The sequence below is a fragment of the Candidatus Enterococcus murrayae genome, from assembly GCF_017315985.1.
Taxonomy (GTDB): Bacteria; Bacillota; Bacilli; order Lactobacillales; family Enterococcaceae; genus Enterococcus_A; species Enterococcus_A murrayae.
Map to the genome: position 1 here is coordinate 1 of NZ_JAFLVR010000012.1, position 115,343 is coordinate 115,343.

At 39.8% G+C, this 115,343-nt stretch carries 83 protein-coding genes (1 of these 83 running past the window's edge); 69 read left to right on the forward strand and 14 right to left on the reverse strand.

Features of this window, described 5'->3' with window-relative positions:
- Positions 1–205 precede the first annotated feature (205 nt).
- The 4 genes from JZO85_RS05795 to JZO85_RS05810 are packed head-to-tail and all read right to left on the reverse strand — an operon-like array spanning position 206 to position 6,946.
- Positions 206–1,750, reverse strand: coding sequence for a glycoside hydrolase family 43 protein (locus JZO85_RS05795; RefSeq protein ID WP_207107555.1), 1,545 nt, complete (start codon positions 1,748–1,750; stop codon positions 206–208).
- Positions 1,747–2,424 (reverse strand): beta-phosphoglucomutase, encoded by a 678-nt coding sequence (gene pgmB / locus JZO85_RS05800; RefSeq protein WP_207107556.1) that lies wholly within the window; start codon positions 2,422–2,424, stop codon positions 1,747–1,749. The genes JZO85_RS05795 and pgmB overlap by 4 nt, the downstream gene beginning before the upstream one ends.
- Positions 2,417–5,242, reverse strand: a complete 2,826-nt coding sequence (locus tag JZO85_RS05805; RefSeq protein ID WP_207107557.1) for an alpha-L-rhamnosidase — start codon at positions 5,240–5,242, stop codon at positions 2,417–2,419. Before JZO85_RS05805 ends, pgmB begins: the two co-directional genes overlap by 8 nt.
- 12 nt (positions 5,243–5,254) lie before the next feature.
- Positions 5,255–6,946: a glycoside hydrolase family 3 protein gene (locus JZO85_RS05810; protein ID WP_207107558.1), complete on the reverse strand. Its 1,692-nt coding sequence runs from the start codon at positions 6,944–6,946 to the stop codon at positions 5,255–5,257.
- Positions 6,947–7,224: 278 nt separating this feature from the next.
- Here JZO85_RS05810 and JZO85_RS05815 point away from each other — a divergent pair, with 278 nt between their 5' ends.
- Positions 7,225–8,241, forward strand: coding sequence for a helix-turn-helix domain-containing protein (locus tag JZO85_RS05815; protein WP_207107559.1), 1,017 nt, complete (start codon positions 7,225–7,227; stop codon positions 8,239–8,241).
- A gap of 18 nt (positions 8,242–8,259) precedes the next feature.
- Here JZO85_RS05815 and JZO85_RS05820 read toward each other — a convergent pair whose 3' ends face one another.
- A complete protein-coding gene (locus JZO85_RS05820; RefSeq protein WP_207107560.1) occupies positions 8,260–9,222 on the reverse strand; it encodes a helix-turn-helix domain-containing protein in 963 nt (320 codons plus the stop codon).
- 115 nt (positions 9,223–9,337) lie between these two features.
- On the opposite strand from JZO85_RS05820, the gene JZO85_RS05825 reads away from it, so the two are divergent.
- The 3 genes from JZO85_RS05825 to JZO85_RS05835 all read left to right on the forward strand — a co-directional run bounded on the left by JZO85_RS05825 (position 9,338) and on the right by JZO85_RS05835 (position 15,661).
- Complete coding sequence (locus JZO85_RS05825; RefSeq protein WP_207107561.1) at positions 9,338–11,731, forward strand: DUF4982 domain-containing protein; 2,394 nt, start codon at positions 9,338–9,340, stop codon at positions 11,729–11,731.
- A 137-nt stretch (positions 11,732–11,868) separates the two neighbouring features.
- The gene (locus JZO85_RS05830; protein ID WP_207107562.1) at positions 11,869–13,086 is read left to right on the forward strand and encodes an MFS transporter; all 1,218 of its coding nucleotides are present in this window, start codon (positions 11,869–11,871) and stop codon (positions 13,084–13,086) included.
- A gap of 352 nt (positions 13,087–13,438) precedes the next feature.
- Positions 13,439–15,661 carry an alpha-galactosidase gene (locus JZO85_RS05835; RefSeq protein ID WP_207107563.1) on the forward strand — a complete coding sequence of 741 codons (2,223 nt, stop codon included), beginning with the start codon at positions 13,439–13,441 and terminating at the stop codon, positions 15,659–15,661.
- Positions 15,662–15,705: 44 nt separating this feature from the next.
- On the opposite strand, the gene JZO85_RS05840 is transcribed toward JZO85_RS05835, so the two are convergent.
- Positions 15,706–16,575: an AraC family transcriptional regulator gene (locus tag JZO85_RS05840; protein WP_207107564.1), complete on the reverse strand. Its 870-nt coding sequence runs from the start codon at positions 16,573–16,575 to the stop codon at positions 15,706–15,708.
- A gap of 118 nt (positions 16,576–16,693) precedes the next feature.
- Here JZO85_RS05840 and melB point away from each other — a divergent pair, with 118 nt between their 5' ends.
- The 10 genes from melB to JZO85_RS05890 all read left to right on the forward strand — a co-directional run bounded on the left by melB (position 16,694) and on the right by JZO85_RS05890 (position 31,168).
- Positions 16,694–18,103: a melibiose:sodium transporter MelB gene (gene melB / locus JZO85_RS05845; protein WP_207107565.1), complete on the forward strand. Its 1,410-nt coding sequence runs from the start codon at positions 16,694–16,696 to the stop codon at positions 18,101–18,103.
- A complete protein-coding gene (locus tag JZO85_RS05850; RefSeq protein ID WP_207107566.1) occupies positions 18,084–18,725 on the forward strand; it encodes a YczE/YyaS/YitT family protein in 642 nt (213 codons plus the stop codon). The genes melB and JZO85_RS05850 overlap by 20 nt, the downstream gene beginning before the upstream one ends.
- A 286-nt stretch (positions 18,726–19,011) precedes the next feature.
- Positions 19,012–21,378, forward strand: coding sequence for a hypothetical protein (locus tag JZO85_RS05855; protein ID WP_207107567.1), 2,367 nt, complete (start codon positions 19,012–19,014; stop codon positions 21,376–21,378).
- 32 nt (positions 21,379–21,410) lie between these two features.
- Positions 21,411–22,283, forward strand: a complete 873-nt coding sequence (locus JZO85_RS05860; protein ID WP_207107568.1) for a helix-turn-helix transcriptional regulator — start codon at positions 21,411–21,413, stop codon at positions 22,281–22,283.
- Positions 22,284–22,306: 23 nt separating this feature from the next.
- Positions 22,307–23,689: a glycoside-pentoside-hexuronide (GPH):cation symporter gene (locus tag JZO85_RS05865; RefSeq protein ID WP_207107569.1), complete on the forward strand. Its 1,383-nt coding sequence runs from the start codon at positions 22,307–22,309 to the stop codon at positions 23,687–23,689.
- 279 nt (positions 23,690–23,968) lie between these two features.
- Positions 23,969–25,006, forward strand: a complete 1,038-nt coding sequence (locus JZO85_RS05870; protein ID WP_207107570.1) for a hypothetical protein — start codon at positions 23,969–23,971, stop codon at positions 25,004–25,006.
- Between the two features lie 414 nt (positions 25,007–25,420).
- Positions 25,421–27,265 (forward strand): beta-glucoside-specific PTS transporter subunit IIABC, encoded by a 1,845-nt coding sequence (locus JZO85_RS05875; RefSeq protein ID WP_207107571.1) that lies wholly within the window; start codon positions 25,421–25,423, stop codon positions 27,263–27,265.
- A complete protein-coding gene (locus tag JZO85_RS05880; protein ID WP_207107572.1) occupies positions 27,252–28,706 on the forward strand; it encodes a glycoside hydrolase family 1 protein in 1,455 nt (484 codons plus the stop codon). Before JZO85_RS05875 ends, JZO85_RS05880 begins: the two co-directional genes overlap by 14 nt.
- Positions 28,707–28,717: 11 nt before the next feature.
- Positions 28,718–29,569, forward strand: a complete 852-nt coding sequence (locus JZO85_RS05885; protein ID WP_207107573.1) for a PRD domain-containing protein — start codon at positions 28,718–28,720, stop codon at positions 29,567–29,569.
- Between the two features lie 381 nt (positions 29,570–29,950).
- Entirely contained in the window at positions 29,951–31,168 is a 1,218-nt protein-coding gene (locus JZO85_RS05890) for an MFS transporter (RefSeq protein ID WP_207107574.1), read from the forward strand.
- 104 nt (positions 31,169–31,272) lie between these two features.
- On the opposite strand, the gene JZO85_RS05895 is transcribed toward JZO85_RS05890, so the two are convergent.
- On the reverse strand, positions 31,273–32,307 hold the full coding sequence (locus JZO85_RS05895) for an AraC family transcriptional regulator (protein ID WP_207107575.1): 1,035 nt from the start codon (positions 32,305–32,307) through the stop codon (positions 31,273–31,275).
- Between the two features lie 69 nt (positions 32,308–32,376).
- Between JZO85_RS05895 and JZO85_RS23285 the strand changes: the two genes are divergently transcribed.
- The 3 genes from JZO85_RS23285 to JZO85_RS05905 all read left to right on the forward strand — a co-directional run bounded on the left by JZO85_RS23285 (position 32,377) and on the right by JZO85_RS05905 (position 36,566).
- The gene (locus tag JZO85_RS23285; RefSeq protein WP_277988929.1) at positions 32,377–32,499 is read left to right on the forward strand and encodes a hypothetical protein; all 123 of its coding nucleotides are present in this window, start codon (positions 32,377–32,379) and stop codon (positions 32,497–32,499) included.
- A gap of 140 nt (positions 32,500–32,639) precedes the next feature.
- Complete coding sequence (locus tag JZO85_RS05900) at positions 32,640–33,941, forward strand: PTS sugar transporter subunit IIC (RefSeq protein WP_207107576.1); 1,302 nt, start codon at positions 32,640–32,642, stop codon at positions 33,939–33,941.
- Between the two features lie 36 nt (positions 33,942–33,977).
- Positions 33,978–36,566, forward strand: a complete 2,589-nt coding sequence (locus JZO85_RS05905; protein ID WP_207107577.1) for a family 78 glycoside hydrolase catalytic domain — start codon at positions 33,978–33,980, stop codon at positions 36,564–36,566.
- Positions 36,567–36,715: 149 nt separating this feature from the next.
- On the opposite strand, the gene JZO85_RS05910 is transcribed toward JZO85_RS05905, so the two are convergent.
- Entirely contained in the window at positions 36,716–37,606 is an 891-nt protein-coding gene (locus JZO85_RS05910) for a DMT family transporter (protein ID WP_207107578.1), read from the reverse strand.
- Positions 37,607–37,727: 121 nt separating this feature from the next.
- On the opposite strand from JZO85_RS05910, the gene JZO85_RS05915 reads away from it, so the two are divergent.
- On the forward strand, positions 37,728–38,576 hold the full coding sequence (locus JZO85_RS05915) for an AraC family transcriptional regulator (RefSeq protein ID WP_207107579.1): 849 nt from the start codon (positions 37,728–37,730) through the stop codon (positions 38,574–38,576).
- A 68-nt stretch (positions 38,577–38,644) separates the two neighbouring features.
- Here the strand turns inward: JZO85_RS05915 and JZO85_RS05920 are convergent, their stop codons facing one another.
- Positions 38,645–39,538, reverse strand: a complete 894-nt coding sequence (locus JZO85_RS05920) for an AraC family transcriptional regulator (RefSeq protein ID WP_207107580.1) — start codon at positions 39,536–39,538, stop codon at positions 38,645–38,647.
- A gap of 161 nt (positions 39,539–39,699) precedes the next feature.
- Here JZO85_RS05920 and rhaB point away from each other — a divergent pair, with 161 nt between their 5' ends.
- The 18 genes from rhaB to JZO85_RS06010 all read left to right on the forward strand — a co-directional run bounded on the left by rhaB (position 39,700) and on the right by JZO85_RS06010 (position 65,095).
- The gene (gene rhaB / locus JZO85_RS05925) at positions 39,700–41,169 is read left to right on the forward strand and encodes a rhamnulokinase (protein WP_207107581.1); all 1,470 of its coding nucleotides are present in this window, start codon (positions 39,700–39,702) and stop codon (positions 41,167–41,169) included.
- A complete protein-coding gene (gene rhaA, locus JZO85_RS05930; protein WP_207107582.1) occupies positions 41,162–42,415 on the forward strand; it encodes an L-rhamnose isomerase in 1,254 nt (417 codons plus the stop codon). The genes rhaB and rhaA overlap by 8 nt, the downstream gene beginning before the upstream one ends.
- Positions 42,416–42,425: 10 nt before the next feature.
- Entirely contained in the window at positions 42,426–43,250 is an 825-nt protein-coding gene (rhaD, locus tag JZO85_RS05935; RefSeq protein WP_207107583.1) for a rhamnulose-1-phosphate aldolase, read from the forward strand.
- A gap of 57 nt (positions 43,251–43,307) precedes the next feature.
- The gene (gene fucO / locus JZO85_RS05940; protein WP_242550236.1) at positions 43,308–44,462 is read left to right on the forward strand and encodes a lactaldehyde reductase; all 1,155 of its coding nucleotides are present in this window, start codon (positions 43,308–43,310) and stop codon (positions 44,460–44,462) included.
- A 239-nt stretch (positions 44,463–44,701) separates the two neighbouring features.
- Positions 44,702–47,257, forward strand: coding sequence for a cation-translocating P-type ATPase (locus JZO85_RS05945; RefSeq protein ID WP_207107584.1), 2,556 nt, complete (start codon positions 44,702–44,704; stop codon positions 47,255–47,257).
- 265 nt (positions 47,258–47,522) lie between these two features.
- The gene (locus JZO85_RS05950) at positions 47,523–49,952 is read left to right on the forward strand and encodes a GH39 family glycosyl hydrolase (RefSeq protein ID WP_207107585.1); all 2,430 of its coding nucleotides are present in this window, start codon (positions 47,523–47,525) and stop codon (positions 49,950–49,952) included.
- A gap of 161 nt (positions 49,953–50,113) precedes the next feature.
- Complete coding sequence (locus tag JZO85_RS05955) at positions 50,114–51,508, forward strand: MFS transporter (RefSeq protein ID WP_207107586.1); 1,395 nt, start codon at positions 50,114–50,116, stop codon at positions 51,506–51,508.
- Between the two features lie 195 nt (positions 51,509–51,703).
- On the forward strand, positions 51,704–52,798 hold the full coding sequence (locus JZO85_RS05960) for a Gfo/Idh/MocA family oxidoreductase (protein WP_207107587.1): 1,095 nt from the start codon (positions 51,704–51,706) through the stop codon (positions 52,796–52,798).
- A 67-nt stretch (positions 52,799–52,865) separates the two neighbouring features.
- Positions 52,866–53,885: a sugar phosphate isomerase/epimerase family protein gene (locus JZO85_RS05965; protein WP_207107588.1), complete on the forward strand. Its 1,020-nt coding sequence runs from the start codon at positions 52,866–52,868 to the stop codon at positions 53,883–53,885.
- A complete protein-coding gene (locus JZO85_RS05970; protein WP_207107589.1) occupies positions 53,885–54,274 on the forward strand; it encodes a C-glycoside deglycosidase beta subunit domain-containing protein in 390 nt (129 codons plus the stop codon). The genes JZO85_RS05965 and JZO85_RS05970 overlap by 1 nt, the downstream gene beginning before the upstream one ends.
- Before the next feature lie 16 nt (positions 54,275–54,290).
- Positions 54,291–55,346: a Gfo/Idh/MocA family protein gene (locus JZO85_RS05975; RefSeq protein WP_207107590.1), complete on the forward strand. Its 1,056-nt coding sequence runs from the start codon at positions 54,291–54,293 to the stop codon at positions 55,344–55,346.
- A gap of 15 nt (positions 55,347–55,361) precedes the next feature.
- A complete protein-coding gene (locus tag JZO85_RS05980) occupies positions 55,362–56,273 on the forward strand; it encodes a sugar phosphate isomerase/epimerase family protein (RefSeq protein ID WP_207107591.1) in 912 nt (303 codons plus the stop codon).
- Between the two features lie 11 nt (positions 56,274–56,284).
- Entirely contained in the window at positions 56,285–57,250 is a 966-nt protein-coding gene (locus tag JZO85_RS05985; RefSeq protein WP_207107592.1) for an ROK family protein, read from the forward strand.
- Positions 57,251–57,429: 179 nt separating this feature from the next.
- The gene (locus JZO85_RS05990) at positions 57,430–59,667 is read left to right on the forward strand and encodes a helix-turn-helix domain-containing protein (protein ID WP_207107593.1); all 2,238 of its coding nucleotides are present in this window, start codon (positions 57,430–57,432) and stop codon (positions 59,665–59,667) included.
- A 166-nt stretch (positions 59,668–59,833) separates the two neighbouring features.
- Complete coding sequence (locus tag JZO85_RS05995) at positions 59,834–61,642, forward strand: beta-glucoside-specific PTS transporter subunit IIABC (protein WP_207107594.1); 1,809 nt, start codon at positions 59,834–59,836, stop codon at positions 61,640–61,642.
- The gene (locus tag JZO85_RS06000) at positions 61,632–63,107 is read left to right on the forward strand and encodes a glycoside hydrolase family 1 protein (protein ID WP_207107595.1); all 1,476 of its coding nucleotides are present in this window, start codon (positions 61,632–61,634) and stop codon (positions 63,105–63,107) included. The genes JZO85_RS05995 and JZO85_RS06000 overlap by 11 nt, the downstream gene beginning before the upstream one ends.
- Before the next feature lie 283 nt (positions 63,108–63,390).
- Positions 63,391–63,963 (forward strand): TetR/AcrR family transcriptional regulator, encoded by a 573-nt coding sequence (locus tag JZO85_RS06005; protein WP_207107596.1) that lies wholly within the window; start codon positions 63,391–63,393, stop codon positions 63,961–63,963.
- A gap of 127 nt (positions 63,964–64,090) precedes the next feature.
- Positions 64,091–65,095 carry an NADP-dependent oxidoreductase gene (locus JZO85_RS06010; protein ID WP_207107597.1) on the forward strand — a complete coding sequence of 335 codons (1,005 nt, stop codon included), beginning with the start codon at positions 64,091–64,093 and terminating at the stop codon, positions 65,093–65,095.
- Positions 65,096–65,324: 229 nt separating this feature from the next.
- On the opposite strand, the gene JZO85_RS06015 is transcribed toward JZO85_RS06010, so the two are convergent.
- Complete coding sequence (locus tag JZO85_RS06015; protein WP_207107598.1) at positions 65,325–66,257, reverse strand: helix-turn-helix transcriptional regulator; 933 nt, start codon at positions 66,255–66,257, stop codon at positions 65,325–65,327.
- A 132-nt stretch (positions 66,258–66,389) separates the two neighbouring features.
- Here JZO85_RS06015 and JZO85_RS06020 point away from each other — a divergent pair, with 132 nt between their 5' ends.
- The 12 genes from JZO85_RS06020 (at position 66,390) to JZO85_RS06075 (ending at position 80,216) form a co-directional block, all read left to right on the forward strand.
- The gene (locus JZO85_RS06020) at positions 66,390–67,028 is read left to right on the forward strand and encodes a DJ-1/PfpI family protein (RefSeq protein ID WP_207107599.1); all 639 of its coding nucleotides are present in this window, start codon (positions 66,390–66,392) and stop codon (positions 67,026–67,028) included.
- A gap of 622 nt (positions 67,029–67,650) precedes the next feature.
- A complete protein-coding gene (locus JZO85_RS06025) occupies positions 67,651–68,751 on the forward strand; it encodes a tyrosine-type recombinase/integrase (RefSeq protein ID WP_207107600.1) in 1,101 nt (366 codons plus the stop codon).
- A gap of 384 nt (positions 68,752–69,135) precedes the next feature.
- Entirely contained in the window at positions 69,136–69,804 is a 669-nt protein-coding gene (locus tag JZO85_RS06030; protein WP_207107601.1) for a WxL domain-containing protein, read from the forward strand.
- A gap of 110 nt (positions 69,805–69,914) precedes the next feature.
- Entirely contained in the window at positions 69,915–70,979 is a 1,065-nt protein-coding gene (locus tag JZO85_RS06035; protein ID WP_347401784.1) for a WxLIP family cell surface protein, read from the forward strand.
- 4 nt (positions 70,980–70,983) lie between these two features.
- Positions 70,984–71,316, forward strand: a complete 333-nt coding sequence (locus JZO85_RS06040; RefSeq protein ID WP_207107603.1) for an EF2685/EF0750 family sortase-dependent surface protein — start codon at positions 70,984–70,986, stop codon at positions 71,314–71,316.
- The gene (locus tag JZO85_RS06045; protein WP_207107604.1) at positions 71,309–73,576 is read left to right on the forward strand and encodes a WxL domain-containing protein; all 2,268 of its coding nucleotides are present in this window, start codon (positions 71,309–71,311) and stop codon (positions 73,574–73,576) included. The genes JZO85_RS06040 and JZO85_RS06045 overlap by 8 nt, the downstream gene beginning before the upstream one ends.
- 15 nt (positions 73,577–73,591) lie before the next feature.
- On the forward strand, positions 73,592–73,822 hold the full coding sequence (locus JZO85_RS06050) for a hypothetical protein (RefSeq protein WP_207107605.1): 231 nt from the start codon (positions 73,592–73,594) through the stop codon (positions 73,820–73,822).
- Between the two features lie 16 nt (positions 73,823–73,838).
- Positions 73,839–74,549: a winged helix-turn-helix domain-containing protein gene (locus JZO85_RS06055; RefSeq protein ID WP_207107606.1), complete on the forward strand. Its 711-nt coding sequence runs from the start codon at positions 73,839–73,841 to the stop codon at positions 74,547–74,549.
- A gap of 306 nt (positions 74,550–74,855) precedes the next feature.
- Positions 74,856–75,737, forward strand: coding sequence for a LysR family transcriptional regulator (locus tag JZO85_RS06060; protein ID WP_207107607.1), 882 nt, complete (start codon positions 74,856–74,858; stop codon positions 75,735–75,737).
- Between the two features lie 97 nt (positions 75,738–75,834).
- A complete protein-coding gene (locus tag JZO85_RS06065) occupies positions 75,835–77,781 on the forward strand; it encodes an oxidoreductase (RefSeq protein WP_207107608.1) in 1,947 nt (648 codons plus the stop codon).
- 10 nt (positions 77,782–77,791) lie between these two features.
- On the forward strand, positions 77,792–79,039 hold the full coding sequence (locus JZO85_RS06070) for an L-lactate MFS transporter (protein WP_242550237.1): 1,248 nt from the start codon (positions 77,792–77,794) through the stop codon (positions 79,037–79,039).
- Between the two features lie 184 nt (positions 79,040–79,223).
- Positions 79,224–80,216 (forward strand): aldo/keto reductase, encoded by a 993-nt coding sequence (locus JZO85_RS06075; protein WP_277988930.1) that lies wholly within the window; start codon positions 79,224–79,226, stop codon positions 80,214–80,216.
- A 119-nt stretch (positions 80,217–80,335) separates the two neighbouring features.
- Here the strand turns inward: JZO85_RS06075 and JZO85_RS06080 are convergent, their stop codons facing one another.
- Positions 80,336–80,590: a YiaA/YiaB family inner membrane protein gene (locus JZO85_RS06080; protein WP_347401785.1), complete on the reverse strand. Its 255-nt coding sequence runs from the start codon at positions 80,588–80,590 to the stop codon at positions 80,336–80,338.
- An 834-nt stretch (positions 80,591–81,424) separates the two neighbouring features.
- On the opposite strand from JZO85_RS06080, the gene JZO85_RS06085 reads away from it, so the two are divergent.
- From JZO85_RS06085 to JZO85_RS06110, 6 genes are all read left to right on the forward strand, one after another.
- The gene (locus JZO85_RS06085) at positions 81,425–82,531 is read left to right on the forward strand and encodes a tyrosine-type recombinase/integrase (protein ID WP_207107611.1); all 1,107 of its coding nucleotides are present in this window, start codon (positions 81,425–81,427) and stop codon (positions 82,529–82,531) included.
- Positions 82,532–83,033: 502 nt separating this feature from the next.
- Positions 83,034–86,786, forward strand: coding sequence for a WxL domain-containing protein (locus tag JZO85_RS06090; RefSeq protein ID WP_207107612.1), 3,753 nt, complete (start codon positions 83,034–83,036; stop codon positions 86,784–86,786).
- A gap of 22 nt (positions 86,787–86,808) precedes the next feature.
- Positions 86,809–87,171: an EF2685/EF0750 family sortase-dependent surface protein gene (locus tag JZO85_RS06095; RefSeq protein WP_207107613.1), complete on the forward strand. Its 363-nt coding sequence runs from the start codon at positions 86,809–86,811 to the stop codon at positions 87,169–87,171.
- Between the two features lie 12 nt (positions 87,172–87,183).
- Positions 87,184–87,825: a WxL domain-containing protein gene (locus tag JZO85_RS06100; RefSeq protein WP_207107614.1), complete on the forward strand. Its 642-nt coding sequence runs from the start codon at positions 87,184–87,186 to the stop codon at positions 87,823–87,825.
- A 100-nt stretch (positions 87,826–87,925) separates the two neighbouring features.
- Positions 87,926–89,014: a WxLIP family cell surface protein gene (locus JZO85_RS06105; protein WP_207107615.1), complete on the forward strand. Its 1,089-nt coding sequence runs from the start codon at positions 87,926–87,928 to the stop codon at positions 89,012–89,014.
- A 153-nt stretch (positions 89,015–89,167) separates the two neighbouring features.
- Positions 89,168–89,896, forward strand: coding sequence for a winged helix-turn-helix domain-containing protein (locus tag JZO85_RS06110; protein WP_207107616.1), 729 nt, complete (start codon positions 89,168–89,170; stop codon positions 89,894–89,896).
- 149 nt (positions 89,897–90,045) lie between these two features.
- Here the strand turns inward: JZO85_RS06110 and JZO85_RS06115 are convergent, their stop codons facing one another.
- A complete protein-coding gene (locus JZO85_RS06115; protein WP_207107617.1) occupies positions 90,046–91,557 on the reverse strand; it encodes a helix-turn-helix domain-containing protein in 1,512 nt (503 codons plus the stop codon).
- 195 nt (positions 91,558–91,752) lie between these two features.
- On the reverse strand, positions 91,753–93,258 hold the full coding sequence (locus tag JZO85_RS06120) for an AcpB/EbpR/MafR family transcriptional regulator (protein ID WP_207107618.1): 1,506 nt from the start codon (positions 93,256–93,258) through the stop codon (positions 91,753–91,755).
- A gap of 182 nt (positions 93,259–93,440) precedes the next feature.
- Between JZO85_RS06120 and JZO85_RS06125 the strand changes: the two genes are divergently transcribed.
- From JZO85_RS06125 to JZO85_RS06170, 10 genes are all read left to right on the forward strand, one after another.
- Complete coding sequence (locus JZO85_RS06125; RefSeq protein WP_207107619.1) at positions 93,441–96,797, forward strand: hypothetical protein; 3,357 nt, start codon at positions 93,441–93,443, stop codon at positions 96,795–96,797.
- A 29-nt stretch (positions 96,798–96,826) separates the two neighbouring features.
- Complete coding sequence (locus JZO85_RS06130; protein ID WP_207107620.1) at positions 96,827–98,131, forward strand: glycosyltransferase family 2 protein; 1,305 nt, start codon at positions 96,827–96,829, stop codon at positions 98,129–98,131.
- Between the two features lie 298 nt (positions 98,132–98,429).
- Positions 98,430–99,680, forward strand: coding sequence for a GNAT family N-acetyltransferase (locus tag JZO85_RS06135; RefSeq protein WP_207107621.1), 1,251 nt, complete (start codon positions 98,430–98,432; stop codon positions 99,678–99,680).
- A gap of 248 nt (positions 99,681–99,928) precedes the next feature.
- Positions 99,929–100,879: an alpha/beta hydrolase gene (locus tag JZO85_RS06140; protein ID WP_207107622.1), complete on the forward strand. Its 951-nt coding sequence runs from the start codon at positions 99,929–99,931 to the stop codon at positions 100,877–100,879.
- Positions 100,880–101,319: 440 nt separating this feature from the next.
- Positions 101,320–103,002, forward strand: a complete 1,683-nt coding sequence (locus tag JZO85_RS06145; protein ID WP_207107623.1) for a helix-turn-helix domain-containing protein — start codon at positions 101,320–101,322, stop codon at positions 103,000–103,002.
- Positions 103,003–103,282: 280 nt separating this feature from the next.
- On the forward strand, positions 103,283–104,806 hold the full coding sequence (locus tag JZO85_RS06150; protein ID WP_207107624.1) for a YfcC family protein: 1,524 nt from the start codon (positions 103,283–103,285) through the stop codon (positions 104,804–104,806).
- A gap of 77 nt (positions 104,807–104,883) precedes the next feature.
- A complete protein-coding gene (locus JZO85_RS06155; protein WP_207107625.1) occupies positions 104,884–105,996 on the forward strand; it encodes a Rossmann-fold NAD(P)-binding domain-containing protein in 1,113 nt (370 codons plus the stop codon).
- 27 nt (positions 105,997–106,023) lie between these two features.
- Complete coding sequence (locus tag JZO85_RS06160; RefSeq protein WP_207107626.1) at positions 106,024–107,295, forward strand: agmatine deiminase family protein; 1,272 nt, start codon at positions 106,024–106,026, stop codon at positions 107,293–107,295.
- 69 nt (positions 107,296–107,364) lie between these two features.
- A complete protein-coding gene (arcC, locus tag JZO85_RS06165; RefSeq protein WP_207107627.1) occupies positions 107,365–108,312 on the forward strand; it encodes a carbamate kinase in 948 nt (315 codons plus the stop codon).
- A 141-nt stretch (positions 108,313–108,453) separates the two neighbouring features.
- Positions 108,454–109,443, forward strand: coding sequence for a D-2-hydroxyacid dehydrogenase (locus tag JZO85_RS06170; RefSeq protein ID WP_347401786.1), 990 nt, complete (start codon positions 108,454–108,456; stop codon positions 109,441–109,443).
- 133 nt (positions 109,444–109,576) lie between these two features.
- Here the strand turns inward: JZO85_RS06170 and JZO85_RS06175 are convergent, their stop codons facing one another.
- On the reverse strand, positions 109,577–110,203 hold the full coding sequence (locus JZO85_RS06175; protein WP_207107629.1) for a ribulose-phosphate 3-epimerase: 627 nt from the start codon (positions 110,201–110,203) through the stop codon (positions 109,577–109,579).
- A gap of 161 nt (positions 110,204–110,364) precedes the next feature.
- Here JZO85_RS06175 and JZO85_RS06180 point away from each other — a divergent pair, with 161 nt between their 5' ends.
- The 5 genes in view from JZO85_RS06180 to JZO85_RS06200 are tightly spaced (at most 20 nt apart) and all read left to right on the forward strand, a layout consistent with a single transcriptional unit that may run on beyond the window.
- Positions 110,365–112,419, forward strand: coding sequence for a PTS sugar transporter subunit IIA (locus JZO85_RS06180; RefSeq protein ID WP_207107630.1), 2,055 nt, complete (start codon positions 110,365–110,367; stop codon positions 112,417–112,419).
- 4 nt (positions 112,420–112,423) lie between these two features.
- The gene (locus JZO85_RS06185) at positions 112,424–112,894 is read left to right on the forward strand and encodes a PTS sugar transporter subunit IIA (RefSeq protein WP_207107631.1); all 471 of its coding nucleotides are present in this window, start codon (positions 112,424–112,426) and stop codon (positions 112,892–112,894) included.
- Entirely contained in the window at positions 112,882–113,994 is a 1,113-nt protein-coding gene (locus JZO85_RS06190) for a M42 family metallopeptidase (protein ID WP_207107632.1), read from the forward strand. Before JZO85_RS06185 ends, JZO85_RS06190 begins: the two co-directional genes overlap by 13 nt.
- Positions 113,991–114,266: a PTS sugar transporter subunit IIB gene (locus JZO85_RS06195; RefSeq protein WP_207107633.1), complete on the forward strand. Its 276-nt coding sequence runs from the start codon at positions 113,991–113,993 to the stop codon at positions 114,264–114,266. Before JZO85_RS06190 ends, JZO85_RS06195 begins: the two co-directional genes overlap by 4 nt.
- A gap of 20 nt (positions 114,267–114,286) precedes the next feature.
- Positions 114,287–115,343: the 5' portion of a PTS galactitol transporter subunit IIC gene (locus JZO85_RS06200; RefSeq protein ID WP_207107634.1), read on the forward strand. 260 nt of this gene lie beyond the right edge of the window; 1,057 of the gene's 1,317 nt are visible here — the first part of the coding sequence; its start codon is at positions 114,287–114,289; its stop codon lies off the right edge, out of view.

Genomic DNA, 115,343 nt, shown 5'->3' on the forward strand with positions numbered 1-115,343 from the left:
TAGAATGGTTCTAGCTAGCTTTTCAGCATCACGATTTCTTTTCTGACTAGCCATAATAAAATCACCTCTTAGCTTCATTTTAGAAAAAGAAAAACTGTGAAGCAACCACCTGCCTAGGATTAGTGGTTACTTACACAGTTAATATTACACTCTCTATCTATTTAAAAAAACAGGTACTGTCAATAATAAGACAGTACCTGTTTTTTTACTCTACCTCGATTTTCTGTCGCTGTGCTTTAATGATGACAAGTTCAGCGTCAGCTAACACATAAATCCCTTGCACATCACCTGTGTTTAGTGCAGCAATGGCTTCATTAGAAAAGTGCAGGGAGCTTGTTTCAAAGCTCAGCTCTTTTTTCCCATCTGTTACGGTGAAGGTTTTTGTCGCTGGTTGATTGATCAATTTGAATTGTTTGGGCATTGATTCAAGCTTGCCTAAGTTCTCTTCGATGATGAGATCCTCGACTTTTTGATAGCGAGAGACAAGGAACTGATTTTCTTGTTTGGTTACCAAGATAGCAGCAAAATGACTGTCATTGATCAAACTCAAAATACCAATTTTCCCATTATTGATGGCGGTGGTGTCTGCAACATCGACAGTGAATGCTTCTGCCTTTTCTGTTTGCCGAATTCCTAGAAAGGCGGGTGTTGCTTCTTGCTCAATAGTTGTTGAACGTCCTTTTAGGGTCAAGGTGCCGTTTTGCAAAACGATATTTTCCTTCAGCGAATCACGTAAGCTTAGCCATTCAGGATTTAAAGCAGGCTGTTGGAAGGTATCGCAAAAGGCAACGGCTTTCTGTTCATTGGTTAGAGCACTCTGATGTTTTGGGAAGCCTGTCATATCGACGGTTTCGCTTGGAATCCCGTTATTGATTTCAGGCCATTCGCCTTCCCAGTTGACTGGGTAAAGCAGGGTCTCGCGTCCCATATTGGTAATCTGCTTGAAGCCGATCGTCGAAGGCCGTGTTCCTAAACATGTCAGCCACCAATTTCCTTGAACATCTTGAAACAAGTCAGCATGCCCGATGTTCTGCAAGGGTTCATTTGCCCGATCACGGTTTGTAAAGATTGGATTGATGCCACCTGTATCTTCAAACGGTCCCCAAAGATTTTTTGATTGAAACATCGTGATCATATGTCCTACACCAGTACCGCCTTCAGCGGCAAGAAGGTAGTAGGAGTTGTTTCTTTTTATAATATGCGGCCCTTCAACATCTCGTCCGCCCGTCCCCATACTAATGACTTCTGGTCCTCTGACAATTTTTCCAGTTGAAAGCTCGATTTCTGCTTGCTGGATAGCTTTTGTCCCTTTTTCGTCAATATACCCAGTGAAGGTGACATAGGTCTGCCCATTCTCATGATATAGATCAGGGTCTATCCCCATAATGTCAATTTCTACTCGCTGTTTTTCCCAAACGATTTCGCCAGTATCTATTAAGCGGCCTTTAATAATAAAGTTCTTGAACTCGGCAAAGTTTGTCGTGATGACATAGAAATGATCATTGAAAAAGCGAATACAAACGGCGAAAATTCCTTCATTAGACTTAGCCTTCGATAAATCTGCTTGTTCTTTCGATTCAGTGATTCCAGGTACCTTTGTCCAGTTTAATAGGTCAGTGCTTTTGCTTAATGCAATTCCAGGGAAATACTCAAATGTACTATTGACCATATAATAAGTATCCTTCACTAAGACGATACTAGGATCGGGGTACATTCCTCGTAAAATTGGATTTTGATAACTATTGATCATAGGAAACGCTCCTTTTGCCAGAGGCTATAGCTTGTGCGAATAGTCTCAAATTTTAATTCGGATGTGGTTAGAAAGGGAAGGTCAGCGGTTTTCAGTTCAGGATTAGCCCCAACGGCGACTGAGAATGCGCCACTTTCATTGATGGCAGTAATTCCGGCAATGGCATCCTCGATTCCGATACATTCTGACGGATGGAGGTCCAGTGCTTTTGCTGCAGCGATAAATATATCTGGAGCGGGCTTGCCGCAGGGAACCTTACTCGGATCAGCAATGGCATCAAAAGCTTCGCTCAACGCCAATTTTTCCAAAATGACTGGGCCATTTAAGCTAGCTGAGGCTAATGCGAGCTTCACGTGATGCTGCCTTAGTTCAGCTATGAATGTCGTGATCCCCGGTAGAATGTTCTTAGGGGACAACTGCTTTAGCGAGTCCTTGTAATGTTCATTTTTCTCCAGCAGTAATTGGTGGAACATACTATCGGAAACGGCAACATCAAGATAGTTCAGAATAACATTTAGCGAATCGCTGCGGCTTACTCCCTTCGTTTGTTCCTCTATACTTGGGGGCAGTTCGGCAGCAAAGTAATTTCTTGCATGATCTTGCCAAGCCTTGAAGTGCAGATTGGAGGTGTCAGCAATGACACCATCCAAATCAAATAGAGCGCCTTTAAACAAGAGAAACTTCCTCCCGTTCACTTAGAATAGGCGTCGAGGCCAATACTTCATTAATTTGCGCAAGCTTTTCCGGTGAAATTTGAATAAAAGGTAAGAGGGTATTCAGTTTAGTCAATGACATAGTACCCAATCCACCTTGAACAGCACCCGGATCGGCTCTAAAGAAATTTAATACAGGGTCAATTGCATCGATTTTTTCAACCAGCAGCGCATCCGCCATGATTTCCGCCGCCGTTGTTTCGCTGTGATAATGTTCGACGTAATCTTCAGAAGGAATATAGCTGATCGCATACGTACCGCAGGAAAGAGAGAAGTGCCCGTTGGTTTTAAGCTCGCCGTTTACTGTAACAGAAGCATTTTCTGATCTAGGCAATTCAACATTCAAGGTAGTGCCAAATGGAACTTTCAAATGAATGTTAATTGTGTGTTCTTTGTCTGCTTCGATCTGATAGTCCGCAGCGATTCTTCCATAAGGTGTGTCGAAATGCCCACTGACTTGTTTCAAACGATAATCGAAAAGCGGCGCAAACGTCATTTCTTGATAGCCGGGTTTCGTATTTTGAATGCCTAGAAGATAATTATAAGCCCATTCCATGATCGCCCCGAAGCTGTAATGATTCAAAGAATTCATCCCTTCAGGATTCATCGAACCATCGGGCAGGACAGAATTCCAGCGTTCCCATACGGTTGTCGCGCCAAGATTTACAGCATAGAGCCAGCTTGGAAAATCCTCCAAAAGAAAAATCTTGGCGGCTAGTTTATGATACCCATATTGAGAGAGGACCTGACAAATGAACGGAGTACCAACAAAGCCGGTCTTAAGATGGTCGTTGTCTTTTTTCAGCCGTGCGACTAGATCTTTTACGACCCGCAGCCGTTGTGACTCAGGAACTAGTTCAAAATACAGGGCAATCGCATAGGCTGTTTGAGTATCGATTGCTAAGCGGCCATTTCCAGTAATATATTCCTTCACAATCGCCGCTTTGATTTGTTGCGCCTGCTCGTGGTAGTGAGCTGCATCTTTAGGCAGATTCAAAATTTCAGATGTATCGGCTACGATAGTACTAGAGTAATAGTAGTAGACTGATGCGATAAAATCTTCTTCTGTTTTTCCCGTTGGCAAGGCAGGGTTTTCACCATCTAACGCCAGCCAGTCTCCAAATTGAAAGGTTCCAGTCCACAAATCATTGGTGTGGCTGTTCTTTTTGATCCATTCGACCCAAGCCTTCATAGCTGGATAATTTTGGCGCAAGATTGCAGGATCACCATAGCTTTGGTACATATTCCAAGGGATAATCGTTGCTGCATCCCCCCAGACGGCAGCGCCGCCGTCAGAATTTCCCATTGCCGGGGCATACATAGGTACCATTCCATCATGCAGTTCCTGTTCGACTGCAATATCTTTTGCATACTTTTTGAAGAAAGGGAAGACATTCATATTCAAGGCGGCCGTTTTGGAGAATACTTCAGCATCGCCTGTCCAGCCTAGCCGTTCATCCCGTTGCGGACAATCAGTCGGGATGTCTAAGAAGTTTCCTTTTTGTCCCCATAAAATATTTTCAAAAAGACGATTGACCTTTTGATTGGTCGTCTCGATTTTTCCTGTTGTTGCCATTTCAGAATAGATGACCGCTGCTTGGAAGTCGTCCTTCATCAATGATTGGGTATTTCCTTCGACTTTTACATAACGATAGCCATAAAAAGTGAAGTGAGGGCGTACCCATTTTTCCTCACCATCAGAAATGTAGACAAAAGCCGCTCGTGCTTCGCGCAGGTTTTCCCGATAAAAGTTGTCCTTTTGCAGGATTTCTCCCATTTGAAAGACAAGCTTAGTGCCTTTAGGTTCTCGGTTATAAAATTCCAGCCAACCCGTTTGGTTTTGTCCGAAATCAAGGACCTGTTCGCCAGCAGGTGTTTCAAGAATTTCTTGAACAGACAGGCGTTCCATAATTTTTATCGGCAAACTTAAGCGGTCTTGCAGAAGGGACTTCTCTTTATTTAATACTATAGCTGCTTGCCAATCACCAGGTGTCTTCGTGTCATCTAGGTCTTCACCATAATAAATTTCAGATTTTGTGACATTTCCGCTAGTTGTCAGCCAGGAATCGTCCGTTGTGATAATTTCACTAGTACCGTCTGTATAATTTACATGATATTCAGCAATCACACAGTGCTGGTCGCCATAAATGTTCGCCTGTCCACCGTCAAAGCCCAAAGTTCCTTTGTACCAGCCATCGCCAGTAGTGAAAAGCAACTCATGGCTATTGGTCCCTTGGAATGCTTCGGTAACATCGTAGGTTTGAACTTGAACCCATTGATCATAGGCTGTGACACCTGGGGTGAGGTACTCGTCACCGACTTTTTCACCATCAATAGAAGCTTCATAAATTCCCAAACCAGTCGCATATAAACGCGCGCTGGCTACTTTAGCTTTAGGAGTGAAGGAGCCTTTAAAAAGTGTGTTCTGAATCGTTTTATCTGGATGAGCAATCCAGTCTGCCTGAAACGCTTCGTCCATTTTACCGGTCTCAAAAAAGCTTGTTTTGGAAAAATGGTTGTTATCTGCATCAGAAAGTGAAATCTCCACATGATAGCGAGTACGTGGACTCATTTTTAAGGGAACGTCAAAATAATTGTTTTCAAACGGCTGTTTCTCGCTTTGATAAACGGGCTGATTGTAGTCATTCGTCCAAATAGTTACTTGTTTGTTTAGTTCGATAAAGTGATCAGCGTCAACGATAAACTCGATTCGTAAATCATCCAGCTGAAAACCTACAGGCTCGGTCATATGATTGATTAAAATACTTGAAATCTTCATTTTTTCACACTCCTAAAATAATTGTTTAGCGGTTAAGTCACCGCAAAATGGGTCAACCGGGCTGATACCCTCAAAGGCTTCCGTTCCGGTCATTTTTCTAATGACAGCGTCAATGCTTTCCTTATTTCCAGTATAGGTGTTGATGTAGGTAGATACGGCTGGAATATCAAATAAATGATAAGGATTAGCAGTAGAAATAAAAATTGTTGGGATCGACTTCATGAACCATGGTGCATCAGCGGCCATTAAGTGAATCCAATCTAAGCGAGTCGTTGTTTGATTGCTGGCAGTTTCGATATTGGCAATGTAAAGTGCTAAATCAAACTTCTCCTTCATTTCAGCGACGCCTTCCTCAAAAATCTCATGGAAGTTCAAGTGCTGCCGGTCGTATAAGCTCACTTCAAAGCCAAGGGACTCTAGCTGACTTTGAAAAAGCCCTGAGACCTGACCGCCTTCCTTGAAGCCGCCATCATCTGAATCCCCTAAGACGACCATGCGAATTCGCGGATAGCGTTTCACTGTTACCGGCAAAAGCTGATCGCGATCCTTAACGAGAGTGACCGATTTTTTTGCTGCTGCGGCTGCTTTTTTCGCGTGTTCCTCGATGTTTAAATCTAGCGTTTCAGGCAGCTTAGAATCAAACAACCCATGAGTCAGCTTAGTTGCGAGTATTCTAAGAACGGCTTCTTCGATACGTTCCAGCTTCAGTGTGCCATTTTCTACCGCTTTTTTGATGAAGGCGTAATCCTCATCGATATTTTTATTGAAAAGGATCATATCGATTCCCGCATTGATTGTTGCTGGCAGCAGCTCTTCACGAGGCAGAATCGCATTGTAGCCGATCATCGGTGTAGCATCGGTGATCGCTAATCCGTTAAAGCCCAATTTGTCCCGCAACAGTCCGTCAATCAAGAGTTTTGAAGCAGAAGCAGGTTTTAAATCCGCGTCCGCTATTTTTGGAGACAGCTTTCTTTCCCAAGCCGGCTGCAGGATATGACCGATCATGATACTGGTAACCCCTTGGTCAATGAAGGTTTGATAAATCTTTCCATAGGAGTCCATCCATTCGTCAGCGGTTAAGGAGTTGACTGTACTTAACAAATGCTGGTCACGCTCATCAACACCGTCACCCGGAAAATGTTTGATGACAGGTAAAATACCATTTTGCTCAAGTCCGTTGATTTGGGCCGCCGCCATTTGGATGACACGCTCTTGGTCGCTGCCAAAGGTTCGCGTGTTCGTGATAGGATTGCGGAAGTTTTTATCAATATCAACAATCGGTGAAAACGACATATTGCAGCCAACCTGAGCGGCTTCGTGTCCGGCGACATTGCCTAATTCGTAAGCATGGGTTGGGTCATTCGTTGCTGCGATTTGCAGCGGCATTCCGAACCAAGTGCCTTCAGAAATAATTCCATTTCCGCCAGATTCCAAATTTGCCGAAAAGAATAAGGGAATCTCACTTGCTTCTTGAGCTGTAGCCAATTGCCGCTTGATTTTCTCTGCTGAAGCAGGGCGATACATCATCCCGCCAGGACGATAGGTTTGAATAAATTCGTTAATGTCTACTTGATCCTCGTCTTGTCCGATGACAAAAAAGAGCTGTCCGATTTTTTCATCTAAGGACATTTTTTGAACGTTGTCTTGAAGCAGTTGAATTTGTTCTTCTGTTAAGTGATACGGTTTTTTTGCTAGATCTAACATGAATGATAAGCCTCCAATGATTTAAGTATACTTGTTCACGCTTTCATTCTAGCTTGGAAAAATAAAGTGAACCATTGCGAAAAAACATCTGAGGTGTGTTCATTTCACTGCTCCTTTCATTTGTCGTCAATTGCGTCTTGCTTGAATGATTCATTCATGAGATAGTTTAGTCGAAGCGCGGAAGGAACATCATAGAAAAAAACGACTTGAGAAAGTTAAACCTGTAATTACTCAACTTATTAAGGAATAAGTGTCTTTTTTTGAGAGGGGATAGGATCGTGGAGAACGAGCTATTAAAAATATTGCAAGAGAAAAATCAACCTCGCAGCTGGGATGAGCTGGGGCCAGAAATGAAGCCAAAGCGTGCAGGTGTGTTGAAAAATGAGCCTGTGTATGAATTCTTTCATACATTGGATGATTCATTAGAGGTCAATCCACAGTCAATTGCGATTTCCGTCCAGCCTATAAAATCTTTTATTCCTTACCACATACACGATTATGTAGAAATAATCGTTCCTATCGTGGGCAGCTGCACGGTCATTACGAAAAATGATGAGCTGAAGCTAAGACAAAATGATTTGATTATTATTGGCAATCATACGATCCATCGTGTTGAGCCGATCGAAGCCGAGAGTGTCGTAATCAACCTAACGCTTAAGGACACAGCCTTCAATTTGAACGATTATCATTTTATGTATGAAGATCGAGTAACAAAAAAAGTGTCCTCTCTGCTTTTTTCGTTGCTCTCAAACGAGACTCAAGGAGAAAACATCTACCGTTTGTTTCGCACCCATCAAGATACTAAGATTCATCTGTTGGTGGAGGATATTATTCAGGAGTATTACTACCCTGATACTCAATCGAATCAAATCATTCGTTTGGAGCTGCTGACACTATTTGGCCGCTTAATCCGTTCGGCCGCCAATGAACAAGAGGTGATCGCAGGCGTCGACGATACGTCTGTCAATTTATTGTCGCTGCTTTTGTATATTGAAAAAAACTACGCTCAGATTACTTTGGAGGAAATGGCTCAGCATTTTGGGTTCAATCCAAATTACTTATCTTCTTATTTAAAAAAACACACAGGGCTCACCTTCATTAAGCTGGTTCATTTGCAGCGTGTAAATATAGCGGCAGAATATCTGACTTATACAAATGCGCCAATTGAACAAATCGCACTGAAGGTTGGGTATGAAAATCCTTCTTACTTCTATAAGATGTTTCGCAAAAATTTAAAAATACTGCCAACTGAATATCGTGAGAAATATTCTTTTCATGCAAAAAAAACCGATTGAGCGCCTTCAATCGGTTTTTTAGAGCTTAAATTTTTGACGGTATTGATTAGGGGAGAGACCGGTCTGTTTTTTAAAATAATGATAAAAGTATGCTTCGCTGGAAAAACCTAAACGCTCAGCGATCAGTTGAATGGTTAAATCGGTCGTATTCAACAACTGCTGCGCCTTTTGCGTGCGAATCATCTGGGCATAATTGGCGATCGTCATTTTCGTTTGCCGCTTTAAAAGCCGGTTTAGGTACTCAGGATTGTAGTGCAGAGACGCTTCGATTTCTTTTCGAGAAATATTGCCGAAGCTGCCTTCAATCAGGTGGATCACGCGATTGACCAGGTAATCTTCTTTGGAAAGATCCAGATCAATTTGCTGCAGCGAAAAAAGATTGGTGTTTTCTAATGCATCCAATAAGCGCAAAATCAATCCCCGCTGAAAATAAGAGCGGCCAATCTTAGAAGTAGCCACCTCCAATTGCAGCGAATCAATAATCACATGAAAGCCAGCGCTTTGATAGGGCAGGCATGGGGTAAATTCAATGTAGCTGCGTTTCCATTGAGAATCTGATTGCAGATTTTGTTGGAGAAATTGAAAAATCGGCCCCTCACCAGAGTCGTTTGACAACAGTTCACTTAGTAAAGTTGGCGATAGGTTTAAAAATACTACATTACAGCCATCCGAAAGAATCTCCCGATGCAAAATCTGTGTGTTCAACAAACAGCCTTCACCCGCACGGAAAACATATTCCTTATCTTCTATAAAGTTCGTCAGTTCTCCTTGCAAAACATACATCAGCTCAAAGCTTTGATTTTTATGTAGCGCTTGGTATTCTTCATCCTCAAATGCGACGATTTCGCCATCCTGGACTTTCGTATAAAGAACTTTTTCACCGATTTTTTGCTTATAAAAAATAGCGATGGGCGTATGTGTTCTGATCTGAGGGATTTCTGCATCGTTAGAATGAAGCTCAGAAAAAGGATTTTTTGTCATAGGACACCTCCAATAGGTCGGGAAAATGCAGTAAACGTTTTCTTGAAGTCGGTATTTTTGATTATATCACACCGGCAGACTAACTAGAATGAAGAATATCAGAGGAGGAACACAGATGCGAGATAAGAAAAAAATAAATCAGCAATGGCTATTTCATTACGGAGAAGTCGGAATGCCTAAAAAGACCGCTAAAAAAGCGCATGCTTTAGGAGGCTTTACCGCACCGTTGAATGAAGAGGCTGGAAAGAATGTGGAATATGGTGCAGGAGGTGAACATTTCTTAAAGCTGATTGCCCGAGGCGATGCGACTCAAGGATTGAAAAATCTGGCTGGAACAGACTTTGATTCTGCACTAGATCAAAGCTGGCAAGCAGTCACACTTCCTCATGATTGGAAAATCAGCCAGCCTTACAAGCAAGACCCCGAGCTTTTAATGTCCGGTTCAAAAGAAGACGGCATCGGCTATTATCGCAAGACCTTTATGTTGTCAGATAGTTACATTGATCAAAGCCGAATCATTTTACACTTTGAAGGGGTGATGCGCGCTGCGGATGTCTGGCTGAATGGTGCTTACTTAGGTCATAATGATAGCGGATACACAGAGTTTTCTTTTGATATCAGTGAAATGGCTAGATATGGGGATGAAGGAACCAATGTATTACTCGTAAGAGCGGATACGACCACTGGGGCAGAGGGCTGGTGGTACGAAGGTGCTGGAATCTATCGAGATGTCTGGCTGGAATTTTTACCGCTAACGTCATTTGATCAGGACGCTGCCTACATTTATACAAAAGAAGTAAATGCTGAGCAGGCTGTTTTGGGTGCGGAGGTATGCATAGAAAATTATTCTTTGGATACCGTCGAGGTCGCACCAGCGATCAGAATCGATGAGCAGGTCCTTCAGCTGGGGGTACAGATGTTACAGCCCTTTGAGAAGAAAACTATAACAGAAACCTTTACTCTGCCGAACCCGACACTTTGGTCTCCAGAAAATCCCTATTTATACGAAGCTGTTTTTCAAATGGAAACGGATGAATGCCGCAAAAAGTTTGGTATTCGCACATTTAGCTATGATACACAAGGCTTCAAATTAAATGGACAGACCTATGAGCTGCGCGGCGTTTGTGAGCATCAGGATTTTGCGGGTGTGGGTGTGGCTCTTACCCAAGATATCATTGATTATAAAGTAAAAGTAATGAAGGAAATGGGGGTCAATGCTTGGCGCAGTGCGCATCATTTTGCTTCTGAAGAATTGCTGGAGGCCTGCGATCGCTTTGGGATTATTCTAATGAATGAAAATCGTTTGCTGGAAAGCACGCCGTGGCGAATAGCCGATCTAGAAAGAATGGTTAAAAGAAGCCGTATGCATGCTTCGATTGGTTTTTGGTCTGTGGCAAATGAAGAGGTCATCGGCAACACGGATCTGGGAAGCCGAATCGCTAAGAAATTGGTTCGCTGTATCAAGCAAAACAATTATGAAAGCCTCGTGGTATCAGCCGAATTGCTGAATCCAGAAGGGATAGTTAACGAAAACTACTTGGCAAATTATGATGTATTAGGTGTAAATTATCCGGAAGCAGATGCGATGGGACCAGGCGCAATCAAGATCAAGGAACAGCATCCGGAGCTTCCGATCATGAGTGCGGAAAGTGCCTCCTATTTCTCTACTAGAGGCATCTATAAAGACAATGAAGAAAACTGCCAGTGCTCCAATTTTGGTTCGTTGTTTTCAATGATTCTGCCTGGAAAGCGCCAGCCAGAGGATCCAGGCGCCGGAGGAACCGCTAAACCTGAAAGAGTATTGAAGTATCTATCTCAACATCAGTATATGGGAGGCGTCTTTCTTTGGACCGCCTTTGACTACTATGGGGAGCCTTCACCATTTGCTTGGCCAGCGATCTCTTCTCAATTTGGTATCGCTGATTTGTGCGGTTTTCCTAAAGATTATTACTATTATTATCAAGCGTTTTGGAAAAAAGAGCCTGTTCTTCATATCATGCCTCATTGGAATGAAGAGGGTCTTGAGAAAACTGCTGATGGCCTTGTGGCGATTCGAGTGTTCAGTAATGCTAGTGAAGTAGAGCTTTTCGTCAATGAAAAAAGCTTTGGGAAAAAACCAGTCGCTGAGTGTATAGTGAATTGGGAAGTCCCTTATCAGGCAGGGAAAATAAGTGTGGCAGCTTATGAGAATGGTCAAATCGTTGCTGAAGCCAGCCATGAGAGCAGCACTGCGATACAGTCAGTCAGAAGCGAGAAAGTGTTTGAAGGAGCTGAGTATACGCTCTATAAATTAGAGGGAATCGATGAGCAACAGCGTTTAGTTCCTACGGCAGATGAGCTGTTATCAATCCGTGTCGAAAACGGTGAAATCGTTGGGTTAGCCAATGGAAATCCAATAAATCAGGATGCCCACAGCTTAGAAACGATTCGTCTATTCCAAGGAAAGGCACTGGCGATCGTTCGTACAGCAGCAAAGCATGCTCAAGTGACAGCAGTGATTCAAAACTAAAGTAGGCAGCGGAAAAAGCCATCTATGAAAAGACCACAAAGCGCATGAATTTTGCATATGGTGAGGCGGCTTTTTCTAGCCTATACTTTATTCATTGGTTGAAAGCGGAAACAAAAATATGAAGGAGTGCAATTATTATGAATAAGAAAAAATTATCTCTTGCTTTAGGTATTTTAAGCATGAACCTTTTACTAATGTCAGGCTCGGTCGTTGGAGCGGCTATCGCGGCTATCTCTAAATCCTTTCCACAAGAACCGATTTCAAAAGTACAAATGCTCAGCTCGATCCCGCAGTTAGGACAGCTGGCAGCAACGTTACTTTTCACTTGGTTGACGTATAAAATGACTAGAAAGAATATTGGTGTCATTTCGGTGGCGATCGTAGCAATCAGTGGTTTGCTGCCGGTCTTTTACAACAGCAGTCTTAATATTATCTTAGCCTGCATGATCGCACTAGGATTTGGACTGGGCTTGATCAGCAATGTCGGACCAGTATTGCTGCAGGAGCATTTTGAAGGGGAAGAACGCGCATCCGTTATGGGTTGGGCAGTTGGATTTAATAACTTAGGAATGATGGGTTTTACGGCAATTGGCGGAGTATTAGGAAGTACAAATTGGCAGAACTTATTCTGGGTGTATGGGGCAGCTATTATTATTCTTCTAGTCGTATTAGTACTAGTACCGAAGGATCGAAAATTATCAGAAGAAGAGCTCTCAAATCGACAAGCTGTTAGCTTTGGGAAAACAGTAAGAAGCTTGAACGGCTATGTTTATGTAATGCTGATTGTCACCTTTGTTACTTCTTTATGTCTGATGATCTTCATGGCAAATCAATCACTTCTGTTGGCTTCAAAAGGAAACGGAACGGCCTATACGGCTATGGTTACAGCTTTAGGAAATGTCGGCGGAATCTGTACGGCATTTGGTCTAAAATACATTCGTCGACTTACTAAGACAGATACCATGGCTTGGGGATTTGTTGCCTTTGCATTGTCTTATATCTGCATCGTCTTCTTCAACAATCCATTCCTGCATATCGCTGGAAATATGTTTTCAGGGATGGGGATCGTAATGGTAAATGCGACGATTCCATTTGAGCTGTCAATTTTAGCGAACCATCAACAGTTTCCAGTTGCTATCGCGATGAACACATTGATTTCGTCCTTAGCCGGATTTGCTGCACCGATTTTACTTGCGGCAACGAAAATCTCAGCTGGAGCAAATTCCTACCTTGCAGGTATCGTGATCAGCGGTCTGATGGCAGTTGTGCTATTGATTACTCGGTTAGGAACACGCATCGAAAAAAAGTCTGATCAAGCAGCTCTCAGTCAGAGTGAAGGAGTGCAAGAGGCTTAAGGGTGTTTAATTCAATGCTATGAAACATGGAAAAGGATCGGATGATTGTCCGGTCCTTTTTTTATTTTCTGCGGATATTAAAATTTGGAAAAACTCTAAAAGGCTGCTGTATGAGAGATGCAAATAAACAATGGATAAAAGAGCGTTGCACATTTATCGGAAGGAGCCTCTGTGAAAAAGATGCTTAAGTTGTTCTGACTTACTAAAATAAGTGAGATTTTATAGGAATAGTAGATTTTTCTAAAAACATATATCAACTAACATATTGACTGTTTTTTCCGACTAATCGTACTCTAAATCATTTTGGAAAGGGGTTACAATTCTGGTAGAAACTGAAAAGGAGGCATCATTTATGCCAATTAATGTTCATCAAAATGGAAAGCTCTTCCATTTGACCAATCAAAAACTCAGCTATTTGATCCAGATACTCGAAGATGGTACACTCGGAAATTTATATTTTGGGAAGAAAGTATCTGATCGAGAAGATTTTTACCACCTTATTGAAAATGAATATCGACCTAACACGGCATATGTCAATAAAGGAGAGGTAGATTTCTCTCGGGAGCATCTTCGCCAGGAATATCCGGTATATGGAACAACGGATTATCGTCATCCTGCTGTATCTGTTTTGCAAGAAAATGGGAGTCGCATAGTTTCCTTGAAATTTGTTGAATATCATATTTATCAGGGAAAGAAAAAGCTCGAAGGCTTACCGGCGACATATACGGAATCAGAGGAAGAAGCGACCACTATAGATTTTATTCTGTTTGACGAGCTGATAAATTTAGAACTAGTACTGAGCTATACTGTTTTTGAAGAGCATTCAGCTATTAGCCGGTCTGTTCAAATACTCAATAAAGGCGTCGAAAAGCTTCACCTTGAAAAAGTGATGAGCTTAAGCTTAGATTTGCCAGATTGCGAGTATGAGATGCTACAGCTTTCAGGTTCATGGGGAAGAGAACGATTTCCTGAGTTTAGAAAACTGGTTTCCGGTGTTCAAAGCATTGAGAGTACAAGGGGTTCCTCTAGTCATTATCAAAATCCGTTTCTCGCATTGAAGCGCCTTGATTGTACAGAACATACAGGGGAAGTACTTGGCTTCAGTTTTGTCTATTCAGGTAATTTTTTAGCACAGGTGGAGGTAGATACATATGATGTATCTCGTGTCACTATGGGAATCAATCCTTTTCAGTTTGATTGGCTGCTCAAGTCTGGGGAGACCTTCCAATCACCAGAAGTCGTCATGGTCTATAGTGATGAAGGCTTAAACGGTATGAGCCAAACGTATCACAAGCTCTATCGTGAACGACTTGCACGAGGAGCATGGCGTGATAAGGAACGTCCAGTCTTAATCAATAATTGGGAAGCGACCGGCATGGATTTTACTGAGGAGAAACTACTTGAGTTTGCCGAGACTGCTGCAAATGATGGTGTTGAACTGTTTGTCTTAGATGATGGCTGGTTTGGTGGCCGCAGACATGAACGAGCAGGATTAGGTGATTGGGTAGCCAATAAGGAGCTATTACCGAACGGAATTACAGGGTTGGCGCAAAAAATTAATGAACTGGGTTTGTTATTTGGTTTATGGTTTGAACCAGAAATGGTTAATGAGGATAGTGAGCTATTTCGCAGTCATCCTGATTGGATCATCAAAGTACCAGACCGACAGGCATCACATGGTCGTCACCAATATGTGTTGGACTTTAGCAGAGCGGAAGTTGTAGACCACATTTATCAGATGGTAGCCAAAATTTTGAGGGAAGCGGACATAAGTTATGTTAAATGGGATATGAATCGTTGTATTACTGAACCTTATTCCATTGCGCTGCCACCAGAAAGGCAAGGAGAGGTTTTTCACCGTTACATGTTAGGTGTGTATGATATTTATGAGCGATTAACGACAGAATTTCCTGATATTCTATTTGAATTTTGTGCATCAGGCGGCGGCAGATTTGACCCTGGAATGCTCTACTACTCGCCTCAAGGCTGGACGAGCGATGATACAGATGCGGTTGAACGAATGAAGATTCAGTATGGTACATCGATGGTTTATCCGTTAAGCATGATGGGAGCACACGTTTCCGCTGTTCCCAATGAACAATCCTACCGAAATGTGTGTCTCAAGACTCGTGGGAATGTCGCTCTATTTGGTTCCTTTGGGTATGAATTAGATTTAAATACACTTTCTGAGGAAGAACGAATAGTTATTCGTCGGCAGGTAGAGTTTGTAAAGGATCAGCGAAAGGTAATTCAAGAAGGAACGTTTTATCGTTTGTTGAATCCTTTTGAAACCAATTATTGTGCATGGATGGTTGTTTCTAAAGATAAAAATACAGTCATTGTCGGTTATTACAAAATACTAAATGAGGTAAATGCTCCTTTTAAACGACTGTATTTAAAAGGACTGGAGCCTGAACAGCAATACCAGCGAATCGATAACGCGCATCTTTATTATGGGGATGAACTAATGAATATAGGATTGATAACCAGCGATACATCCTGTGGTCAGATTATTGATGGACGTGTTCCTTCACATGACTTTGACTCTCAGTTAATCGTTTTTAAAGCAAAATAGAAGAAGGAGTTAAACCAAATAAATTGGTTTAACTCCTTTTTTAGTTATGTCAAAGTAATGGATTGGCCAGTTTCATCATAACGCTGCTGTCTTTCTTGCATCTTTTTACGGTATTGCGAGGGAGTGAGGTTGAATTTTCGTTTGAACGCTTTTGAAAAAACTAACGGATCTCGATAACCGCTGTATTCGGCGACAATTTCAATTGAGAAATCACTGATTCCCAAGAGTTCAGCAGCTCGTGTCAAACGGTACTCTGTGATGTATTGCTGCAAGGTCAGGTCCATTTCCTTTTTAAAGATAGCGGACAAATAGCTTCGATTCAGAGAAAGCGTATGAGCGAGACTTTGCACAGAGATATCAGCGGCGTAATTTGCTTTGATGTAGTCAATCGCATTTTGTACATGGGGGTTGGTTACCTGATTTGTCGTTGCTATCTGCTCTTTTGATTGCTGTAGGAGCGCTAAAAATTCATATAGCAAGGCGGATAGCATCAGTTCTGAGTAGACAGAAGTTTGATCTAAGAGAAATGTTTTTTCGAGGAGCTCAACAGCTTTTTCTAAGTGTTCAACGAAAAAAATTGGATGATTCTTATCAAATCCCAGACCTTCCAGATAAGGTGATGCTAGCTCACCAGTAAAAGCCGCCCAATAGTAATTCCATGGCTCCTCTCGATCAGCTTGATAAAAGGTTAGCTTATCAGGTGGAATAATGAATCCTTGTCCTGCAGTAACTTGATATCTCCGATTATCTATCTGATAACTTCCTTTACCGGATGTGACAATATGAATAATATAATTGGGACGAACTGCCGGACCAAAGCTATGAAGTGCACCACAAGCAGCTTTTCCAGTAAACAACAACTTCAGGTCCTTTTGTGTATCAAAAGCATAGGTCTTAACAAAAGATTTCTCCAAGATATTCACCTAACATTTTCACTGATTTTGATTACATTATACTATATAGAATACGCTTACACAAACGTATAATGAGTTCAAAGGTAAGCGCATACCGAATTTGAAGGGAGTTAGGAAAATGAAAGTTCCGTTTAGAGAAAAATATGCATTCGGTGTGGGTGCATTAGGTAAAGATGCTGTGATTTGTTTTGTGAATACTTTTCTGCTTTTTTATTATACAGATGTGCTGTATCTATCTCCGGCATTTGTTGGAACACTATTTTTTGGCGCAAGAGTCTGGGATGCGATCAATGATCCTGTTATGGGAATGATCATTGATAATACTCGAACTAGATTCGGAAAATTTCGTATTTGGTTAGTAATAGGAACCGTATTGAATGCTATTGTTTTTGTCTTACTTTTTACCACATTTAATTTAACAGGCGGCAGCCTTTATCTTTATTGTACGATTATGTATGTAATTTTTGGTATGACCTACACAGTAATGGATGTACCTTACTGGTCTTGGCTGCCAAATCTAACCAGTGATCCAGAAGAAAGAGAACGAGTCTCTGTCTTACCAAGAATATTCGCTAGTTTAGCGGGTCTGTTGACGGGAACTTTCGGACTTCAGGCAGTCAATCTTTTAGGCAGCGGCGATCAAATGAAAGGCTTCCAGCTAATTGCTGTCCTTATTGCAATTGCGTTTATCATTTTTATTGGAATCACAGTGACAAATGTACCAGAAGCATCGACACTTGATCAGCAAAATGCACCAAAACTGACTATGAAGAAAGCGGTACAGGTTATTAAAAGTAATGATCAGCTGTTAGCTTTTATTGGGCTGCTTTTAACCTTCAATCTGTCCATGCAAATCATGAATGGTTTTATGATCTACTATTTCAAATATGTGACTGGGAATGAGGCCTTGTTCTCGTTGTTCTTTTTCACTATTTTTGCTGAAATGCTGGGCCTGATGCTGTTTCCAAAAATCAGCAGGAAAATCAGTCGCGAAAAAACCTATATCTTAGCATGTTTGCTTCCAGTAATCGGGTTGCTGATTCTATTTGTCGCTGGATTTATCGCACCAACAAATGCCATTTTTGCCATGGCTGCTGGTTTGGTCCTAAAATTTGGTTCCGGACTTTCTCTGGGTGTAACCACTGTTTCGATTGCTGATTGTATCGATTATGGTGAAATTAAGTTTGGTACCAGAAATGAGAGTATTATTTGTTCAGCCCAAACCTTTTTAATGAAATCCTCTCAAGCGGTTGCAGGCTTATTGACTGGTGTCGGGTTATCTATTGTAGGGTATGTGCCTAATGCAGCTCAGTCTGCAACAGCAATTCTAGGAATAAGATTGTTGACTTGTATCGTTCCGATTTTCTGTGTGATTTTCAGCTATTTGATCTATAAAAATTGGTACAAACTAAAGGGACAAAGATTGCTCGATCTTTCAAAAAGGATCACCAAATTTCATAGTGAAGCAAATAAAACTCAAAAGACAAATGAAGGTGTATTAGAAGAAGATGTCAATTTCGAAGTATGATGTGCTTGTTCGGCCAGCCATCACTGTCCTAGGCGTCTGTCTAATCAGTTTTGGTATTGCTTGGATGAGATTTAGCCAGTTTGGAACCGATCCTTTCGTTACAATGAATATCGGAATCAGCCATTTTCTATCCCTTGAGTTTGGCTTCATTCAGATGATCGCAAACATTGCTTTATTAGCTGTTATGCTAAGGTTTAGTCCCAAGCTGATTCACTTGGGAACTGTTTTAGGAATATTCCTTGTGGGATATCTATCTGATTTTCTTTTAAAAGTTGTCTCGCTTCTTCCAGAAAACTATGGGATGAGGATCATCGCTATGTTCCTTGGACTGGTTCTTTGCTGTTTTGGAGTCGCAGTATATATGTCGGCTGATCTGGGAATCGCTCCTTACGATGCGCTAGGAATGGTTCTTGAGAAAAAAATAAAAAGAAGATTTAAATACAGAGAAATTCGAATTTTTACCGATGTTTGTTGCGTCATAGCAGGCTTTTCTTTAGGCGCACCAGTCGGTATGGGAACGGTTTTGACCGCTTTTTTTACAGGACCACTAATCAATTACTTTAAGAAGACAGTAGATAGTTACTTGAATGAGGGGGTGCTGCAAAAGCAAAGGATATCTTAAAAAAAATCAACAGAGTGTCATCAAATACAAATGATGATACTCTGTTTTTGTTTTACCATTGCAAGATTAAGCAGAAAAAGCTGTCTATTTTAGTTTGTGATGAAAATGGATTTTTTTTCAACCATCATCATATAGAGGGAAAATGTTACTGCCCAGAACATGTTTTTCCAATGAACCTCATCTAAGTATTTGTGTGAAATAGTTTAACTTTAGGTTGAAATCATAAATAGTTATCGCTTTCATGAGGTGCTATCTTTAAGGCATAGAAGAAAAGAGGGGGAAAGACATGCTGGAAAATGAACAATTTCAATTGGCTGTCGCAGAGGATGGTCACTTATCACAGCTGTATTTTAAAAATGACCCGTATCATATGAACTGGGTGATCGAGGAAAATTATCTGAATGAAGTAGGCTATAATGATAGTGAAAAGCTATTTGGACATTTCGATCTAACTGTGAATGGAGAAAAGCTGCAGAGCACGCGAACGCTGCCTGAAATTACTAAAACCACAAAGGCGATCAGCGTGAACTATCGGTTCAATAATGTAAGCGTGAACATGAAGTATGAGCTGGAAAAACAGTTAAATTGGGAAATTGAACTGATGAACGAAACGCAGCAAGCTCTAAAAATTGATGAGTTTGGTATTTGGGCAGCGTTAAGCTATGTGATGTTTCGCGATAAAAATGTCCTGCGAAACATTCATGATTCTGCTGCCGTTTTTCCATCAATCTCAACGAATTACACGAAAATCAATGCTGTTCGTCGCGATAACCAGGGCGGTAATTTAGGAATCTACCAAACAAAGGGAGAGACTCGCTCGATCGGAACCTATTGTGTATACGAAAATCTCTTTTTTGAAAATGTTTCTCCCTCATTAGACGGGTTATTATTTCACAAGTTGATTTTAGCCGGCGGGTACCCAGAGAATTTTGAAAATCGAGACTGGATATATTCCAAAGAGGGGCTGACCCTCAACGGAGGAGAAACAAAAAAATGGTGCTATGCGTTGGCAAGGAATAAGGATCAGGAAGAATTTTATCAAATAGGTTTGGCGCTGGCACATCCTAAAATCACTTATACACCGTTAAATGTTCTAGGAAAACCTGTACGAATCACCGTGGAACTACCGAGTAATTTGCAAATTGAACAAATACACGTTCATTATTGTGAAGAGAATGAATTACACAAAGACGTACTGAATTCCAAAAAAGAAAGTAATGGAAAACAGGTAATTACCTTCAGACCAGAATGCTTAGGTGAACACAAAATCGTTTTTAGCTTTACTGATGGGAGCGAAGATTTTGTGGTTCTAAATGTCATGAACGAGTTAGCAACAGTGATTGAGGAGCGCGCAGCATATATCTGTGATGCGCTATACAGCGGGCAGTCTGGAGCTGTCCCCTATTCATTCGAACCCGTATCAAATCAAGGCGAGTCGTTAGGGAAGCTGAATTTAGTACTTAAGAAGAACTTATTAGGAAAGCTTGATATTGAGCAGGTTCGAAAGGTTGAAGAAAGCGCTGTTCGGTACGTGAGACCTAAATGGTTTGTTGACGGGGATTTCACTCAGCCGCAAAAACTATATGGAGACTTTTATCGCTGTATGGATTTTGAATACATTGGGCATCTTTTTTACCTGCTTTCAGAGTTTGAGGATGATATTCTTCAATTGCATACGAGTGAGGTCTACTTGAGTTGGGCCGCGGATGTATTCGATCTGCGAGTGAATCCCGAGCTTCATCAGGATTCTCGAGGCAAAGAAGAAGCACAAATGTTGGGTGTTTATTTCCTGTATATTCAAGACCTATTAAAAAAATTGAAGAGATATGGCCTCACGGAAAAATATGAAACCATCAACAGACTTTGGGAGAAGGTCACTCATCGAGTCGACAGTGAAACATTAACATATAAAGCCGCTATCACCGAACATTTCTACGACAACGCGGGATTTGGACCAACTGCTGGTGCACTGAGTGAAGTCGGGTTAAAGGAAAGTGCAGAAAAATATGGGGAGCTGCTGCTGGCGAATATCGGCTATTCGAATGATTTTCGAGCACAAAATGCCGATCGCTGGTGGGAAGCATTGACCTATATGATTCACTCTCTATGGGGTGGAGTCACTGCTTCGGCTGCTTTCAAGGTGTTTGAAAAGCTGAAGAACCCAGCCTATTTAGAGGCGAGTTATCGAGCAACTGCCGGCATATTGTATTGCTACGACACGCATTCATCTACGACTCTGCCGTTGGAAAAGGGAATGGCGGCATCAACGTATGCCGTTGCCGGACCGCATCTGAATCGACCAGATTTATCCAGAGAACGATTTGGTCAAGCAACATTCTGGCGCGATGGCGGAATTTTCAGTCGTTTGTTCGAAAACGATAGTCAAACGCCAGACTGGGATATGGGTGAAGAGCTGGTAGCTTACATGGAAAGCTTTGGGCAAAAAACATTTATTCTTAAGCAGTCGGACGGTATACAAGTAATCAATGGCAGCTTTGAAGAATTTGATGATAACTATCGAGTGGTTAGCTTTGCGCCATTCATTCAATCGTATTATTTGATAGATAATGACAGTATTCGAGAACTGAAGGAAACGAGCCAAGAGCTGATTTTGAAAAAGAAAGATTTATGGCAATTGGAGTCCATCAGATGATGAAGTAAAACGTTAAGAGAGGAGCGCGTGTTATGTCAGGAGCAATCATTTCAATCTCGATCCCGCCATTTCCAGATTTTATCGAGGGCAACTATCGAGTGTTTCAAAAGGGTCAAAACCATCCAAATCGTAAGGCTCTAGGTTACTTTGATTTGATTATAGTGAAAAAAGGCCGTCTCTTTTTAGTTGAAGATGATCAGCGCTTCGAAGTGAAGGAAAACGAGATGTTGATCCTGCTTCCTGACAAACACCACTACTCTTGGCAACCCGTTGAGGAAGAGACCGGTTTTTATTGGCTGCATTTCTATACGACGGCTCAATGGAAACAAGATTTTCGCCCAAGCCGGTTTATCTCTGATCTGCCTATCCCTGAGCTTCACTATCACCAGCGTTCATATACGTTGCACCTACAAAAACAGGCAACGATTAAAGAACCGGAGATTCTGTTTGAGCTGATCCAGACGATCCTTGATAGCACAGTAGCAGAATCTGGAGAGCAACATGATATTTGGCAGACAGAAGAGCTGTTTTTACGTTTTTTAAAGTTTATCGAAAATCAGGGGATCCATCGTGACCGTTTGACTGTGCTTGCTGAACAAGTGCAGCTGTTTCTAGAAAATAATTATGAGAAGCCGGTCACGAATCAATTGCTGGAAGATCATTTTCACTTGCACAGCAATTACATTTCCACAGCGATGAAAAAGACCTTTGGAAAGACCCCGTTAGAGGTTTTAGCTGAAATCCGTTTGGAACGCGCCAAACAATACTTACTTCGTTCAGATTTGGATATTCAACAAATTTCAACGATGGTGGGCTTCAATTCAGAAATCTATTTTTCGAATCGATTTAAAAAACTAGAAGGACTTTCTCCTCAACATTTTCGTAATAAATATAAGGAGCACTGATATTTAATTAAGGAGAGAATTTTATGGAGCATACAAATGCGAACGATGCAGCAACAACTGAAAAGAAGGGCTTAACTTTAAACAATCGTTTAGCCTATGCAGGTACAGATGCTGCTGGGAATTTACTGTATTGTACCTTGACCAGTTTTATCAATTTCTTCCATACAGATGTTTTTGGTCTTTCAATCGGCACTGCGGCGACGATCGCTTTGCTGGTTCGGATTATTAATACGGCAACCGTACCATTATGGGGCTTAGCGATAGATAAAACAAAATCAAAGTATGGCAAAGCACGTCCTTGGTTTGCTCGTTTGGCCATTCCGTTTGGTGTTTTTATGGCATTGACTTTCTTAACACCTAGCTTAACTGGAACAGCAAAAGTAGCATACGCTGTTTTCACTTATTTGACTACTAGTATTTTATACACCGGGATATCGACACCAATCACGGCAATTCTTCCCAATTTGAGTAATGATTCGCTGGAAAGAACCAAGCTTAATTCCTTTCGGATGATTGGCGGGAATGTCGGGTATTTTATGACGGCAACATTTACATTAACCCTAGTTTCTGTCTTAGGCGGAGCGAATCGCCAGAGAGGCTTCTTTTTGACAGTTGCTATCTATGCGATCGTTTCAATTGCGATGTTTTTCTATGCCTTTAAAAACACGAAGGAAATCAACTCTGAGGCAGCCGGTAAAAGTCTGCCTGTACGTGAAAGCTTCAAAGCGCTTAAAGGAAACTGGCCGTGGGTGATCATCGTTTTAGGCAGTATGTGCTATTGGCTGGGAAATTCGACTAGAACCTCATCTCTGATTTATTATGCTCGTTATAACTTAGGAAATGAAAATTATGTTTCAGTATTGAATGGCTTAGTTTTAACTCAAATGATTGGAGTAATCTTTATCCCATTCCTAGTGAAACGATTTTCGAAAACACAAACGATGATGATCGGATTGTGTACAGCAGCAGTTGGCCAAGTGATGTTAGGGCTGGCGGGGAACAATTTCCCATTGGTGGCCTCTATGTGGGTAGTGACGAGTATTGGTACAGGAATGGCTGTCTCTATGCCATTTGCCATGCTGTCAGACACGGTTGATTATGGAGAGTACAAAACTGGAATTCGAGCCAGCGGATTTTTGACCGCAGTCGGAAGTGCAGTTGGTTTACAGGTTGGAACAGGGTTTGGCGATTTCATTCCGTTGAAGCTGATGCAGCATTTCGGCTATGTAGCAAATCAGACACAGACAGAAGCAGCTTTAGGAGCGATTAAATTTGGCTTTTCCTATTTACCAGCGATTTTCTTTGTGGCTGGTGCGATAATCATGATAAGCTATTTCAAATTTGAAAAAAATGAAGCCGCGATTATCCAAGAGCTGGAGCGAAAACGTCAAACAGAGAGTGCATAATAACGAAGGATATCCCAGTTATTTTCTTTAGAATCAGAGTGTCATCATGAACATGTGATGACGCTTTTTTTTGCTTCTACATTTTAATTAAATAACTCCATTCAAATAGTTTATTTTTTATTAAAATAATTGTTCGTATTTTCTATTTACAATTTTTTTAGTTAATGGTTATTATTAAATTATAAAAAAATGAAAACGTTTTTTCGGGGATGGGGGATTGGAAATATGGATGCGGTGAAATTAGGTTCGAGACAAATATTTTTGATGAAAAAGGAGAGCTTGACGAAAAGGGTGCAGGATTTTTACGCCAGTACTAATAATAATGAGCGTTTGATTCAGTTTATGGTGGCTATTCTTGTACGAAATTCTCTTAGTCAGGGAATCTTTACGGAGCAGCTGAAGGAGTTGATTCGAGAGGTTTATCTGACCGCCGAGCCGAATGACACAATGCGTCGCTGTAGTCCGTTTTTCAAGCGTTGCTTTAGCGGAAGCGAATGGAAGGGACTCATAAAGAAACTCTTCAAGAATGAGTCGAATTATTTCGCCAATACCGAAGAAGCACGCTTTTATAATAACTATTTAGGAAGTGAAGGGACTCTTAAAAATCACAGAGAGGACCTTATTTATCATGTGGAATCGGTGTTTGAAGACGCCGAAGGGAAAAAGCACAAACTAACGATTCCTGACACAGATCCCACCAAAAGTGAAGAGCAGACCGTGAATATTTTACGGACCTTGTCTCTCTTGACGGTTTTTGAAAATGCCGGCGTAAGAAAATTCGTTGAATATGTCAGCTACAAGACACCGGGGCTGACTATCGCGTCTGCCCACAATAGTCGCAAGGAGAAGAAAGCGGCTCAAGCGTCACAGACGAAGAACGTGCCGGAAGCTGCCACCCAAGCACCACAGCAGGAAAAGGAGCAAAAGCAGTTCGTTCAAAGCATCGCAAACAAAAAAGAAACAGGTCAACTATTACCGGCTGACCGTGAAACCCGTCATACCCAAGCCCCGAGGGAAGAATTGCGCTCAGAAGCGCAAGACGATACTCGCGATTCATTACCAGAAACAAACGGAAATGACTCGGCTTCACCAATGAATTCCCCGACCTCAGATGGAGAGAAAGGGCGAGAAAATCTCCAGCCCGCCACAAAGAAAAAGCCGAATAAACCGGCGGAATTGCCGAAAAGGCCAGACACCTCCTACATGCGCTATGGTAAAAGCGAGGCCCAGATAGAAGAGGAACGGGAAAACAAACGCTTGCAACGAGAAGCCGACAGGAAGAACGGTAAAAAGAAGAAAAGGAAAAAGCGGAAGTAATTGAGTAATGACTCCGTTTAATTCAAGCAATGGCATGATTGAAAAAAGGTGAGTCAATCAAGCTTCTTTAGTATGGGCAAAAATAGTCCAAAAGTTTCTTTGAATAAAGTTTCATTCGTTAAAATGGCTTGAGTATTTTTCTGAATGATTCTTTCTACTTATAAGATCAATACTATTTATTAGTTGGTGAAAAAATGTCAATTACTTAATAAAATGGCGTCTGCTCTGAGTTTTTTAATAGTCTTTGTTTTACCTAAAATAAATGTTGACGCTTTCTTAATTCTGTTATATACTTTGGCCAACGGAATATTAGGCGTGTTACTACGTAATAGTAGGCATAACCGAGTTGAGTCATTCTCTTTGGGGGAATGATTCGATTCGGTTTTTTTGTTGAAAAAAATGGAGGCGAAAAAAATGGAAGAGAAGAACGTAGCAAAAGAGATTTTGAGAAATATTGGTGGAGCGGGCAATGTCTCACATTTAGAGCATTGTTCAACACGGCTAAGATTTACATTAGTTGATGATAGTAAAGTCAATGAAGAAGAGATTAAAAAAATTCCAGGTGTCCTAGGACTCACACAAACGGCACAGACACAAGTAATTATCGGGGGAGCAGTAATTGAAGTCTATCGCGAAGTTGAAAAGCTGCTTTCAGGAGTTCAGATGGATAAAGGTGATGGACCTAAGAAAAAACAAAGCTGGCGAGCGGTTGCCTTAGATTTTGTCATTAGCGTTTTCCAACCGCTAATTCCTGCAATCGCCGGCGGAGGAGTTTTGAAGTCACTATTAATGTTGTTGAACTTAGTAGGGATACTAGATAAGACAACATCAACTTATCAAATTTTGACTTTTGTGGGCGATGCACCACTGTATTTTCTACCACTATTAGTCGCAATCACAACAGCAAACAAGTTGAAGGTAAATAGTTTAGTCGCAGTGTCAGCTGTTGGAGGTCTTCTGATTCCTGGTTTGACAGCGTTAATCACAGAAGGAACAACACTGGCTGGTCTATCAATTCAAAACATTAATTATGCTTACCAAGTTTTCCCAGCAATCTTGTGTGTGATTAGTTATTCATTTTTAGAGAAATTCTTTACAAAAATCAGCCCTAAGGTAATTAGAAGCTTCTTTGTTCCTATGATGTCCTTGCTAGTCGTTGTTCCGTTAACATTATTAGTACTTGGTCCTATTGGATTCACGTTTGGTCAAGGTTTTGCAAGCGTAATTATGACGATTTTTGCTCGATTTGGTTGGATTGCAGTCGCGTTGCTAGCAGCATTCTTGCCATTCATGGTTGTAACGGGGATGCATAAAGCAATGATTCCATATGTGATCACTTCTTTGGGTGAGACGGGAAAAGAACTTATTTACAATGCAGCCTCTCTAGCACACAACATCGCAGAAGCAGGCGCATGTTTTGCAGTAACGATTCGTTCAAAAGATAAAGGATTAAAAGCCACAGCAGTTTCTGCTGGAATTTCTGCTCTTTTTGGAATCACTGAACCCGCTTTATACGGCGTAACCATCTTACACAAACGTGTATTGTATGGCGTGATGTTTGGTAGCTTGATTGGTGGTGCGACTTTAGGTCTTTTGAGTGTTGAAGCGTATGTTGCTGTTGGACCTGGGATTGCTAGTCTATCGATGTTTATTTCAGAAACACTCCCTAATAACCTGATGTATGCTGTTATCGGTCTGGTTGTTTCCTTTGTAGCTTCATTTGTGGCAGTTCTAGTTTCATGGAAAGAACCGATTGCGGATGGAGCAAATGAGAACACAAAACAAAATGAAGTGGTCTTTAATGCACCGGTTGAAGGTCAAGTAATCCCTTTATCAAAAGTAAAGGATGATGTATTTGCTAGTAAAATGTTGGGCGATGGTGTCGCTATTGTCCCTACAAAAGGTGAATTATATGCGCCAATCGATGGAACGATTAAAATGATTTATAATACGAAGCATGCGTTAGGAATGGAAACAGAGGATGGAATTGAGATTCTCTTTCACATTGGCTTGGACACGGTGAATTTAGATGGGAAATTTTTCGAAAGCTTTGTTTCAGAAGGACAGAAGGTTAGCCAAGGTGACCTATTGATCAAATTTGATCTAATGGAGATCCAACAAGCCGGATTCGATCCAACAACAATGATCGTAATTACTGAACCAAAGAGTGTCAAACTAAATATAGCTTCAGAAGAGCAAGTGACGAAAGAAGAAAAAATATTTATTGTTGAAGGGAAGAAAGAAAATGCCATTGCGTAAAGATTTTTTATGGGGCGGTGCAATTGCTGCAAATCAAGTGGAGGGTGCTTGGAATGAAGACAATAAAGGCATGTCCGTTGCGGATGTGGCAACTTTCAAGCCCAATGTTGATGTAAAAGATTATAAAGCACATAATACCGTAACAAGTGAAATGATCCAACAAGCACGAACTGATTCAGAAATCATGTGGTATCCTAAGCGCAGAGGGATTGACTTCTATCATAGATATAAAGAGGATATTCAACTTTTTGCAGAGATGGGATTCAAATCTTTAAGAATTTCGATCGCTTGGACACGATTATTTCCGACAGGGGAAGAAAAAGAAGCAAATGCTGCAGGGATTGAGTTTTACAAAAATGTATTTAGAGAATTAAAAAAATATAAGATCGAACCGATTGTCACTTTATCCCATTACGAAATGCCATTAGCGTTGTCTGAAAAATATAATGGCTGGGTAGATCGTAAATTAGTTGATCTTTTTGTTAACTACGCAGAAGTTTGTTTTAAAGAATTCGGAGAGTACGTGACCTATTGGTTGACGTTTAATGAAATCGATAGTGTGGGGCGCCATCCATTTACAACTGCTGGAATCGTCGAAGACAAGTGTATTGATTATTCCTTAGAGGATGCGATCTATCAAGCACTTCATCATCAATATGTAGCCGCGGCAATCGCAACGAAGCTTTGTCATGAACTGATTCCCGGCAGCCAAATGGGCTGTATGTTGACAAAACTAACGACCTATCCAAATACCTGTAGACCAGAGGATGTCCTACTTTCACTAGAAAGTAACTTGAATAACTATGCGCACGCAGATATTCAAATTTTCGGCGAGTACCCAACATTGTACAAACAACAGCTAAAAAACAAAGGAATCACCATCACGAAGGCCGATGAAGATGATAAACTATTAAAAGAGTATACAGCAGATTATTTAGCATTTAGCTACTATATGTCTCGGACAGAATCATCAGATTCATCTTTAGAGCAAACATCCGGTAATACGATTATGGGCGTGAAAAATCCTTACCTTCCTTCAACTGAATGGGGCTGGCAGGTTGATCCTGTTGGTTTGAAGATTTCTCTTCTTGAGCTTCAAGATCGTTACAATGTGCCGTTAATCATTGTAGAAAATGGGATGGGTGCTAAGGACGAACTTACACCCGATGGGGAAATACATGATAGCTACCGTATCAATTATTTGAGACAGCACATCAAGGAAATCCTAGAAGCGGTCGAAGCAGGGGTTAACTTATTTGGTTACACTAGCTGGGCACCGATCGATTTGATCAGTGTGTCGACTTCACAAATGAGTAAGCGGTATGGCTATATTTATGTTGATCAAGATGATCTAGGAGAAGGGACTTTGCAGCGAATCAAAAAAGACTCCTTTTTCTGGTATAAAAAGGTAATTGAGAATAATGGTGATATTCTAGATTAGGAGAATGCAGAATGATTATCAGAAAAATACTAAATCCTAATACTATCTTAGCAGCAGATGATGAGCAGCAGGAGTATGTCTTTTTTGGGAAGGGAATTGGATACAGTCGAAAGATTGGGCAAACGGTCGATGATGAGGATGTGAATCGGGTGTTCATTCCCGTGGATAATCGACAAATTCAAGAGTATCTGCGGTTGTTTGACTCGATTCCAGCAGTCTATTTTGATATTACGCAACAAATTATCAAGAGAGCCGAAGAATTATTGGATACACGTTTGAATACCAGTGTTTTCTTTACTCTAAGCGATCATTTGAATTTCTCTGTTGAAAGGTACAAAAATGGGTTGAACATTCTTAATCGAGTGTACTGGGAAATTAAAAACTATTATCCAAAAGAATTTTCAGTGGGAGAATTTGCGTTAAAACTGGTAAAAAAGGAATTAGGACAAGTTCTGCCACCAGAAGAGGCGGCGAATATCGCTTTCCATATTATCAATGCTCAAAATGTGGATACGTCTACTAGCAAAGGGATGGATTACGCAAAGCTAGTTGGTGGAATCTCAGATATTGTTAAGTATGAACTTAAAACGGATTTTGAGCGTGAAGATGTTCATTATCAACGGTTTATAACACATCTGAAGTTCTTTGTAGAACGCTATTTTGAAGGAAAAATGATTACGGAAAATGATACAGGACTTTTTGAACAAGTTGCGCTTCTTTACCCTAAAGCGTTAACTGTAGCCTATAACGTGAAAGATTATGTAGAAATTGTAAATAGCAATAAAATCACAAAGGAAGAAGTTGCCTATTTGACGATTCATATTAATCGATTAATGACTAATAAAAAATTGGAAGGAAACTAGCCAAAGAATACGTAATTAGAAGCTCATTTATGAGGTGTACAGAAAAAGGCAATTTTTTCTGTACACCTCAAACATGAATAATAGAATAGTAGCTTAATCTATGAGTAGTGATCAAGTCTGAACCTTTAAAATAATCCATATCAAATAAGTCAGATGTTTAATTGGAGATTCTAACCCCATCTTCAACTAGTAATTGTATAATCCTATAAAAACGCTTTGTATTTCTAGTAGTTTGAATATAAGTCAAACAAAAAATAGCTTTGCGTCATTCAATTTTAAGAATGACAGAGAAAAAACAGAGGAGCAACCAACCCTCCACTAAGCCACCACTTGGCTTTTTTCTAGTACACTTTTTTGGTGACAAGAAAGTGAGGGGATTTGATGGAAGCAAAAGAAGTTCAAGATCAGCCGCAAATATGGCGTCGCAGGACCGTGATGTTTATCATCAGTCAAGCGATTACATTGTTCGGATCGTCTGTTGTTCAAATGGCGATCATCTGGCAGGTGGCATTAGAGACCTCTTCAGGGCTGTGGATGACCGTCCTTACATTGAGTTCTACACTCCCGCAAATGATTATTTCCTTTTTCGGAGGCGTGTGGGCGGATCGTTATCCGAGAAAGAGACTGATCTTGCTTGCGGATGCAGGGATTGCTGCGGTGACCCTTTTCCTAGCGCTGGTGTTCATAGCTGGAGAAACGGCAACGATCCTTCCGCTCTTGGTTGTCGTATCGGCACTTCGATCAATTGGAGCAGGAATTCAGACACCGGCAGTGAGCGCAGTGATTCCGCAAATCGTACCGGAGGAGCAGCTGATTCGGTACAATGGAATTAACGGCAGTATGATGGCCATTGTACAATTTGCTGCTCCGGCAGCAGCAGGAGCTGTTTTATCCCTCGGGCGATTTTACTGGGTATTGCTGCTTGATGTAGTCACGGCGATTATCGGTATCACCCTCTTATGTTTCGTATCGATCGCAAATACAAGAAAGCAGGAATCCGAACATTCAAGCACCTTCTTTGCAGACATGAAGTCTGGGTTGAGCTATGCTGTCGGTGATAAAGTGGTTAAACGCTTGCTGCTTACCTATGGAGCATTTATCTTTTTAAGCGTTCCATCCAGTTTTTTAACAGTGCTAATGCTAAAACGAACCTTTGGTGATAGTTATATGCTGCTGACGATAAATGAAATGGCGGGATTTGCCGGTATGGTATTGGGAGGTATTGTTCTAGGTACTTGGGGTGGCTTTAAAGAGAGAATAAGCACTTTTATCTTCGGATTACTTGGCTTTGGAGTCCTGTCATTAGTCCTGGGATTTACGTACAATTTTTGGCTGTTCGCGCTGCTGATGTTCTCGATGAGCTTCTTTATTCCCATCGTTCAGTCGTCAACTACAACGATGATTCAAGAACATGTGCCAGAAGAAAAGCAAGGACGTATTTTTGGTCTGCTGGGAACGATCTACAGTGGATTTATGCCGCTTGGTACGGCAATTTTTGGACCGCTTGCCGATGTGGTAAAAATTCAGTGGTTGGTAATTGCCTGCGGACTGCTTCTTGTGAGCCTTGGGCTAGTTCAAGCGTTGCGGAAAAGGAAATAAGCGAGGAATGAAAAGAACTAGGTTAGTCGTAAATCGACTAGCCTAGTTCTTTTTGCTGTAATTGTGTTTCAGCAGGCTAAGAGAACATTCATTTTTTGAAGACTTCAACTCTTTGAATTGCGATATTCACTAGGTGAAAGAGCATATCTTTCATAAAACATTTTGTAGAAGAAGCTCAAATTCTTATAGCCAACTTGCTGGATAATCTGTTCGATTGGAAGATTGGAATTTTTCAAAAGTAAGCTGGCATGGTTCAGCTTAATATCTTGAATAATTGAAATAAAGGATTTTCCCACATGCTTATGGATCAAGCGGCTAAGATAGCTAGGATTGTAACCAAAGAGCTCCGCTACTTTTTTTAGCGTGCAATCCATATAGTTTTTTTTCATATAATCTAAAATATCACCAATATAAAACTCGTTGGCTCTTTTGGATTCCTGAGCTTTCTTTTTTTGGAAAGAGCGCAGTAATTCTGAAAAAATAATGATCATATAGGCATCGATGATTTCATGCGAATCGCTGCTGGGATCGAAATAATGTGAAAGCAGACCTTCAATAGCGTCTAGTATAAATTCATTGTTTAGTGCTTCAAAAACAATGAACTGATCGTGTTTTTGTGTTTCTGAGAGAGCATCGACCGCAAATTGAGAAATCATGCTATTTGAAGCGAGGCGGCTGAGCATACGGGAAGAAAAATACTCTTTTTTCATCAACAGATTGATTAAAATATCCTCTTCAGAGGTCTCCATTATTCGATGGACAACATCTGTATCAAGTAAACAAAATGCTCCCTTTTTTAGCTGGACTTTCTCATTATTGATGATCATTTCGACATTTCCGGAGTATACATAGCTCATTTCGATAAAATCATGCATATGAAAAGGTGTATAAGAATGCCGGGCATGCTTTAGGATAATGACTTGGCTGCTTTCTAAAAAGTTGGTATAGGCCAGCCCTTTTTTTAGCGCACTCTCCAAATGCTTATCAAACGTGTACTGATAAACCTTTTGTCCATCCTCCAAGGTAAAGAAACTAAAATCATCATAGTTCATTGAGGTGGTCTTATGGGAAGGGCTTAGTAGTTCCAATTCGGTTTCTGTATAAGTCACCAGTCGTTTACGAATTTCGCTTTTATCCATACGTTACCTCCAGTAAAAATAGTCAATCCCCAACAGTCTAGGACCTATGTTAGTCTTAGGAGATCGGCAGTGTCAATAGCAGCCTTGCTAGAAAAAAGAAGCAGGACAGGCAGTTCAAACAAGCAATTTCCTGAAATGATTGCCATCCAAGTGCTGTTAGTTCTTCGAAAGAGAAAATTGGTTGAAAAGTAAATTTCCGTCAGTATTATAGTCAAAATCAGATATTAACTTAAGATGGTTATTCATATATGATGATCATGATAGCGATATCATAAAGGGTGGTCCGGACATCGTTTATAGTCACTATAAAACAGACAAGGAGACGTGACAAGATGAATAGTGAAAAAAAGCCTTTAGGGGATAGAATACAAGAAAAGCTGGGACCGTTCTCGGCGAAGGTAAATGGAAATCTATACATTCAAGCAGTTAGAGATGCCATGTTGGCTTATATGCCTTTTACATTTATTGCATCTATATTTTTGATTATTGCTTTTTTCCCGATTGATGCTGTAACCAATTTTATTACGAAGATGCTGGGAGTCGCAGATGCCAGTGTATGGCAAAATAAACTATTGTATGTAAACAATGCGACACTTGCTATTGGTGGACTAATTGTCGTAATTTCTTTATCTAAGTCTTTAGCAGAGAAGCTAAATGTTAACAATACACAAAACATTTTAACTGCACTCGTTTCTTTTTTATTGCTGACTCCTTTGACCGAAACGGAGAGTGGCCCCATGTTAGATATCTCTCGAATCGGTGCGCAATCAATGTTCCTTTCGATTGTTGTCTGCATCATTAGTGTAAAACTGTATAAATTGATAGCGGACAAGGATATCAAGATCAAGATGCCTGCTTCCGTTCCGCCAGCAGTAGCGGGGCCATTTGAATCCGTCATTCCATCATTTATTGTTGTCTTGTTCTTTTTTGTTATTCGCCTAATTTTAGAAATCGGTTTGAAAAACGATGCGTTAAGTTTGATCAATACCGTTTTAGGTGTGCCATTAACACTACTGGGTGGTTCATTAGGAGGCATGATTGTTGTTAAGCTTTTTGAACAATTCTTATGGTTCTTCGGTTTACATGGTGCTTCAATAATCGCAGCTGTAATGGATCCGATCCATCAGGTTTTAGAGGATCAAAATAAAGTAGCTTCACTTGCTGGCGACATTCCTGGAAATATTATTAGTATGAGCTTTAGAAATCATTTTGCTTCCATTGGTCTTGTTGGAGCGATCATTGCGATTCTAATTGTGGCAAAAAGCAGACAGTATCGAGAAGTAGGAAAGATCGCTTTTGTTCCGTATTTATTTAATATTGGCGAACCGACTTTGTTCGGTATTCCTTTGATGCTGAATTTCAGCTACATCATTCCTTTTCTATTAGGAAATACGATCTCTACAATCGTATCCTATGTTGCATTTGCGACAGGAATCGTTCCGCTGCCTACAGGATTGGCCCAATTACCATGGACCACGCCAATAATATTTAGCGGATACTTTGTCACAGGTAGTATCAGAGGTTCTCTATTGCAAATCGTACTGTTAGTTTTAGTAACATTATTATGGCTGCCATTTGTGAAAGCGGCGGATAAACAAATTTATGAATCTGAAAAAATTGCTGATTTGGGCTAACGTAAGAAGCTTTTGAAGGGAGGGGTACCTATTAGTGTGTTGATAAACGGAATGGTTGAGCCTTGTTCGGTTTCAACTGATTTACCAATAATAATCAGCTGGCTAGATGAAGCTTTTGAGCAGGCTAGCTATTCAATACAAGTAACAGATGAAAGCGGCACGCTGCTATTTCAAGAAGAAAAGCAGACAAGTGTTAGGAAAGCAACGATTAAACTGAGTCCGTCAACAGAAGCTCATCAAGTATTTTTTGTTCAATTAAGCTTGCGTTCTAGAGAGAAGACAAAGAGAAATTTTTCTAGTCGGTTTACAACAATCAGTCAAGGAATCAAAAAAGCTGAGTGGATTACGCGCTTAGACCATCCGATCGCAAAAGAGGCTACGTACTTTAGAGACAATCCTACTATCATTTTGTCGAAAACCCTGCAGCTTGATTCCCAGATAAAAAATGCTTGGATCGATCTTTGCGGTTTGGGCTACTATACCTTGTTTATCAATGGGGAGCGAGTAGGAAATGATTATCTAAATAATGACGTTACTAATTACGACAAGGTGGTCTATTATGATACCTATGAGATTTCAGATTTTCTTACAATAGGAGAAAATCTGGTCGCTGTTGAGCTGGGGAATGGGTGGTACAATCCAGCTCCAATCAATATTTTAGGGAAATATAATGTGCGTAAGCAGCTTTCTATTGGCAAGCCTTGCTTAATCGCGAGTGTTGAACTTGAAGAAATCGAAGGAAAACGCTGGCAGCTTTCAACAGACGGCTCTTGGCGAAGTTCAGAGGGAAATATTCTAATGAACAATCTGTTTGTTGGAGAAAAGGTTACGGACCAAATCAGGAAGAAAAACGATAAAACGGTAAAAATTCCGGGACCTTCCGGTGTTCTTACACCAAGCAGCATTCCTAAAATACAAAGAGTAGAGAAGTGCCTACCTAAAAGAACTACTTGCTTAGGAGATAAGGTCATCGTTGATTTTGGCGAAATTATTTCTGGTCAAATTGATTTTATCGTTTCTAAGAAGTTCACTGGCAAGATCATCATGAATTATTCGGAAGAACTGTCTAATGAGAAAACGTTGGATTTTTCAAGTACGATCAGCGGTGCGTATGGCATTACTGATCACGAATTGGGGATTACACCCAATCAGCGGATCATCCAAAGTGATACGCTTGAAAAAAACAAGCAGGCAGACTTTCACTTTTCTAATCAATATACCTATCATTCATTTAGATATGTTGAACTCATTTTTAACGAGCCGATTGTTTTTGAAGAGGTGATTCAGGACTTGTCAGCTTTCAGAGTTCATACGAATGTCGAGGCGATTACTGAGTTTGATTCCTCGTCACCGATCCTTAATAATCTATGGCGTGTGGGGCTGCAAACGCGATTAAATAATATTCATTCCTATTTTGAAGACTGTACTAGGGAACGCTTTGGATATGGAGGGGATATTGTCGCTTTAATTGACTCTCATCTCTACTCGATCGATGGCTCAAACTTATTAAAAAAAGTGCTGATAGATTTCATTAATGACCAGACAATAGAGGGCGGGATTCCAGCAACCGCTCCTTTTGTCGGCATTATGACCAATGGGCCTAGTAATAAAGCAGGGGCGATTGACTGGCAGCTGGTGTTACCGACCATCGCAAACAAATTGATAGAATTTTATGATGAAACGCAGTTTGTTCGTCAATTTACTTCCAGCTTGATCAAGCATATCCGCTATCTCCTCAGTTTTGATTTTGATTATGTAAAAATGTGCAGCTTGGGAGATTGGGGATCAATTGATGAGAAAAGGGATGGCCTTGTGATTACTTCGCCAGATCAGGAATTTTGTTCGGCTTGCAGCTACAGCATCATTCTTCAAGAGTATTTGGCGGTGATGGAGCAACTGTCTGAAGATGCACTCGTTCAACAGCTCGTAAAAAAAATCGCGGAAGTAAATCAAACGATTCTCACAACCTATTATCGACCAGAAGAAGGATGTTTTGGAGAGGGAACTCAATCAAGCTATATTTTTGCCATCAAAGCAAAGCTGCTTGATCGTAAAAAGCAAAGCGACCTGGCTGAACAATTGGCTCAGCTGATCGAAAGAACTGGCGGTATTATTTCAGCAGGGATATTTGGGATGTCTTGGGTATACGATCAGCTTCAAAGGTTTGGGTACAAAGAAATTTTATTCAGCTGGCTGACTAGTTTAGAGCCTCTGAGTTACCATTCGATGTTTGCTGAAACGGGCACTTTAAGTGAACATTTTCCACTTCAGGACCAGCAATCTACCTATAATGGGTCACTAAACCATGCGATGTTTTCTTCCTACTCCGCTTGGATGGTCAAGCAATTTTTAGGAATCAGCTTTCCAGAAGGGATCTTCAAAAAAGTGGTTATTCGACCGCAAACTGAACTGCCGGTTGAAAAAGTAACTGGCAGCTTCAAAACGCCATATGGGAAAATCCAACTTCAGTGGAAGAAGGTGGAGGAAATGATAATAGGGGAAATAGTATTGCCTAAAAACATTTCGTATGAAATGAGCTTTTCTTCTGAAGATTGGCAAATAGAGGAGCACGTGCAAGAGAGGGAGGAGCATCAAGAACTTCTGCTGAAAATGACAAGGAAGTAATGATCAAGAAGCATAGTCAATGCAGCAGACTTTAAAGTCTTTTTGAAAAATACTTAACAAAATGAAAGCGAACGCTCAAATTACGATCATAATCGATCATAATTTGGGCGTTTGGCTTTCTATTTAATACAAAATAGGCAGACTTAACTTTAAAGAACCTTCTGCAGAAGGAGAATCGTTCCTAAAACGATGAAAAAGCCAAGTGCTGTCGCCAAAGTCAAGGTAGTATGGAAAATCGGTATGGACAGAAACGTCGCAAAGATTGGCTCAAAAGCAGTTAAAATACTGGCTAATGATGAAGAGATATACTTTAAGCTAGACAGGTAAATGAAATAGGAAACCGCAGTTCCCAGTATGATAACGGTCGAGACATGTATAAGTGATCCGAACGAAAGAGTTCCAGCAGTTTGCCAAAATGGCTGGATCAGGTTCGCTGGAATGCTCCCAATCAGCATGCCCCAGCCTACAACCAGCAAGCTGCCATATTGTTTTAGGATATTCCGCGGTTGGACAGAATAAAATGCTAAAGAAATCGCCGAACCGATACCCCAAAGCAAGGAGATAGGTGTGATTGTTAATTGAGAGATATCTCCATTTGAAACGATGAGGAAGACGCCGGTAAGGGTAAGCAGCATTAGAAATAAAGTTTTCCTGTTAGGCAGAGTCTTCGCTCTAATGGCTTCATAAATAATGATAAAAAAGGGTCCGGTGTATTGAATGATCGTCGCAAAGGAGGCACTGCTTAACTCGATCGTTTTGAAGTACGTATATTGAACAGCGTACATACCTAGTATGGAGAAGACAAGAATCGCTAAAAAATCTCTCCTTTGTTTGAATGGCGAAAAAATAGAGTGCGGGCCAGTAAGCTTTGAGGCAAGTAGTAAAAGAACGCCAGCGACAAACATTCTGACAGAAACCAGCCATTCTGCAGAAAAACCGAAATGATTAAAAAGAATCTCTCCTGAAATACCTGAAACCGCCCATAATGTCGCAGCAAGTCCTGCGAAAATGATTCCTGTTTTCTTTTCATTTGAATGCATAGCGATCTCCTTTTGATTTCTCGAATGTTGTTGTGATAATGTATTATAAAGCTTTATTATGGACTTTTACTATCATAATAAATACAAATAGTATCATTATTGTGTAAAGGAGGGACAATTGTTGTACTTTGAGATTAATGAATTCGAACAGGAGCAGACTGTGCACCAATCTGGCAACTTTCCAATCGGTATCTATCATAGAACCTTGAGAAAATCACGGAATGATGAGCTAGTGTGGCATTGGCACGAAGAATTTCAGTTAACGTTGGTCCTTACGGGAAGCCTAAAACTTTCTGTTGAAAAAAGCGATTATTCAGTAGATGAGGGCAAGGGGATTTTAATAAACTCGCGGCGGCTGCACCATGCGGTTCCTCTAACAGACGCTGCGGAATATATCTGCATTGATTTTTCGCCTCGCTTTATCAACGAAGCGCTCTATCAGTCGAGTATCAAGGAGATCGAGAGTAACAGCTGTTTTGAATGTGCTCTGTTAACGCTGACTATTTCACAACAAGCGATTCTAGGTGAAATCGTGGAGGCCAACAGGAGCAGCTCTTATAATTTTTTGAAAATCTATGAACTAATCCTCAGCTGCTTGAATGACATTGAAAAATACCCAGCCTCACAGGCGAAGAAAGAGGATCATTCTATTTATCGCCTGCTTGACTATGTTCATCAAAATTATCATCGGAATATTACGGTTGCTGAGATTGCCCAGGTTATTCCTATCAATAAGAATAAGTGCACCCATCTGTTCAAAGAATATACGAATCAATCTCCGATGAATTATACGATTGATTACCGCTTGTTAAAGTCCAAAGAACTGCTGCTAAACACGGACAGCAGTGTATCAGAAATATGCTTTGCGGTAGGCTTCAATAATTTAAGCTATTTTATCGCCAAATTTAACAAGCGATTCAACAGCAGTCCAACGAACTATCGGAAAAAATTTCACCGGGTTGAGGTTTAGAATAGAGTGTTTTTGGCAATGCCCAAAAATAGACTGGATTATCACTTGATAGTCCAGTCTATTTTTTTCTATTCATTTTGTTTCGCATGACTATCGGTTTTACGGTATTTGCTAGGTGAAATATCGGTTTTCGTTTTAAATAACCGACTAAAATAAGCAAAATTATCAATCCCTATTTCCATAGAGACTTCCTTAATAGAAAGATTGGAATAGCGTAATAAATCTTTAGCGTAGGATATTTTACAGCTGATTTGATAATCTACCGGCGGCTGTCCCATGTATTTTGAAAAGTCTTTGACAATTTGATATTTATTGATATGAAATTGCCTCTCCAGCTCCTCTAAGGTCACTCCGCGCCGAAAATTCTCATCAATATAATTTTTCACAGCATAAAGATAGACAGGGATTTCACTGTCAGAAAAGTCCATTTGATATTTTTGTAGGATCAACTCATTCAATAATTCGTGGACCAAAATCGATGATTCAAAATCTGTTTTCGCATTTGGGTCCTTTTGCAGCTGCAATAGTTTGTCCACGATTAGGTGAACTTGGTTGGTTCGAACATTTTCGCTGTCGGTATGAAACACAGGAGAGCCGTTTTTAATAAATTCCTGATAGAAGCTGTCTGAGTTTCCGCCAGAAAAATGAATCCAGTCCATCTCCCAAGGCTCTTTGCTGGTTGTTTTGTAATACTGATACTTTTTGCAGTCGATCAAAAAAATATCGCCGGCCTTCAATGAATAGACCGCATCCTGATAATGCAGCTCTCCGGCACCAGACAAGGTGAATTTCATAAGATATGAAGGAAGGTTTTCTCGTTCAGTGAAATAAGGCTGATGCGCTTTGAAATAGCCGATTTCTTGAACGAAATAAAACAATTCACGGGTTCTTTGTTTTGGAGTAAGGATAAATCTGGTTGAGTCTGATGTCCATGAATGGTTTGCATTTTCCCAATAAGTCATTTTTTGACTCCTTTCACCAAGATAGTGCAAGTATACATCAAAATCGTGTAATGTAAAAGCTTACATCAAATTGTAGAATAGCATTATAAGTTTGAGATCAGGTTTGAATGAAAAGAAGCACCTCTTTTTAAGTGTGATCAATAAAGTGAAAGGAGTAGAAAATGAAGAAATACATTGCTATTGATATTGGCGCCTCCAGCGGCCGATTGATGGAAAGTGAATTAATTGACGGCCAGCTGACGCTTCACGAGGTTCATCGTTTTAAAAATGAATTTAGGCTGCTGGAAGGATTTCAGCGGTGGGATATTCATTATTTGATCCAAGAGATACTCATTGGTTTAGAAAAGGTAAAAAGAAACGGCACCAGCCACTGTTTTGTTGGGATCGACACGTGGGCAGTGGATTATTGCCTTGTAGATAAGACGGGTGGGCTTTTGGGCGAACCTATCGCTTATCGTGATAATCGGACGAAAGATGCAGTCGAGGATTTTCAGCGAGTGATGAGCTTGGAAAAATTGTATGAAAAGACGGGGATTCAAATTCAGTCCTTTAATACGATTTTTCAGCTGCTTGTTGAAAAGAAAGAGCTGCTGGAAGCGGCAGATAAATTGTTATTGATCCCAGATTATCTTGGCTATGTTTTTACAGGTCGAGGGGTGATGGAGAAGACCAATGCCTCAACCATGCAGCTGTTAAATCCTGGAAGCGAGTCTTGGGATGAGGAGCTGTTAAAGCTAGTCGGGATAAAAAAGGAGCAGTTGCCGCCGTTAGTCGATGCGGGGACGATTTTAGGCTCGCTTTTGAAGGAGAAATTCGTAGATTTTGATTTGCCAGCTGCGACCTTTGTTTCAGTTGCGAGTCACGATACGGCTTCGGCCATTCTGGGGACACCGGGTCAAGGAAGCGATTGGGGATACATTTCTAGCGGTACCTGGTCGCTTTTGGGAATTGAAACAACGGTTGCGAATGTTAGTCGAGAGGCCTTTAGTGAGAATTATACAAATGAGTGGGGAGCCCATAATACCATTCGCTTTTTAAAAAATATCATGGGGATGTGGCTGATTCAAGAAACGGCTCGTATGCAGAAATATGAATACAGCTATCCTGAGCTTGCTGAACTTGCAGCAAAGGAACCGCCTTTCCAACAATTTATTGATGTCAATCATCACAGCTTCCTAAATCCTGAAAATATGATTGCCGCTATCCAGAATTATTGTAAAGCGACGGGACAACTAGTTCCCGAAACGCCGGGGGCGATCGCTCGCTGTATTTATGACAATTTAGCGCTTTGCTATGCGAGTGAATTAGAGAAGTTAGAACGAATGACTGGAACGAATGAAAAAATCAACACGCTGCATATTGTTGGCGGCGGCTCCAATAATAAGTTTCTCAACCAGCTTACAGCCGATGCCACGCAAATTGAAATCAGTGCCGGACCAAGTGAGGCTACGGCGATTGGCAACATACTCATGCAAATGGTGGCCGCAAAAGAGTTTGCTTCGATAGAAGAGGGACGTAACTGCATTTTAAAATCATTTGCTTTCAGTAAGCATTTACCACAGGCGTTTGATCGGAAAGTATTAGAGCAGTACCAAAAATTTATAGCAGAAGGAGCAATGGAAAATGAGTAAAGTAACGGAGAGGTATCAAGCGGCTAAAGAAGCGTATAAAAAAATTGACGTGGATACGGATGCTGTGTTGAAGCAGCTGCAGGAGGTAAAAATCTCCATGCATGTTTGGCAAGGCGATGATGTCAAAGGATTTTTAAGTGATGAGGAGCTTTCGGGCGGGATTTCTGTTACCGGCAACTATCCGGGTGCGGCGCGTACGCCAGATGAGCTTCGTTCGGACCTGGAGAAAGCGTACTCCCTGATTCCAGGCAAGCATAAGCTAAATTTACATGCGATCTATTTGGATACGGATGAAAAGGTGGATCTGAATGAATTAGAGCCGAAGCATTTTGCAAGATGGGTCGCTTGGGCGAAGGAACAGGGGTTAGGCTTAGATTTTAATCCAACCTTTTTCTCTCATCCAATGTTTAAGGACGGCTTTACTTTAGCTTCACCCGATATGGAAGTCCGCGATTTCTGGATTGAGCATGGCAAACGATCGCGCAGAATCGCAGAGTATTTTGGGAAAGAAACCGGCCAAGTATGTGTGAATAATTTCTGGGTACCTGACGGCTTCAAAGACAATCCGATTGATCGCTACACGCCAAGAGAACGGTTGATGGAGGCTTTGGATGAGGTTTTTGCTGAAAAACTTGAAAGCCAATATACCGTTGATGCGGTGGAAAGTAAATTATTTGGGTTAGGAGCTGAGGCGTATACCGTTGGCTCGCACGATTTTTATATGGGCTATGGTCTAACTCGCGACAAGCTGATTTGTCTAGATGCCGGCCATTTTCATCCGACAGAAGTGATTTCCAATAAGCTGTCCGCTTTGGGGCTGTTTAGTGAGGGAATTTTGCTGCATGTCAGTCGTCCGGTTCGCTGGGATAGTGATCATGTAGTGATTATGGACGATGAGCTGCAGGAGATTGGCCGTGAACTGGTTCGCAACGATTTACTTAAGAAAACACATATCGGCTTAGATTTCTTTGATGCGACGATCAATCGAGTAGCCGCATGGGTGATCGGTACTCGGAATACTCAAAAAGCACTTTTGAAGGCGATGCTTGAGCCGGTCGAATCACTTAAGCAAATCGAATTGTCTGGAGACTATACCAGCCGCTTAGCAATGATTGAAGAGCTAAAAGATTTTCCGTTTGCGGATGTGTGGAATTATTTCTGTGAGATCAATGATGTGCCGGTTGGCTTAGATTGGTTGACTGAGGTTAAGCAATATGAAAAAGCTGTTTTAAGTTCAAGAAAGTAGGAGAAAGATCATGAAGAAAAATAATATATTGAACGCGAATTATGTACAAGAAATGATTGAAGTCACCACCAATTTATATCGTTTGGGTTGGGATGAACGCAATGGAGGAAATATTAGCTATCTGCTGGAGGAAAATGAAATCCTGCCTTTCTTAGATCCTGCTGAAGTTCTTCGAGAGATACCAATGATTTTTGATGCAGCGTCATTAGCTGGAAAATATTTTATTGTCACTGGTTCAGGAAAGTATTTCAAAAATGTTCAAGTCAATCCGGCGGAAAACTTAGGAATTATTCGAGTAAAGGAAGACGGAAATACGCTGCAGCTGCTTTGGGGCTTAGAAAACGGGGCGGTGCCGACAAGTGAGCTGCCTAGTCATTTCATGAGTCATATGGCACGTTTAACCGTTGATCCTGACAATCGCATCATTATGCATAATCACGCGACGCATTTGTTAGCGATGAGCTTTACCCATGATTTAGAGGAAAAAGCCTTCACTAGGACATTATGGAAAATGTGTACAGAGTGCTTGGTGGTTTTCCCAGAGGGTGTGTCCATTCTTCCTTGGCTTGTTCCCGGAACGACGGAAATCGGTGAAGCAACAGCAGCGAAAATGAAGGAGACCCGCTTAGTTTTATGGCCGCAGCATGGCATCTATGGCGCTGGAAAAGATATGGATGAGGTCTTCGGGCTGATTGAAACGGCAGAAAAAGCCGCAGAGGTTTATACCTATGTGTGTGCCCAAGGCGGAATCAAACAAACAATCAGTGATGAGAACTTACGCTTATTAGCAGATCGTTTTGGCGTGACACCGCGTGAAGGATACTTAGAAGCCTAAGCGCTGAAGGTGAGGGGATTTCCTACTCACCTAACCAGATTGAATGGAGGAAGAAAAATGACAGTGAATCGAATGATTTTGAACGAAACATCGTATTTTGGAAAAGGGGCGATTACGAATATTGTGCCGGAAATTAAAAAGCGCTGCTATAAAAAGGTGGTCGTTGTTACTGATAAAGGGTTAATTGATTTTAAGGTTGCCGCAAAAGTCACAGACTTATTGGACGAAGCAACTATTTCTTATACGATTTATGATGGAATCGTCCCGAACCCAACCGTGCAAAACGTGAAGGATGGGGTGGCATTTGTGAAGGACTCAAATGCAGAGGCGATCATTGCCATCGGCGGCGGTTCACCGATCGATACGGCAAAAGCCATCGGCATCATTTTAACCAATCCAGAATTTTCAGATGTGTTGAGCTTGGAGGGAACGGCGGCAACTCAAAATCCATCCTTGCCAATCCTAGCAATTCCAACTACTTCGGGAACCGCTGCAGAGGTTACGATCAATTATGTTATCACCGATGAAAAGAGCCATCGCAAGTTTGTTTGTGTGGACCCTAATGATATCCCGCTTGTGGCCTTCATCGATAGCGATATGATGATGGGAATGCCGAAGACTTTAGCCGCTTCCACAGGAATGGATGCCATGACGCATGCCATTGAAGGATTTATTACAAAGGGTGCATGGGAATTGACTGATATGCTGCATCTTAAAGCCATCGAAATCATTGGCCGCTCATTAAGAGATTCGGTGAATGAGCAGCAAGCGGCGCGAGAAGAAATGGCATTGGGCCAATATATTGCAGGAATGGGCTTTTCTAATGTCGGTTTGGGCCTTGTACACGGCATGGCGCATCCGTTGAGTGCTTGGTATAACATTCCTCATGGTATTGCATGTGCTGCGCTGTTACCTACAGTGATGAAGTTCAATAAGGATTTTACAGGAGAAAAATATCGCGAAATTGGGAAAGCATTACAAATAGACGGCATCGATACGATGAGTATTGAAGAAGCAAGAGCAGCTGCTTGTACTGCAATCGATCAGCTAAGCAAGGATGTCGGAATTCCAGCGACTATTTCTGAATTAGGTGTTAAGTCTGAAGATATTGCCAAAATTGCCGAAGACGCCTTCAAGGACGTTTGTACACCGGGAAATCCGCGGGATGCGAGTGTTTCAGAAATCATTGAGCTGTATCAAAGCTTGATGTAGCCGTTTTGATCAAAAGATAAGCTTTTTGATTATGTGTTTGAGATTTAAGGCCAAGTAAACGTTTAACGATTTTTATAGGTAAAGCTTGATTTATTTTTAGCGATGTGAAATGATAAGGGAGATTTAAATATTAGACTAAAATACTGTTCGCCGGAATAGTATGATAAAAAGTCAGCCAAACTAACCGTAGGCTCTAATGGTTAGTTTGACTGACTTTTTTTGTTTAGGAGGGATCAGGCATGCAAAAGAAATGGATAGAAGGAGAAAATAAGTTGAACAAAGGACTCACACAGTTGGAAGCAGAGGAGCGTTTAGAAAAGTATGGGGAAAATACGATTGAACAGCGTAAGAAGAAGCGCTTTATTGAGTACTTGCTGTTGTCATTGAAAGATATCACCATAATCATCCTACTGATTGCAACTATTCTTTCTAGTTATGTCGCTTGGAAAAACCATCCAGATAATTTTTCTGAACCGCTCGTCATTTTTGGAATCGTGATATTGAATATATTTTTATCTATTCGGCAACAGAAAAAAGCCGAAAAATCAATGGAGGAACTGAAAGGTTTTAGTATTCCTGAAACGAAAGTGTTCCGGGATGGTCAATTGAAAATGATAAATAGTACCGAAGTCGTGCCTGGGGATCGACTGTTACTGGAATTAGGGGATCGGGTTTCTGCCGATGCAAAACTCATTAAAAGCAAGAATCTGTTGATCGATGAATCCTTTTTAACAGGTGAGAGTGAGCCCAGTGAAAAAGACGAAGGTTATCAGTCTATGCCGGAGGATTCGATTGGAGATTTGAAGAATAAAGTATTTTCAGGATCATTAGTGGTCAGTGGGCATGCCGAAGCAGTCGTTGAACAAACAGGGCTGCACACAGAAATAGGAAAAATATCTGGTTTGTTGACTGAAGAAGCGCCAATGCAAGCACCGCTGCAGGTAAGAATGCAGAAGTTGGGAAAAGGGTTAGGCGGAGTTGCTATCGGTGCGGCGTTTTTAGCGATTGTGATTGGGATCATTCGCGGTTACTCGATCGAAGTCTCCATCATGACGGCTATTTCGATGGCGGTAGCGGCGATCCCTGAAGTGCTGCCGGTAGTAGTAACCATTTCTTTATCCTTTGGTATCAGAAATATGGCGAAAAAAAAGACAATTGTCCGAACGCCGGCAGCTGTAGAAACGATTGGAAATGTTTCGGTAATTTGTTCGGATAAGACGGGAACGATCACAGAAAATAAAATGACAGTCGAAAAGATCGAGTCAGTGTTGAGCAATGAAAAACCGCAAACTAAATCTGAGTTGCTGTTGAATTTCTATTTAGCGAGTAATCTCTCTGAAGAACAAGGAGAGCACGGAAATCCGACTGAACTTGCAATCAAAAAAGCTGCAGAGAAACATTTTGGTAAAAGGAACTTACAACAGAAATTAGCGCAGTATGATCGGATTGAAGAAATTCCCTTTGATTCAAAAAGAAAAATAATGACTGTTTTCTATAAAAAGGACGATACCTATTTTTCAGTTACTAAGGGTGCCTATGATCGCTTGCCGATCGCTGCGCCGCATAGTGACTATCAGAAAATCCATGACGACCTAGCTAGCCAAGCTTATCGTGTTTTAGGTGTAGCTGTAAAAGAATATTCTTCTTTTCCTAAACATGTAACAAGTGAGTTTTTAGAAAAAGATTTACATTTTCAAGGCTTCATTGGTATTATTGATCCTGCCCGCAAAGAAAGCTATCAAGCAGTTGAAACTGCGAAAAAAGCCGGTATTCGTCCAATCATGATTACTGGTGATCATTTGCTGACAGCGAAGAGAATAGCTGAAAATGTAGGGATTTTAGAACCGGGCACAAAGGCGATGACAGGGTTTGAGCTAGGAAAATTGTCTGATAAAGAGTTATCCGCGATTATTCATGACTATCGCGTTTTTGCAAGAACCACTCCAGAGGACAAAATTCGAATTGTTAAGGCATTACAGGAAAATGGCGAGACAGTAGCGATGACGGGGGATGGAGTGAATGACGCACCGGCACTAAAGGCAGCAGACGTTGGAATAGCGATGGGCGGGGGAACGGAAGTAGCAAAAGAAGCCTCTGATATGGTATTGTTGGATGACAATTTTGCGACGATCATTGAGGCAGTAAAAGAAGGAAGACGAGTTTATGCCAATATTCGAAAATCTCTTTATGCCATGCTGGGCTGTAATATTTCCGCGTTGACGATTGTCTTAATCTCGTTGGTGCTAGGCTTGGGAGCTCCTGTTACTGCAATCCAATTACTACTCATTAAAGTTGTTGCAGATGGGATTCCTGGTTTCAGTTTATCAGTGGAACCTGCGGAAAAAGAGACTATGCTTCGGATGCCTGTTAGTCGGGAATCAAGTATTTTTGACAATGGATTGTTAAGGAAAATAGTGGAGATTTCAATTGTTTTCACTATTTTGACGCTAGGGACTATCTACGTCAGTCGTACATTCGCTATTCAGGGGATTCGACCAAGTACAGAGATATCTGATACAATGACGTTTATTGTCTTAGGATTATCTACAATTGTACACATGTATAACTGTAGAAGCACTGAGTCCATTTTCAAAGTAGGGCTAACTGGAAATAAGCTGCTGGTGATGACGACACTTTTAGGTGCAGTAACGATTGTATTACTAACAATCATTCCACAAACTGCCGGCATATTGGGCTTGGCTGTGCTACATCTTTATCAGTGGCTCTTTGTTTTTGCCGTGTCAATGATTCCGTTAATCTATATCGAAGTGAAGAAAAAGCTCAACTTATTTTAGGTCAGCATAAGACCTGAACAGGCTTTTCAAAGTATAAGGGATTTTTATAGGTGCTGGATTAGAGTTTAACATCTGAGAGCCTTTGTTCTACGACTTGTAGGACAAAGGCTTTTTTTGAAGAAAAAACCGACCTACTGAAAAAAAGCTCTATTCTTCAAGTTCATTTCGTGTATTATGGAGTTAAAATGACAACGTTTTATTTCGTTGGAAAATAGAACAGAATGACTTTGTTGCGAGTCATCTAAAAGAGAAGAGGGTGATATTTATGCGGTTAATCGAGCCATGGGAAAACATAGAAATAACTGTTTTAACAGAAAATCGGGTCATGCAGCATTTTGATACGAACATTCACCTTGTCTACGTGTTAGCTGGAGAAGTAACGATTGAAAGAGAAGATACAGTGATTTCCTTACAAAAAAATGATTTTTATCTTTTAACGAAATCCTTAGTACATACTGTTTATGCCGAGAATACGCGGGCATTTGAAATCGTTTTGGATTATTATTTTGAAGAGAAGGAAGGCCTGATTTTTGAAGGAAATTCGGTAACAGACAGTAAGAGCTCCGATTACCAGCTGATCCAATCGATCGAACGACTGTTAAAACTGTATATTTTACAGGAAAAGCACACGATCTCAGAGGTTTTTGAGGAGTATTTTCATATCCTTAAGCTCTTGGAAAAAGGCTATACGAAAACCGCCAGCTTAGCGGAAGAGCGGAGCATGAAGCAGAAGGTCTACGAGCTGAAATTTTTTATCGATAATAATTTTGACAAGGATATTCGGCTCGTCGATATTGCCAATAAGCTGTATGTCTCTGATCAGTATTTATCACGCAGCTTTTCCAATGAGATCGGCATGCCGATGAATGAATACTTGATTCGCAAGCGTCTGGAAAAGGTGCGCAAGGATTTACTGGAAACGGAAAAATCAATCACAGACATTGCTTTTTCCGCCGGCTTCTCCAATATCAATTCCTTTAATCGGCTGTTTAAAAAGTATCAAGGCTTGACCCCCAGCGAGTTTCGCAAGGAGATCAAAGCAGAAGCCAAGATCGTGACGAAAGCGACTAGTCTGGCAGAAGAGGACATCAAAAGTTTAGAAGTCTATTTCAAAGAAAAAGACGCGAAGATCGATGACGAAACGATTCAAGTATCGATGAAGGAAGCCTCTCCGCAGAATTTTCAAAAGAACATGATCAATCTCGGTTATGCCGGGGATCTGACGCACGCGTCTTTTGCGGAGCAGATTCACTATTTGCAGCAAAATAATCCGTTCATGTATGGCCGAATTTGGGGCCTATTAAGTGAAGAGATTTTAGAGCAGGTGGGAGAGGTCTATGATTTTTCAACCGTTGACGAGATATTGCAAATAATGGTCAAAGCAGGCATCAAGCCTTTCTTGGAATTGGGATTCAAGGGAAAATTGATTCACGAATCCCATACTCAGATCATCAAAAGTCATCTGTTTATACGAAAATCGTATGAGCTGTCGGATTTGATCCAAAGATTTCAAGCCTTTTTCCATCATTGTGTAGATGTCTTTGGCCTGGAGGAGGTCAAGACTTGGATCATTGAGCTCTGGAAACCCAATCAGCTGGTTTTAAAGACGATCGGCTGTGAGGAGTTAACTTGGATCGATGATCACGGGAAGCGGCTGAATCTAGCCAAGGAAAAGACTTATATAGAAGTCTTTTCAATGATCAAAGCGGCTGTTCAGCAAATCGTACCTGAGATACAAATCGGCGGCTGCGGACTTAGCCTGGATATTGAAACCCGCGACTTAGGGGCCTTTCTTTCACAGTGGACGAAAGGAAAAGGGGCGCCAGACTTTATCAGCTTATCGATCTATCCGATGGATGCGGTCAAGCAACAAATGCACCAGCAAAAAAGTCATCACGAACCGATATCGCCGGATTCGAATTACATGCTCCATCGAATGAAGGAGTTCAAGAAGCTTTTATCGGAGATTGATTATCTTGGCAAGACCTATATCTCAGAGTTCAATGTAACGATTTTGAATCGGGATATCATCAATGACACTGCGTTTAAAGGCAGCTACATTTTGAAAAATGTTCTAGCCGTGATTCCTTATTGTGATCTCATCGGCTATTGGCAATTAACAGATTTATCGGTCACCACCTTTGATACGGCGAATAAGGAGATTTTTGGCGGATCAGGCCTGATCTCTAAAAGCGGTATTCCTAAAATTGGCTATTACGCTTATCTGTTTTTAAGTAAATTAAGTAATCTAGTCGTTCATCAATCGGAAGATTTATTGATTACGAAAGATGAACCAAATCGAATTCAGCTCCTCTGTTTTTCTTATAGTCATTTAAATTCTACCTATTATTATGATTTCAATAGTGTCTTTACGAGAAGAAATGCCGCCGCGCTGTTTGCTTCAGCGAGTGTCCAAAAGAAGCAGATTTTATTGAAGGATTTAAAAGAAGAGGAGAGCCGTTATCGGATTAAATCCTATCGCATTGGTCAGCAGGCGGGGAATATTTTGGAGGAAATTAATCAAGCGGCTAGTTCGGATCGGTTAGATGATGAATTAGTCACCTACTTAAAGCATCGATGCCAGCCTCAATTAGAGGTAAAAGAGGAGCTTTCAAGAAATCATCAATTGAAAATCGATCTGGAGATCTCTCCTCAAGATATTCAATTAATTGAGATTCAAAAAGTCTCACGTTAACAAGATTGTGTTATACAATCTTGTTTTTTTGTCTAGTCAGAGGCGATCATCCTTTGAAAGTATCAGCCGATTAGCTGGAAAGTGCAGAGTATTCTTCCAAGCGACAGACTAAAATAAGCATTGTAAACGTTTGCGAATTAAATCAATTTCAGGAGGTTCACATGGAAAAAGATGTCTTTGATAATGGAATGAACGTGGAGAAAAAGGGACTAACGAAATTTTCTATGATTGCTTATGGTTTGGGAGACTTGGCGAGTCAGTTTGTCTGGACATTCGTCGGCACTTATTTAACTGTTTTTTATACAGATATTGTAGGGTTAGCACCTGTGGCCGTTTCTATGATTATGTTGATTGCTCGGCTTTGGGATGGGATCAATGATCCGATGATGGGGATGATCGCTGAACGAACACGAAGCAAGCTTGGGCGTTTCCGTCCATATATTGCTTTCGGCTCACCGTTTTTGGCGCTGTTTTCGGTTCTGACATTTACCGGCCCGTTTGGTAATGGCACGGCGGGAATTATTTGGGCCGCAGTCATCTATATTGTAGCAGGCATGATTTACACTTTAGTTAATATTCCTTACGGCGCATTGGCCGCAGTCATGAGTGAGAATGCCAATGAACGGAATCAGCTGAATGCTTGGCGTTCGGTGGGGATGAATGTCGGAATGATCATTGTCAACTCACTTTCATCATTCATCATGCTGGCATTTTCTGATGGCTCGAAGGTCGCGACGGGTCGCGGCTATTTTATGACAGCGTTGATTTACGCAGTGATTTCCATTCCATTATTCTTTGCTGTATTTGCAACCTCTAGAGAAGTTGTTCAGCCAATGAAAAATGAAAAGAAAGTACCATTCCGTACAACAATCAAAAATGTGGTTGGCAACAAGTACTTAATGATCGTCTTTCTGATCATGATTTTACAAATGACGGCCTTCATGGGAAGAATTGCGGTGACGACTTTTTACGTCATCTATTGTCTAGGTGCCTTTACCTTGATCGCTCTATTAATGACGATTCCATCAATTGGCGGTGCGCTATGTTCGCTGGCAATCGTTCCACTAGTGAAGCGTTTTGGGAAACGGAATGTTTTGATGGTTTCGTTGATTCTTCAAGGGATTGGACTATTAGTTGTTTATTTTGCGGACTTTGATAACTTGCCGATGATTATTGCCGGACACGTCATTTTTGGATTATTCAATATGGGCTTTCCGATTTCCCTTTCCTTAGTAGCGGACTCGGTGGATTATCAAGAATTGAAATCTGGTGTTCGGACCGATGGAACTGCTTATGCTACTTACGGTCTAGCGACAAAAATTGGAAACGCTATCGGCGCTTCTATTGGGATCATGCTGCTTCACTCATTTGGCTATCAAGCCAATATGGAGCAATCTGCGGCAACGAAGGATGGGATTAATCTAGTAGTGAATTTACTCCCGGCGATCTTATTCTTTTTAGCGGCGTTCGCTTGCCTATTATGGAATTTAAGCGACAACGATACGGACGATATTCGTGAACAGTTAGACCTAAAACGTGAAAGCATCAATGATTAGTAATATAAGTATGATACATTTTTGTTCCTTACGAAAAGAAATTGCGGGATGCGCAAAAATGGTTGATCTTTTCTTGAAGGTTTTGAAGAGTAAGAGGGTCACTCATTCAGTAAACTAATCATTGTAAGCGATATCTATTATAGCCTGCTGCTTAACAGATCCGAGAACAGGCTACCATCATGAGGAGGAAACAACGTGAAAAAATTAAGATTCGGAATTATCGGCTGTGGCGGAATCGCCAATCAAAAACATCTGCCCGCTTTGGCAAAATTAGCTGATCAAGTGGAGTTAGTCGCTTTTTGCGATACAGTCATCGAACGGGCTGAAGCAGCTGCAGCGGAATATGGCGTGTCAGAGGCTTTAGTGACTGAGGATTATCAAGAAGTAGTAAAACAGGAAAACATCGATGTGATCCATGTGTTGACACCGAATATTTCTCATTCGTATATCACCGTAGATGCATTGGAAGCCGGCAAGCATGTCATGTGTGAAAAACCAATGGCGATCAACTATGAGGAAGCAAAAAAAATGCTGGATGCGGCAAAACGTACCGGCAAGAAACTAACAATTGGTTATCAAAACCGTTTCCGTGCTGATTCATTGGCAACTTATGATGCCTGCAGCAAAGGGGAATTAGGCGATATCTATTTTGCGAAAGCGCATGCCGTTCGTCGCAAAGGCGTGCCAACTTGGGGTGTCTTCCCGGATAAAGAAAAACAAGGCGGCGGCCCGTTGATTGATATCGGGACTCACGCATTAGACCTGACTCTTTGGTATATGAACAACTACAAACCCAAAATGGTCTTAGGCTCGACGTATCAAAAATTGAAAGACAATCCAATGGCCAATATGTTTGGGTCATGGAATCCAGAAACCTTTGAAACAGAAGATTCAGCATTCGGCTTAATCAAGATGGAAAACGGCGCAACGATCTTCTTAGAAGCCGCTTGGGCATTAAATATGATCAACCCGAAAGAAGCACAAGTCACTCTTTGCGGAACAGAAGGCGGAGCGGAAATGTTCGGAAAAGCCTTCTTGGATCAAGGCTATGTGGTCTTTAACAAAGCGGCTCATAATCAATTGGAACAAACAGAACCTTCTGATGCTGGCGGCGTCTTCGGCTTTGAAGGATCGAGCCTGGAACAAAAAGATGCGGAAGCGAAGCAATGGGTCGAAGCGATCTTAAATGATACCGAACCAGTCGTAAAACCAGAACAGGCCATCGTAGTGACACAAATTTTAGAAGCCATCTACAAATCTGCTGAGACTGGAAAAGTCGTAGAGCTGTAGAAACAGGATTAAGGGCGAGCGGGGCAGCAATCTGCTCGCCCAATCATTATTTATTGGAGGGAATAACATGTCTCGAATCAAGACAGCAGTTAGTTTATACAGTTTACAGGACGAATATTTGAATCATCGGATGGATTTAACCGCGATGATGCACTTCTTAAAGGAACACAACGTTGAAGGGGTAGAAATTTTACCGGATCAAAATATCAAAAACGCGCCGCATCCATCAGAAGCAGACGTGGCACAATGGCATCAGCTTTTAGCAGAAACAGGGATCACACCAGTGATTGCGGATGTCTTTTTGAATACAAATTTATACAAGAACCGCAGCCTGACGAAACGGGAATGTATCGATTTATTGATTGAAGAGATCAAACAGGCCAATCGCCTTGGCATCAAGCTGATTCGCCTAGTTTCGATGGTCCCTTACTGGGTCTGCGAACCACTTTTACCCTATTGTGAAGACTATGATGTGACGATCGCGTTAGAGGTTCATGCAGGAATGGCCTTTGATGAGCCTGAGACCCTTGATTTTATCGAAGAAATGAAACGTTTGAACTCTCCTTATGTGGGACTAGTGATCGATACCGGCATCTTCTGTCAAAAATTCCCGAGAGTGGTCAAGGCCTATGAAATCAACAACGGTGCCAGTCCAGAAATGTTCGATTACTTAGATCAGCTGTTTGAACAAGGTACCGATTTGCATCGCACAGTAAAGGAAAATAACGGAGAATACCCTGAAGCCTTCAAAAAGGTCATCAAAACAAAAGAAGACCAGATGTTTGCGCCATTATGTGATGGCTATGAAAACTATCCCTTTGAAGTGATGGACGATTTAATGCCTTACATCAAGCATTTCCATATCAAGATGTTCGAGATGACACCAGAAGGTCCAGAATATTCGATGGATTATAAAGGCTTGTTAGAATACTTGGACCAAAAGGGTTATGACGGCTATGTAGCGACGGAATATGAAGGCAATCGCTTCACTCTGCCAGGCAAACCAATGCAGGAAAAAGAACAAGTCGCGGCGAATCAAAAATACTTGCAGGCTTGCTTGAAAGAAATTCAAGGGGGACGGAAATAATGTTTGATAATAATGTATTCAAAAAGGACAGCTGTAAAAATATTGAAGAAAACGGTGAAGTGATTGGGTACGAATTACAAACGCTGATCACGTATTATCGCGGCGTGCCGCTTTCCATGGTGGAGTTCATCAAAGTAGCGGTAGATGGTGAAGAGGCTCCAGCGGAAAAAATCCAAATTTCGATCGATCAAGAGGATTGGTTTACTTTGGCAGAAGCTGCGACGGTTACGACATATAAATGGGAATACGGCGAACCGTTGTATATCCGTGTATTGCAAGCGGGCGGCTTAGCCAAAGGCGAACATCAAATCAAATTGACGGTCGCTACTAGAACGGCTTATATCCCTGTTCCATTGGTCGGGGTAAAAGAACGAGCAGTGGCGGTTTAGAGAAAGGACGAGTAAAATGTTGCATTTTGGGATCATCGGTTATGGCTTCATGGGGCAAACCCATGGAGAAATGATCAAAAACTTAGATTACGGGAAGCTTGAAGCGGTTTGCGACATCAACAAGGATCAGTTGAAAGACGTGCCGGCGGAGGTCAAAACCTTTTTAAAAGCGGACCAATTATTAGCAGAAGAAGCTGTTGGTACGGTCATCATTGCAGTACCTAATCATCTCCATTTAGAAATGGTTAAAAAAGCCGCTGCGGCGAAAAAAGACATTATTTTAGAAAAACCAGCAGCGATGAACGGAAATGAATTTCAGGAAATGATGGCTGTTACAGATGCAGCCGGCGTGCGCTTCACGATCCATCATCAACGTCGTTGGGACAAGGATTATCGTTTGATGAAGGAAGTCGTTGAGAGTCAAACGTTAGGCGATATCTACACGATCAAAAATAGTCTTTATGGCTTTAACGGAAATATGCACGATTGGCACATCTATCCAGAGTTTGGTGGTGGTATGCTTTATGATTGGGGCGTTCATTTATTAGATCAAATGCTTTGGATGATCCCTGGCAAGCTGAAAACCGTTTATGCCGATGTACGGAATGTGATCAATCAAAATGTCGATGACTATTTCAATATTCAGCTATATTTCGATAGCGGCATCACGGGACAGGTGGAATTAGGTACCTACTTTTTAAAGGATGAAGCTTCTTGGTTTGAACGCCATTGGTTTGTCGGCGGAAACAAAGGCAGTGCCTATGTTGACGGCTTCAATCCGCAAGGAAAGATCGTCCGCACCAGTGAGCTATTGACCAATGTTCCCGGCAAAATCACTATGACCGCTGCTGGGCCGACTCGTTCCTTTGGTCCGCCGCCAGAAGGTCGCTTAGTCACTGAAGAATTACCGGATGTAACGGTCAATCATCAAATGTTCTTTGATCATTACAATCAATATGTCGAAGGAAAAGAAGAGTTAGTCGTCAAACCGACAGAAATCCTGCGCTTAATGAAGCTTTTAGATGCGATCAAATTATCAGCGAAGGAACATCGCTCAGTCGATTTTGAATAGAAGGAGGGAGAAAACATGCAATTAGGATTGGTATCAGCGATCTTGGATCAAAGTGATTTTTATGAAATGATCGATATCGTTGCGGAAAATGGGCTGGACTGTGTGGAAGTCGCTTGTTGGCCAGCAGGGAAAGCCGAGCGCCGTTATGCGGGCGTTTCTCATATTGATACAGAAAATTTAACAGCGGAACAGGCGCAGAAATACCGGGCCTACGCGGCAGAAAAAAATGTTGCGCTTTCGGCTTTAGCCTATTATCCGAATCCATTAGATGAGGACTTGGAAAAACGCCAGTTGGTGATCGATCATTTATATTCTGTGATTGATGCGGCAAAACTTATGGAGATCAATTTGGTCACAACCTTTATTGGACGGATGCCGTCTAAAACGGTCTCGGAAAATTTGCAGGAAATGAAAAAGGTTTGGACACCGATTCTTGCCCATGCTGAAAAGCAAAATGTGAAGATCGCGATTGAGAATTGTCCGATGCTTTTCACGGAAGATGAATGGCCAGGCGGACAAAACCTGATGACCACACCTGCTTTGTTTAGAAAAATATTTGCTAGTTTAGACAGTGACTATCTTGGTTTGAATTTTGATCCTTCGCATTTTGTTTGGCAGCAGATGGATTACATCGCACCGCTTTATGAATTCAAGGACAAATTGTTTCATATCCATTATAAAGATATCAAGCTGTATTGGAACAAGCTGCAGGAAGTCGGCGTAATGGCGACACCATTAGAATACATGTCACCGAAGCTGCCCGGCTTAGGCGATGTGGATTGGGGTAAGTATGTTTCTGCCCTCACGGATATTGGCTACAGCGGCTACACCTGTATCGAGGTGGAAGATCGTGCGTATGAATCAGACTATGACGATGTGAAGCGATCAATCAAGCAAAGTACTCACTACTTGCGGAATTTTGTTTAGCAGGTGGGACTATGGAAAATCGACAAAATAAATTGATCGGCATCGATGTTGGCGGAACCTTTATCAAATTTGCTCTAATGGATACAGAAGGAGCGATTGAAAAAGATTGGATGATCCCGACTGATATTGCGGAAAAAGGCAAGCATATTCCCAAAGATATTTGTACATCGATCCGTGCTTCAGTCGATCAAAATGAATTGGCGGAATTGTTGGGGATAGGAATCGGCGTTCCGGGTCCGATCTCTCCAGATGGAAATACTGTCGTTCGAGCAGTGAATTTAGATTGGGAACAGGTCCCCTTGAAGGAGATAATCGAAGCGGAATTAGCTATCGGTGTCCGTTTATTGAACGATGCCAATGCTGCTGCCTTGGGTGAAATGTGGAAAGGCGCAGCACAAGGAAAGGCTGACTTATTGTTCGTCACCTTGGGGACCGGTGTCGGCGGCGGCATCGTTTTAAAGGGTGAAGTCTTAAACGGTTGTCATTCTGCAGGCGGAGAAATCGGACATATCCCAGTCCGTTCGGAGGAAAATAGATTGTGCGGCTGCGGTGGAAGAAACTGCTTGGAGACTTTTGCTTCAGCGAACGGGCTGGTTATGTCCATGCGCGAAAAGCTGAAAAAAGCTGGTGAACCGTGGCATGAAATGACCTCGAAGGATGTTTTTGAAGCAGTGGCAAAAAATGATCCTTATGCTCAAGCGGTTTTAGAAGACTTTATGGATATCCTGGGACAGGCTTTAGCTGGAATCATGAACACCATCGATGTAGAAGAAGTGATCATCGGCGGAGGTTTATCTGAGGCTGGGGACGCGTTGCTTGATCCATTGAAGGAAAAGATGGACGCCTATGTTTTCCCGCAAATAAGAAATCATTTTTCAGTCAAAAAAGCGTTACTAGGAAACAAAGCAGGCATCTATGGGGCTGCCTATGCTTACCTGACTTCACACAATAACACCTATGCAGGTACAGTTAAGTAGATAAAATAAGTAATGAAGCATCTTGAGACTAGGGGAATGAGGCACTATGTTCATTCAAAGGGTCTCAAGATGCTTTTTCTTCGCTGGATTATTTTGGAATCAGGGCTAGTATTGGCACCGCTGCTTCCTTTACCATGAGAGTAAGTAAAAAAGAACGGTACATAGAAAAGAGGGATCATATGGATAAGGTAGTGAAAATAGATATTTATGATCAGCCACTAGAAAAACGGCCAGATAAAAATTTTTATCTCTATTATGTTTTGAAGGGGCAGATCACGATGACTCTGTCTCAAGGTGCGACCGTGATGAATGTTAGAGACATCCTAGTGGTGAATCCAAATGAACAGGTTGCGATTGATTGTGCAGACAGTGTTTATGTTCAAATAAGTATTTCTAGTAATGAGCTGTTGCGAATGCTTGACTATAAAAAGGTAGTGATCATGTGCAATAGTCAAAAGGAGACTGGTAGGCTGTTTGATAAATTTAGAGTGTTATTGGATGAACTAATCAGAGTCAGTTTAGAAAGAGACTACTACTATCTTCATTATCAAAAGGAAATGTATCAATTCCTTTCATTTTTGATCACCAATTTTTCGAATAATCTTTTTATTGAAGATGAAGAAGAAGCGAGAAAACATAGTATTCTTGCCTATATACACGCCAATTATGCTGAAGACCTTTCCCTGCAAATGATCGCCGAAAGGTTTAACGTCACTCCACAGTATTTCTCAAAATATTTTAAGGAAACATTTCAGAGAACCTTTTTGAAATTTCTAACAGAAATTCGCTTGGAGCAGGCGCTGATCGAGGTAGTCAATACTACAGATACGATGTTGAAAATAGCGCTGGATCATGGTTTTCCAAATCAAAATTCCTTCTCGAAGGCTTTTAAGGAGGTATACGAAGTTAATCCTACCGACTATCGCAGAACACACTTTGAAGAAATGGACGTATTAGAAAGTATACGGAGCTCAGAAGTAAAACAGCTGTTAGCTAGAAAAGTTGCAGAACCGAACAACGATAGACATGAAGTAACTGTCGTAATGGATCAGGGTCGAGAGTTACTGACGCCGTATTGGTTCAATCTCCTTAATCTGGGCTCAATTTCAAAGATTTTTGATAACGGGCTGAACAAACAGATACAGGAATTAAAAAAGGAGATGCCCTTCAAAACTGCCAGAGTCTTTCTTGATAATCAGTTAACAGTGAATCCTACTTTTTTTATTGAAGAAAAAGCGTTGGATTTCTTAATCAGTCATGACTTTCGTCTCATGCTGGTGATTGATTATCGTGACATCGCAGAAAATTCTCGATTTGACGAATATTTTGAAAAATTTTTAACACACTTTATTAATCGCTACGGCATCAAGAGTATTCGAAATACGACCTTCGAACTGCTGTACAACACTTATTTCACAAGTGAAAAAGCAAAAAAATACGCTGCTCTTTTCAATAAACTTGCGGCTATTTTAGATAAGCTCAAATTATCAGGGAATCTGCTTGGACCAGGGCTACAAATGGATAACGAGGGCGAAAATTTACTGCAGTTTCTGAAAGAAAATCAACAATTAAGACGGTTGACACTGACTATCGCCCCGTATTCAATAGAGAAATATGGGAATAAACTGTATATCAATCGGAAATCAGATACAAGCTATATCTTGCAACAATACGAGTTGGCCAAAAGAATCGGGAGGACCCAAGGGATCGAGAACATCATGATTACAAGCTGGAAAGATGGATTGAATGAATATTCCACTTTAAATGATTCCTCCTATAGAGGCGCAAGTATATTAAAAAATATGATCGACGTTTATGGAAGGATTGAAAGTTTACCCATCGATCAGCCCTTCGATTTGATGCTGCCGGTTACATCAAATGCACCTCTGACAGGCATGCCGGGACTTATTACCAAAGGTGGCGTTAAAAAAGCTTCCTATTATAGTTTGAAATTTCTGAACAAGCTGGACAGATATTTTTTGTATAAGGATGAAACAATCTTGGTTTCTCGCAGTGATGACCATTATCTGCAAATGGTTTGTCATAATTGCAAACGGCCAAACTATAAATTTTATTCTCAAGAAGATGAAGGCGTGCTGACCGACCAAATTGACGAGCTTTTTGAAGACAGTGATCCTAAGCGGGTCAAAGTCACGATCAACGGGATAAAAAATGGTCAATATATTTTAAAATCACGAGAAATAAGTGAGGGACAAGGGAGCTGCCTGAGTGTTTTTCATGAGATGGGGTTTGAAAATCTTTCTTTTTTTGGACGAGACGAGCTGGATTATCTTTTATCAGCTTCAAAGCCGATTATTCGAGGACAACAGCTGACAGCCGATAATCACTGCTTGGAAATAGAGATCGAGATGCAGCCGAATGAAATTAGGCATTTACATTTGGTTTATGTTCATTGAATGACCTTCATGTTAAAAAGTAATGAGTGAATATTAAGCCGTTTTGGTTGATCCGTACGATAGGTTAAAAATGACACAGGATTCTTTTTCCTTTAGATAATAATACGAAAGATAAGGCCAATGGTATTAGCGATAATTAGGTATATCATTGAAAGGAGCAATTATAATGAAATACAAAAATCTTGCAGAAATTATTGTTCGTTGCGTTGGGGGAAAAGAAAATGTTTCATCCTTATCTCATTGTGTAACCAGGTTGCGTTTTGTACTGAAAGACGATTCGCTGGTTAAGCGAAATGAGCTGGAAAATGAGAGCGATATCATCGGAACGGCAACTTCAGGAGGGCAATTTCAGATCATTATTGGCCCAGAGGTCGATAAGGTCTACAAGGAGGTAATAAAGGAACTTGGGGATTCCGTTCAAGATGCGGCTCCAGCGATGGAGAAGAAGGATGGCAATCCAGTAATAAACTTAGGAAAACAAGGGCTAGACACCTTGATCAGCTGCTTTGTTCCTGCTATTCCGGTGATCGCCGGCTCCGGGATGATTAAAGTTTTAGCTGTTCTGTTGAACTTTGCAGGAGTGTTAGCACTGGATTCTTCCAGCTATATCCTTTTGAATATGATCGGCGACACGGTCTTTTATTTCTTGCCTGTGATCGTCAGCTACAATGCTGCGAAAAAGATGAACGTGGATATTTTCTTGGCTTTAGTGATTGGCGCGGTGTTATTGCATCCAACTTTGCTAACGCTAGGAGATGAGGGAACTACCACGACACTGTTCGGAATCGGTGTAAAGATCATCAATTACAGTTCACAGGCGCTACCGGCAGTCTTCGGTGTATGGCTACTGAAATACACGGATAAATTCGCGGACAAGGTGAGTCCTTCGATTGTAAAAGTCTTTTTACGTCCGATGATTTCCCTGTTGATTGTAGCTCCAGTTATGCTGATTATCATTGGTCCAGCGGCTTCTGTACTAGGGGATGGCTTCTTCGCATTAGTAAATATTATGAATCAATGGGGCTGGTTAGCGGTTGGCCTGAACGCGGCACTATTCCCAATCATGGTTCTGACTGGTACGCACAATGTGACGATTCCATTATTGGTTCAAATGTTTGCGACGCAAGGCTTCGATGCAATCTTTTTACCATCAGGATTAGCTGCAAATATCGCTGAAGCTGGTGCCGCTGGCGCAGTAGCATTTAAAACAAAAAATAAAGCGTTAAAAGGGACGGCAATCTCAGCAACGATTTCAGCGCTGTTGGGGATTACAGAGCCTGCACTTTATGGTGTTAATCTCCGCTTAAAAAAACCGTTCATCGCCGTACTATTAGGATCGCTCTTAGGCGGCTGTTACATCGGATTCTTAGGAATTACTGCACCGACTTTTGTTACACCAAGTCTGTTGACGATTCCGATTTTTGCAGGAACGATCCCTAACTTTATTTTGGGTCTTACGAGTATACCTGTGACGTTTCTCATTACCTTTGTCATCACTTATGTTATTGGCTTTGAAGATATCACGGATACGAATCAGGAGCATTCGTTGCATTCGCCAGTAAAAGGAAAAATCATCAAGCTAGAAGAAGTAAATGATCAAGCCTTTTCATCAAAAATGATGGGAGAAGGTTTTGGCGTAGTACCTAGTGAAGGCAAAGTAATCAGTCCTTTTGACGCAGAGGTTGTTTCGGTTTTTCCAACGAAACATGCAATTGGTCTTAAGCGCGGAGACGGACTGGAATTATTGATTCACGTTGGGATCGATACGGTTGAATTAAATGGCGAGTATTTTGAAAGCTTAGTGAAGCAGGGGGACTTTGTAAAAAAAGATCAAGAGCTGCTTATCTTTGACAATAAAAAAATTCAACAATCAGGTTTTGATACGACCACAGCTGTCGTAGTTACCAATTCAAAAGAGTTTGAAGAAATACATTTAAAGGATACGGATGGAGTTGAGGTGCTGTATGTTAAATAATCAAGTAGCTAGTCATTTTTTATGGGGCGCGTCTACATCTGCCAATCAAATTGAAGGTGCCTGGAATGAAGATGGAAAAGGTGTTAGTGTTATTGACACCATCGCTACCGATTTTGAAAAAGGGGTTCGGGTAGAGGTTCCATCGGCTTTTGAGAATGAATACTATTCTTCCCATAAGGCAGTGGATTTTTATCACCATTACAAGGAAGATATCAAAATGATGGGAGAAATGGGATTAAAAGCCTATCGCATGTCTATTGCATGGACGCGAATTTATCCAAATGGCGTTGAGGAGGAACCAAATGAAGACGGACTTCTCTTCTATGATCAAGTATTTAACGAACTAACAAAATATGGGATTGAACCGATCGTGACAATTTCCCATTACGAATCACCATGGTATTTGGCGGAACGAGGCGGTTGGACCAATCGCGAAATGATCGATCATTATCTGAAATATTGCCAGAAGTTGTTTGACCGGTATCACAATCAAGTAAAGTATTGGATCACCTTTAATGAAATCAATTGTACGTTAGTTGATTTTGGGATTCGAACAGCCGTGGGCTTGAATGCGTCGATTCCATCTGAAATCAACAATGAGCATACTCGTTATCAAGCCTTGCATCATCAATTTTTAGCAAGTGCAAAAGCAGTGAAAATGGCTCATGAGATCGATCCCAGCTTACAAATCGGCTGTATGATTGCGAGTATGATCGGTTACCCCCTGACAAGCCGACCAATGGATGTTTTTGCCACTCTGCAGCAGCAGCAAATGAAAAATATGTTTTGCAGCGATGTAATGATCCGCGGCTATTATCCAAGCTATTCCAAAAGATATTTTGCCGAGCAGGGAATTGAAATTAAGACTCTCAAGGAAGATGCAGCGATTTTACGGGAGGGCTGTGTCGATTTCTATTCCTGCAGCTACTACCAATCGATTTGCGTCAGCGGACAAAATGAAGGTGACGCTTTAGGCAAGGACAAGGCTGCGGGGAACCTGATCTCAGGTTTTGGCGTGAAAAATCCTTACTTGGAGGAAAGTGAATGGGGCTGGCAGATTGATGCTACCGGCTTGCGCTATTTACTAAACACTGTCTATGATCGTTACCAATTGCCAATCATGATCGTGGAAAATGGCTTAGGCGCCAAAGATGAATTAATCGATGGCAAGGTGAAGGATCACTATCGAATCGATTATTTGAAGGAACATGTTGCCGCTATGATCGAGGCCATTCATGATGGAGTAGATGTCGTTGGCTATATGCCTTGGAGTGCGATTGATTTGGTCGCTTTATCTACAGGAAGTGTCGAAAAACGGTACGGATTTATCTACGTTGATACCAATAATCATGGAGAAGGCAGCTTCAAACGATACCCAAAAGCTTCCTATTATTGGTATAGAACGGTCATTGATACTAATGGCAGGGTACTTGATTCCAACGCGTTAAAAATAGGGGATGAATAAGCGTTTACAGATAGGAAAGTCATTCACCGAAAATAGAAGAAAAAAACGATAATGGGTTCTAGGATTGCAATGGACTCGAAAAAAGCCGTTTCCTGTCTAGCAGGGAACGGCTTTTCTTTTTCTTAATTATTTTTCAAAAAGGCTTTTGAATCAAAGTTTTTTTCAGGAAGATTATCATTATTGATTCTTATTCATTGACAAAACAGAGGATTTACATGAATATTAGAATGAACGTTCTAATAAAATGAAGTTAGACTCTAGTGTTGAGAAGGGAGAGAGCCGTTTGGGAAGAAAAAAAGAGTTTGATAAGCAACTCGTACTAAAAAAAGCGATGGATGTTTTTTGGAAACAAGGGTATGAACATACTTCCATGCAGGATCTTGTAGATGCCATGACAATTCATCGGCGAAGTATTTACGATACTTTTGGCGATAAGCATCATCTATTTATCGATGCATTGAAGCTCTATGAAGAAATGCTTGAAACGGTGATGACGGAAAAAGTTTCAGAAGGCAAGAATGTGCAGGATAAATTGAAGCATATTTTTTCTATTTCCATAGCAGCTGAGGAGCCGGGAAAAGGATGTTTAATTGTGAACACTGCGACTGAATTGTCTTCTATCGATCCTGTGATAGCAGAAGAAATTCGTTCCTTCTTTGGACGCGAAGAGCAATTTCTCTTTAATATCCTTTTGTCAGCACAAGAGCAAAATGAATTATCACCTGATGCTGACATCGCGTCACTGGCTTCCTATATTCAAAATGCTCTTGTGGGTATCAGGGTGCTATCAAAGACAACCAATGATAACGAAAAACTGGATCGTATTATTGAACAAACATTATCGATTATTAAGTAAGGAAAGTTTCAAAAATAGGAATTTTACTCCATGAATCTGCTGAGGAATGAACGATTATAACAGATTGTGAAAAGCTATTAAGACAGGCTCGTGGAGAATTTTCTTTAAACAGGAGAGTGAGAATAAGATGAAAGCAGCACAAATACAAAAATATTCAAAGGATATCAATGTTCAAGTTGTTGATATTCCCGTTCCGAAAATAGGAGAAACAGAAGTTCTGATTAAGGTCAAAACCGCAGCAGTAAATCCACTAGAACTCTTAAATATTACGGGTAGTGTGAAGCTGATTCAAGATTACGAAAAACCATTCACGCTTGGGAATGAGCTGACTGGCGTGATTGAAGAAGTAGGGAGTCGAGTAGTGAATTTTAAAAAAGGAGACAAGGTTTACTCGCGATTACCTATTGCTAAAATAGGAGCTTTTGCTGAGTATGCGGCTGTGGATCAATCAGCGATCTGGTTCCTGCCTCAGAATCTTGACTATGTTACAGGAGCAGGAGTGCCGTTGACAGGTTTAACTGCTTATCAAGGATTGACAGAAGTACTGCAGGCTAAACCAGGACAATCTGTTTTTATCCCTGGCGGCTCGGGCAGCTTTGGACAAATGGCCGTTCCTATTGCCAAGGCTCTTGGATTACAGGTAATCGTTTCAGGCAACGCGGCAGCAAAAGATCGGATCCTTCAAGCGGGAGCGGATCAGTATTTAGATTACAAAAAGGAAAATTATTGGGAAGTGTTAGATAACGTTGATTTTGTTATCGACACCTTGGGAGTCAACGAGATTGATCATGAACTTTCTATATTGAAGCCTAATGGGAAATTGCTTAGCCTAATCGCAGGACCGAACAAACAATTTGCTATTGAACAAAAACTGCCGAAGTGGAAGCAATGGTTGTTTGGAGCAGCCGGTTCAAAATTAGACAAAAAGGCTGAAAAACAGCAGGCAGAGTATCGCTTTATTTTCGTCCGTTCAGATGGTGAACAACTGCGAAAAGTTACCGAAATTGTAGAGAAAAACAATATAGTTCCGGCTATTGATTCCCATGATTTCACTATTGAACAAATCAATGAAGCTATATTATATGTAAAAAATGGTCATCCTAATGGCAAGGTGGTTATCAAATTCACTTAAGGAATAAAGCGGATCGTATGGTAATTTTTTGTAACTAGTAGTGTCTATCTGAAAAAAGAGGCGTATGTTTGATTCTGCTCCTCCGATTTTAAATAAACGAGTTTCTAAAGAGTGATGGATAAGCACGAATCACTATGGCTGTGCAGGACTCTCATTTTGGGAATCCTGCATTCAACTGCTAAGGCTCCATTGTACTTGCCAAAAAAGACGTAAATAGACAAAGATTCCTTTAATTTTTATACAAGGCAGCGATATCATGTATTCTTCGTTTCATTTCTTCACGCACATGGGCAGGCTCTAAACACTCGCATTTATCGCCAAAGCTGAAAAGAATATTGTAGTAAAAATCGTTCTCAATAAAAGGAAAAAGGACGATGTAATGCTCCTCGCCATCTGGCGAAAAGTGATCAAAGGAACAATGGTCAAGCACGATATCCATGACTGAGCGATGGATCCGAAGCGTGATCTCTATTTGCAGTGTCTCAAAAATATCGTAAATTTCCAGCTGAGGTTTTTGATATTCTCGCGGTGTAAAGGTTTCATTTTGTACGTGCAGATTCGATAGACGAGATAATTTAAAGAGGCGGAAATCCTTTCTTTTGCAGCAATAGCCTTGGACATACCAATGATTGCCCTTCAATACCAGCTGATAAGGTTCGATTGTTCGCTCGGTTGTTTTTCCCTGCTGATTCGCATAGGTGAAGGAAGACAATTTATTTTCTTGTAAAGCTTTTTTGAGTATCTCTAGATAGGTTTGGATATTTCTGTTGCCCATCCAAGGACTCAGATCAATGTGGATTTGATTGGCTTTTACTTCGATATCCCTTGCGCTATCTGCGGGGATGAAGCTTTTGACCTTTGCCAGAGCATTTGTCAGTTCTTCTCCTTGGACCATATTAGAGAGACTGGAAAGACTCAACAGCAGGGTAGATAAATCCCCTTTTGAAAAGACCTTTTTATCGACTTTGTATTGCTCCATAATCTCAAAGCCGCCATTTACTCCAGGAGTGGAGCGAATCGGAATTCCTGCCATATTTAGCGAATCAATGTCGCGATAGATCGTGCGGGGAGAAACTTCAAATTGATCTGCGAGCTCTTGAGCGCCTATTCTTTTTTTATCAAGCAGAATCATAATAATACTAATGAGTCGTTCCACTTTCATTTGACCACACCTCCTAAACTTTCTTTAATTTCATCATAGATTGTTGCCATAATGGTGTCAACAATACTTAGGTATACTACTAGTAGATAAACCAATCAATCTACTTAGATCAAAGAAAATGGAGGAAATTTTATGACGACAATTTATGTTTATATTCTTGATACATTCGCTGACTGGGAGCTGGGAAATGTGACCTCAGAGTTGAAATCAGGTCGATTTTTCAAAAAGGACGGGCCGCAAGTATCGCTCAAAACAGTGAGTTACTCTAAAGACCCAATTCAGTCAATGGGCGGGATGACAATCGTACCTGATTGCTTGATCGATGACGTGGTAGTGAGTGAAAAAAATGTACTGCTGCTGCCAGGAGCAAACACATGGGCTGAACCAAAGCATAGCGCCATCATTGAAAAAGCCAGTGAATTCCTTTCGGCAGGTGCCACAGTTGGTGCAATCTGCGGAGCGACTGCTGCGCTGGCTAACTTTGGTCTATTAAACAAACGAGCACATACCAGTAATGGGCCAGGCTTTCTTGAAATGTTCTCGTCTAATTACAGCGGGCAAGAGTTTTACGTAGATGAACCATCAGTAGCAGGTGATCATTTGATTACAGCCAGCTCTACTGGAGGCTTGCTGTGGGCTAAACAGATTATTGAGCGATTAGATGTTTTTCAAGCAGATACACTGGAAGCTTGGTATGAGTATTTTAGTACTGGTAAGCCAGAATATTTTTATGCATTGATGGGCTCTTTGCCAACGGGGGATGAAGAGTGATTTAATTGGATTTCTAGGTTCATTTTTGTCATAAATTTCTTATGTTGTGTTTAAAATAGTGATTCTTATATCAAAAAGAAAGGACTCTCCTTTTAAAAGAGTCCTTTCTTTTTTTATTTATAACGATATTATTACGAAGAACAATGAATTTTCTCTTCAAAAATTGGTAGAATGAAAATGATTTGAGTAATTTATTTTGGATATGTGAATATTCAAGGGGAACGGTCCGTTAGCAATAGTTATTTCCGTTATTTTAACGAATAATGGCAAAAAAGAAAAAAGCAGTATCCGTTTAGATAGTCTTCTGTAAAAGATGAAGCTTAACGGCTTTTTTTGCTTTTTTAGCGAAACTATTTCGTGTTTTTCTTAAAACCCGGAAAAATCACGTGAATTCAAATTATATGCAACGTATTATCCGAAGAAGATGAGTTAATTATAATATGCATATTATTTATTTGCAAGTTTTATTTTATTTTTTTGTGACTTTTTTGTGATAATAGTGATTTATTTTGATAATCCAATAGATTGGTTCATTGTTTTTCAATAGGATTATCCACATTTTGATCAAATGCGTTATTACAAATGCCGTCAAATAAACCGTCAAAGAGAAAGGGAATGTTAAATGAGTAGACGCGGTGAAAATATTTATAAAAGAAAAGATGGGCGATGGGAAGGTCGCTATCAAAAAGGACGAACCCCTGATGGAAAAATCAAATATGGTTCTGTTTATGGACGGAGCTATCAAGAAACCAAATACAAACTATATCCACTGAAAATAAAATATCAACGATTGATTTCCATGCATGGAACTTGTGCTATCCCCTTTTATCAATGGGCAAATCATTGGCTGACAACGATCCGAGGAACTATAAAACCGGCAACCTATGCCAGTTATGATTACAAAATGATTCACTTTATTTTACCAATGCTGAATGATACCTATCTCAATGAGCTCGACGAAGCAGCGATCAAAGGCTTGTTGGACTCATGGAAAGCCAAGCAATTTAAAGAATCGACCATTCGGGTAGTTTTTCAGGAGTTGAAAAGTTGTTTGTCGCTTGCTGTAAAACAAGGATACTTAGTAAGCAATCCCTGTGATCAGATTGTTTTACCTAAGCAGGATAAGAAGCGGGTATGTGCACTTAGTAAAAAGGAGCAGGCAATGCTAGAGCGGACACTTGCGGACACTCCGCTAAATAAAAGATTACCAGTTATTCTTGCTCTTCAAACAGGTATGCGCATTGGCGAAATCGCAGCACTTCAATGGAAAAACGTTGATTTTGATTCGAATGTGATCCATGTAGAGCACACGTTTCAACGGATTCCTTCGGTGGATCGAGGACAGAAGGCTTCGGAATTAGTCTTATCCTCGCCCAAAACCAGCGCCTCAAAACGGCTTATCCCGATGTCTCGACGGGTTCGGCAGGAATTGCTCAAGGCCAGAGAGCAGCGAACAGGGTCATTTATTATTTCGACAAAAGGAGGACCTAGTGAACCGCGGTTAATTGGCTATCATTTTCATCAGTTAATGAAGAAAGCTCAATTAATCGGCAAGCATTTTCATCAATTGCGACATACTTTTGCAACACGTTGCGTTGAAAGGAATCGAGATATTGCATCCATCAGTGCGTTATTGGGACACTCTTCGACACAAATGACCTTAGATACCTATTCTTCAGCACTATTGGAGCAGCGGATGAAAGTCATTGAGTCTATCGCCTAAATAAATATTTTATAAAAAACGAACGTTATTTAATATTCGGGTAGTTTTTTTTCTTTTTTTGCCTTTTTTTCATAGTGGCAGCACTAGAGAATAAGTTTGCTTTTTCTTCTTAAATAAAGAGTGTGGTTTGCTCTTTTTTCAAATCCTTTTTTTCTCTAAAAAAATAGACCGTCAATTTCTGGTCACGGTATCGTAAAAAGCTGATTCGTACAAGAGTTTAGCTGGATTACTTGTTTTTAAGAAAAACAAGTAACTTCCATTTTACCGAAAAAAACAATAAATGTATATCAAAGTATGTATCCATAGAAGAGGATGTTATTTATCGGTCTCAAATGCTTCGGCATTTTAGATAAAAAAAAGAATTTTGAAGGAGCGTATCAAACAATGAAAAGAAAATTATTTGCAGGTTTAGTTACCAGCCTGTCAGTCGCAGGTCTATGTGTGGCAAGTGGGGCAAGCGTGTTGGCGGCAGAAGTGGACAGAGCGAACACAGATGTCGGAATTGGGTTTACTGAACACGGACCTGGTCAAGAGGATGGACCACTAGAAATTACTTGGGCACCACTTAGCTTGGACTTTTATAATGGTAATGAAGTAAATACAGCAGTTAAGGCATTTCCAGAAATATCTGGAAACAAAAAATATACTGTCGTGAAAGATGAACGTGCTGGCGCGACCGATGAGTGGAAATTAACTGCTAGCTTGAGTGAGTTAACTAGTCCTAGAGCAAGTGGAACTGGTGTGGACAAGTTAACAGGTGCAGAACTACAGTTTACTACAGCAGTTAAAGGATACGAGGGTGTGAATCCACCGGAATCTGCTGGATCAGTTACTACTGATGCTAGAACAGCTGTTGCTGCTACTTCAGGCAATATCAGTGCAGGTGCTGCTGCAACTAAAGTATTGGAAGACGGAACTGCTGGAAGCGGTACTTTCCAAGGTCAATCAGCTTTAGAAATGGACAATATTAATTTAGAAGTACCCGCAAATGTAGCGAAAGCTGGAGCTCAATATACAGGTACACTAACTTGGTCATTGGATGACGTAATTTAAGTATAAATCAAATCGAAAAAAGCACGAAGGATTAGGGGGAGGAGGAAATGCCGCCCCCTAATTTTTCTATTGACTGCTTGTCAAGAGTGCTGAGTTTTAGGAGGCTCTTCGTGAAATTATGTAACTATTTATCTAAACGATTGCCCTATTTGATGTTGATTTTGTTATGGTTGTTCATCCCTGTCGAAAGTCAAGCAGAAGACAAATCTGCACCAGCTCAAATGGGGTTTGCAGTGGAGAGTGTGATTCCGGAAAATCAAGTAGATACGACGAAATCGTATTTTTATCTGTCTATGTCACCAAATGACCGACAAACGATTCAGGTGAAGATTAAAAATCTGCAAAAAGAACCGGTAACGATAAAAATTGCCGTGCATGATGCCGTCAGCAGTTCTGTAGGAGCGATCGATTACGCCAAAAATAAACCGAAGTTAGACCCGAGTTTAACAGATCCAATCACCAGTTTGGTACATATCAAAGATGATCGAAGCGAAGTGACGATAGAGCCGGAGGAAGAGACGACAGTTTCTTTTGAGATTGCTTTACCGGAACGAGCATTTTCTGGTGTGAAGCTTGGTTCGTTACGATTTGTTCGTAAGGATAAAGAGCAAAAAAATCAAACGGGATTGATTCCTCAGTATGCACGGGTAGTGGCTTTAATGCTCACACAAGATGAAGAACAGTTTAATCACGGGGCAGATTTAAAGCTTAAGAAAGCGGATTTACAATTATCTAACGGGCGTAAAGTAGTTGCGGCTCGGATACAGAATGATCAGCCGAAAGTATTACAAGAACTAACGATTCAAGGGAGCGTGCAGAAAAAAGGCGAGGAAAATGTGTTAGCCAAACACAAGATGGAAGACTTTTCTGTTGCTCCAAACTCAAACTTTGATTTTGAGATTCCCTTAGGATTGGAGAAATTCCAACCGGGCACCTATGTTTTTCATGGGAAAGCACAAGGAGATGATCGAACATGGAAATGGACGAAAGAATTCACGATTGGTCAAGAACAAGCTGATCGAATCAATGATGAAACGGTTTACCGAGTTCTGCTGCCGTCATGGGTACCATGGGTTGTTGGTGGACTTCTCCTTATTTTCATTTGTCTCTTTGCCGCTTTGTTCTCTCGCTTACGGAAGTGGCAAGCAGCGAGTAAAAAAAACGAAGGGACGTGATAAAATGAAACGAATAGGCACTATTTTTTTGCTGGTCTTATTGACCCTGTTTGCTGTTGTTCAACCTGGTTTTGCCCAAGAAAAGGAGACAACAGTGGGGATTGGATTTGTTAAAACAACAAATGACTCGCCAAAAAACGAACCAATTAACCAAGTACTCCCTAAAACAGACAATGCTGTTCACGCAACAGAGTGGACGCCGGCTAAACGCCTGCCACAGACCGGTTCTGTGCTCTCTCGGTGGATGCAGATATTAGGCAGTTTATGTCTGATGCTGGTTTTCTGGTTGTTTCTATATGTCATACTCAAAGAGGAGGAATCCATCACTGATGTCTAAACGTGTAAAATACCTGCTTTTAGTAGGGTTATTGCTTTCACAATTTAGTAATTTTCCGTTCGTTTCAGCAGAAACGATGACAAGCGAAATCAGTTCTACACTAAGTTCAGTGGCGGATGATCCAAGAACACAAAGTTCAAGTAATGAATCTACTTCTATTAAAAGCATTGAACAAAAGGTAGAAACAGATACTTCAGAAATGCCTGAATCAGATCTACCAGAGGCCGATAGCAGATCCAGTGAAACTAGTCCAAAAGAGAAAACCAATGATGCAGAATCGATTCGGCCACAAGCTGGTAAAACCCTGATTGAAGGAGTGGACATCGATGCAGATTTCGCGGAAATTTTACGAACAGGTGCGGATCTTCGGGAGCCTCAATATGGTCAATGGTCTGGAGATGATAAAGGAAAAGATCAGTTGACAGTTGAAGATATGGAGGAACTAACTTACGTAAATATATCGTTCTTTCACAGAAATGTGCAGTCTTTAAAGGGGATTGAATACGCAGTAAACCTTGAACGCTTGGAGTTTATTGGTAATAAAATAATCAGTTTAGATTTGAGGGCTCAGACAAAACTGATGTATCTTGCTGTACGGGAATCTACATTAGAAAAAGTGGATATCAGTAATTCTTTATTGTTGGAGACCATATTTTTAGACCGTAATCAGTTAACGGATGTCAAAATGCCACCCGCTTTCCCAAGGCTTAAACAATTGTATCTTAACGCAAATCAATTAACAAGCTTAGAAATGGTTGAGGCACCAATAATGGAAACGTTGTGGTGCTACGATAATCAATTAACGAGTTTAGATGTAACTAAAGCTACTAAGCTGGGTGGTCTGTATTGTTGGAATAATCAATTAACGAGTTTAGATGTAACTAATAATCCATATATGACTATCATGGTCTGCTATGACAATGAGCTAACGAGCTTGGATGTAAGCAACATGCCAAAATTAAAAAAACTTTGGTGCATGAATAATAGAATCTCAGACATCACCAGTGCCTATGGATTAACTCAACTTAAAGATTTCGATGCCTCAGATCAAAGGCTGCAATTCGGAGTCCCTATTAATCAGAGTGGTAAAATGATTGTCGATCTTTTAAAGACAAGTGCGCATGCTGGATTAAGCGTTGTGAATCAAACAATAGGAGGGTCACCAATTTTTACGATATCTGGAGATGTTATTGAGATGTCCAATATCGTTTATGATGATGTTGATGGAAATAGTTTAGCTTTTGAATATGATCCTGACCAATTAACAGAGGGGACGACTCCTATTGTGACTAAGCAATTTAGTGGAACGATTACGTTTGTTTCTGTCAGTGATTTGAAGAACCAGTTAAAACCTGAAAAGCAACGACTAACTTCAGGAGAAGAAGTTACTTGGACGTGGACAATGGAAAGCTTTGGAAATATTCCGGCAGAACAAATTTATGCAAACTTAGAGTTGCCTAGCGGCTTAACACTTGTACCAGGCAGTGTAACACTCGATGGAAATAGTGTGTCTGATAATATAGTAAACGGCACGACTACAGTCAGTGATTTAGCACCTGGCGATAGCCATCTAATCACTTTTAAGACCATTTGCCAAGGAAACGCGGAAGAATGGCTGGAGGCGATTGGAAAACTGACTTGGGGACCACCGGCCAATGCGAATCAATCAAAAGGGGCTGTTCAAATCTTAGATGATGAGCAAGTTGAACTTCCTGATGAGCCGTCCAATGATATGGAACTGCTCTCCGTACCGCTTTCTTTCCGTTATGGCATTTGGGGTGTAGAAAATACCGCACAAGTGATTCCTTTGCAGTCGTCGTTGTATCAGACCAATACAAATGTAGTAACAAGCGGGTTTTATACTCGTTTGCGAGACGATCGGACGATAAGTACTGGTTGGAAACTAACGGCACAGTTATCTGATTTTTCTGATACATCGAATGAAGCAATGCCGAATGGTGCAGGAGCTGCTTTGTATATGGAAAACATGAAGCTGGAATCGGTCCTCAATCGTGGATCGCAGCAAGAAGCAATCGATCCGTCACCGACGGGCGTGCCTTCTAATTTTTCTGCAAATACCATCCTTGATGCTGGTTCAACAGCTACAACATTGGTATCAGCAAGCAGCGGTGAAGGAAATGGAACTTGGCAAGTACGTGTTCCGTTCGACAAAGTTACCCTGCATCTTCCACCAAATGCTGGGAAACGCGGCAAGCATTATACTGCGAAATTAACCTGGTCATTAGATGATACTTTGTAAGATAGGAGGCATTTGATGTCAATACAAGTATGGATCGGTCTTTCTGGCGGACTGGGCATTCTTTCACTAGGAAGCTTTTTATACTTCTTTATGAAAGATAGTCGGTTACGATTAGTGATCGGCAAGAAAAGCACCACACTCCTTCTAGATTGCGGCCTATTGTTTATTTCCATTGCCGCTCTCGTTGCAGCTGTGCTGCTTTATCTAGATTGGCAAGAACAATTGGCATATTTTTTAAATCGATAACAAAGGAGACCGATAGATGGCGGAAATATTGATCCTCACTAAAAACTCTTTAGCAGAACAACCGCTACAAAATACACTTCAACGCTTGAACGACGAAGTCTATTGTTCTTCTCGTTTATTCTTTGAGATAGATCGATGTTCAGACCTTTTCTCATTTTTTTCTTTAGTGATTCTAAGTGATTCGATTTCTACAATCGAGATATCACACTATTGGTCATCGCTAAAGAAATCAAAGCTTCCGATAATCAGAAAAGGGAATAAAGCATTAGTTCGTCAAAGCGACTATGACTGGATGATTGAAGAAATAGACGACTGGATAGAAGATCCGATGTCGGCTGCTGAAATTGTTGATATGGTCACAAAATACACAATAAAACCGAAAGAAACCGTGACTTCTAAAGGAGGTAGCTCTACTGATCCATCTCCTTACTCAGACGTTAGCTATTACCAATTCGTTTCTAGTTTGTCGTCTAAAGAGCAACAATTTCTGTTACGAATGTATGAAGCACAAGGTGAAACAGTATCAAGAGAACAGCTTTGTGAGAGACTTTGGAACCGTGAACCTACAAATTCCTCTCTTTGCCAGCTATCCACGATTGTCCATCGACTAAAAAATAAGCTGAGCTTAGTAGGATTGAATGAACAAGATATAAAAACTTTATGGGGAAAAGGATACTTTATTGAGCCTACGCTACATTCGTTTTTAGAAAAATATGAGTTTCATTAAATGAGGATAGATTAAAAACAGGTCAACAATGCACAATGTTGGCTTGTTTTTTTGTCAAAAATAAGCGGATGGAATAGGCCAGATAAGTTATAAAAATAGGGCTATCAATAGAATTAAAATTGAAGAGATGGAATTTATTGAATGATTCAAATAGCAGGCAAAGAAAATCAATGATTCTCTTTACCTGCTATCTATTTATTTTGGCTGCAACCTGTACACAACCATCACGCCTCTCTTTATACTTATTGACAAAGGAAAGGAATTAGTGAAGTCTATTAGGTAATAGGATGGGGGAGGAGCAAAGAAATGAACTTTGAAGAATTAAAATGCTTTCAAAAGGTCTACCAACTAAAAAGTATGAATCGGGCAGCGAAGGAGTTGTTTTTAACTGCTCAAGGCGTAGGCAGAATCATTAACAAATTGGAGAATGAACTCAATGCCCGTTTCTTTGTCAGAAGTGTCAAAGGAATGGAGCCGACTAGGAGCGCTGAAATTTTATACGAGCATAGTCAAGAGCTTTTGGATAAATTCAGTATTATCAATGCTGCGATTCAACAGGAGAATGAGCGAGAAAACAAGTTAACTCTCCATTGCGCCAGAGGATCATTAAATGCTTTGTCCTTTGATGGGCTCGCTCACTTTATTGAGGATCATAAGGAAATCGAGATTTCTTGGAGTGAAATGCCTAATGACGAAGTTAAGAATAGCATATACATGCGGCAGGCAAATGCGGGCTTAGTTATCGGAAAAACCAATTTGGAGGATGTTGATGAGGTCTTTATCGCACGAAGAGAGACTAAAGTATTGATTTATGAAGGACATCCATTATATATGAAAGAAGTGATCACTCCTGCAGATTTGGCAAATGAACGAATCGTCATTTTAAACCAGAAGTATCAAATTTTTCATGAGTTCAATCACTATTGTGAACAAAATAACATATCACCGAAAATTGTTGGGTTAACAGAGGACAGTCATCTGTTGTATAAGCTGTGTCAAAGCGGCCAAGGCTTAGGGATCATTCTGGATTTTTCAGTGGATGCATTTGATATGAAAAAATTAAAGATGATTCCACTAGAAACGCCTATTTACTGGGATGTATATCTGATTTACCCTCATTCTAATGAGCTGCTTCAACAGGTAGAATGGTTAGAAAACTACCTGCTTAGTTGTAACAAAAAGAGATAAGGACAACCGCTTTTGTTGATAGAGGAGTGACTCATATCTATGCTACTGTTAGAGCAAATATATTGTTAATCATTTAACAAGACAGGAGCGAATAGAAATGAAACGTAAATTCCCAAATCTATCTAAACCTATTAGGATCGGAAATGTGATGTTCAGGAATCGAATGTTCTCTGCGCCGATGGGGGGAACAGATATTACCGCGGATTTCTGTATTGGTCCCGCCTCTAAAGCTTTTTATGAATTAAGGGCTAAGGGAGGAGCAGGGGCAGTAACAGTATCTGAGGTCATGGTTCATGGCGAGACAGATGGTTCCCATGCCTATCATTTGGATTTGAGTATCCCTGGTTCTTTAGCAAGCGCAACCTATACAGCGGATGCGATTCGCCGTCATGGATCAATTCCAAGTGTTGAATTATCTCATTCGGGTCAATTTGCTGGCACTTACCTGGCTGATAAGACTAAGAAGCAGTCACTAACTCAATGGGGAGTTTCTCCAACGGTTCGTGCTGATGGCATCCATGTTCAGCCATTGACACAAGAGAAAATTAACGAGATTGTCCAAGCCTACGGTGAAGCAGCTGGGCTGGCAAAACGGGCAGGTTTTGAGATGGTCATGGTTCATGGCGGCCATGGCTGGTTGATCAATCAATTTCTTTCACCGCTTTTTAACAAACGAGAGGATCACTACGGAGGAAGCTTGGAAAACCGCTGCCGATTTGCGGTGGAAGTGCTGAAGAGTGTCAGAGCGGCAGTTGGCGAAGGCTTTCCTATTGAATTTCGGATGAGCGGATCGGAATTTGTTGAGGGCGGATATGATATTGCTGAAGGTGTAGAAATTGCTAAAAGAATCGAAGAATATGTTGATTTGATTCATGTATCAGCTGGTACGTATCAAGGAACTTTTGGAATCACTCATCCCTCGATGTTCACCGAACATGGAACCAATGTTTTTCTAGCGGCAGAGATCAAGAAACAGGTTAAAAAGCCCGTCGCAACAATCGGAGGTCTGAATGATCCAGCGCAGATGGAGGAAATTATTGCTTCTGGGAAAGCCGATGTAGTAGAAATGGCAAGAGCGCTTTTGGCAGACCCGTTTTTACCGCGTAAAGTAATGGTAAATGAGGATCAAGACATTGTTCATTGTCTTCGCTGTTTTGTTTGTATGGCCGAGCGTGCGGAAACGACTACTCGTCGCTGTACAGTCAATCCACTGATTGGGCGAGAGCTGGAGGGGACCGATATTTATCCAGCACCTGTAAAGAAAAAGGTCGTGGTAGTTGGTGGAGGGCCAGGCGGTTTAGAAGCCGCAAAAACAGCAGCACAACGTGGCCATCAAGTCATCTTATTTGAAAAGGATGCTGAGTTGGGCGGTATTCTAAATTGTGAAGCAGCGATTCCATTCAAATATGAAATGTATCAATTAGGTCAAACCTTTGCTAAACAAGCGCGTGATTTAGGAGTTGATATTCGCCTAAATACAGCAGCGAACAAACAGAATATTGAGGCAGAACAGCCAGATGCGTTAATTATTGCTGCTGGATCATCTCCGATCCTTCCAAAGCTTGAGGGGATTGACGGACCGAATGTAACATTGATCAATAACTATCATAAAAAGCCGGATGCAATTAAAGATTCTGTTGTGATTTTAGGTGGAGGTCTGGCAGGCTGTGAAGCAGCGATCCATTTTGCCCGCCAAGGCAAAAAGGTAACCGTTGTCGAAATGAGAAAAGAAGTAGCGCCGGATGCCAATGTTCGTCATCGACCGTTACTAATTCAAGAGCTGGCAAAAGGAGTAGATGTAAAAACAGAACATCAAGGGGTGAGAATCACATCAGAAGGATTATGGTGTTTGAGTCCTTCCAACCAAGAGATATTAATCCCTGCGAAATCAGTAGTTGTCGCGGTTGGTCAACGACCAAATAGAAGCGTAGCAGAAGAACTTTTGGATGCTGCACCATTCGTCGTTGAGATTGGCGATGTTGTTCGGGCATCGACCATCACTACAGCTGTTTATCAAGGCTATCATGCTGCGATGGATATTTAGGAGGGCGACTATGATGGAAAAGAAAAGATGGCTGATATTGATTGCTTGTTGTGTGATTAATCTTTGTTTAGGTTCTATTTATTCGTGGAGCGTGTTTGCTACTCCGATGGCAGATTATTTAACTTCTTTCTCGGGATCGTTGGTAACAACAGCCGATTTAGCGTTGGTCTATACAGTAGCGAATTCAGTAGGTCCGATTACGATGATCACAGGAGGATGGTTCAATGACCGCTTTGGACCAAGAAATGTGATTCTAGTTGGAGGCATTCTGTTTACAGGCGGCTTGATTTTGTCTGGTTTTGCTAAAAGCACCGGCTTTCTTCTTGTTAGCTATGGGCTAGTTAGCGGCCTTGGATTAGGAATGGCTTATGGGTGTACGATTTCTACGGTAGTGAAATATTTTCCAGATAAACGCGGATTAGTTGGCGGGATCGCGACCGCGGTTTATGGCTTAAGCGCAGTTGTGATTTCTCCGATCGTTACTATGATTGTTGAAAAATCAAGTGCCCCGACGGCCTTTAAGATGATTGGTGGAATTTTTATGGCGTTGATAATCATCAGTAGTTTCTTTGTCAAACGACCTCCAGAAAATTTCAAACCTGAAGGCTGGCAGCCAAAGGAAAACCATGCTCGCGTGGAAAGCGTTGAAAAAAACTGGCAGGAAATGATGAAATCACCGATTTTTTATGTGATGATCATTCTATTAACCTGTGGTGCCTTTAGTGGAATGATGGTAATTTCTCAGGCGGCAGGAATTGCACAAGGAATGATTGGGATGGATATTTTAGCAGCCAGTTCAGCAGTTTCTATTTTAGCTCTGTTTAATTCTTGTGGTCGAATAATCGCAGGTTATTTATCGGATCGGATTGGACGAATCAATACGCTGATGATTGCTTGTACATTTTCTATCGCGGGTGTAACGGTACTCTTTTTCACCAGTGAAGGAACGACTGCTTTGTTTTATATAGGAATTTCGATCATCGGCCTTTGCTTTGGCGCTTTTATGGGGATTTTCCCAGGATTTACAGCAGATCAGTTTGGAGCAAAAAACAACAGTGTAAACTATGGAATTATGTTTATCGGCTTTGCCTTAGCAGGTTATTTTGGTCCAACCGTGATGCGGAGTGTTTTACAGCGCGAAGGCTCCTATCAAAATGCGTTCATAATCGCCGCAGGGCTAAGTGGGATAGGGCTGCTTCTGTGCGGACTATATAAGATTATGACAAAGAAGGCAGCTTCAATAGAAGAAACAGCATAAAAAAGGTCGGAGAAGACTGCTGCTTGGCAGTCTTTTCTGACTTTTGTTTTTTCCTATCTTAAATATTTTATTATGGTTGTTTTAGTTGTTCTGAATCAGAATCCGCAGTAAAATTTGAAGGAAGGATGTCATTGAGCTTGTTTCGGACATCTCAGGAAAAAATAGATGAGAAAGAAGGGTTATGATGTACGTAGCAGATGAAAAAAGGTATGAAACGATGAAGTACAATCGAGTTGGAAAATCAGGTTTGAAGCTTCCTGCGATTTCACTGGGATTGTGGAACAATTTTGGCGGCTATGACCATTTTGAAAAGCAGCGGGAGATTGTATTAGGGGCTTTTGATCGAGGAATTACACATTTTGATTTAGCCAATAATTATGGTCCGCCTGCAGGAGCAGCTGAAGAGAATTTTGGACGTATCATGACTCAGGATTTAAAGCCTTACCGTGATGAGCTGATCATTTCATCAAAAGCCGGTTATTATATGTGGCCTGGACCCTATGGCGAGTGGGGATCAAAGAAAAATATCATTGCCAGCTGTGATCAAAGTTTGAAGCGATTGGGCTTGGATTATGTTGACATTTTTTATCATCATCGCCCAGATTACGATACACCCTTAGAAGAAACGGCGGGTGCTTTGGATCTGCTTGTTCGACAAGGGAAGGCTCTGTATATTGGCATCTCCAATTACGATGCAGAAAGGACCGCCGCAATCGCGAAAATTTTTAAAGAATTAAAGACGCCTTTTATTATTCATCAACCACGGTATAACATGTTTGATCGGTGGATTGAGGATGGATTAACAGATGTGTTGGAAGAAGAAGGGCTTGGAGCTATTGTCTTTAGCCCGTTGGCACAGGGCTTATTGACAGATCGATATTTGGATGGAATTCCAGAAGATTCTCGTGCACACCGTTCTGAGATTCAATTTTTAAATGAAGAAAATGTGGAGGATACGCTGTCAATTGTTCGTGAGCTGAATCAAATTGCAAAACAGCGTGGTCAGACATTAGCCCAAATGGCGGTGGCGTGGAATCAGCAGCAAAAATCTGTTATCAGCGTATTAGTTGGAGCATCTAAACTAAGTCAATTAGAAGACAATATAAAGGCACTGAATAATCTAGATTTCAGTGCAGATGAACTGTCAACGATCGAGCGGATCCTAGCGAAGAAATAATTTTGGTTCACAGCGGATTAAAAATAGTCTATTTCTGCCCAATCGATTTCATCAAGTAAAAAGAGGATAAATAAAATTAAAAGCCTAAACTGCATAGTTCTATGCAGTTTAGGCTTTTATTACGCTTCATCTTCGTCTTGAACGCGGAACATTTTATTGTATCTCTCTTCATCTTCTTGGTTGTCTCGAATTACTTTCGAAAGAGTAAAAGAAGAGGAGATTAAACCAACAGAACCCATTAAATAGTATCCTTTGACCATCAATGGTTCTTTTAATGTATATAGACCAATAAGTATAAGTACACAAAAGAATATGAATGTAGCCCAAGATAACAACACAAAGGCTGGTGTATTCCTGTAAGCTTTCTTTTTAATATTATTATTCAACAAATCACCTCCTGAATCTTTAAAGATTAAACATCTCGTGGCACTATGAATAGTTGAGTTATTGTCATAATGAACATATAAATTTGAAAGGATATACATCTGCTCTGTAGAAAATTACCCCAAAAAACCAAACAAACAACATTTTCCCCCAAGCACCACTTTTTTCAAAACATTATCCATCATTTTTTTCAAAACAATAAGTATATTTTATATTAAATGATAATAAATATCAATTGCTTTTTTGATCGCTGTTCTCAGTTGAAAATAAGTGATTTTGTTTACCTATTTTTTCAAATCAGTACTAAAGCATCTCAACTGACAATTTCTATGGATAAATAGTCAATGATAAAAAATAATCCTGAACAAGGTAGTTTTTTGAGCTCTTGTGTAATCTTTAGCATGATAATCTTTCGATACTGATGATTTTCGAAGTTGTGTATTGATCGTTAGTCCTTACTCGTCTTATCAAGAGCTACTCGATTGTATACAAAAAGTGCTCTTCTAGGTTCGTTCCCAGAAGAGTCAGCTCATAGTTTTTTTCACAATGTATATACCCATTAACTATCTTGGTTTTATAAAGACCAAGATAGTAAAACAATCAACAGATAACAAATATAACGTGATATTAATTATTTGTTAGCAACATTATATGTCAGATAGAGTGAAATATCAACTTATTTTTTGACTTTTATTAGTAAAATATCGTGAAATTAAATTATTGAGATTAATTAAGAAATGATTGAGGCTTCGAAATCACAATTATCTGGCAAAAGCTGTACGTTTAGAACGTCAGTTGCGCCGTCAATATAGAAGGAGAATCACATGCGTAGAGGAGAAAATATTTATCAGAGAAAAGATGGTCGTTGGGAAGGACGGTATAAAAAAGGACGTAAGGCTGATGGAAAAGTAAAGTATGGCTATGTCTATGGAAAGACCTTGCAAGAAGTGCGGGTAAAACTTTATCCATTAAAGGTTCATTATCAAACCATTCAAAAAATTCAAGGAAGTTCCTGTATCCCCTTTGAGGAGTGGGGGTATCAATGGCTACAATCGATTCAATATGAGGTGAAGCCATCTACCTATGCGAACTATCACTACAAACTAATCAAATATGTTTTTCCTTTTATCGGAAACCAGCTATTAAACGAGTTGAACTCTGAAATAGGAAAACAATTGGTCCAGCAATGGGTTCGTTTAGGCTTAAAGGCCTCCACTATGAAAGCTGCTATGCGTATTGTATGTCAATGTTTAAATCATGCAAAAAGGTTAGATCATTTGAAAGAGAACCCTTTTTCTACTATTAAAATGCCAAAAGAGAAGAAAAAAAAGATTCGCTCGTTGACAAAAAAAGAACAACAAAATTTGGAAAAGGTTGCTTTAAAAGAAGGAGGGGCACGGGGATTACCAACCTATTTGGCATTGTATACGGGCTTACGAATTGGGGAAATTGCGGCATTGCGTTGGTCGAATATCGATTTTGAACGAGACATCATACATGTCAATAATACTTATCAACGACTTGCTTTGACAAGCGAGACGCAAAAGACTCAGCTAAGCTATGATACTGCTAAAACCGAAGCAGCGGTAAGAATAGTTCCGTTCGGTATGAAGCTAAAAAAACAATTACTTCGATTAAGGAAGCAATCAACTAGCCTTTATGTATTTTCGAAAAATGGTCGACCAATGGAACCGCGATTGTTGACGTATCATTTTCATCGTTTACGTGATCAAGCAGGTATTCAGGATATTCATTTCCACCAATTGCGTCATACATTCGCGACTCGTTGTTTGGAGGCTCAAGGAGATATCTTATCTGTGAGCGCTATGTTGGGACATACTTCTACGCAATTAACATTAGATACCTATGCCGATTCGATGATGGAGCAGCGAATGCATGTCATTGTTCAACTGGAGAAAATCCTTCAGTAATTACTAAACAATTTAAAAAAATGAATACACAATTTTGGGTGCTTTCTTTTTCAAATTCAAAGAAAGCGCTTACTTAAGACGGTGATAGTAAAGCAATTATGAAATCTTCAGTCCTCAAAAAAAAATCGAACAATTCTACATTACACCTGTCATTCTTTTTCTATTTGCCGTCAGATTACGTCAAACACCGCTTGTAATCACTTTTACACCAACGTTTTAGACGTGCTTCTTGGTTTTTATAAGACCAAGGCAAAAATGAATGGGTGTTTATTTCTATGATTCATTTTACCAGATAACCTTTTTTTTTGTTAAAAGTTATGGGTGAGAAAACGAAAAGTTTCGCTTATTTTTTGTGAGAGTTAGAAATGAACCTATTCGATATCATAATTTTTTGGTTTTTATGATGGACTGGAGCGAATCATAATGATTGAACAGCTGTTGCTGAAATTTGATCAAGATAGTTACTCTAATCCAGTTGAGTCAAAGTGGAGGTGTATAGTTTTTGGAAAAAAAGTCTGAGAACTTTATAAAAATGAGGGGTGTGATCAGAAAAACAAAAATTTTGCTGAGCATTTGGGTGGTTCTGGGGATTAATGTACCAGTATTTTCAGAGGTTGCTTTAGCTGAGACGGAAACAACAACGACGAATACTTCTTCACGAGAGGCTGCTCAGAGCAATGTAGTAGAAAATGAACTGTCTGAGAATAGTCAATCAACGCCGATAAAGGAATCTGATGAAGGCAAAACCACAGAAGAAAGCAATGCTTTGGTTCCAGAAAATAGTGAACCCGAAAAGAATATAAAGAGTGCTGCGAAAAATACCAGAGGAACAACAGATGCTGTTGCCTCGAAAATAACTGTTTCAAATACAGGAATAGTTTTGAAAAATGATGGAAGCTATCTCTTGATGGATACACCAAAAGATTATGTGGATGGTACATACGATCCTGACACTCATGTGAAGGAAGAAGGTCAGTACGACGAGAACACCATCGTTGAATTTTCGAATTCAGGGAGCACCACTATTAATGAACTCTATTCTGAAAGAAAACCTTCAGGTGTTAATCAGATTCAGCAAATCATTATTGCAGATGGCACGTTTAGTGAGTTAACCATTTTAAGTGACTCTGCTTTGGCTGTTCATAACAATTTGGATTATGGAATCAAGGTTTCAAAATTGATCATTGGAGAGAGAGAGGAACTGGACTGGAAGCCAGTTAAACTAGATGTATCATCAAATAAAATTGGGATTTATACGGTTGATGGGACGGAGAACATTACCGGAGATGTTCATACTTCGGCGAATCAAGCAGGCATTAGCGTAACAAAAGAAAACCCGCCTGCTCGCGAGGATTATTCAGCAATGAGCGCTTTTCGAGAGAAGCTCGAGCAAGAAAATGCATACGGCGAGTATATAGGAGAAATCGGGACAAAAATGCATGCAGAAGCAATTGGAAGTTCGGGTTCAGGGGCTGTATTTACTAGGTATACGTTGGACGGAGCCGAGTTGACCGGTAAGTCCAATTCAGAAGGCTACGGTGTTTTTTCGACAGAAGGAGCAGCCGTAGAAACAAAATATGGATCTGCCGGGGAAGCAAATGATCGTTTTTATGAAGCCTATCTAACGGGAGAAGCTTCTACTGGTATTGGTGTTTTTATTGAGGGAATCCTATTAAATTATGGTGGGAAAATTGCTGGTACTTCCGTATCGGGAAATGGGGTAGAAGCGAATTATTACGAAGCTTATCCTGATTCACATAGCGGGGAGGATTTTCTTTCTGATTTAAAGGGAGCAACCAACACAGGCTTTGGAATAATAATGAGAAACTTTTATAACAATGGCGGAGTGCATGAGATTACAGCGGGGTCAATACAACTGACTTCAGGAACAATCAATGGTCAATCAACAGATGGTACGGGGATTTTTGCTGGAGGGATTCGAGTAGAACCAGAACAAGAGGTAGGAGTTACAGGCTCTGCTATCAAAGGACAAGGAATCGTAGCGGAGGAGATGCTTACGAATAAGTATGACTCTCCAAAACCAAAGATTTCTATTTTGGGCGAATCGACTGGCGAGTCTAATACGACCATGGCAACGATTGAACAGTTATTTTCAGACAACAATATTTCAAGCGGTGAATTACCTACGTCCGCTGGAGCTATTTTACTTCGGGGATTAGATCATTCAGGAGTTGATTTAAGCTTAAAGACAACCGCACCGATTGAAATAGACGCCTCCTATGGTATTTATTCAAACGATGAAATGGAGTCAAGAATTGGCATTGTAGGAGATAAGAATGTGTCGGTTGAGGCCAAGGGAGATCATGGTATAAAAGCCGCTCAATTGGATATCCGCTTGGAAGAGGCATTATCAGATACGGCAGGGGTGATAACCGTAGATGTGGATGCTCGTTCAGTAGGAATTCAGACAAAACGGGATATCTCCATTACTGGGTATAGTGAAACCGAGCATGATACAGGATCGAAAATCAACATTGTCGCTAGTGAAGGAAAGGGTATCGTTGCACAACAAGGCCTGAGGCTGTCCTTTACAGGTGATTCCAATTTATATCAAATTCCAGTAACGATTTCAGCAAGAGACATTGCTATAGAAGCGGATAATACTAGTGGAGATGAAGGGGCTAGTACACAGATAGAGTTCTCTGGAATCAATGCCACGATTATCAATGCTGCGATTGGGATTAAAGGGATGGACCAAAATAATTATAATTTCTCAGATAGCTATTTATCCATTAAAACTAGTGACAAAGGAATCGAACTTAAGGAATCGGATGAATCAGGCTATATGACGCTTTATAGAACCTCTATGGAGATTGAGAGTGGTACCTACGGATTTAGAACCGACAATATCTCTTTAAACATTGAAGGCGGAGGGAGTCAGCGAAAAGGGCATTTAAGCGATAGCATAGACGTAATAGCTCAAAAATATCCAATCTGGTTTGCTGGGATTTCTTCAGAAGGACAACCGATTCTCACCATCTATAATAACAAGAATTATGATGAAGAATGGAATGAACAACCCAATGAGTTGAGTATTAAGGCAACTTCTAAAACCCTTCAACCCGATAAAGGAAGCTATCCTGCTTTTTATGTAGAGAATCATCAAATAGATACAGATGGGTCTCTAGAGGACATTAAAATCATTGAAAATTATGAAACAAAGGTTTCTGATCCTTTCAATGCGACACCGACGACACCTTATTCAACAGCTGCAGATTTCAATATTGAAAAATATGCGAATTATGAGTGGACAGCTGTTAGGACGGATACGAATAACGATATTGCTGTTGATACATCTCAGATTGCTCAGAACAAGTTGTTTACCTCGGATACCGACTACACTGAAGCAAAATTGACTGCGAGACGTTTTAATCATAAATCAGCAGAACGAATTTTTACTGATGAGAGTAGTGTTGTAAATCCAGACATGATTTTACACGAGATCAATATGCTAGTCCGACGTGAACAGCAATATACTGTCACGTATGATCCCAACGGAGCGGATGGCGGAACGACTCCTAATGATCCAACATTATATAGCCAAGGTGATATAGTGAATGTCGCTCCACAAGGTGATTTAGTCAAATCCGATCACAAATTCGTTGGTTGGCTAAACAGTGTGGATAATCAAATCTATCAAAATCCATTCTTATCCAGTTCACCAGCTACGTATACGATGGCACAAGCAGATGTAATTTTTACAGCTCAGTGGCAGCCAGATAGTATCGTCGAGGAGTTAGAATTGTTAACCGCAAAGATTCCTGATCAGTTAAAATTTGGGACACATAAAATAGAAAACAGCGCAGATAAGACCTACTACGCAACAGATAGCGGAAGTGATAATGAGAATGCTGCGGCGGCAGATATGACAACAGGAGCGGTCGGTGTTAAGGATACTCGCTTATCCACTGTTGGTTGGAGTCTGATAGTAAAGCAGCTGACTCAATTTAAGACAGCCTCCAATCAAGAACTGACCGGAGCTCAACTATCGTTTCATGCTGGACAACCCGACTTGAGTCAAAGTACTGGAGGAGCACCAAGCGGTGTAAGTGATCAAAGAGTCACCCTAACCCCCAATGTCTCAAGTCAGTTGCTACTAGCCTCAAATGGACAAGGTAAAGGAATCGTTGAATTGCCGCTTGAAAAATTTAAGCTAGAGATCCCTAGCACCGCTGAAAAATATGCTAGTGACTATACAACTCAAATAGAGTGGCTGGTGTCAAATGTACCGTAAACGGAGGAAGGGAGAAGAACGAATGAAAAAGCAGCTGATGAGAATTTTTGCTTGCCTGTTCTTGAGCCTGTTCGTATTTCTAGCAAACACCTCTATTGGGTACGGTGCTCAGGAATTGGAAAATAATAAAAATGGTTCAACCGGCAAAGTTGGCTTCTATTTAGAAGACACAAAAACTTCTGAGAGCAATACGAAAGAAGAAACGGTTTCTAAAACACGACCTTCCTCTGACTCACGATCACAATCCAATAAGCAGTTTCCGCAAACAGGCAGCTTGATAAAGTGGTCGACAGTTGGTATAGGGATAGGCATAATAGCGTTTTGTATCATGCTTTATTTAACTAAGTTAGTAAAACACTTGTTGTTTTATTATAAAAAAAATTAAGGAGAGAATAATATGAAGAAAAGAACATTAGGTTATGTGTGTGGAGTCGTTGGGATTTCACTATTAAGTTTGAATGCGGGGTTGCCAACAGCTGCTGCAGCGGTCACTAAAACAACAGATGGGCATGTTGCTTATGTTGAAGGGGACTTAGAGTTAGTTGGCTCTGACTTACCAGATGACCTTGACTTTGGATCGCATACGATTCAGTACGACACGGATAAGACTTATTACGCAACTGACAGCGGAACCGATAATGAAAACGCGTCAGCATCGGATCTTACAACAGGTGCGGTAAAGGTAATCGATGGCCGTAGTGCGGCTAGCAAAGGCTGGAGTGTAACGGTTCAACAAACGGCTCAATTCAATGATGGTACAAATGATTTAGCTTCAGCAGAATTGGCTGCATATGGTGATCCAACTTCAGTTCCAGTTTCTGGTTCAACTGATTTTACTTCTGGAAAATTGACGTTAATTCCTGGCCAGGAGAAAAAAGTAATGGGTGCAACAGCTACTGAAACTGGTTCTGTCGGAAAAGGGACAACTACTTTAAACTTAACACACTTTACATTGGACGTACCGGGGGCATCTGCTAAATCAGTAGGTACCTACGATTCTGAAATCGTTTGGACTGTTTCGGCAACTCCAGCAACTTAATAAGTTACGAGTAAGATTGGCTCAAACATTTCTGATTTTTAAGGCAATGTTTGAGCCAGTTTTTATGATAAATAAGATGAAATAAAAGAGAGGTCAGTACATGAAAAGCCGTAAGTTTGTTATTTTTTTACTAAGCACATTTCTGATTTTTAGTGGGTTAGCATTTGCCCAAACAGCCCAAGCAGTTGACGGGTTAAAATTTAGCGTGACGCCTAATATCCCTGATAATCAATACAATAAGGAAGTCTCCTATTTTGATTTGCTTATGAATCCTGGAGACGAACAAGAAATTGCAGCTCTACTGAAAAACCCTACAGATGAAAATGTAGTTATATTGCCGCAGATAAATTCAGCAATGACTAACACTGGCGGAGTAGTTGAATATTCCAATCATAATAATAAAGAGCGTATATATGATGAAAGTTTAAAACACAATATTGAAGATATTGTGCAATTGTCAGAAAAGGAGATTACGTTGTCTCCAGGGGAAGAAAGGGAGTTGAAATTAACGATCACTATGCCCTCGGAAGAATTCAAAGGCGTGATTGCTGGGGGGATTTACTTAGCTCAAAAAGGTGAATCGAACAAGAATAATGACGAAAAATCCAGCAAAGAAACTTCAACCAGTTTAAAAAATCTTTATGGCTATCAAATCGCCTTATTATTGCGAAATAATGACGAGTTAGTAACACCAAAAGTTGTCTTTGAAGGAGCTCAGGCGGACCAATTGAACGTACGAAATGCAGTGTCTCTGAAAGTACGCAACAGCACTCCTACATATATAAATAAAGTGAACTATCAGGCTGAATTAAAGAAAAAAGGATCAGATGAGGTAATCGCTAAAACAGATCAAAAAGATATGCAATTTGCCCCTAACACCATTTTTGACTTATTTGTTTCTATGAAAGGGAAGCAATATGAAGCAGGTGACTATGTTTTGACTGGATCGATCGTTTCTGGAAATAATAAATGGCCAGTCAACGAAGAGTTTACAGTGACCCGCGAACAAGCAAATAAATTTAATGAAGCTGATCCAGATGTTGAGCCTGAAAGTTATACCCTGGTTATTATTCTTGGAGCAATCGTTGCTGTAGCTGTTTTAGTAGCAATCTATTTGATTCGCAAAAACAAACAGCAAAAAGCATTATTGGAAAAATTGAAGAATGAAAAAAATAAAAACAAATCTTAATTAGAGCTGGATAGAAATCACGCATCAGTTTTTTGGTGCTAAGCTAATAAAATTTCAGAATAGCGTAGGGGTGTTTTAACTGGATGCAAATTGCTAAGAATAATCGACTTGCATGTCAAATTGCTAAAACACTCAAAACAACGGAGGGACATTATGACTAAAATTTTAATACTAACGAAAAATTCACTCGCCGAACAAGACCTTCAAAGCGCCCTTCAACGGTTAAATGACGAGGTGTATTGCTCGTCTAGTTTACTGTATCAGGCAGCGGACTGTTTGGAACTTATTCAACACTTTTCTGTAATAATCCTTAGCGATACGATTTCAACTCTAGAATTAGTGGATTGTTTACCAATTTTGCTCAAAAGCGGCCGCAAAATTGTCCGTAAAGGGGATCGAGAGTTAATCAAAAGTGGAGAGTATTCATGGATGTTAGAGGATATTGATGATTGGATCGATGCTGAAACGCCAACAGCAGAACTCGTAGAAGTAATTGCAAGAAACAATGTTTCAGAAAAAAAGGAGTCACAACAGGAAAATCAGATATCACTAAATAAAATGAATGCTAAAGGTTTATCAGAAATCAAATGTCAACACTTTATTTCTGGGCTATCCAGCAACGAACGGAAAGTGCTCCTCCAGTTGTACAAGGCAGAAAGCAAAACTGTTGCAAGAGAAGACTTTTGTCAAAGTTTATGGGAAAGCGCTCCAACAAACTCTAACCTGAGCCAACTATCATCGTTAATTAATCGAATAAAAATAAAGATTGAGGAAGTCGGATTTGAAAAGTCTGAGCTGCAAACGGTTTGGGGAAAGGGGTATCGAATGGGATTGACTATCCATTCCTTTCTAGCAAAAAACGAATTTGGCGTGAGATCGTAATTTTTTAGTGTACAGAAAAGGAATGAAGTGTATTCCGTCTACGTGACAGGATACACTTCAAATTATCTTTTCTGTACACTTTTGTTTTATATAATGGTTCTCTGTCTTTTGAAAAGACTTATAGAGCAATCCGTTCAAACCCAGCATAATCAGGCATCCAAAATCTGAAGAATTTTCTGGTTGATAGTGAGGATATCTGAAAGAGTTACCTGGGCATCGATCAGCAACGTTTCAACGAAGGAGTCGCTCTCAGAAAGAAAATTTGTACTTATACAGAAATCCGCATTTTGATAGGCTATCGAGTTACTTATTTCAAGGTTGTAAAAGCTTTGAAAAGTACTTTTAATCCGCTCGATGACAAAAAATTCAAGGACAGTAGGCAAGTCAGTCTCTACTTTTATTCTAATTTTTTTTGCAAATTTAGAGGGACTTTCAATCAGCGTACTTGCTATTGCAAATGTTAGAGCTAATCCTTGACGTTTATCGGGGTCATCAGGATAAACAGCTGATTGGGCTAATAAATTGGTCGTGTGGAACAATAGCTTTGGAAAATGCTTTGTTATATATTTTTCTACTTCGTATCCAGTTACTGTAAAGCTTGTTTTGCTAAACAGTTCTACAGATAGACAGCCTGCTAAAATTGTACTTAAAAAGCTTTGTTTAGTGTTCGTTGAAAAGGTGTCAAAATCAGAAAAATGATTTGAGTCTTTCAATAATTCGCTGAAAGGATTTGGATAGGGCAATAGTTCTGCAGGAGCTTTGTCTAAGAAATGAACCAATTTACTATTTAGTAAATAAAAATTAGAGTTGGAATAGAACCAAAGAATCAGAAAGTAGATTTCTGTTCGATCTAAAAGATACTTTGAATGTAGCTCTTCTAACAATACCGTGTTGAAATCACTATCTGTACTCAAGATGATTGCCAACAAGTTTTTAGCGATATAAGGAGAATGCTTGATAGAGTCAATTTTCTTCTCCTCAATACGAAAGCCCTTTCTAAAACGTAGAATAGTGACGGCAAAAACGTAACAGGTAAGCTTAAGGCCTATGTCATTGTAATTAATAGTATTTTTAGCAAAAATATTAGCTACAAGTTCTTCACATTTTTTCTCAGAAATACCAGGGAATGGCCAATAGGACCCATGGTAGATATTCCAAAAAAAGGCAACTGCGAAAAATCGAATTTTTGCCTCGTCTCCACGCAGTAGGACATTTCCATCTCTTCTTTTTAAGGAAAGTCCGATATCTTCAAAGAGAGGCTTTAACTCATAAAGGCGCTTTCGAACCTTCGATTCAGAAATAAAATTATCATGAGTGAATTTTATGATATTTATTTCATTATTCTGTAAAAGTAGTTCCACTAGTTTGAAAAATGGATTCGTTTGAATGACCTGTTGATAAATAATTTTATAGTCTTTTTTAGTTCCAGTAAATTTATATCCTTGACCACGTTTAGCAAGCAAGATTTCTTTTGATCTATTTTCTTCTATGTAAGGGGTATTCTGCAATAAATCAAAGTATTTATAAATAGAATGTCGATTCATTTTTAATTGGGTACTTAATTCCTCAACGTCTATAAATCGAGGGTTCTTATATAATACTCGGAGCAGCTCCAGCTCTTTTACTGACTCATTTCCCAAGAAATTATTTAAATGAATCATGGTAGACCTCCGTTTTTTATAAGAAACAGTATATATTTAATTTTATTCAAATATTAACATAATTTGGCTCTGAAGATATCTTTTTAACTTAAGTGACCGCTGGAATATATTTTACAAGAGAAACTAGAAAATCATGATGATGTATACGCAAAAAAGCGCCTGCTAAAAAGCAGACGCTTAATAAATTGAAAGAAACTATTCATCTTGCTGGAGATTCCTTCTGGTAGAGTGGAGTTCTTTTAACACAGAATTTAGAGCGAAAAAATCCTCATAGTTTAAATTTTGATTGATAAAAACTACGGGTTTTCCACTAATACTCAAGCGATGAGTATTTGGGGCAGAACTGGTCGCGATGATTAAGTCATGCTCCTCGCTGGCATTTTTAACAAAATGAATGTGATACCAATTGATAAAAATGGATGAAATTCTTTGCTTTACTCGTTGTTCAGCAAAAACAGGCAGATCGCTTTCGAAATAAATTGTAATAGGTGGTTCAAATTTACTTAGTTGTTCTATCGAAATAAGAAACAGTGTATATCTCATATGTAGTTGTTCCCGTTCCCGAAAAAGCGCTAGATTGGTGTGTGCCTGCAAATCATCGATCAATTGATACACCTCGCTTGCAGCAAAAGGATACGAAGCTTTAGTTTCTGTCGTGATATCATACCCAATAATACCGATTGGAAAGCCCTTGAAAATATCTGTAAAAAGATGGCACGCAATGAAATACCCCATGGTACTTTTCTCTAGATCATCATCAACAGGAATTTCAAAACGCTGCTTGAAAAAATGAAAAAAATCCTTTGAAGCTTCATAAGCAGGCGTGTTGCATTTCTTATGGGCCTCAATGAAACGCGCACTTAATTCGGGGAAATCATATGTTTTTACAAATGTTTGCAGCACAATTAGAAAAAAATTTATTTCGTTATCTGAGAGTAGGTATTCCTTTAAAGCAGAATCCAATTGCAGCTGATGATTCACTTCTTCATACACATTCCATTCAGAACGCCAGTCAATCGTTTTTCCTTGATGATAACGTAAAATGATGATCGCTAAGGAGTAACTTAATAGACGCTTATCTGTCTCGCTCAAATCACTGGAGTTAAGCCTTTCTAGTGCCAGAATATCATTTATTGTTCTGTTGATTTTCTCTTCTTTTAATGTAGGAAAAGGCCAGCAGCTTCCTTTAAAGGTCATCCATGTCGAAATAAGAAAATACATTCTGATTTGAGATTCGCTTCCGGCCAATTCGTAGCTGCCATTTTTGTAAATAACTTGGATACCATAGGGAGCTAAGTTTTTTCTGAAAGAACGAATTTTTCTTTTAATAGTAGATTCACTAACAAAGAATTCTTGTTCTAGCTGTGTCAGGTTATTTGGCTGACTTGAAAAGAGGCGACGCATCAGTTTTATCGTTAAAGTATCTTCCAATAGATAGACCTTAAATTGAGAAAGGATATTTTTATTTTTTGCCTCCAAAAATATGCCCTGACTCTTGCTAATCAAAATCTGCAGGTCACCCTTCGCGAACTTTTCTGAATCCTCTGCGAGCTCTTTACAATATTTCAAGATCGTTTTCTTTTCAATTGAAGTTAGTGCAGAAAGCTTTTCTGCACTATACCATTGTAAAGTATTCTCAATAATACTTAAGATTCTTAATTTGGTTCGAATATTCTTATTAAAAATATAAGGATCAATCATCGTAACCCTCCATTTCTTTTATCCAGATGAGCTTATCATAATTATGTAAATAGTAAAAAAGTAATCCATTATTTTGACGGTCATTTTTTTCCATTTCTTAATGGTATTTTTCGACCTGCACGAAGACTTGAAAGTCTCTATAATTCGTAAAGTCAACTCAAAGCGCAAAGGAGAATAACTTTATGAAGAACAATTCAAACACAACTCGATATTTGAAGGGGGCTGTGATTGCTACAGTATTGGCCAGTCCATTATTATACAGCACGCATTATTTTGCCAAGGAGAATGATCACGTCAAGGTAGTAAACACGGAAAAACATCAACCAACGCTGCTTGATTTAGATGCTCAGACTAAATTAGATGCTATCGAACCAACAATGAACTTAAACACAGGTTTTACCGATACCTTCAGAACGCTGACTGCTGATGGGGATGTACTCCATGTTAGTACGAAAGGGAGATCGGGATTTTCCGCAGGAGTCGGAGCGCAATTTAAACAAGAAATTTTTATTGATCCTGAGATTGCTGATGAATTCTTTTCAACACCAAATTATGAAAAATACATTCGAGGAACGGTTACTCGACCAAGTGGACTTGGGACAACCACGAATAAGATTGAAGGCGATCTTTGGAACAAAAAAACAGGCCTTTTCAATTCTGAAACGATGTATTATGAAGCAAATGGTCAGAAGATCGTTTATAAATCACCAAACTTTACTGTTAATTTAAGTTCGGTAACCTTACAAACAGATCTGTATATTGACTTAGGTCAATGGCACAAAGATACGAACCGTTTAGTTGAGCGGAAAGATTCTTACTCAATTCGTTCACGCAGCAGCTCGGCTGATTTTATTACGATAGGAGGCAAAGGCTCGATCGTTTCGGTTGTCAATGGTGAGAGTATTTTAGATTCTTGGATTGAAAATCCTGTTGAAGATACGACAATGTACCGTCTGGAAGAGCAGCCATCATTTTTCTATGGAAATGGTTTGCAGGATGAAAAAAATGAGCATGAAACAGATTATGTCATTGAATTGGCGGTAAACAATCAGCCTTATCGGGAAATAGCAATGGATGAAAAAGGAGACTGGGAGTTTGACTTTGGTACCTATCTGAAGGACAGTGATGTAGTTTCTGCTCGGGTCAAAGGAACAGAAAAATATACAAACAATAATGGAAAAGTAAATACTAAATACTCTGATTTTGTTTATGCAATAAATGAAACGGATATCGTCCCTTGGAAAGATTGGAAGGTTGAAGCGCCTGCAATTGCTCAAGCGTATGAAGAAGAATTTTTAGTTCAAATGACGACACCTGTTCAAAATAGACAATTAAATCGTTCTTATCAATTAGAAGTAACACTTAATGGTGAAGAGATTTACAAAAAAGAAAATATTAAAGATGATGTGGATGTTGTTGTTCCTTATATAGATGGGCTGAAAGATGGGGATGTCGTTGAAGCAACAATTACTGGTAAGCAATCAGGTGAGGCAGATAAAACAGCGAAGTCTCAAATGGTTGTTGTGAAAGAAGAGACAGACGGCTATGAAGACTGGGAAGTGCAGCCGGCAGTATTCAAGAATACATTTTCTGCTGCGGAAACAATCATTTCAGGTTTTATTCCCATCCAAAACCATGCTGGAGAACGTACGTATGACTATGAATTGTATGTCAATGACACATTGGTAGATTCAGAAAAAGATATTGAAGCCGTATTGAAGTCTTATCCGTTTGAAGCAGAAGTAGATGAATTGGCTCCAAATGATGTAGTGAAGGTTGTAGTCATTGGGCATCAAGATAAAAAAGCAGATAAAGTAGTTGAAACAACCCAAGTGGTCAACGACAAAACCGATTGGAATGACTGGAAGATCACTACACCTACATTAAATGAAGTAACCGATGCGGATCACGCGTTAACAGGAAATACGGGTAGCCAAAGCACAGAGTTTGGACGCACGTATGCCATTGAAGCGTTTGTGAATCAAAAATCAGTAGGCACTATTGATGTGGAAGCAGACAAAGAATTCAAATTTGATTTGCCGCAAGACGTGAAGCTGGCCGAAAATGACGAAGTAGCTATAAAAGTTATAGGTTCTCAAGCAGGTCGAGAAGACAAATACAGTGAGGAAGCAAAACGTACTGTAACTGAAGCTTCAAATTACACAGGCTGGAAAATCAATCAGCCAACGCTAAATAGTGTGAAAAGTACAGATGAAGAATTAACTGGCTCAATTGGCAGCCAAGACACAGAATTCGGACGTACCTACGAGCTAGAAGCTTTTGTCAACGAAGAATCAATTGGGAAAATTGATGCTGAAGCTGGAAAAGAGTTCAAATTTACGCTACCAAAAGAAGTGAAATTAGCTGATGGTGATGAAGTAGCTGTTCAAGTAATCGGTTACCAAGCGGACAAAAAAGATAAGACCAGTGAAAAAGTGACTGTGAAGGTTGAAGACACATCAGATTATGATGAATGGGTCGTTGAAGAAGCAAGTCTTAATGAACTATTCGAACATGATGCGACGATTTCAGGCCATATCCCTCAAGAAGATAGCAATTTTGACCGGAATTACGACCTAGTTGTCCGCATAAACGGTGAAGAAATAACTTCTACAGCGGTTATTTCTGATACAGATTACAAAGCAACGCTACCTAAATCCATTGATTTAAAAGAAAATGATGAAGTTTCTGTTCAAGTAATCGGTCACCAACCAGATAAAGAAGACAAAGCTAGTGAAGAAACTAAAATGACTGTTGCCAAAAAATCTTATCCGACCACATCAAAATTTGAGATTGGCTACTGGGAGAACTTTGGCCTAGTGTATGAAGGTAAGATCGAGAATGAAGGATGGGACCTATCAGATGCCGCACGTGTTACCAAGACAGCTAATCTAATTGATGCAGAAACGAAACAAGTTGCAGCCAAACTAGACGTGGCAAATACAGACTGGTATCAAGAAGGACGTTTCAATGGCTATCAAATCATTGCCAGCAATGATGTATTAGGAGCACTAGATGAAGGAACATACACGATTCAAATGACTGTTGCCATTGATGGAGAAGTTGTTGAGGAAACAGAGCTAGATTTGACTCAAATGATCTCACGTATGGGACCAATCCATGACAATTATGCTGATTTAGAAAAAGTAGTTGTTAAGAGCAACACTGTTCAACCAAAGGTTATCGGCAATCGACCTGGAATTTCTATTACTAAAAATTCAACTGACTCGATCAAGCTAGTGAACAAATACTGGAATAAAGAAAATCAACTAGTTTTTGAAGGCTATCTTGATAGCGAAACAGCTCGTTCTGGCTCAAGTAAAAATTTAGTCGTTACTAACAAAGATGGCGAAGTCGTGTATGAAAAAGCAAGTTTGACATCTGCACCAAGTTCATGGGGGCTGCCAACAGGGATTTCAGATGAAGAATCCTTCCAAGCGATTATTCCAGAAGAATTTTCGGATCAAGCAGCGTTCACCTTTGCTTTGGTGGTAAATGATGACAATGGACAGGAACTTTTTAACGGCACATTTGGCTAGTCTCACAGAGTACGAAAGAAGGAAAAAGAATGTTTACATTACCACCCATGCTGTTTATCATTGCGAAATGGATCTGTTTCGTTTTAGTAGTGATTGTTTTTGCCAATTTAATTTACTTTACTTGTCTCTCTCTTTTTGGGTTAATTAAACCCAAAAGAGAGTACAAGCTTGTTGCAGATAAGAAAAAATTCGTTTTTGTTGTTCCTGCTCATAATGAAGAAGAGGTTATTGAAGCCACGATCGAAAGCTTATTGAACCAAAATTATCGTAAGGATCTATATGATATTGTTGTTATTGCCGATAATTGCACGGATAATACGCTAGACATCATTCAAAGCTTTAATCAAGAAAACGTTGTTGCCTTTGAAAATACTTCGCTGCCGGATGAACCCAGAGGTAAACCCCATGCGATTGCCAAATATATTGCTACTGATCATTGGAAAAGCTACGATTATGTTGCCTTTATTGATGCCGACAATATTGTAGAATCGAATTATTTGAGAGAAATGAATGCTCAGCTGATTGCACATCCAGAATTTACCGCTGTCCAAGGATATTTAGGGATGAAGAATGTCTCCACATCCATAACAGCCACAGGCTATGCAGCGGTCTATTTTATTACGAATCGAGCAGTTCAATATGCGAATTACCGTCTAGGTTGGAATGCGGCGATTGGAGGAACTGGCTTCGTGCTGGATACAGTCTATCTGGCAGAGCGAGGCTGGAATCCTAGAAGCTACACTGAAGACTTTGAGCTTCAGGTCGAGCTTTCGATGGCAGGAAAGAAGAGTGGCTGGAACCATTTCGCAGTTGTGCATGATGAAAAACCGAACTCTTTTATTGCCAGTCATAATCAGCGCACGCGCTGGGCGCAAGGACATTGGTTTGTTGCTATTACTACTACAATGAAACAAATTACGACATTGTTTAAAGCAAAATCACTGCAGGAATTCCTTAGTAAAGTAGAAACATTATTCTATTCCTATTCAATGGTCAGACCAATTGCTTATTTGTGTATTCTATTGCTAATGCTGATAGATCATCGACTAGCTAACTATCTTCCGCATACCTTTTCGTTACTTATGTTTTGGTTGTCCATCGAATGTTTGAACTTTTTTGTTATTCCAATAGTCTATTTTTCACAAGAAGCAGCCCCGTATTTCGATAAAAAGGAAGGGGTTATTGCTAAGCTATTATTTTATGTGCGCTTAACAATTGGTTTTGTCTGGAACTCTTTGACCTATATGATTGCCCAAGTGATCGGCTTTTTCACCTGGTTTAAACCGCAAAATAACTGGAAGAAAACTGTTCACAATGCTACTTTTGATAGATAGGAGCCTTTGATAAATGAAAAATAAAAAATTAGTGAATGCTTTGTTTCTCTCAAGTATGATTGTTTTTTTGACGTTTTTCTTTCTGACAACAATAAATTAGAAATGAACTGTATAGGACTACAAACAGGAATCTTCTCGCTTATAATAAGTGAGAAGATTCCTATTCTTTTATTAGCGGGAAAAGGAATAGTTTGTATGCCAATTTGGTTGCTAATTGATACAATCTTTTTGTATAGTTTAATTAAACAGAAAATGTAAGCCCTTACTTTTTCGGTGAGAAATGGAGGAGTGATAAAAAATGAGAGAAATTAGAGAGATAAAAATCGTTGAAATGGATCAATATTGTGAGATAGCTTTTCATTCTTACCCTAGTTATAAGGACTTTTCTGATGAAGGGAAGAAAGATTTTATTCGTGAAATGCTTTTTATGAGAAAGCACGATCCAGATATTCAATTTTGGGGGATGTTTGAGGGAAAGAAATTAATTGCTCAAATGCGGCTGCTGACCTTTAAAATGAATTTTCTGAATAAGACTATTCAAGTAGGCGGCTTAGGATCGTTAGCTGTTCATTTAATGTATAAAAGACAGGGGATTGCCCGCGAAATGATCGATTTTTGTGAAGAGTATTTCTTGGATCAAAAAATTCCTTTAGTTACTTTACTCCCTTTTTCGCCTCCTTTTTATTACAACAAAGGCTATGGCTATGGTACTAAAATGAATAGATATATTGTACCGACCAGTGTCTTGCCTAAATATGCAGGTGAAAATACGTGTGATTTTGCCACAAAGAAAGAGATATCTAAATTAAAAAAAGCGCATTCAGAAATGCTGCATCAAACACATGGAATGGCGGAAAAGATGGCTTATGAATGGGAGAATAATTTTGCGGATCCAGAAAATCTGTTTATTAAAAGTGTTGATCAACAAGGTGAGACGGATGGGTACGCCATTTTCAAGTTCAAGAGTACCGATGCCGACAATTATACTAAAATTCAAATTTTAGTGAGGGAATTGGTTTATACAAACCGGGAAGTACTGTCTAAATTAATCGGCTTCTTTGCAAACCAAAGCGATCAAGCACAAACGATTGAGATAAAAACCTATGAAGAAGATTTTCACTATTTGTTCTCTAATCCCTTAAGCTGCTCAGAAAATGCTACGGAGTATGGCTATTTTGAAACAAATACGCAATATATCGGGAACATGTATAAAATAATTGACCTGCCTCTTATGCTGAAGCATGTAACGCACAGAAGATATAACAACCAGAGTGTTTGCTTCACATTGACACTACAAGAAGGTTCTAGTGAACAGGTGTATAACATCGTGATAAAAGAAGGCGATATAGAAATAAAACGAACGAAGGAACCTTTTGTTTTAAGTGTTGCGCTAACGCTGTCAGATTTCAGTTCAATTTTTGTTGGAGCGACGACATTTGGAAAAATTTACGCTGCGGGACGACTAGAGTGCTCTGATCCGAATAGAATAAAAAGCCTAGATGATGCCTTTTCTGTAGAACGAGGACCAGTTTGTTGGAGTGATTATTAAAAATTTTCAACCACCGAAAAAAGGTGAAGCCGTGAACAAAGAGAGGGTGAAAATTGTTCTTGATCGAGGTTCTAATTGTGTCAGAGGTCACAGTTCAGTCTTTTGACAAATAGAAGTCATTTTTTTATTCTATAGCCAGTGGAGGAGCTCCCGCTAATTGAATAAAACGAAATTACCAGGTGTATGGATGTACTGAAATAAAAAGCAGATAGCAGTTGAATATATGCAATCCATTAGGAGGTATTTTAATGACAAAAAGAATCTCACTTGAACAAGCCGCAATAGAATTTAGTGAAGCAAATGCACCTCACCCGCGAATTTATGAGTTGCCACCCGAGGAAGGGCGTGCATTATTAGAAGAAGTTCAAGAATCACCAGTAGAAAAACAGCCCGTTACGACTGAAGACGAAACATTGAATACCGGCAAATGGGGCGAGATCAATGTCCGTTTCATTCGACCAGAAGGCACGACGGAAAAATTGCCGGTGATCTTTTATATACATGGTGCTGGTTGGGTATTCGGCAGCGCGAAAACTCATGATAAGCTAGTACGAGAACTCGCAGTACGAACAAATTCTGTTGTCGTATTTCCTGAATACAGCCGCTCTCCAGAAGCAAAATATCCAACAGCTATTGAGCAAAACTATGCGATATTGCAGCAGCTGCCAGAGCTTGCCAAACAGAAAAATTTTGATGTGGATCACTTAACAGTGGCAGGCGACTCGGTCGGTGGGAATATGTCTATCGTAATGACGATCCTGACAAAGCAGCGCGGCGGTATTCCAATCAAGCAGCAGGTTCTTTATTATCCAGTAACGGATGCGAATTTTGATACAGATTCCTACAATGAATTTCAAGAGGATTATTTCTTGACCAAAGAAGGGATGCAATGGTTCTGGGATCAATACACGACAGATGAAAATCAGCGTAAGGAAATCACAGCCTCACCATTAAGGGCCTCTATCGAAGAGTTAAAAGGACTGCCAGCAGCTATGATTTTAAACGGCGAAGCTGATGTCCTACGCGATGAAGGCGAGGCCTATGCACGCAAGCTTCGTGAAGCAGGGGTTGAAGTCACTCAAGTTCGTTTCCAAGGGATGATCCATGATTTCGTCATGGTCAACTCACTCGATCAAACAAACGCTGCTCGTGCCGCGATGACCCTATCAACGGAGTGGATTAAGGAACGGAATAAATAAGTTTGAAATTAGATTTTTACTTGTAGAAGCCTTGCCAGTTCTAGAGCATCAAATAGTGAAGGCTTGTGTATGAAGCGAATTGATTGTTCAGTGCGATATTATGAAAAGTGAGGCTCTATTCAGTCTTAACTGGTGGAAGAAAAGTTCTCCTATAGCTGGACTGATGGGTGATAAATAAATTTAGGCAATACCAAGATACTTTGAGTGGTGTTTTGGTATTGCCTTTTTTGCATTTGCGAAGATAAAAGGAATGGTTTGTATAAATAATAGCTCGATGATCCTGAACAGATGCTTTCTCTTTTTATAAATAGAACTGGCTGTGCTTTAAAAACTAAGTATTTAAAAGTTTTCAGTTTTTCTCTCAATATTAGGATGGTAGATAATTTTCTATTGACAGAGCTCTCTCGAGTTGTATCCTTATACAAAAGGTGGTGTTCCAATTGTTAGATAATCCAATGCAATATGTGTTCAATTATGAGTTTAGAGATGTTACGGTTAAGGACTTGGTCAAGTCTAAAAAACTTGAAGCAAGTGAGGTATACGCAGATGAATTAAGCTTGGATAATATAATCAAAAGTGCAACTGTTATGGATGTAGAAGATATTGTTCCTTGGTTGCATGAAGGAGATGTTGTTTTTATTAGTAGATTCATGAAAAATTGCTTTACTAATATTTTTATTCAGCGAATTCTACTAAAAAAAGTATCGTGTGTTATAACACAAAAGAAGTTCAAAAAATATGTGACAGATGAGCAGTTTGAGTTATTGAAGAAGAACAATCTACCGATTATTTTTGTCTCAGATTCTTCATCTTGGAGTGATTTGATTGTTGCGATACAGAACTTGATTATTCAAAACCAGACCCATTATTTAGTTGAGAATCAAGAGTTTCAAAATTCCATTATAAATTATTTATCGAGTAGTAGTTCTCAAAATAGTTTATGTGATATTGTGCACAGTTTAACTGGAATAACTATCGCAATCACGAATCGTAATCTTCAGCTAGTGGATTACTCAAAAGATAATGATTGGGAATCGGACTTAGCTGGATTAACAAAAAAAGAGTTAGTCGAAAAAAAAGCAATCGGAGAAAATTTTAATGAATTGCCAATATTCGGGTTTCACTATTCAAGAGAAAGCCAAGCAGAAACACCTGATTATTTTGTTATTCCTGATCGTTTATCAAGATATGGTGCATGTTTTTATATCATCGTTAAGCACAAAGAAGAGACTTTATATTTATCTCCTCAGATTATAGGTCGAATAGAAACAGTGGAGTCAATTTACTCATTGAAGCATAGTATTATCTCAGATTTGAGAAAGTCCAATTATTATTTTAAGACGGTAGTTTTTGAAGACTTATTAGAAATGGAAGAGAGAGATGAAAAGAAACGCCATCATATCAGTTTGAATTTGAAACAAGACTTGAAAGAATATTATCACTTAATAATAATAAAAAATGCCAAAGACAATACGATTTGCAAAAATGTTGATTTATTAACAGGCTTTATTGATTATATTAAGCACAAGGGGTTTGCCGATGATGAGCTTCTACTGTTTGTTTATAAAGAGCATTGGATCATTTTGATTGATGATTCCATCCATTCTATTAAGAAGACCGGTGATACAATTTATGAGTTACTGGTTACATATTTTGAGAATGATGGATTTGTTATAGGAATCAGCAATCTACACCATTATTGGGAGTTAAAACAGGCGTTTAATGAAGCCTCATTTGCTGTTGATTATTTGGTCCATAATAGTAATTCCCAATCAACATTGCTATACAATGAGTTAGGAATAATTAAGCTTTTTACAGACCAGAATAGTCAAATCAATAGTGTTTATACTAATGAAATGTATCGAACTTTTTTGAAGCCTGTTTTAGAGTATGATAAGGAGCAGCAAACGGCATTATATGAAACCTTGGTCACATTTTTTTCCAATGACTTGTCTTTCGTAAAGACGAGTGCAACTCTGTTTATCCATGTGAATACCTTAAGGGCTCGAATAAAAACAATCGAAAAAATTTTGAATGTAGATACAAATCGAATTGATAGCCTAATGAATATACGGTTGGCAGTTCTATTGTATCAGTTTGGGTATTTTGAAAAAATAGAATAGTCATTGAAACAGGCCTTACATAAATTGTAAGGTCTTTTTTGATTTTTACTAGGCAAGTCTCCTTTGTTTGTTCATACAATTGTAAGCCTTTTCTTTTGTGTATTTAGCTAATTCATTTTTAGAGTAGATTCTTCTAAACTTAAATTGTTCATAATTATTGTTTTGTAGAACATTTGATAAAACAGCTAGGAGTGCGCAACCAAAATTAGCTTCGAAAGGGAGTATGTATAGAAGTACTTGAAAATAAGTAAGAACATTATAGAAGGGAGTGTCTAGTAGTATGGTTGACGATACAACAAAAAGTAAAAAGAAAATGAAGGGACTCAATTCCTTTGTTGTCATGTTTGTTGTAATGGTCTTTATAACGCTTTTAACATGGGTAATCCCAGGCGGGGAATACCAATTGGACAAAGCAGGCAACGCAATAGCAGGAACTTATTCTGCTTTGCCTTCAAATAAACAAGGGCTGTGGGATATTATTGTAGCCCCGATTATTGGAATGGTCGGTAATAGTGCAGTTAGTGGAGCAGTCGCCATTTCATTATACGTTATGCTTTTCGGAAGTTTTCTAGAAATGATGGATGAAACAGGAGTTATTGGGTTAGTTTTGAAGTCTGTTTCAAAGCGATTTGAAAAGCATCCTTATGTGCTTATTACCGTCTTAACATTCATTATGGCTTTTTTAGGAACAACCCAAGGTTCCTATGAAGAAGGATATGTTTACGTCTCATTGTTCCTTCCAATTTTTTTAGCACTTGGAATGGACTCTATTACTGTATTAATGATTACCGTTTTTGGGACGCAAATTGGGTGTGCGTCTTCTGTGATAAACCCTTTCTCAACCGGGATAGCGTCAGATATTGCGGGAATCTCATTTGGTAGTGGGATAATGGAAAGACTGTTGATTTTTTTCGTATTAACCGCTTTTGTTTCATTTATAATTTGCCTTTATGCGAAAAGTGTCAAAGCTCATCCAGAGCGTTCTATCCAATTTTTTAGGCGCGATGACGATTTACTTGAGTTTGGTGGAGGATCAGAAAATTCTGACAATGATCAGTCAATGAGTGGAAAGGAAAAGTCCTTAGTAGCGGTATTCATTAGCACCTTTGTCATCATGGTTTTAGCGTTATTTCCATGGACATCTATAAATGAGAATTTCACACTTTTTCAAGATATCGCAGAATGGATTAATACCACACCTATTATTAACACGATCATCGGCAGTGATGTCGTTGCATTTGGAGATTGGTACTTTGTAGAATTATGCGGCTTAATGCTCATTATGAGTATTATTTCAGGGAAGGTCGCTGGATTTTCAATTGATAAAATAATCAAGATTATTATGAAAGGTGCTGGAGCATTAATTTCAACAGCATTGATGGTTCCTATGGCAAGAGGCATACAAGTATTAATGACGCAAGGAAATATTACGGCAACAATTTTGAATGCTACAGAAAAAAGCATCGGCTCATTACCATTAATCATTTTCGTCATTTTTGCCTTTGTCATTTATCTAGTGTTTGCTTGTTTTCTTCCTAGTTCAACTGGACTTGCTGGAGCGACTATAGCAGTCATGGTTCCGTTAGGGAGTTTTGTAGGCGTTGAGCCTTTCATTATGATCATTATTTATAATTTTGCTTTAGGGATAGCGAAGATGTTTACGCCAACCTCGATTATTGTTATGACCTGTACGCAATATGCAAAGATAGACTATTTGTCTTGGGTTAGAGGTGTTTGGAAACAATTAGCCATGATTTTTGCAGTTTGTTTAGCGATTGTTTTACTTCTAGTCATCGTTACCTAAGTAATTAACTAAAGGAATATATCAATTTAAGTCAATGAACATTCATATTAAAAAATGAGTTAAACGGAGGAGAAAAAATGACAGTATCAATTAAAGGAAGACACTTTTTAGCTTTGGAGGATTTTACTCCTGAGGAGATTCGCTATTTGCTTGATCTAGCATTACAATTGAAAGAAGAGAAACATGCAGGAAAAAATCAACAGGAATTTATCGGAAAAAACTTATTGATGCTTTTTGAAATGAATTCTACTCGAACACGATGTGCTTTCGAGACCTCTGGCTGTGATCTTGGAATGGGGACGACATTTCTGTCTAATTCACATTTTGGGGAAACAGAGACGATTAAAGATTCGATGAGAGTATTTAGCAGCATGTATGATACCATCGGTTATCGTGGAGCTAAACATAGTACTTTATTGGAAATGACAAAGCACAGTACGATTCCAATTATTAATGGGTATACCGATCACCAGCATCCTACACAAATGTTGGCCGATGCGATGACTTTAGATGAAATATGGGGACGTGAAGGATACAAAGGAAAGACATTATGCTTTATTGGTAGAGGTGGAGCCGTTAATTCCTTTTCTTACGGTGTGATTTGCGCGATGCTAGGGATGAATTTCACTTATATCACTTCTTATATGGATTTAGAGGAAGCAATGGACGGCTTAACTCAGGCGCAACGTGACCTTTTCCATCAATTTGTACCAGAAGGAGAAGTATCACCTAACTGGAACACTAAAATGGATCCTAAAAAGCGCAAAATTGTGGAAGATTTATTTGCTAAGTATAGCCCAGATTGCAAATTTATTGAAACCGATAACATTGATGCAATTAAAGGTGTCGACATTATTACGACGGAAAATTGGGGGTTCTTTACCGATCCAGTTGAAACATGGTTACCTGGAATTATTCGTTTCCGACCTTATCAAGTTAATCGTGAGCTTATGGAGCGCACAGAAAATCCGAACTGTATTGCTCTTCACATGCTTCCAGCAACTCATAATATGGATCATGCCTCTGGTCAAAGGTTGCTTACTGCGGTAGATGACAAAGATTTACAAGAGTTTCTGAAGAAAGGAATGGAAGTAACGGACGAGGTCTTTGAAGAAAATGCGGCGCATATTTTTAGAGAGGCTGAAAATAGATTGCATACTATTAAAGCAGTTATTCGTGCTGTTCAATAATTTTTTATCCAAAACAAGGAGGAAGTTATGAATAATTTAGAGTATAAAGAACTAGATTATAAGGATTTTAGATTTCCGGGTGAGTTTGAACCCCAGGAAGCAGTAATCCTAGGCTGGCCAGAAATGGCTGAATGTGTTAAAGGGTACAGTCTTCATCAGGCTTTTGCACAATTAATTAAAATTATTGTTGAACAAGCTAATGATGTAACCGTTTATGTAAACTGTCCAAAAGAAGAGATGGTAACTAGTTGTAAAAAAGCTCTTGCTGAAGAAAAAGTAGACATCGAAAAAGTAAAAATTACTACGTATCCTGATGGCAGTAATTGGACAAGAGATTATGGACCAGACATGATGGTGGACGATAGAGGAAATAAGATTTTAGCTAATCCACGCTTCAATATGTATGGGCAAAGTACAATTGACAGCACTACTTCACAACTTTGTGCAAGATTTGCTCCTCATTTAGCATTAGAAATGGGGTATAGAGATTTTGTTAATTCAACATTGATTACTGAAGGCGGCGACAAAGAGTTCAATGGTAATGGTGTCCTGATGACACTAAGAGATACGGAGGTAACTAAGCGCAATCCGCATATGTCTACAGAAGAAGTGGAAAAAGAGTTAAAACGATTGTTCAATGTCAAGAAAGTTATATGGTTTGAAAAAGGTGTTTTTGATGATGAACTAACCACTTCAGGTGTTTTGGACTATGTAGATGGTGAGCCCGTTTACCGCTCTTCTTCTGCGAATGGGCATATTGACGAGTTCTGCCGATTTGTTGATACGAATACGATTATATTAGCCGAAGTTACAGATGAGGAAGCAGCAACAATGAACTCACATAGGATCACGAAAGAACGTCTAGACGCGGCGTATGAAATCCTAAATAATTCTACAGATGCTGCTGGGCAGCCATTCAAAATTTTGAGAATGCCCATCCCTGAGCCATTTTATGTTCATACAAAGAAAGGTGATTGGATTAATGACACTTGGACTTGTCGCTACAGCGAAGGCGGCGACTATTTAGATGATGGAACACCGATGCCTCACGGAGATATGGTTATGCAGCCGGCCTTAAGCTATTGCAACTTTTTAATCTTAAACAATATTGTAATTGCTCAATCCTATTGGGAGGAAGGTCGACCAGAAAGCATTAAGGAACTGGATAAACAAGCATTAGCGGTTTTACAAGAGGCCTTTCCTGATCGGAAAATCGTACCATTCGTTAGTACAGCATTAAACATTCGCGGTGGCGGCGTTCATTGTGCAACAAAGAACATACCAATCTCAGCCAAATAATTGATAAAAGCTAATATCTCAGCACAGAATCGACTGTGTTGAGATATTCATGATTAAGGAGTCCTATATATGACGAAACCTAAAATTGTAATTGCGTTAGGCGGGAATGCCCTGCAATCAAAAGAGAGTGAGGCAACTGCAGAAGCACAACTAGAAATTGTACGAGAAACTTGTGAGCATATAGCTGAAATTAGCGGCCGCGGATATGAAATGACTATTGTACACGGGAATGGACCTCAAGTTGGACGAATCATCTTAGCCAGTGAGACGGCCAAAGATGAAGTACCTCCGATGCCTTTTGATGTATGTAGTGCAATGTCACAAGGCTATATTGGGTATCATCTTCAACAAGCGCTGAAATATGCACTTAATAAACGGAATCGGAATGTTCCAGTAGTAACAGTCGCAACACAAATGATTGTAGAGCCAAATGATCCAGCGTTTCAAACACCGAATAAACCAATTGGACCATTTTATTCTAAAGAGGAAGCGACATTACTTGAAAAAGAAAAAGGGTATGATTTGAAGGAAGATGCTGGACGTGGGTGGCGTCGTGTCGTTGCTTCACCTTTGCCAAGAAAAATTGTTGAGATTGATGCAGTAAAAATGCTGTGGAACAATGCAATTGTGATTACCTGTGGCGGCGGCGGAATCCCAGTAATTGAAAAGTCAGATGGACTATTAGAAGGAGTCCCAGCTGTGATTGATAAAGATTACGCAGCTGAACTTTTAGCTGAACAAGTTGAGGCGGATTTTTTACTCATTCTTACAGAAGTAGAAAAAGTGGCAATTAATTTTAATAAGCCTAATCAAAAAAACTTAAGCAGCATGAGTCTCACAGAAGCAACCAAATATGTGGAAGAAGGCCATTTTGCAGCAGGTAGTATGTTGCCAAAAGTTCAAGCAGCAATGAAATTTGTTAGAAGTAATCCGTCAAAAAAGGCAATTATTACTTCGTTGGACAAAGTAATAGAAGCTTTAGATGGTAAAACTGGAACACATATTACATTTGCTTAGATAGTCAAATTGCTTCAAGGCTACTTATTAATCGACTTCACATAGAAATTTTACGATGAACCTGAAGGAAAATTCTGGAGAAAATGAAGAAGTTGCATGAACTGAAAAAAATTATCCCAAAAAAAGATAGGTGAATAGACGATAACACGACTTTTATGTTTTGAAGCGAATGAAGAACGAAAAGTGTTTGTTAATGAATGGGTGAAAAAAACTGGTGTTCAAGTAGATACTGTTCCTTACAAACTCACTTTGGAAACTGTAGATATGGTTCGAGGATATGATGGTGTTTCCATATCAGAAGCTGGGAAATTCGATTCTTCCATTTTTCCTCAACTAAGTAAATATGGAATTAAACACTTAGCGCAGAGAACATCTGGTTTTGAAGGGTTTGACTTGGAAGCTGCCAAGCGCAGTGGAATTATTATTACAAACGTTTCTAGCTACTCACCAGAATCTATCGCGGAGTTCACGCTTATGCTCGCACTCCAGCTAGTAAGAAGATCAAAGGATTTGGATCAACGTGTTAAAAGGTTTGATTTCAATTGGAGTCCAGAGGTAAGAGGGAAGGTAATGAAGGAACAAACAGTTGCTATTATAGGCGTTGGACGAATTGGTTATGAAGTGGCAAAATTGTTCAAGGCTTTTGGTTCGACCATCAACGGTTATGCTACGCACCGCAATAAAAATGCGAATGATCTATTTGAATACAAAGATTCAATTGAAGAAGCAATCCATAACGCAGATATAATAACTCTTCATATACCTGGAAAGGAAAAGAACCATCATTTATTTGATAAAAAAATGTTCAATAAGTTTAAACCAGGGGCTTGCTTGATTAATACTTCTCGTGGTTCATTAGTTAATACATCGGATCTAATTGAAGCATTAGATAGTGGGAGAGTTTCAGCAGCAGCTTTAGATGTCTATGAAAATGAAGCGGAATACATTCCTGGTAAACATGAAGAAATTTCAGATACTGTTTTCAAAGAATTACTAAACCATCCGAAAGTTACTTTTTATCCCCACTGCGCCTACTATACTGATGTTTCCATGCGAAATATGGTCCATTATGCGTTGGATTCGATTATAGAGGTTATTGAGACTGGCGATAGCTTTTCAAGAGTCAACTAGTCTATGATTTTAATAAAATTGACAAAATTAGTAAAGTAGTTGAATAGACAAGGCAGTAAAAAACATTAATAGAAATCTGTGACCCATTAAAACTATTAGATTTGAAACAGAGCTGATTTAGAAAGGAAATCTTCTAAATCAGCTCTGTTTTGCTGTTTTCTGTTCTAAATATTTCTCTACCCATGACAAATTTTTCCACACCGATTGTTCGTAGCCGTTGCGCTCTTTCCATAGTAATATCGCCGTCCACCCAAAGCTCCTGTTTTGGAAATGATTGTCTGGTTTTGCTAATTTTTTCACTCATTTCTTCAATAAACATTTGACCTTGTCCATCGGGTTCACTGGTCATCAATAAAAGCATGGAGGTTCTTTTAATCAGGTAGGCATATTCTATTAAAGAAGTAGTTGGTAAAAAGGCTAGACCAACCTTGATATTGTTTTGCTGACAGTAAAAAATCAGTTCAGCGAGATTTTGGCAGGATTCGGCATGAATAAAAACAGTGCAAGGTAAGTAGTCAACAAGCAGTTTCACGTATTTTTCTGGTTGAGTCACCATTAGATGGATATTAAAGGACATTGTAGTTAAATAACGTAGTTCCTGAATAGTTGCAAGACCAAAAGTAATGTTATTAACAAAATTGCCATCCTCAATGTCTAAATGAATTTCTTGAAAACCATTCGCTTCTACTTTTAATAATTCTTTTGCTAAATAGAGTTGTTTCGCAGAAGCTAAGGATGGTATAATCCTGTTCCTCATCATTACAGTTCCCCCTTTCTCTTCCTACTACCTATGATAATAATTCAAGAAATATTTTTCAGTAGTCAATTTTTAGAGAAGATTTTCAAATTTCTGCTCATTGTACGATCCACACAGCTAAATTATGCTAGTAGTGTAATAAATAACCGAAAGGAGGTAAATCAATGAAAGCGAATCAGCGTTTATTAGAACTGATCTATTTTTTCGAAACGACTCCCAAAACGTCGATCAAAGATATTGAGTCCCAGTTAAATATTCCAGAAAGTGCCGTGCGTTATGAAATTGATAATCTGAACTATTATCTTAGAATGATGGAACTACCAGAAATTCAAAAGGAAAATAATGGTCAGCTTATTTCAACTGTAGTGAATTTTGAACCTGTAAATCAATTATTAGAAGAAATCTATAGGCCTGATTCGAAAAAAAGACGAGATTATTTAACGTTCAAGTTAGTACTCGCAGGAAAAATCAATATTCAAAAGGAATCGATATTTCTAGATGTAACTAGAAATACAGTCAAATCAGATTTAAGGAGTGTCATTCAAGTTCTCGAACGTGAACAAATATACGTAAAAGAACGGAAAATCATTGCTGGAAACGAATTGGAGATGCGCCGCTTTATTTTGAACCGTTATCGAGAAAATTATTTGGTTCTCTTCTCTGAAAAGGAGAAACGACTGATCTCTAATCCCATTGAACGAAGAATTCTTGAGGATCTTGAAGATATTGATTTTGGAAAAATGGCGGCTCAAATAAAAGAGTTAGCAAAAAACTATCCATTCACTAACTTTTATGAAACATTTTTGCTAAATGTACTAGTGACCATTCATCGTAATCATTATGGTCATTCAATTCAAGAAGTTCAAAACGTCTCTCAAATTCAAGCACTTGGGGAATATATAGCTATCAGGAAACTCATGCAGAGTATCGGAGGGAGGTATAACTTTTCTGAAAGAGAGATCGCCTATTTGACGGAAATTTTAGTCAGTTATAGTGAAGAGTCAATCAATCAGAGTTACCAGAAGAATCTTTTGTCTTTCAAATTATTTGTTTCCAAACTAGTGACTAGTGTTGGTAAGGAGCTTGGGATGGAATTAACAGAAGATCCTATTCTAATGGAAGGGCTTTATCAACACGTTAAAAGCACGATTTATCGAAAGAACAACTCCTATGAGATGGATAGTGAGATTTATCAACAAGCTATTGGGAACTATCAAAGCTTATTTTCGCTTTTAGAAAAAAATATTGAGTTTTATCAGAATGAACTTAATGTTCACTTTACAAAAGAAGACATTGCTTTGTTTGTGATTCATTTCTTAGGAGGGATAAGAAGATTTCAAGAAACACATCAGCCTAATTTAAGAGTTTTACTCGTATGTCATTCAGGCTATGGAACATCAGTCCTTTTAAAAAATCTGATCGAAAAAAATTATAACGTTGAGGTGGTTGGAACTTCTTCCATCTATCAAATCAATGATTACCTTTCTCAAAACATTGATTTGATCGTGAGTACTTTATATTTTTCCTTTGAAATTAAAAAAACAGTAGAAGTTCCCATTCTGTTTATTTCGCCGTTCTTAACCTTTAATGATGATCAGAAGTTAAAAGAATTTGGAATTACTAGAAAACGGGAAAAAAATAAAATTTCTGTAAATAAATTATTGAAAGTGCTAGAGCGTCATACCACTATTTCTAATTCCTTAAGTTTGAAAAAGGACTTATTAGCTGCTTTTCCAGAGAATCTACAAGAGGAGCGAAAAGAATCTAGTCTGTTTGATGGCCTCAAAGATGAAGACATTACTTTCGTTCAAGAAATAGAGGATTGGCAAACGGGATTGTCCATGTGCAGCCAATCGCTGGAACAAAACCAAGTTGTGAAAAAGAGTTATTTGGAGGGAATATCACAATCCGTTAATTTATATGGTGCCCATTTTGTTATTCGGAATCAAATTGCGATTCCTCACGGCAGTGAGAAAAGTGGAGTTTTAAAATCAGGTATCCATATTCTTTATGTGAAAAATCCAGTTATTTTTCCAAATGAATTACCAGTAAGACTGATATTCTTTATTGCTTCGAAAGAAAAAGAGCTATTAATAAATACAGTGATGACTATCAATGCTATTTCTCATGATAAAAAGTTTTATCAAAAATTAGACCACGCAATTGAAAAAGCAGAATCCTTATCTGATTTCTTCAAAGAGTGGCTCGATGGAGTGTGATAAGATGCTTAACCAAGATTTTGTTTATTTTGACGAAGAATACAAATCAGCCCGGGATTTACTCTCACAAATTGCCAAGGATTTGTATAAAAAAGGCTACGTTAAAGAAACGTATGAACAGTCTATTATTTCTAGAGAAGAGAAGTACCCTACAGGTTTGAAGTTAGCAGGCTTGAATATCGCAATCTGTCATACAGAACCTAAAGATGCTGTTAAAAATACCTTGTTTTTAGTAAAACCAGCTCAGCCCGTATTTTTTAAGAATGCTGAGACATTAGAAATACTGCCGGTGGATTTGGTCATTGGTTTGGTATTCAGTGATGGGAAAATCCATTTAAAGAATCTTTCTTTTTTAGCTCAGTTATTTACCAATCAACAATTCATTCAGGAAATTAAGCAGGCGGCTTCAAAGAGAGAACTGATAACGACCTTTTCTCATTTTGCGCAGATAGGAGGAGAGCAATGGAGCGATTGAAGCAGTTGATTATGGAATTATCCGATTTACCAGGAAATGTTGGTTACGAAGATCAAGTCATTCAGTATTTGCTAGACAGTTTAGGCGAGGAAAAGCAGGTTTCTCTCGATATATTAGGAAACTTGACCGTTCACTTAACGCCAAAAAACATAGGAAAACAAAGAGTTATGCTTTTTGGACATATGGATGAGGTTGGCATGATGGTCAATCATATCGACAAAAATGGATTTATCTACTGTGAGAAACTGGGTTCATTGAATCCTACTTGCCTTGCAGGTTTAAAACTCGAGTTACATGGGGAGAAAGGATCAGTCAATGGGGTCGTGGGAGTAAAGTCTCATCATTTGGCAAAACAAAAAGAGGGAAAGATTCCAGAGAATGCTCGGGACTACTATTTGGATGTTGGGGCTTTAAGTAGGGACGAAGTATTAGATGCAGGGATTGACATAGGTTCTCCGGTCACTTTCAAGCCACAATTCTTGCAATTATATGGAAACTGCATCGCAAACAAGGCGATGGATGACCGTGCGTTGTTAGGAATTTTACTCTATTTGACTGAGAATTTAGCCATTGAGAAATTGGACGTAGACTTATATCTAGTATTTAGCGTTCAAGAGGAATTCAACACTCGCGGGATTATGCCGACTGTTAGAGAGATTCATCCAGATATTGTTATTGGTTTAGATGTTACTCCGGCAACTGACACACCGGATTTATCCGGATTATCTGAGATTAAGTTAGGAAAAGGTCCCGCATTAACTTTCATGAATCATCATAGCCGCGGCACATTAGCAGGCATTGTTCCGAATAAACGATTTTTGACCTATTTAGAAACTATGGGGGAAAGAGCTGGTATACCGATTCAGAGAGAAGTAGCCACAGGGATTTTGACTGAGACAGCTTATATCGCCATTGAAAATAATCAAACTGTTGTAGCGAATATTTCATTGCCTACTCGATATACACATTCGCCTGTTGAAGTTATCCATTTGGAAGATGCACTAGGAATTTATCAATTGTTGGCAGAATTTCTACTTTCTTTAGATGGCACTCAAAAGTTTGGAAAAAATAGTGATTTTGAAAGGAATGATAATAAATGAAAAAAGTGATTGTAGCCTGTGGAACTGGTATGGCGACTTCTTCCATGATCGCGGAGAAAGTCAGACAGGTTCTAGAGGACAACGAGGTGGAGTACACGCTTTCTCAAGCACAATTAAGTGAGTTAGACATGTACAAAGAAGCAGATTTATTTGTAACGGCGATGCGGATCGAAGAAGATTACGGAGTACCGATGGTTGTTGGCACGCCTTTCTTGGTAGGAATCGGGGAAGCTGAAGCAGCTGCGAAGATTATTGAAATTCTAAAAAATTGATTTGATAAGGAGGAAGATTGATGGAAGCAATACTCGATTATATTTTATCACTAGGCTCGACAGTATTTGTTCCAATTGTTCTGTTCATTATTGGTCTAATATTTGGTTTAGGTTTTTTCAAGTCTATCAAATCAGGGATTACTGTAGGTGTTGGATTTATTGGTTTCAATTTAGCAGTTGGACTTATTTCCAGTTTTTTGTCGCCAGCTGTCAATTTAATTGTGGAGCGATTTGGATTTAATCTAACGGTTATTGACTTAGGATCTGGTGCAGGTGCTGGCGTTGCTTTTTCAACAGTAGTCGGTGCGTTAATTATCCCAGCGGTTTTCATTTTAAACGTAATCCTTTTGGCTATTGGTGCCACTAAAACGATGAACATTGATATTTTCAATTATTCTCATTACGCCTTTACTGGAGCAGTCGTCCATACTGTGACAGGAAATTTGGTTTTAGGGATGGGAGTAGCCTTAGTGCAAGCCACATGGTCATTATTATCTGCCGATTACACAGCAAAAAGAGTCCAAAATGAGTTAGGAGTTGAAAGTATTTCAATTCCTCAGGGCTATGCAGCAAGCAGTGTTCCGTTATTCGTAATTCTAGATAAGATTTACAGTAAAATTCCTTTTCTCCAAAACTCAACTTTGGATATTAAAGGCTTACAGAAAAAAGTCGGATTTATGGGAGATCCAGTGATAATCGGTGGAATATTGGGTATCATTTTAAGTTTATTGTCTGGTTATGGCTTTAAAGATGGTGCGAACCTTGTAATGGGTGTCTGCGGAATTATGGTACTGTTTCCGAGAATGATCAAAATTATCGTGGAAGGTCTGATGCCTCTATCGGAAGCCGCAAAGGGATTTTTTGCAAAGCATTTCTCTGGAAAAGAAGTATACATCGGACTCGATTCCGCAGTTACCTTGGGACATCCTACTACTATGATTATTGGAACAATACTGATTCCTATTACGTTGATACTAGCAGCAATTTTACCAGGAAATCGTGTGTTGCCTTTAGCTGATTTAGCTTTTGCTGCGTTCTTTATCTGTATGGCGACTATTATCCATAAAGGAAATATCC

Bases quoted from the DNA above. Each gene is read 5' to 3' on its own strand.
- JZO85_RS05795 (WP_207107555.1), bottom strand. From the start codon at position 1,750: ATGATCAATAGTTATCAAAATCCAATTTTACGAGGAATGTACCCCGAT.
- JZO85_RS05805 (WP_207107557.1), bottom strand. From the start codon at position 5,242: ATGAAGATTTCAAGTATTTTAATCAATCATATGACCGAGCCTGTAGGT.
- JZO85_RS05810 (WP_207107558.1), bottom strand. From the start codon at position 6,946: ATGTTAGATCTAGCAAAAAAACCGTATCACTTAACAGAAGAACAAATT.
- JZO85_RS05820 (WP_207107560.1), bottom strand. From the start codon at position 9,222: ATGACAAAAAATCCTTTTTCTGAGCTTCATTCTAACGATGCAGAAATC.
- JZO85_RS05825 (WP_207107561.1), top strand. From the start codon at position 9,338: ATGCGAGATAAGAAAAAAATAAATCAGCAATGGCTATTTCATTACGGA.
- JZO85_RS05830 (WP_207107562.1), top strand. From the start codon at position 11,869: ATGAATAAGAAAAAATTATCTCTTGCTTTAGGTATTTTAAGCATGAAC.
- JZO85_RS05835 (WP_207107563.1), top strand. From the start codon at position 13,439: ATGCCAATTAATGTTCATCAAAATGGAAAGCTCTTCCATTTGACCAAT.
- melB (WP_207107565.1), top strand. From the start codon at position 16,694: ATGAAAGTTCCGTTTAGAGAAAAATATGCATTCGGTGTGGGTGCATTA.
- JZO85_RS05850 (WP_207107566.1), top strand. From the start codon at position 18,084: ATGTCAATTTCGAAGTATGATGTGCTTGTTCGGCCAGCCATCACTGTC.
- JZO85_RS05855 (WP_207107567.1), top strand. From the start codon at position 19,012: ATGCTGGAAAATGAACAATTTCAATTGGCTGTCGCAGAGGATGGTCAC.
- JZO85_RS05860 (WP_207107568.1), top strand. From the start codon at position 21,411: ATGTCAGGAGCAATCATTTCAATCTCGATCCCGCCATTTCCAGATTTT.
- JZO85_RS05865 (WP_207107569.1), top strand. From the start codon at position 22,307: ATGGAGCATACAAATGCGAACGATGCAGCAACAACTGAAAAGAAGGGC.
- JZO85_RS05875 (WP_207107571.1), top strand. From the start codon at position 25,421: ATGGAAGAGAAGAACGTAGCAAAAGAGATTTTGAGAAATATTGGTGGA.
- JZO85_RS05880 (WP_207107572.1), top strand. From the start codon at position 27,252: ATGCCATTGCGTAAAGATTTTTTATGGGGCGGTGCAATTGCTGCAAAT.
- JZO85_RS05885 (WP_207107573.1), top strand. From the start codon at position 28,718: ATGATTATCAGAAAAATACTAAATCCTAATACTATCTTAGCAGCAGAT.
- JZO85_RS05890 (WP_207107574.1), top strand. From the start codon at position 29,951: ATGGAAGCAAAAGAAGTTCAAGATCAGCCGCAAATATGGCGTCGCAGG.
- JZO85_RS05895 (WP_207107575.1), bottom strand. From the start codon at position 32,307: ATGGATAAAAGCGAAATTCGTAAACGACTGGTGACTTATACAGAAACC.
- JZO85_RS05900 (WP_207107576.1), top strand. From the start codon at position 32,640: ATGAATAGTGAAAAAAAGCCTTTAGGGGATAGAATACAAGAAAAGCTG.
- JZO85_RS05910 (WP_207107578.1), bottom strand. From the start codon at position 37,606: ATGCATTCAAATGAAAAGAAAACAGGAATCATTTTCGCAGGACTTGCT.
- JZO85_RS05920 (WP_207107580.1), bottom strand. From the start codon at position 39,538: ATGACTTATTGGGAAAATGCAAACCATTCATGGACATCAGACTCAACC.
- rhaB (WP_207107581.1), top strand. From the start codon at position 39,700: ATGAAGAAATACATTGCTATTGATATTGGCGCCTCCAGCGGCCGATTG.
- rhaA (WP_207107582.1), top strand. From the start codon at position 41,162: ATGAGTAAAGTAACGGAGAGGTATCAAGCGGCTAAAGAAGCGTATAAA.
- rhaD (WP_207107583.1), top strand. From the start codon at position 42,426: ATGAAGAAAAATAATATATTGAACGCGAATTATGTACAAGAAATGATT.
- fucO (WP_242550236.1), top strand. From the start codon at position 43,308: ATGACAGTGAATCGAATGATTTTGAACGAAACATCGTATTTTGGAAAA.
- JZO85_RS05945 (WP_207107584.1), top strand. From the start codon at position 44,702: ATGCAAAAGAAATGGATAGAAGGAGAAAATAAGTTGAACAAAGGACTC.
- JZO85_RS05950 (WP_207107585.1), top strand. From the start codon at position 47,523: ATGCGGTTAATCGAGCCATGGGAAAACATAGAAATAACTGTTTTAACA.
- JZO85_RS05955 (WP_207107586.1), top strand. From the start codon at position 50,114: ATGGAAAAAGATGTCTTTGATAATGGAATGAACGTGGAGAAAAAGGGA.
- JZO85_RS05965 (WP_207107588.1), top strand. From the start codon at position 52,866: ATGTCTCGAATCAAGACAGCAGTTAGTTTATACAGTTTACAGGACGAA.
- JZO85_RS05970 (WP_207107589.1), top strand. From the start codon at position 53,885: ATGTTTGATAATAATGTATTCAAAAAGGACAGCTGTAAAAATATTGAA.
- JZO85_RS05975 (WP_207107590.1), top strand. From the start codon at position 54,291: ATGTTGCATTTTGGGATCATCGGTTATGGCTTCATGGGGCAAACCCAT.
- JZO85_RS05980 (WP_207107591.1), top strand. From the start codon at position 55,362: ATGCAATTAGGATTGGTATCAGCGATCTTGGATCAAAGTGATTTTTAT.
- JZO85_RS05985 (WP_207107592.1), top strand. From the start codon at position 56,285: ATGGAAAATCGACAAAATAAATTGATCGGCATCGATGTTGGCGGAACC.
- JZO85_RS05990 (WP_207107593.1), top strand. From the start codon at position 57,430: ATGGATAAGGTAGTGAAAATAGATATTTATGATCAGCCACTAGAAAAA.
- JZO85_RS05995 (WP_207107594.1), top strand. From the start codon at position 59,834: ATGAAATACAAAAATCTTGCAGAAATTATTGTTCGTTGCGTTGGGGGA.
- JZO85_RS06000 (WP_207107595.1), top strand. From the start codon at position 61,632: ATGTTAAATAATCAAGTAGCTAGTCATTTTTTATGGGGCGCGTCTACA.
- JZO85_RS06010 (WP_207107597.1), top strand. From the start codon at position 64,091: ATGAAAGCAGCACAAATACAAAAATATTCAAAGGATATCAATGTTCAA.
- JZO85_RS06015 (WP_207107598.1), bottom strand. From the start codon at position 66,257: ATGAAAGTGGAACGACTCATTAGTATTATTATGATTCTGCTTGATAAA.
- JZO85_RS06020 (WP_207107599.1), top strand. From the start codon at position 66,390: ATGACGACAATTTATGTTTATATTCTTGATACATTCGCTGACTGGGAG.
- JZO85_RS06025 (WP_207107600.1), top strand. From the start codon at position 67,651: ATGAGTAGACGCGGTGAAAATATTTATAAAAGAAAAGATGGGCGATGG.
- JZO85_RS06030 (WP_207107601.1), top strand. From the start codon at position 69,136: ATGAAAAGAAAATTATTTGCAGGTTTAGTTACCAGCCTGTCAGTCGCA.
- JZO85_RS06040 (WP_207107603.1), top strand. From the start codon at position 70,984: ATGAAACGAATAGGCACTATTTTTTTGCTGGTCTTATTGACCCTGTTT.
- JZO85_RS06045 (WP_207107604.1), top strand. From the start codon at position 71,309: ATGTCTAAACGTGTAAAATACCTGCTTTTAGTAGGGTTATTGCTTTCA.
- JZO85_RS06050 (WP_207107605.1), top strand. From the start codon at position 73,592: ATGTCAATACAAGTATGGATCGGTCTTTCTGGCGGACTGGGCATTCTT.
- JZO85_RS06055 (WP_207107606.1), top strand. From the start codon at position 73,839: ATGGCGGAAATATTGATCCTCACTAAAAACTCTTTAGCAGAACAACCG.
- JZO85_RS06060 (WP_207107607.1), top strand. From the start codon at position 74,856: ATGAACTTTGAAGAATTAAAATGCTTTCAAAAGGTCTACCAACTAAAA.
- JZO85_RS06065 (WP_207107608.1), top strand. From the start codon at position 75,835: ATGAAACGTAAATTCCCAAATCTATCTAAACCTATTAGGATCGGAAAT.
- JZO85_RS06070 (WP_242550237.1), top strand. From the start codon at position 77,792: ATGATGGAAAAGAAAAGATGGCTGATATTGATTGCTTGTTGTGTGATT.
- JZO85_RS06075 (WP_277988930.1), top strand. From the start codon at position 79,224: ATGTACGTAGCAGATGAAAAAAGGTATGAAACGATGAAGTACAATCGA.
- JZO85_RS06085 (WP_207107611.1), top strand. From the start codon at position 81,425: ATGCGTAGAGGAGAAAATATTTATCAGAGAAAAGATGGTCGTTGGGAA.
- JZO85_RS06095 (WP_207107613.1), top strand. From the start codon at position 86,809: ATGAAAAAGCAGCTGATGAGAATTTTTGCTTGCCTGTTCTTGAGCCTG.
- JZO85_RS06100 (WP_207107614.1), top strand. From the start codon at position 87,184: ATGAAGAAAAGAACATTAGGTTATGTGTGTGGAGTCGTTGGGATTTCA.
- JZO85_RS06105 (WP_207107615.1), top strand. From the start codon at position 87,926: ATGAAAAGCCGTAAGTTTGTTATTTTTTTACTAAGCACATTTCTGATT.
- JZO85_RS06110 (WP_207107616.1), top strand. From the start codon at position 89,168: ATGACTAAAATTTTAATACTAACGAAAAATTCACTCGCCGAACAAGAC.
- JZO85_RS06115 (WP_207107617.1), bottom strand. From the start codon at position 91,557: ATGATTCATTTAAATAATTTCTTGGGAAATGAGTCAGTAAAAGAGCTG.
- JZO85_RS06120 (WP_207107618.1), bottom strand. From the start codon at position 93,258: ATGATTGATCCTTATATTTTTAATAAGAATATTCGAACCAAATTAAGA.
- JZO85_RS06125 (WP_207107619.1), top strand. From the start codon at position 93,441: ATGAAGAACAATTCAAACACAACTCGATATTTGAAGGGGGCTGTGATT.
- JZO85_RS06130 (WP_207107620.1), top strand. From the start codon at position 96,827: ATGTTTACATTACCACCCATGCTGTTTATCATTGCGAAATGGATCTGT.
- JZO85_RS06135 (WP_207107621.1), top strand. From the start codon at position 98,430: ATGAGAGAAATTAGAGAGATAAAAATCGTTGAAATGGATCAATATTGT.
- JZO85_RS06140 (WP_207107622.1), top strand. From the start codon at position 99,929: ATGACAAAAAGAATCTCACTTGAACAAGCCGCAATAGAATTTAGTGAA.
- JZO85_RS06150 (WP_207107624.1), top strand. From the start codon at position 103,283: ATGGTTGACGATACAACAAAAAGTAAAAAGAAAATGAAGGGACTCAAT.
- JZO85_RS06155 (WP_207107625.1), top strand. From the start codon at position 104,884: ATGACAGTATCAATTAAAGGAAGACACTTTTTAGCTTTGGAGGATTTT.
- JZO85_RS06160 (WP_207107626.1), top strand. From the start codon at position 106,024: ATGAATAATTTAGAGTATAAAGAACTAGATTATAAGGATTTTAGATTT.
- arcC (WP_207107627.1), top strand. From the start codon at position 107,365: ATGACGAAACCTAAAATTGTAATTGCGTTAGGCGGGAATGCCCTGCAA.
- JZO85_RS06175 (WP_207107629.1), bottom strand. From the start codon at position 110,203: ATGATGAGGAACAGGATTATACCATCCTTAGCTTCTGCGAAACAACTC.
- JZO85_RS06180 (WP_207107630.1), top strand. From the start codon at position 110,365: ATGAAAGCGAATCAGCGTTTATTAGAACTGATCTATTTTTTCGAAACG.
- JZO85_RS06185 (WP_207107631.1), top strand. From the start codon at position 112,424: ATGCTTAACCAAGATTTTGTTTATTTTGACGAAGAATACAAATCAGCC.
- JZO85_RS06190 (WP_207107632.1), top strand. From the start codon at position 112,882: ATGGAGCGATTGAAGCAGTTGATTATGGAATTATCCGATTTACCAGGA.
- JZO85_RS06195 (WP_207107633.1), top strand. From the start codon at position 113,991: ATGAAAAAAGTGATTGTAGCCTGTGGAACTGGTATGGCGACTTCTTCC.